We start from the raw sequence: 112,593 nt of genomic DNA, 5'->3' as shown, positions 1-112,593 counted from the left end.
TCGACGATGCAGATGCCGTGCGCACCGAATTGTCGCGCGCCGATGCGGTGCTGTCCTCGGTCCCGCCCGACCGAGGGAGCGAAAGCGATCCCGTGCTGGAACGCTATGGCGATGCGCTGGGCCATAACTGGATCGGCTATCTCTCCTCCACCGGGGTCTATGGCGACCGGCAGGGCGCGTGGGTCGATGAAAGCTCACCTACCGGCGACGGGCGGCGCAATGCGCGCATGGCCTGCGATGCGAGTTGGATGGAGCGCGGAGTGCGGGTCTTCCGCCTGCCGGGCATCTACGGGCCGGGGCGCAGCATTTTCGACCGGATTGCCGAGGGCAAGACGAAGCGGATCGACCTGCCGGGGCAGGTCTTCAGCCGAGTGCATGTGGACGACATCGCCAGCGGCGTGGCCGCCGCGCTGGCCAGCGACGCACCGCCGGGGGCATACAATCTGGGCGACGATCTGCCCGCGAGCCAGAACGCGGTGGTCGAGGAAGCCTGCGCGCTGCTGGGCGTGGAGCCGCCACCGCTGGTCACGCTGGAAGAGGCGAACCTCTCCCCCATGGCACGCGGCTTCTATGCCGAGAACCGGCGGGTCGCGAACCTCAAGGCAAAACGCGTGCTCGGCTGGCAGCCGCAATACCCGACCTACCGCGAAGGGCTGAGGGCGCTGCTCCCCTAGTCCGCCACGAGAGTCAGTGCCGCAGAGAGCCGGACTGCTGCACCTGCACGGCTTTCTGCCGCCGCGCGGTGAGCGCGATCACCATGCCGATCACCGCCAGCACCATCCCGCCGCCGGTCAGCCAGGTCCAGCGATAGTCTTCGAACAATGTCGACAGCAGCATCGCGACCGAAATCGTCAGGATCGAGTTATAGGCGGTCCGCCCCGCGCCGATCTCGCGCACCAGGTTGTAGTGCAGCGGGAAAGTGACCACCGATCCGATCAGCGCGAGATAGACGATACCCAGCCAGTATCCCGGCGCGCCCGGCAGCGGCGGCGGCCCCGTCGTCACCCAGGCGAAAGCGAGATCGAACACCGTGCCGTACAGCATCGCCCAGGCGAGCAGGCTGACCATCGGCACCGCGCGCCCGGTCGGGTTGGCCTGCACCACATTGGCGACCGAGGCGGACAGGATGCCGAGCAGCGCGAGGCCGATACCCAGCACCACATTGCCGCCGATCACCCCGGCATCGGGATTCGCCTGCCATTCGTGGATCAGCAGGAAGGACACGCCGATGATCGCGATGCCACTGCCCGCGATGAACCCGCCCTTCACCCGCTCGCCCAGGAAAAGCCGCGCGAACAGCGCGTTGGGCACCATCAGCAGGCCGAACATCATCGCGACGATGCCCGAGGTGACGTACAGCTCGGCATGGTAGACGAACAGGAAGTTGCCGCTGAACTGGAAGATGCCGACCACCAGCGCCAGCAGATGCTCGCCCCGGGTCAACCGCAGCCGCCGCTTCATCAGCGCGGCGACCAGAAACAGTGCGGGCGTCGCGAGCGCGAAGCGGTAGAACACCGACCATGCGGCTGGCACGTCGGCAATCTGGCCGGTGATGACCAGCCAGGTCGATCCCCAGATCGTGCCCGTGATCAGGAAGGGCAGGATCACGCGGGGCCGCAGCATCCCGCCGCTGCTATCGCTCATAGGTCGGCAATCGCCTGGCCGAGCGCGCGCGCCTCGCCCGGATCGCTGTCCCACGAGGCGACGAAGCGCGCCGCATCCGCACCCCAGTCGTAGAACTGGTAGCCGATCCCGCGCAGCATCTCGCGCTCGTCGGGAGAGAGGCGGATGAAGACCTCGTTCGCCTCGACCGGATGCATCAGCCGCTCGCTGCCGCGTTCGGCGATCGCCTGCGCCGCGGCATTGGCGGCGCGCGCATTGTCGAGCCACAGGTTGTCCTCGACCATCGCGAGCAGTTGCGCGGCGAGGAAGCGGCCCTTGGATTGCAGGTGCCCCGCGCGCTTGCGGCGGTAGCGGGCCACATCCGCCAGCGCGGGGTCGAAGAACACGATCGCTTCCGCGCTCATCCCGCCATTCTTGACGCAGCCGAAGCTGAGCGCGTCGATATCGCCTGCGGCCTCTGCCGCCGATCCACCCAGAAAGGCGGTGGCATTGGCGAAGCGCGCGCCGTCCATGTGCAGCGCAAGACCGCGTTCGCGCGCGAGTTGTGAGATCGCGGCGATCTCTTCGGGGCGATAGACGCGGCCATACTCGCTCGCCTGCGTGATCGAGATCGCGTGCGGCTGGACCTGATGGACATCGTCGCGGATCGGATCGATCACGTCGCGAATCGCCTGCGAGGTCAGCTTCGCGCCGTCGCCGCCATCGCTTCGACCGGCGAGAAGCAGCTTGGCGCCGTGGAGGTAGAAGCCGGGCGCCCCGCCCTCGTCCATCTCGATATGCGCCTCGCGGTGGCAGACCACGCCGCCATGCGGCGGGCACATCGTCGCCAGCGCAAGGCAGTTGGCCGCCGTACCCGTGGCGACCCACAGGACGGTGGCTTCGCGCCCGAACAGCTCGGAAAACCGTGCGTCGAGCCGCTGCGACAGCGCATCGCCGTCATACGGCGAATCGACCCCATCGGCGGCGCGCAGCGCCTCCCACACCTTGGGGTGTACGCTTGCAGCATTGTCGGACATAAAACGCATTGGAACGCCCCTACGCAGCCCGGCGTTTGATGCAAGCATATCGCAAAGGACAGGACACCCATGGGCACTGCCACAATCACTCATCACGTCGTCGGCCAGGGCGGCAAGTATATCGCGCATCTGGAGGGCGAGGATGCGAAGGGCACGCTGGAGTGGGAGCCGGGCGACGAGATCGACGGCAAGGAGGTGCGCATCGCGACCCACACGATCGTCCCCGAAGCGATCGGTGGGCGCGGCGTCGCCGCCGAACTCGTCGAGCGGCTGGTGGCCGACGCGCGCAAGCAGGATTTCCTGATTCGCCCCGACTGCTCCTACGTCGCGAAGAAGTTCGAGGAGAACGACTGGGACGCCGTGCGCGCCTGAGCGGCTATTTCACCAGCCGGGAGAAATCGGTTTCGACCATGCTCGCCAGCAGTGCGCAGCGCAGCGCCTCGGCCTCCTCGCGCGGGAGGCCGGGCAGCGCGAAATGGCCGCCCGCCAGACCGAGGTTGAGCGTGACGTAGCCGAACATCCGCCCCAGCGGCCCGCGCGCGATCTCGACCGATTGCAGCTTCACCCGGTCCGCAATCTTGTACCCGGGCGCGAGCCAGCCGCTGCGCTTGTAGAGATGCCGCGGCGAAATTGCGTGCCGCTCCACCCGCCACAGGAACAGCTGCTGGATGGCGGTAAAGCCCGCCATCACGGCCAGCGCCGCCGCGACCAGCCACAGCCAGTCATACCGTTCGGGCACGAACAGGTGCGTCGCCACCGCGACTGCTGCGCCGAGCAGCACGAAGCTGACCGCGTTGAACAGCGCCGAAACCACGCGGTAGGATCCGGTGGTGCGATGCCATGCAAGGCCCCGGGGCGGCAGCGGGAAGCCTGCGACCTCCAGAATCGGGGTCAGCTCCGCAGCCTTGGCGAAAGGCGCGACCACATGGCTCGCATTGCCCGCATCCTGGCCCAGGCTGACCAGCTTGAGGCTCTTCCAGCCGAAGCGGTGGCGCACCGCGCCGGTCCCGATGCGGACCGCCTGCACCCGGTGCACCGGCATGACCACATCGGTTCGGGTGAACAGCCCGCGCCGCCGGCGAAAGCCCTTGGGCGTGCGCTCCAGCCGGAAATCCCAGTCGCGTGCGAAGGTCTTCGCGATTCCGCTGACCACGCCGACCACCAGCAGGGTGATAATCGCAGCCACAGCGCCCAGCGCCTGCGCAATCGGGCCCAGCTCGGCGAGCTGTTCGCCCTGCCCCGCAACCAGCCCGCGCCAGAAATCGAAATCCCAGATGTCGAACGGCAGCAGGAAATCGAGCTGCTGCGCCGCCGCGCCGAGAAAGGCGACCAGCGCGAGCGAGAATTCGAACAGGCCGAACACGAACAGGCGTCGCGGGCCCATCGCGAACAGCAGCTGGGCGTCGGCCTCCTGCGCGCCTTGCTCCTCGCGCGCCTCCTGCGCAGCGGCGGACGCGGCCACGCCATCGGCCTCGTCGCGCAGCTCGCGCACCAGTTCGCGCAGCCGCTCGCCTTCGTCGTTGGAAAGGTAGGCGAGCTTGATCTCGTCCGATCCGCCCGCGCCGGTTTCGAACTTGACGCTGGTCAGCCCGAACAGGCGCGGCACGAAGCCCTGTTCGAGGCTGACGTCCTGAATCCGCTCGTAGGGCACAGAGCGGGCCGCGCGCGACAACACGCCGGTCTCCAGCCGGATATCGCTTTCGCCCACGCGGTAGGTCTGCCGCCACCAGCCCAGAAAGGTGAAAAACGTGATCGCCGCCAGCAACAGCACGCCGAGGCCGAGCATCACGGGCACCGCGAAAGACCCTTCGTCGCGGGTAGCGAGCGCCACCGCCACCAGCGGCACGATCGTTCGCGGGACGGTCTGGACCGCTTGGACCAGGAAGGTGCGCGGGTCGGTCCGCTTGGGTTCCCCGTCGGTCGATTCGCCCACCGCTGCGCTGTCTGGCGTCTCCTCGCGATTCGGATCGCTGGCGGAAAGCTCGCTCACAGCGATGCGCGCTTGATGTGGGCGCGAATCGTCTCGCGCATGTCCAGCGCATCCTGGTGCGCAAGGCCGGGCAGGCTGATCACGTCGCCGTGCGAGCCTGCGGTATAGAGCTGCAGCGTGGCGAGCCCGTAATACCGCTCGATCGGCCCGCGATCGACGTCGATATGCTGGACCCGGCCGAAGGGGACGACGGTGTCCGAATGGAACATCATGCCCCTCACCACCCGCAACCGGTCCTCACTCAGCGCGTAACCGCGCACCGCGTAGCGGCGGTGGGGCAGCATGATGACCACCAACAGCAGGATCAGCGCGACCGGCCCGGCGATCAGGAAATTGGGGAACGGGGTCAGATATTCGGCGACCAGCGCGCCGATGAGCAGCGGCAGGGCAACCAGCACTGCCTCGACCCGCATCGCCTTGGGATGATTGGGATGGCCCTGCTGCAAAGACTGTTCGTCGCCCTGTGTCGCCACTGTTTCTGAGTGTGCCCCGTCTTCGTTCATGGCTGCGATGAATGGCCAAGCGGCAAAAGGCCCGCAAGCCCTTTCGGGCGAGTGGCCGAGGCGAATCGACGGGTGATTCGCGACAAGGGGTAGAGAGGTGGTGCTGCTGGGGAGGATTGAACTCCCGGCCTCACCCTTACCAAGGGTGCGCTCTACCACTGAGCTACAGCAGCATAAGGGGGCGTGGGCGAACGCTATCGCCCGCCACAGGCCGCGCGCTATTGTCGCGTGCGGCGCACAAGTCAAGCCAAGCTTGCCTCGAAGCCTTCGCAATAGCATGGGAGCACACGATGAGCGAGCCCGACAGCCCCCCTCCAGCACCGCCCACAAGGGAGGAACGCCTTGCCGCGCAGCTGCGCGCGAACCTGCGGCGGCGCAAGGCGGGCACCCAGGCCACACCGCAGGAACGCGACCTTTCCAAAGACGGTGAGGCCCGCTAACGGCTCGCAGCCTATCCGCAAGGGAGCACAAGAATTTGTCGACGCTGATCCTCGTCCGCCACGGACAGTCGGAATGGAACCTCGCCAACCGTTTCACCGGATGGTGGGATGTCGATCTTACCGACAGGGGCGTGGAAGAAGCGCGCGCCGCGGGCCGCCTGCTGAAAGACAAGGGCGTACTGCCCGATATTGCCTTCACCTCGCTCCAGACGCGCGCGATTCGCACGCTCAATCTCGCGCTGGAGGAATGCGGGCGGCTGTGGATTCCGGTGACCAAGGACTGGCACCTGAACGAGCGGCACTATGGCGGCCTGACCGGGCTCGACAAGCAGCAGACGCGCGACAAGCATGGCGACGAGCAGGTGCATATCTGGCGCCGCAGTTTCGACACTCCGCCCCCGCCGATGGAGCCGGGCAGCGAATATGATCCCGGCGCGGACCCGCGCTACGAAGGGATCGACGTGCCCTATACCGAAAGCCTGAAGCTCACGATCGAGCGCGTGCTGCCCTACTGGGAAGAACACATCCTGCCCCAGCTGAGCGGGGAGCGGACGGTGATCGCCTCCGCCCACGGCAATTCGCTGCGTGCGCTGGTCAAGCACCTCTCGGGCATTTCGGACGACGAGATTACCGGCCTCGAAATCCCCACCGGGCGGCCGATCATCTACCGGTTCGAAGATGGGCAGGTCGCGGGTGAACGCCGCTACCTGGACGAAACCTGATGTCGGGCGCCGCGACCGTCGCCATCGTCATGGGCAGCCAGTCCGACTGGCCGACGATGAAATGCACCGCCGATGTTCTGGAAGAGTTGGGGATCGCGCACGAGGCGCGGATCGTTTCGGCCCACCGCACGCCCGACCGGATGTACGATTTCGCGAAGGGCGCGGCGGACGAAGGCTTCAAGGTCGTGATCGCGGGCGCCGGGGGCGCTGCACACCTGCCCGGCATGATCGCCGCGATGACCCCGCTGCCGGTGCTCGGCGTGCCGGTCCAGTCGAAAGCGCTTTCGGGCATGGATAGCCTGCTCTCGATCGCGCAGATGCCCGCCGGCATCCCGGTCGGCACGCTCGCGATCGGAGAGGCGGGGGCGACCAATGCCGCGCTGCTCGCCGCCGCGATCCTCGGCGCGCACGATCCGGCGGTGATGGAACGGCTGGTCGCCTGGCGCGCAGCGCGCACCGCCAAGGTTGCGGAACGGCCCGAGTGATCGAGCAGTCATGATCAAACCGGGCGGCACGATCGGCATCCTCGGCGGTGGGCAGCTTGGCCGCATGCTGGCGATTTCCGCCGCGCAGCTGGGCTATCGCGTGATCGCCTACGCTCCGGCGGGCGATGCGGTGATCGCGCAGGTGTGCAACGAGTATATTGCCTCAGACTGGCACGATGCCGAGGCGCTCAAGGCCTTTGCCGATGCCTGCGATGTGGTCACGCTCGAGTTCGAGAACGTCCCCGCCGCGCCGCTGGACGCCATAGCCGACAAGCTCGCCCCGCACCCCCGCGCACTCGCCATCGCGCAGGACCGGCTGGCAGAGAAGCGCTTCGTCGCTGATCTCGGCGGCACGCCGGCACCCTTCCACGCGGTCGATTCGCGCGAAGACCTGCTCGCCGGGATCGAGGCGCTGGGCACACCGGCGATCCTCAAGACTCGGCGCGACGGGTACGACGGCAAAGGCCAGTGGCGGATCGGCTCGCGCGAAGAGGCCGAGGCGCTCGACCTGCCCGACGCGCCCTGCATCCTCGAAGGCTTCGTGCAGTTCGAATGCGAATTCTCTGTCATCCTCGCCCGGCGCGCGGATGGCACTGTGGCCTTCTGGGAGAGCTCACAGAACGGCCATGAGGACGGCATCCTCGCCCGCTCGACCCTGCCCGGTGCGGCGATCATCGGCCAACAGGTGGCAGAGGCGCGCAAGCTGGCCAAGGCGGTGGCGGACAAGCTGAGCTATGTCGGTGTGCTGACGCTCGAATTCTTCGCCAGCGAGAGCGGCCCGATCTTCAACGAGATGGCCCCGCGCACGCACAATTCCGGCCACTGGACCATCGAAGGTGCCGCCACCAGCCAGTTCGAGAATCAGGTCCGGGCGATCTGCGGCCTACCGCTGGGCGATACCCGCCGCGTCGCACCGCGCGTGGTGATGGAGAACGTGATCGGCCCCGCCGCCGCGACCGCGCACGAAGCGCTCGCCGATCCGGCCGCGCATCTCCACCTCTACGGCAAGACCGACGCGCCTGAGGGGCGCAAGATGGGCCACATCACACGGCTCGAATGGCCCGAGGGAGAAACCAGCTCATGATTCAGGATCAGCTCTTCCTCGTCTATGCGCGCGCCGCAAATGGCACGATCGGCAAGGATGGCGGCCTGCCCTGGCACATCCCGGCGGACCTCAAGCACTTCAAGGAAGTGACCATGGGCAAGCCGATGATCATGGGCCGCAAGACCTTCGAGAGTTTCCCCGCCCCGCTCCCCGGTCGCCGCCATATCGTGCTGAGCCGCGATTCGGACTGGCAGGCCGAAGGTGCCGAGCATGTGATGTCCGTCCCCGAGGCGCTCGCCGCCGCCGGGGGCGAGGAAACCGCGATCATCGGCGGGGCCGACGTGTTCGTGCTGTTCGAACCGCAGGCCGAACGGATCGAGCTGACCCAGATCCACGCCGATTACGACGGCGACACCTTCATGGACGCGCCCGATCCCGAACGCTGGACCGAGGTCGCGCGTGAGGACCACGAGGCCAGCGGCGACACCCCCGCTTTCTCCTTCATCACTTACGAGCGGCGCGCGTGAAGAAAACCGTACTGATTATCGGCGGGCTGGTGCTGCTGTTCGGCATCGCAGGCTTCTTCCAGTTCGGCCCCGGCATGGTCGAGCGGAGCATGAACCAGATCGACGGCGAACCGCTGATCGAAGTCTCCGACGAAGCGAAGGCGCTGCACGAGACGCTGACCATCGTCGATCTGCATTCCGACACGCTGCTGTGGAACCGCAACCTGCTGAATCGCGCGGATCAAGGCCATATGGACCTGCCGCGCCTCGAAGAGGGCAATGTAGCGCTGCAGGTATTCTCCAGCGTCACTAAGACGCCCAAGGGCCAGAACTACGACGCGAACACCGCCGATAGCGACAACATCACCCCGCTGGTGATCGCGCAGCTTCAGCCCACCCGCACCTGGAACAGCCTGCTGGAACGCTCGCTGTGGCACGCCGAGAAGCTCGACCGGGCGGCGGCGAAGTCGGACGGCGAGCTGCTCAAGGTCGCCTCGCCCGAGGACCTCGACCGCCTGCTGCGTGAACGGTCCAGCGAGACGCCCAAGCCGGTCGGCGCGCTGCTCAGCATCGAAGGCCTGCAGAACCTCGAAGGCGATCTGTCGAACCTCGACGTGCTGAGCGAACAGGGCTTCCGCATGGCTAGCCTCACGCATTTCTTCGACAATGATCTCGCCGGGTCGATGCACGGGATCGAAAAGGGCGGACTGACCGACAAGGGCCGCACCGCCGTGCGGCGGATGGAAGCGCTCGGCATGGTGGTCGATATCGCGCATTGCAGCCATGCCTGTGTGGCGGACATTCTGGCGATGGCGACGCGCCCGGTCGTCTCAAGCCATGGCGGGGTGCAGGCGACCTGCCAGGTGAACCGCAACCTGACCGATGATGAGATTCGCGGGGTTGCCAAGACCGGCGGTGTGGTCGGCATCGGCTACTGGGATGCAGCGGTGTGCGGCACATCCCCGCGAGATGCGGCCAAGGCGATGAAGCATGTGCGCGATCTGGTGGGGATCGACTATGTCGCGCTGGGCAGCGACTATGACGGCGCGACCACCGTGCGCTTCGACACCTCGCAGCTGGTGCAGGTGACGCAGGCGCTGATGGACGAAGGCTTTACCGACGACGAGATTCGCGCCGTGATGGGCGGCAATGCGCTGCGCGTGCTGCGCGGAGGCCTCGGCCCCATACTCGCACCTGCGGAGCCGGTAGAACCCGCATGAGGTGGCTCGACCATCGCGAGCCGGTGCCTGCGCCTTTGCGCGGAGCCATCGTGGCGCTCGGCAATTTCGACGGGTTTCACAAGGGTCACCAGGCAGTCGCGGGCGAAGCGATTCGCTGGGCGCGCGAGGAAGAGCGCCCCGTCATCGTCGCCACCTTCGATCCGCACCCGGTGCAGTTCTTCAAACCCGACACCCCGCCCTTCCGCCTGACCAGCCTCGAGCAGCGGCACGAGCTCTATCTCGCCTTCGGGGCGACGGCGATGCTGGTGTTCCATTTCGACGCCGAGCTGGCGGGGACCAGCGCGGAAGATTTCATCGAGCGTATCCTGGTCGAGCGGTTCGGCGCGCATGGCGTGCTGACGGGTGAGGACTTCACCTTCGGCAAGGGCGCGAAGGGGAATGTCGCGCTGCTGAAGGAGCATGGCGCAAAGCATGGACTGGAAGCGCGCACCGTATCGGCGGTGAGCGATGGCGACGCGGTCGTCTCCTCCAGCCGGATTCGCGATCTTCTCAAGGCAGGCGAGCCGCAGGCCGCGGCCGACCTGCTCACCCGGCCTTTCGCGATTCGCGGGATCGTCGAGCATGGTGACAAGCGCGGGCGCACGATCGGCTACCCCACCGCCAACCTCGCACTCGAGGATTACCTGCGTCCCAAATACGGCATCTACGCCGTCACTGGCCGCATCCTGTCCTCCGGCGAAGAGCTGCAAGGCGCGGCCAATATCGGCATTCGCCCGCAGTTCGAGCCTGCCAAGGAGCTGCTCGAGCCGTACTTCTTCGATTTCTCGGGCGACCTCTACGGACAGGAAATCGAGGTCGCGCTGCACCACTTCATCCGGCCCGAAGCGAAGTTCGACGGGCTCGACGCGCTGATCGCGCAGATGGACCGGGACTGTGCGGAAGCGCGGCGGTTGCTGGCGCAGTAGGGGTTGGCGCTCAGCGCCTTCTGACACACCTGACACAGTGTTCTGGGGTCAAAAAACCGGCTCGTGTTGAGCAGGTGGATTTCGCGCTGCGAGATTAGAGGCACGGGTATCGACGGTATCAAAGAGCGACGGCGAGGTTAGCGGGTCGGGGGCGTGTAGGACAGCTAGGAGGCGCGCTCCTCACGCAACACCTTTCGGCGGCACGGCAATCGAAAAATTGCGCGATGCACAAGGCCCCGCTAAGGCCTCGCGCCTGATGAGCGACGATACAAAGAAGGACTGGCGGGATACCGTCTTCCTGCCGAAAACCGATTTCCCCATGAAAGCCGGGCTCCCGCAGAAGGAGCCGGGCATTCTGGCCGGGTGGCAGCAGGACGACCTGCACGGCACGCTGCGCGCCGAGCGTGCGGGCGCGGAAAAATTCATCCTCCACGATGGCCCGCCCTACGCCAATGGCGACATTCACGTCGGCCACTCGCTCAACCATATCCTCAAGGACATGGTCTGCCGCACGCAGACGCTGCTGGGCAAGGACGCGCCCTACGTGCCTGGGTGGGACTGCCACGGCCTGCCGATCGAGTGGAAGGTCGAGGAACAATACCGCAAGAAGAAGCTCAACAAGGACGAGGTTCCGCGCGCCGAATTCCGCGCCGAATGCCGCGCCTATGCGCAGAAATGGGTCGATACCCAGCGCGAACAGTTGAAGCGCCTCGGCATCCTGGGCGACTGGGACAATCCCTACCTCACCATGGACTACGACAGCGAAGCGACCATCGTCGCCGAGCTGATGAAGTTTGCCGAGGCCGGCAACCTCTATCGCGGCTCCAAGCCGGTGATGTGGAGCCCGGTCGAAAAGACCGCGCTCGCCGAAGCCGAGGTCGAGTACGAGGACATCACGAGCACGCAGATCGACGTCGCGTTCGAGATCGTCGAATCGCCGATTGCAGAGCTGGTCGGCGCGCATGCGGTGATCTGGACGACCACGCCGTGGACGATCCCGGTGAACCAGGCTTTGGCCTATGGGCCCGAGGTTGAGTACGGACTTTATGATCTCGGCACACGACAGATCATCGCTGAAGTTGAACTCGTCGGTGAACTTGCCGGCCGGATGGGTATCGTTCGTGAGCTTGATGACGAATCTTCGGAATTGACCGGGAGATTTCGTCAGACTGCAAGCTTTAAAGGCTCCGAACTCGCGGGCACCAAGGTCCGCCACCCAATGCACACCCTCGGCGGGTTCTACGAAACCCTCCGCCCGATGCTGCCGGGCGACTTCGTCACCACCGATAGCGGTACTGGCCTCGTCCACATGTCGCCCGACCATGGCGAGGACGATTTCTACCTGTGCCGCGAGAACGGGATCGACCCGGTCTTCGCGGTCGACGATGGCGGCGTGTACCGCGACGACTGGCCGTGGCTGGGCGGCGATGACGAGCGCCGCCGTTCGGTCATCAACCCCAAGTTCAACGCGCCCGACGGGCCGATCTGCTCGGACCTGCGGGAAGCGGGCGCGCTGCTGAGCGCGAGCGCGGACTACAAGCATTCCTACCCGCACTCGTGGCGCTCCAAGGCGAAGATCATCTACCGCTGCACGCCGCAGTGGTTCGTGCCGATGGACAAGGACTTGGCAGACGGCGGCACGCTGCGCAGCCGTGCGATGGGCGAAATCGAGCGTGTGCGCTTCGTGCCCGAACGCGGGCGCAACCGCATCCGTGCGATGGTCGAGGGGCGGCCCGACTGGGTGCTTTCGCGCCAGCGCGCGTGGGGCGTGCCGATCACTCTGTTCGTCCGCAAGGATGGCACCTACCTGCAGGACGCGAGCGTCAACAGCCGCGTGGTCGATGCCATCCGCGAGGGCGGCGTCGATGCGTGGGACGAGGCGCGCAAGGCCGAGTTCCTCGGAAGCGAGCACAACCCCGACGATTTCGAAATGGTGCACGACATCCTCGACGTGTGGTTCGATTCGGGCTGCACGCATGTCTTCGTGCTCGAAAGCGATCGCTGGCCCGCACTGACCTGGCCCGCCAATCTCTACCTCGAAGGCTCCGACCAGCATCGCGGCTGGTTCCAGTCCTCGCTGCTCGAATCCTGCGCCACGCGTGGCCGCGCGCCCTACGACCAGGTGCTGACCCATGGCTTCACCATGGACCAGAACGGGCGCAAGATGTCGAAGAGCCTCGGCAACACGGTCGATCCACTCAAGATCGTCGACCAGTACGGCGCGGATATCCTGCGGCTGTGGGCGCTGAGCGTCGATTCGACGATGGACCACCGCATCGGCGACGAGATCCTGAAGGGCGTGGCGGACCAGTACCGCAAGCTGCGCAACACCTTCCGCTACCTGCTCGGCGCGCTCGACGGCTTCGATTACGAGGCCGAAGGCGTCGAACACGCGCAGATGCCCGAGCTGGAGCGCTACACGCTGCACAAGCTGGCCGAACTCGACGGCAAGCTGCGGCAGGCGATTCACGACTACGACTTCAACGAATACACCCGCCTGCTGACAGAATTCGCGAACGAAGACCTCTCCGCCTTCCTGTTCGATATCCGCAAGGACCGGCTCTATTGCGACGATCCGCAATCGGTCGAACGGCGCGCGTACCGCACGGTGCTCGACACGCTGTTCCATGCGCTGGTCCGCTACGCCGCGCCGGTGCTGGTGTTCACCGCGGAGGAGGTGTGGACCACGCGCTTCCCCGATCGCGGGAGCATCCACCTCCAGCAAATCCACCCGCTGCCCGGGGAATGGACCGACGCGGCGCTGGCAGAGCGCTTCGCTGCGCTGCGCGAGCTTCGGGAGAATGTGACCGAGGCGATCGAGCCGCTGCGGCGCGAGAAGACCATCCGCTCCAGCAACGAAGCGGCGGTATCCGTGCCCGCGCAGGCCGTACCGGAAGGGTTCACCCTCGACGATCTTGCCGAGCTGTTCATCGCCGCGTCAGTCGCCACCCACGATGGCGAAGGGGTGACCGTAACCCGTTCCTCCTGTAACAAGTGTGGCCGTTGCTGGCGCCTCCTGCCGAGCGTGGCTGAGGACGGCGACCTGTGCAGCCGGTGCGAAGAGGTGGTGAACTGATGGACGGTGCGTGGAATCGCCGCTTGCGCGGCCTTGCGCTGGCCGCGCTCGTCTTCGGGCTCGACCAGCTGGTCAAATGGCTGGTCACCGGCCCGCTGGGAATTGATTCCATCGGCGCGGTGAAAGAACTGCTGCCCTTCTTCGACCTGCGCTTCACCACCAATTTCGGGATTTCGCTCGGCCTGTTCGAGGCGCAGAGCGTCGAACAGCGCTGGCTGCTGGTGATGGGCACCGGGGCGATCGCGCTGATCGTGCTGTTCTGGATGCTGCGCGAGCGGACCAAGGGCGACATCTTCGGCCTCTCGCTGATCCTCGGCGGCGCGCTGGGCAATATCCTCGACCGCGTGCTCTATGGCTACGTGATCGACTATGCGGACCTCCACTTCGGCGCGTTCCGCCCGTTCATGATCTTCAACGTCGCCGATGCGTGCATCACCATCGGCGTCCTCATCATCCTTGCCCGTTCCTTCTTCCTGCGCGACAAGGGCGCGCAATCCGATATGCACCTGGCTGCGAAAGAGAGCTGAACATGCGCCACAAGAGCCTCATCATCCTCGCCACCTTCGCCATGGGCCTGTCCGCCTGCGGCACCGGCGGCGGTCTTCTCAGCCGCGACCGGCCGGACGAATTCGCAGTTCAGCGGCAGGCGCCGCTGGTGGTGCCGCCCGATTTCAGCCTTGCCCCGCCCGAACCGGGCGCGCCGCGCCCCTCTGAAGGCACCGCGGCGGAACAGGCGCTGGACGCACTGTTCGGTGGCCCGGCTCCGCGCAGCCAGGTGGAAGCGGCCGCGCTCAGCCGTGCAGGCGAGGCGGCTCCGGGCATCCGCTCCTCGGTCGGCGATCCCAAGACGCAGACCGTCGCCAAGGGCCGCGTGACGCGCGACATCCTCGCCGCGCCGCAGGGCGATGGCGGTTCGGCGCAGGCGGTCATTCCCGGCTGATCGCTGGGGCCTTACCCCCGCCCTCCTTTTTTCGAATCACCTGCAATGGCCCCGCCCGCATTTCGCCGGCGGGGCTTTTTGCGTCCCTGTCGTTGGCCGGACGAAATCGGCGGTTGATCCCCGATTCCGTAACGTCCGTCTAGCAATCACGCCTCCGGTCGAAAGCCGCGTGCCCCGCCGGGCATGATGGGTCACTCCTGTGTCCGGCGGCGCACCAATCCCCCCCCTGAACCCCGGTGCACCGTCCTATAAAAGGAGGACCCCCAATGAAGACGTCTCTCGTACTGATCGCCGCCACCGCCCTCGCTCTGCCGGTGGTTCCCGCCATGGCCCAGAACGCGTCTGTCAGCGTACCCTATGCCGATCTCGACCTGAGCAGTCCCGAAGGTCGCGCCACGCTCGACAAGCGGATCGATGCGGCCGCGCGCAAGGTTTGCGCTGTCGGCGAACTGCGCACGGGCACCCGGCTCAACCCCAGCGCCGCACGCAAATGTGTCGCCAGTGTAGACCGGCAGGTCCGCGCGCAGATCGCGGCCATGGAGACGGACGACAATCTGGGCGGCTGAAGCCCCTAGCCCCTTCGCAAAAAGCCCCCGTCGGATCCCGGTCCGGCGGGGGCTTTTCTGTGTGGAGACCGTCGCGCGAAGGCCCGGCGCGAAGGGGGGAGCCCTAGCGGCCCGCCATCGCCTTCACCTTGGGCAGGTAGGTGCGCCCGATCCGCAGCGTCTCGCCATCTTCCAGCTCGACCGACCAGACGCCTAGCCCGTCGTGACGCAGGCCAGCGATGTTGTCTTTGCGCAGGATCGTGCTGCGATGGATGCGGATGTACTCCTCGGGATCGAGCTTTTCCTCCAGCCCGGCGATGGTCTGCAGCAGCAGGTAGGTCTTTTCGCCCACGAACAGCCGCACATAATCGCGTTCGGCATCGATCCGGCGCACGTCCGAGACGGATACGCGGACCAGTTCGGACCGGTGCGGCACCCACAATTCCTGCAACCACTTGGTGTCGCTGGTGCCCGCAGGCTCGCCCCGCTTCGCGATCGCACGGCCGATCGCACGCTCCAGCCGTTCGGCGGCGACGGGCTTCAGCACATAATCGACCGCGTCGAGATCGAAGGCTTCGACCGCGAAGCTCTCGTGCGCGGTGACGAAGATCACCGCCGGTGGCGTCGTCTGTTCGGACAGTGTGCGCGCGACTTCGATCCCGTCGATCCCGGGCATTGTCAGATCGAGCAGCACCAGATCGGGCGCGGTCTTGCCGATCACCTCCAGCGCAGCCTCGCCGTGATCGGCCTTGCCGACCACTTCGACGTCGGCAATCCGGCCACACAGGGTTTCCAGACGCTCGATCGCGAGCGGTTCGTCGTCGACCAGTACGACGCGCAGGGGTGCATTATCGTCCATCGTTGAAATCCAGCGGCATGATGAGTTCTGTACGGTAGCCTCCGCCCTCGACCTTTCCGGAGCGGACTTGAGCGCGCGAGCCGAAGCGGGCGTTGAGCCGGTCGCGCACGTTGGAAAGGCCGATGCCGAAGCCGCCTCCGGTCCCCTCGGGAAGGCCGGGGCCATTATCGGCCACCACGAGATGGAGGCGCCCATCGGCGGCGAAGGCCTCGATCGACACGCGCACCGGGGTAGTCGAGCGGGCGACTGCGTAGCGGACCGAATTTTCCACCAGCGGCTGGAGGATCATCCCCGGCACGCGCGCACGCTCCAGATCGCCGGGCAGGTCGATCGCGACCAGCAGGCGTTCGGGGAAGCGGACCTCCTCGATCGCGAGGTAGTCGCGTTGCAGCGCAATCTCGTCCTCCAGCGCGACATCCTCGGTCGGCTCTTCGGCGAGGCTGTGGCGATAGAAGTTGGAGACCGCCTGGATCATCGCCTCGGCCCGCGTTTCCTTGCCGGTGATCACCAGCGAGGAAAGCGAATTGAGCGTGTTGAACAGGAAGTGCGGATTGATCTGGTAGCGTAAGGATCGCAGCTCTGCGGCCTTGGCGGCGGTGCGGAAGCGCTCCTCGCGCGCCTGCGATGCGCGGGCCTGTGCACCCGCCAGCATGGCGAGATACAGCGCCGCCCAGGCGAGCAGCAGGAAATAGCGGCCCAGCGCGATGTCGGACAGCTGCCGCCAGCGTTCCGCCCCCTTGGGCGCGGGCGCGAGTACGAAGGTCCGCCCCTCCCCATCGTCGAGGTCCATCTCGCGCCGGTCGGTCGCGGCGCCGGTGGTGCCGGCAGTGCCGGTTCTCTGTGCGCGAGGGATCGGGGGGAACTCGACCAGCAGGTTGCCCGATTCATCGCGCCGGATGACGATCCCCTGCTCCTTGGCGTAATCCTGATAGATCCGGTCCTGCACGTCGGCGAAAACCATCTGGTTGACCTGCGCGATCATCAGCGAGGCGGGCAGCGCGACAAGCAGTGCGGTCGCGGTCTTTACCTGCAGCGATCGCGAATCGACCAGCCGCAGTACCAGCCACATGCCGAAGGTGACCATCGCGCCGACCAGGCACACGATCAGCCGGCGCCACATCAGCGCTTCCTGCAGGTCCAGCCCGACGACCAGTCCGCGCAGCGAAACGAGCACGTAATAGGTCAGCCACAGGCCCGCGATGGACAGCAGCACGAGCCGCAGTGGGAGAACGCTCGATGTGCGGGCGGCGGGGATGTCGGGTGAAACGTCGGTCACGATCCGCCCTCATTGCGCTGCGCGCGCGCGCAAGGCCATGCCGCCGGTCGATGGCAGCCGCACACCGGTCGAGTGCCGCTCAGGATTTCTCGAGCAGCTTTTCCTCCGCGATCCGCTTCTTCCACTGCGCCGGTGCCAGCGTATGGACGTTGTTGCCCTGCGCATCGACGGCGACCGTGACGGGCATGTTCTCGACCGTGAATTCGTAGATCGCCTCCATGCCCAGCTCCTCGAACGCGATCACCTTCGCCTCCTTGATCGCCCGCGCGACGAGATAGGCCGCGCCGCCGGTCGCCATCAGGTAGGCGGTCTTGAAGCGGCTGATCACCTCGACCGCGTCGGCCCCGCGCTCCGCCTTGCCGATCATCGCGAGCAGGCCGAGGTCGAGCATCATCTCGGTGAACTTGTCCATCCGGGTGGCGGTGGTCGGGCCCGCCGGGCCGACGACTTCGCCCATCACCGGGTCGACCGGACCGACGTAGTAGATCGCGCGGCCGCGGAAATCGACCGGCAACTCCTCGCCCGCCTCAAGCATGTCCTTGATGCGTTTGTGCGCCGCGTCGCGGCCCGTGAGCATCTTTCCAGACAGCAGCAAGCGGTCGCCATGGTTCCAGCTCTCCACCTCTTCCTGCGTCAGCGTGTCGAGGTTCACGCGCTTCGCGGCACTGTCGGGCTGCCAGTTGACCTTGGGCCACTGGTCGAGATCCGGCTTTTCGAGGTAACTCGGCCCCGACCCGTCGAGCGTGAAGTGCGCATGGCGGGTGGCCGCGCAGTTGGGAATCATCGCCACCGGCTTGCCCGCCGCGTGGCACGGCCAGTCGAGGATCTTCACGTCGAGCACGGTCGATAGCCCGCCCAGACCCTGCGCACCGATTCCCTGCGCGTTGACCGCATCGAAAATGTCGATTCGCAGCTGCTCGATATCGGTCTGCGCCCCGCGTTCCTTCAGCTGGCCCATGTCGATCGGGTCCATCAGGCTCTGCTTGGCCAGCCGCACGCAATGTTCGGCGGTGCCGCCGATGCCGATGCCCAGCATCCCCGGCGGGCACCAGCCAGCACCCATCGAAGGCACCTGCTCGACCACCCAGTCGACGATATTGTCGCTCGGATTCATCATCTTGAACTTGCTCTTGTTCTCGCTGCCCCCGCCCTTGGCGGCGACATCGATCGAAACCGTGTTGCCCGGCACCATCTCGACCGAAAGCACACAAGGGGTATTGTCGCGCGTGTTGCGGCGGGTGAAGGCCGGATCGGCGAGGATGCTGGCGCGCAGCTTGTTGTCCGGGTGGTTGTAGGCCTGCCGCACGCCCTCATCGACCACGTCCTGCAAGCTGCGTTTGCTGTCGAGGCGGCAGTCCTGCCCCCATTTGACGAACACGTTGACGATGCCGGTATCCTGGCAGATCGGGCGGTGCCCTTCGGCACACATGCGGCTGTTGGTCAGGATCTGTGCGATCGCGTCCTTGGCCGCCGCGCCCTGCTCCGCCTCGTAGGCCTCGCCCAGCGCGCGGATGTAATCCATCGGGTGGTAGTAGGAGATGAATTGCAGCGCGTCGGCCACGCTTTCGATGAGATCATCTTCGCTAATTATCGTCATGTCGCTCATCGACGGGCACCTCCTGCTGATCGAAACCGAAGCGCCACTAGAGCAGCACAAGCCTATGCGACAAGTGATGCGGGTCTTGGCGAGCCTTTCCGCCCCCTATAAGGCACCGCCGAGGCCCGCATCCGCCGATCCACTCCGGCGACAGAAAACGAGACGAGAAACATGATCGCAACCGCGCACAAAGCACCCGACTTCACCGCCGCGCGCCGTCACATGATCGAAAGCCAGCTGCGCACCAGCGGTATCAACGATGCATGGGTGCTGGACCGCATGGCCGCGATCCCGCGTGAAGATTACGTGCCGGAAGCCGCGCGCGCGTCCGCCTATGTCGACCGGACGGTTCCGCTCGGCGCCGGTGTCTTCCTCGCCCCGCCGCTGGCGCAGGGGCAGATCCTGACTCATGCGAAGCCGCGTGCGGACGAACGCACCCTGCTGATCGGCCCCGCAACCGCCTATCTCGCTGCGCTGATCCGCCCGCTGGTCGGCGAACTGCGCGAAGCGATGCCGGACGAAGTGCTGTCGGGCGATGTCGACGGCGCATTCGATCTGGTGATCGTCGATGGCGCGATCGAGCATGTGCCCGCGCAACTGGCGGCGACGCTGGCCCCCTCGGGCCGGCTGGTCACCGGAGTCGTAACGCGCGGCGTGCCCCGCCTCGCAATTGGCCGCCATAGCGGCGCGGATGTTTCGCTGATGACGCTGGTCGAAAGCCAGCTCCCCCGTCTCCCCGCGTTCGACCGACCGCAGAGCTGGACTTTCTGACCATGAAACGCACCGCCCTCCTCGCCCTGACGGCGTCGAGCATTCTGGCTCTCTCCGTACCCGCCTATGCGGACACGCTGAACGAGGCGCTGGCCGAAGCCTATCGCACCAACCCCACGCTGCAGGCCGCGCGCGCGCAGCTGCGTGCCACGGACGAAAATGTTGCGATCGAGAAGGCCGACGGACGGCCGAGCGTCACCGGATCCGCCGCGCTGACCGAAGTGCTGATCCAGAATTCGACGAGCTTCTTTGCGCCCGCCCGCTCGCTGAGCGCCGGGGTCGATCTCGGCGTGCCGATCTATTCGGGCGGTGCGGTCAAGAACTCGATCCGTGCCGCGGAGCAGCGGGTCGAGGCGGGTCGCGCGGATCTGCGCGGGACCGAGAGCGCAATCTTCAGCCAGGTCGTCGCCGCCTATATGGACGTGCTGCGCGGCGAGGCGCTGGTCGGCCTCAGCGCCAATCAGGTCCAAGTGCTCGAAGTCAATCTGCGCGCCACAAGCGACCGGTTCGAGATCGGCGATCTGACCCGGACCGACGTCGCCCAGTCGCAATCCCGCCTCGCGCTCGCGCGCGGCGATTTGCGATCGGCGCAGGCCGGACTGATCCAGGCGCGCGAAAGCTACATCCAGCTGGTCGGCTCTGCCCCGGGCGAACTCGAACCGCCACCCCCGCTGCCGGGCCTGCCGGACGATCCCCGGATGGCGGTAGATATCGCGCTGGACAATAATCCCGACCTGATCGCCGCGCGCGAACGTGCGCAGGCCGCAGGATACGATATTGACGTCGCAGGAGCGACCCGCCTTCCTCGCGTGTCCGCCTTCGCCGGCTACGACTACCAGAACTTCCTCGGCTCGGTCCCCGATTCGCCGACCGGGCCCAGTCCCCAGACTGCCGACGCCTCATCCGCCGGCCTGACCCTGTCGATCCCGATCTTCCAGGGCGGGCGGCCTGCGGCGCTGCAACGCCAGGCGCAGGCCCGCGCCTCTGCCGCACTCGACCAGGTGATTGCTGCGGAACGCGACGTGATCGCGCAGGTGCGTGCGGCCTATGCGACCTATTCCGCCGCGCTGGCAATCATCGACAGCTCGCGCGAGGCGGTTGCCGCAGCCGAGCTCAGCCTCGAAGGCGTGCGCGCAGAAAACTCGATCGGCAACCGCACCGTGCTCGACGTGCTCAATGCCGAGCAGGAATTACTGCTCGCACGGGTCGATCTCGTCACCGCGCGCCGCAACGCCTACGTCGCCGGCTTCTCCCTGTTGGCAGCAATGGGCCGTGCAGAGGCCCGCGATCTGGGCATCGAAGGCGGTGCGCTCTACGATCCGCTGGCCAATTACGATCGCGTGTCGGACCGCTGGAGCGACTGGGCCAGCGATCCCGAACCCGAAGCCGCCGGCACACGAACCGTTGACATTCCCGCCGCCGACGCGGAAATCGGCAACGTCTACGGCCCGATGATCGAGCCGGGGCAGAACTGAACGACCACTGTCGGGGGACGGAAACTTGCGGGACGGCGAAGCGTCGGTCGAGGAAATTCTCGATTCCATCAAGAAGGTGATCGCGCGCGACAATCGCGCGGGCGCGCTGGATGCGCGGCGGCGGCGCGAACGCGCCAGCCGTGCGGAGCCGGTTCTTGAGGAAGAGGCCGACGAGGTGTTCGATCTCGCAGAAGCCGATCTGGTCGAAGACGACGATATGACGGACGCCGGGCACGCCGCCGGCCATGAAGATGAACAGGACGAACCTCTGATGAGCGCCACTTCGCGCGAATCCCTGCGTGACAATCTCGCGACCCTCGCGCTGCTGGCAGAGCCGGGCGCGCAGCCGCAGATCGTCCGCTCGGGCGAAACCTCGCTCGAAGGCATGGTGCGCGAGATGCTGCGCCCGATGCTGGCCGACTGGCTCGACAAGAACCTGCCGCCGATGGTGGAGGAGCTGGTCCGCCAGGAGATCGCGCGAATCGTCAAAAAGCAGGACTGATCCGCGCTGGAGGTGTTGGCCCCGCGCCACCCCGACTCGTCACCAGAATTCGCTTGCGAGCCACGGCGACAGGCTTAGTTTCGCGCGCCATGCGCAAGGCTTTTAAACCGCTCGCCCTTCTCGCCGCCTCCGCGGCGTTCGTCACCACCCCCGCAATCGCGCAAGAGACTGCCCAGAGCAGCGCCGTCCAGCCGACGGCCCCGCATCCGATGACCGCGCTCGACCTGGTCACCATGCCGCGTCTCGGGGGGCCGAGCGTCAATGATGACGGCACGCTGGCGCTCTATTCGGTCACCACCACCGATCCCGAATCGCTTGCCCGCAGCACGCAGTACCGGGCCCGCACGATCGCCACCGGGGAAGAGGTCGTCGCGACCATGCCCGAAGGCGCGTCCTCGCCCGTCTTCGTCGGCGATGACGAAGTCTATTTCCTCGCGCCCGGCGGCGAAGGGTCGACCGGCGCGCAGGTGTGGCGCGGGGCGCTGCGCGGCGACGGCACGCTGGCCGATCTGCATCAGGTGACCCAGCTGACCCGCGAGGTCGGCGGATTCGAAGTCTCGCCCAATGGCGAAAGCCTCGCGATCTTCGGCAATGTGCCACGCGGCTGCGCGCAGTTCGACTGCCCCGATGCCGCCACAACCGCGACCGGTTCCGGCAGGCTGTACGACAATGAAGACGGCTTCGTGCGGCACTGGGATACGTGGGAGACACCCGATGTGTTCAGCCGCGTGTTCGTGTTCCCGCTGTCGGGCGGCAAGGCGTGCGGCCCGGGCGTTGCGGTCGACGGGCCAGACGGCGAAGGCGCGCTGGTCGGCGACACGCCGCTGCAGCCCTTCGGCGGGCTTGAAGACATGGCGTGGAGCCCGGACGGCAAGACGCTCTATTTCGTCGCCCGCGAATCGGATGCGGCAGAGCCGACCTCGACCGACACCGATATCTACAGCTTCACCATGGGCGACACCGCCCCCGCCAACCTGACCGACGCGAACGAGGCGACCGACGGCACCCCCGCACCGTCGCCCGACGGCAAGTGGCTCGCCTATCTCGCGATGGAGCGGCCCGCATACGAAGCGGACCGGCTGCGGATCATGCTGCGCGATCTCTCGACCGGAGAAACCCGCGCGCTGACGCAGGATTTCGACCGCAGCTTCGGCTCACTCGCCTGGACCCCCGATTCGCGCTGGATCGTCGCCACAGCGCAGGACGTGCTCGACACGCCCGCCTTCCGGATCGACCCGCGCACCGGCACGGTGACCAAGCTCGACCTGATGCCCGGCAACGAAGCGCATATCGGTAACGTGACCCCGCTGGATGGCCAGCGCCTATTGTTCACCCGCGATTCGATCGCTGCCCCGGCCGAAGTCTACCTGTCGCGCAACTGGGGTGAGGCAGACCGGCTGACCAGCGTCGCGACCGACCGGATCGATGCACTCGCCCCGGTCGAGACCCGCCGGTTCGATTTCGCGGGCGCGAATGGCGACACCGTGTGGGGCCAGATCACCAAGCCTTCCGGCGCGACCGGTACGCTGCCTGCGATTCTCTACGTCCACGGCGGGCCGCAGGGTTCGTTCAACGATGGCTGGTCGAGCCGCTGGAACCCGCGCGTGCTGGCGAGCCAGGGCTATGCGGTGATCTCGGTCGATTTCCACGGGTCGACCGGATATGGACAGGCCTTCACCGATGCGATCAACCGCGACTGGGGCGGCAAGCCGCTGGAGGACCTGCAAAAGGGCCTCGCCGCCGCGCTCGCACTCGATCCGCAGATCGACGGCGACAAGGCCTGCGCAATGGGCGCGTCCTACGGCGGCTACATGATGAACTGGATCGCGGGGAACTGGTCCGACCGGTTCGACTGCCTGGTGCAGCACGACGGCCTGTTCGACATGCGCAGCTTCTATTACGCGACCGAAGAACTGTGGTTTCCCCGCTGGGACTTCGGCGGCAGCTACGCCGTGGCGCGCGACACTTACGAGCGCTGGAACCCGGTGAACTACGTCGACAGCTGGCAGACCCCGATGCTGGTGGTCACCGGAGAGAAGGATTTCCGCGTGCCCTACACCCAGGGCATCGGCGCCTTCACCGCCTTGCAAGAGCGCGGCATCCCCTCGCAGCTGCTGGTCTTCCCGGACGAGAACCACTGGGTGCTCAAGCCTGCCAACTCGCTGCAGTGGCACGACACCGTGTTCGCCTGGCTCGATCGCTGGCTGGGCGAAGACTCCGAATGAACAAGGCCAGGGAACTGCGCAAGGCGCGCGAGGCACTCGCCAAGACCGGTGGAGAGCGCGCCGCGCGGCACATCTTCCTGTGCGCGATGCCGGAAAAGGCGAAGTGCTGCGATCGTGCGCAGGGCAAGGAATCCTGGAACTACCTCAAGAAACGGCTGAAGGAGCTGCGGATCGGCCCGTCGAAGGATGAGGGGCAGGATCTGCTGGTCCGGCGGACCAAGGCGGACTGCCTGCAGATCTGCGACGCGGGGCCGATCGCGCTCGTCCAGCCCGATGGCGTCTGGTACCACTCGTGCAAGCCTGAGGTGCTGGAGGAGATCATCCAGCAGCACCTTATCGGGGGCGAACCGGTGGAGGCGTATCGCCTGTATCCGGAGCGCTGAGGGCTCTCAGCGCCGCCAGTCGTCCTCGCCGCTGTCGTGCCAGCCATCCTCGTCGGCCAGCGGGTTGTGGATCGATTCGTCGTGGCCGGTCCCGTTGGAGAGGAACACCAGCCCCATCAGCGCGCTGGCAAGCAGCATCGTCAGCCCGATGCCCAGCGCGACCGCGATGAAGAAATGCGGGCTGACCTCCGCCTCGCTCCAGAAGATCGCCGCCATTGCCGCTGCGACCACGATGATCGTCACCAGCAGCATGAAGCGCATGATCCGCTTGTAGCGCGCCCAGGCGAAGGCAGCCTGTTCGGGATCGTCGAGCGGGGATTTGGGCGGCATCGGGCCCTCCTGTGGCAGGGTGTCGCGCAGATTCGCCAAAACGCACCCTTCGTGTCATGATCCTCATCCAAAAAAAGGAGAGCTGAGGATGGATATCGAACGGCTTGTCGCGGATCGCGATCCTCATGACATCGTGAGCTGCCAGACGCAAACTCCGATGCGCGACGCGGTCGCGCTGCTCGCGGAGAAGCGGATCGGCGCGCTGCCGGTGATGGACGGCGGCAAGGTTGCAGGCATCTTTTCCGAACGCGACGTGATCTATTGCATGGCTGCGCAAGGCCCGTCCTGCCTCGAAAGGCCAGTGGGCGAGGTCATGACGTCGCCCGCAATCACCGTGACGCGCGATCAGAAGATCGACCAGGCGCTGGCGCTGATGACCAAGCGGCGCATTCGCCACCTCCCGGTGGTCGAGGACGATGCACTGCTCGGCTTCGTCTCGATCGGCGATCTGGTCAAATCGCGCTTCGACGAGGTGGAGCGAGAGGCCGAGGATTTGCGTAGCTACATCCAGACGGCTTGAGGCCAGGCCCCCTCGCGCCCATATCGTAGCTATGACCGATACTCCCGCTCTCACGCAAGCCGCCGCAGCGCGCGTCTCCGCCATTGCCAGCAAGCAGGGCAAGCCCGCGGTTTTGCGGCTCACCGTGGATGGTGGCGGATGCTCGGGCTTCCAGTATCGCTTCGAACTGGCCGATGGGCCCGAGAGCGACGACCTGACCAGTGAGACCGACGGGGTGACTCTGGTGGTCGATCCGGTCAGCCTTGATCTGGTAGCAGGCAGCAAGGTCGATTTCGTCGAATCGCTGGGCGGCGCGGCCTTCCAGGTCGAGAACCCGCAGGCCGCCGCCGGCTGCGGCTGCGGCTCCAGCTTCGGCATCTAATGCATGATCCGCGTTTCGCCTTCGGCCAAACGCTTGCACGGTGCCAGCCCACACCCCCACCCGGCCAACCCGACAGGATAATTCCATGGGCTGGTCGGGTGGGGGTGTGGGCTGGTACCGCCACGTCCATCTGACAAGATGGACAGCCAGAAAAAATGAAAATCGCCACCTTCAACATAAACGGGATCAAGGCCCGTCTGCCCCGCCTGCTCGAATGGCTGGAGGAAACCCAGCCCGACGTCGCGTGCCTGCAGGAAATCAAGTCGCAGGACGACGGCTTCCCTGCCAGCGAGTTCGAGAAGATCGGCTATCAGGCGCTGTGGCACGGGCAGAAGAGCTTCAACGGGGTCGCCGTGCTCGCCAAGCAGGGTCTGACCATGGAAGAGCGTCAGCGCGGCCTGCCCGGTGACGAGAGCGACGATCAGGCGCGTTATCTGGAGGTCGAGGTCGATGGGGTGGTCATCGCCAATCTCTACCTGCCCAACGGCAATCCCCATCCCGGCCCCAAATTCGATTACAAGCTGGCGTGGATGGAGCGGCTGCGCGCGCGTATGGCGGCGCTGTGGGCGCAGGAGAAGCCCACGATCGTGCTCGGCGATTTCAATGTCATCCCGCAGGACAAGGACGTCTGGTCACCGCCCGCGATGGCGGACGACGCGCTGATGCAGCCCGAATCGCGCGATGCCTATGCCCGCCTGCTGGGGGACGGGTGGACCGACGCGATCGACACGCTCAACCCGCGCGGCGGGGTGTGGACCTTCTGGGACTATCAGCGCGGCGCCTGGCAGCGCGATCACGGCTTCCGCATCGACCACTGCCTGCTCTCGCCCGAACTTGCTGACCGCTTGCAGGCGGCGGGCGTCGACAAGCACGCACGCGGCCGCGAGAAGGCCAGCGATCATGCACCCGTGTGGGTCGAGATCGCCTGAGGATGTACCATCACGCGAAAGGGGCGCAGCACCCTCCCGTGCCGCGCCCCCTTAAAATAATCGATCCGGTATCGCTTACCGATAGAAGATGTGCGTCTTGATGGTCGCCCGAGCGACCTTCTTGCGCGCCCAGCTCGGCTTCACATAGGTCGCGTGGAAATAGAGCGAGTCTTCCGCCGCGCTGTTCCACATGCCTTCGTGTGCGATGCGCGCGATCTTGCGCGCACGTTCCCATGCGGCGGCATTGCTGCGGCGGCTGGGGATGACGCCGTTCTTGACGAAGGAGAACTGCGAGCGCTGGGTGACAACCCCGCAATAATCCGAAGGGAAGGCCGAGGATTCGGCGCGGTTGATGATGACCTGCGCCACCGCCAGCTGGCCTTCGATCGGCTCACCGCGCGCTTCGAAATAGACTGCGCCTGCCAGGCATTCGAGCTGGCGCGACAGCGTCGCGGGTGCATCGACCTCGGCGACCAGTTCGCGCAGCGATGCTGCCTGCGGCGTGGCTGCGTCGGCGACCTGCGCCGTCTCGTCCGCCTCGCTTGCGTTCTCTTCCGGCAGCGGCTGAACCACTTCTTCGGAGATGAACACCGGATCGGCCGAAGCCTCCGGCTGCGGCGCGATGGAAATTTCAGTGTCGCCCTGTTGGGCTTGCGCGTCCGCGTAGGTGAACCCTGCGGATGCGATCAGTCCAGCTGCGACAAACGCCGCAAAGCCGAATTTCGTCTTGCTACCCATTGATCCCGTTCAAAGGGCGGTGAACGAACACAGACGCAGGCTGGAACCATCACGCGCCGAAGCGCTTGTTGAAGTTGTGTAAGGTGTGAGGGTTCTTGAAAGGCCTGCCGGCCGTTCCCCGACTGCGTGCTTATCGATGCGACCGTATTGCCGCTTCGACCGCCTGCGCAAATTCGAAGTCGCGGGCCCTTTGCCTGTGCGGCGCGCTAGGTCAAGTTAAGGCCGCATTTGTGCGACGAACCGTTGTGCATTTTCGACCTGTAGCTCTACCACCCACAAATCCTCGTCCTGAGCGTGTCTTCGATCGCAATATTCGTAGATTTCCCCTTCGTTTTCAGGGGTTTTCTCCTGCGTTACTTGCCATTCAAAGCCAAACCCGGCGGACGGGCGTCTTTCGACTAGTTTCACGCTTCCGTCTCGCTCGCGCAGCAAAACAATATAGGTGCCGCTTTCCCGGTCACCTTTGGCAAGGATAACTCCATTGCCGCCCTCTGCCGAAACCTGCCGCAAAAGAGCACTCACCAGCAGGTGAGTCGGCAGCCGCGAATCGCTCATTGCGATTCGTCCGCGTATCCTTCGAGGCCTGAAAGCGGAATGCGCGAGCGCATGAAGGTGCCGGTGCCGCGCCCGATCTCGTCACCCTCTTCATCGACCAGCCGCGATTCGGCGACCAGCACGCGCCGTCGCCCGCTGATCCACACGCCCGACGCAGTCACCCGCCCACCGCGCACCGGCTTGGTGAAATGGGCGTTGAACGCGGTCGTCAGCAGGAATCGGTCGGTGACCAGAGTGTTAGCGGCGTAAAAGGCCGCGTCGTCGAGCATCTTGAAGTAGACGGTGCCATGCGCCGCACCCGCCGCGTGATACACGCTTTCGGTAATATCGAACTCGATCCGCGCGCGGCCTTCACCCTCAATGGTGAGGCCCGATGCGAACAGCGCGTTGATCGGGGCCGAGCGATAGAGCCGCTCGAGCGCGCGATAATGGGCGGCGGGCCCCGGCGTGTCCTCAGGCTGCGTCACGCAGACCCGAATTTGCGATGATCGCGAACAGCTCTTCCTCGCTGCGCGCTTCGAACAACTGGTGCAGCACGCGTTCGTCGCGCGTCACGCGGGATATCGCCGCGAGCGCATGGAGGTGCTGAGCACCCGCATCGCTGGGCGAGAGCAGGCCCACCACCAGCCGCACGGGGATACCGTCGGCAGCGTCGAAATCGACGTCGCGGTCGAGATGGATCAGCATCGCCAGCGGGCTCTCGATCGTCTCCAGCCGGGCGTGCGGGATCGCAACTGCCCGGCCGAAGCCGGTGCTGCCGAGCGCCTCGCGTTCGCGCAGCGCATCCAGCACCATGCCCTCGTCGAGCCCATAGGCGGATGCAAATCCGCGCGCGAGCTCGGCAAGGATGGCACGCTTGTCGCTGCAATGGGCGCAGCGAACCGCCTCGGGAAGCAATCGGAACGGACTCGGCAAGGTACTGTGCTTTCGTGAGCTGACGTCAGGTCTGGCGTGATGCCGCAAGAGGCGCGGCGGGCGCGCCCTTGCTGGTTGGCATCAATGCCGAACCGCGGGCGCGTCAGTGAGGCTCCACCCATCCGATCGAGCCGTCGTGGCGGCGATAGACCATATTATGGCGGCCACTGCCAGCATTTTTGAAGAACAGCGCGTTGGTGTCGCGCAGATCGAGCAGCATGACCGCATCGGCGACCGAAACTTCGGGGATGTCCGTCTTGGTCTCGGCGACTACGGGTGCCGCTTCGTCGACCTCGCTCTCGTCTTCTTCGGCCCGTGCTGCGAAGATCCGGTAGGCCGCTTCCTCCGCCTCGGGCGACAGCGCGCGGTCGGTGTGCTTTTCGCTCAGCCGGCGCTTGTAGCGGCGCAGCTGCTTTTCGAGCTTGGCGGCCGACGCGTCGAGCGCCTGGTGGATGTCATGCGCCTCACCGCGCGATTTCAGCGTCAGGCCCTGCTTGATATGAGCCACGATATCGCACGAGAACGCCCCGCCCGGCACCTTGCCGAAGGTGGCGTGGGCGGAAATCGCGCGGCTGAAATACTTGTCGACGATGGCGGCGAGACGATCGGTCGCGTTTTCCTGCAAGGCGGCGCCGGTGTCGATCTGGTGGCCCGAAATCCTGACATCCATGCTCAGCAATACTCCTTCTTATTGGCCGCCTTCGGGGGGAGGGCGGGGCCTATCTATGCCAGATAGGTCTTGTCATACGGTCAAGAAAGGCCGCGTGGGCTGCGAGTTCCTGTTCGCTTGCGGAATGGGGCCGGGCCGGGCGCCGCGGGCGATCGCCGGAGGGCAGCATCGCGGCCAGTTCGGGCTCGGCGGGAGCGGTATCGCCTTCGCCAATCTCGCCAATCAGGCCCATCGCGATCTGTCGCCCGCCGGTCAGCTCGATATAGACCTGCGCGAGCAGCTCCGCGTCGAGCAGAGCGCCGTGAAACACGCGATGGCTGCGATCTACGCCGTAGCGCGAACACAGCGCATCGAGCGAATGCTTGCCACCCGGGTTCTTGCGCCGTGCCATCTCCAGCGTGTCGATCTTGCGGGTCAGGCAGATCGGCTCGCGCGTGCACAGCTCCAGCTCGGCGTTGAGGAAGGCGAAGTCGAACCCGGCATTATGCGCCACCAGCATGTCGTCACGGACGAAATCGAGCAACTCGTCGACCGCGTCGGCGAAACGCGGCTTGTCCGCGAGGAACTGTGCACTCAGGCCGTGAATCGCCTCGGCTTCGGCGGGCATGTCGCGTTCGGGGTTGTAATAGGCGTGGAAGGTTTCGCCGGTCGGCATCCGGTCGACCAGCTCGACACAGCCGATTTCGACCATCCGGTGCCCCTGCTTGGGGTCGATCCCGGTGGTTTCGGTATCGAAGATGATTTCGCGCATGGCCGGAGTATCGGCCTCCATGGGCCAACTGGCAAGGTCAGGCGGGGGAAGGGCGCTCGCTTTTCAATAGGGCGATCAGTTCGGTGACCTCCGCCTCGGTTTCGGCGAGCGACTGGCCGGTATCGATGATGTGATCGGCGCGCGCGCGCTTGTCCTCGTCCGGGGTCTGCAGCGCGAGGATCTGCTCGAATTTCTCTTCGGTCATGCCCTCGCGCGCCAGCACCCGCTCGCGCTGGACGGGATGCGGGGCGGAGACCACCACCACCCGGTCGACCCCGCCCGCGCCACCCTTTTCGAACAGGAGCGGGATGTCGAACACGATGATCGGCGTGTCGCTGTTCTCCGCGAGGAAGGCCGCGCGACGCTGTGCCACCGCCGGGTGCATGATCGCTTCGAGCCGGGCGAGCTCTTCGCGGTTCCCGAACACCAGCGCGCCCAGCTTGCCGCGATCGACACCCTCGGGCCCGGTCGTGCCGGGAAAGGCCGCCTCGATCGCGCCGAGCACCGGACCGCCCGGCCCCTGCATCGCGCGAACCTGCGCATCGGCATCGAACACGGGCACGCCGTGCGCCTCGAACATCGCGGCGACTGCCGATTTGCCCATCCCGATCGAACCGGTCAGACCGAGGATCAGCGGGCGCGTCATGCGCCCAGCCGCTCGCGCAGTTCGGCATCGTGCTCGCGCGGGGGAGGGGCCCCGTAGAACAGGCGGAACGCCTCCGCTGCCTGCCCGATCAGCATTGCCAGCCCGTCGATCGTCGGATGGCCCGCCGCGCGTGCGGCTTGCAGGAATGCGGTGTCGAGCGGGTCGGTAACGATGTCGTATGCGATCGCGCCGGGCGGTGCGTGGCTCCAGTCGAAGGCGAGCTCGTCCTTGCCGCGCATCCCCAGCGGGCTGGCATTGACCACCAGATCGAGCAGGCCCTGCCGGTCGTCGAACGCGAAATCGGTCGGCGCGGCAAAGTGGTCCAGCAGGACGACATGGTGCTCGGTTGTGCCGGGCAGCTGCGCGATCAGCTCTTCGGCCTGTTCGGTTCGGCGGGCGGCGAGCACGAGGGTGAAGCCTTGCGCGGCCAGCGCATGGGCGATCGCCCGCGCGGCCCCGCCCGCACCGATGATCCGCGCCATGCGAAACAGGTGCGTGTCCCGCAGCCGCTGCGTGAGCGGTTCGAGAAACCCGGCGGCATCGGTGTTGGTCCCGGCAAGCACGCGATCGAACGCGGGGTAGATCGTGTTGACCGCACCGATTGAGGCGGCCGGGTCTTCCATCGAAGCCAGATACGGCTGGACTGCCTGCTTGAGCGGCATGGTCACGTTGCAGCCGCGCCAGTTCGGGTCGGCCTGCCGCTCCGCGAGATAGTCCGCCAGATTGTCCTCGGTCACGCGGGTGGCGCGGTAATCCGCCTCGATCCCCAGCTTCTCCAGCCAGAAGCGGTGGATCGCGGGCGACTTGGACTGGGCGATGGGATCGCCGATCACCTCCGCAAAGGGCATGCTCATGAGGCCAGCACATCCTCGTCGCGCAGCGCGCCGAGCACCTGCAGCAGCGGCATGCCCAGGATGGTGAAATAGTCGCCCTGGATTCGCTCGAACAATTGCACGCCCAGCCCCTCGATCCGGAATACCCCGACGCACTGGGCGACCTCGGGCCATTCGGTGGCGAGGTAGGATTCGATGAAATCCTCGGTCAGATCGCGCACATGCAGCGTGGCGACGTCCTCGCCCAGCCACACGATCCGGCCGTCGCGGGCCAGAGCGGCCGCGCTGTAGAGATGGAGCGGCTTGCCCGAGAAGAACCGCAGGTGCTGGGCCGCCGCATCGCGGTCGCGCGGTTTGTCGAACCGCTCGCCCTCGACCATCACCAGACTGTCACCCCCCAGCACCATCGCGCCGCGATTATCCGCAGACACCGCGCTGGCCTTTGCTGCGGCGAGGGCCTGCGCGATCTCTGCGGGCGGCGCATCGGCCATCTCGGCTTCTAGCGCGCGCTCATCCACATCGGCACCAATCGCAGAGGCGATGGAGACGCCCGCCGCCTCCAGCATGGCGCGGCGCGAGGCGCTGTTCGAGGCGAGGATCAGGGTCAGATCGGCTTCTCCTGCGGCTTGGTGCGCGAGCCATGTTCGCCGGCCAGCTTGATGATCGCGGCGGCGGTTTCTTCGATCGAGCGGCGGGTGACGTCGATCACCGGCCAGTTATTGTCCGCAAACATGCGCCGTGCGAAGCGGATTTCCTCCTCCACCCGCTCATGCTCGGCATAGGCAGTCTGCGATGCTTCGTTGAGCGAGAGCAGGCGGTTGCGGCGGATCTGCACCAGCCGGTCGGGCGCGGTGGTCAGGCCGACGATCAGCGGCCCGCTCAATTCGAACAGCACCGGCGGCGGCGGGCTTTCGATCACCAGCGGGATATTGGCGACCTTGTAGCCGCGGTTGGCGAGATAGATGCTTGTCGGCGTCTTCGATGTGCGCGAAACCCCGGTCAGCAGGATATCGGCCCGGTGCCAGTCTTCGCTGCCCACCCCATCATCATGTGCGATGGTGAAGTGGATCGCATCGACCCGCTTGAAATAGGCATCGTCCATCCGGTGCTGGCGACCGGGGCGGCCATGCGCCTCTTGCCCGAGATGGTTTTCGAGCGCGGTGGTCACCACCCCCAGCGCGTCCACCGCGGGCAGGCCCAGCTGTCGACAGCGATCTTCGAGCAGGTCGCGCGTATCCTCGTTCACCAGGGTATACAGGATCAGGCCGGGCGCCTTTTCCAGTTCCGGCATGATCCGCTCCAGATGCTGGCGCGATCGCACCATCGGCCAGAAATGGCGCACCACGTCCGCCCCTTCGAACTGGGCGAGCGCGGCGTTGGCGACCATCTGAAGGGTCTCACCGGTCGAATCGGAGAAGAGGTGAATATGCGTGCGCGCCAAGGGATGATCCGGCCTGTGGAAAGCTCTCGGGATAAACCACTTCATATCCGCAAGGACAAGTCCGGCACGGTTTTCCTGCCCACCGGCCCCCGGATTCACACCGGGGGTTTGCCAACAGGGATGGCCTTTATCCGCATGCTGGGTACAACCGGGATAAGTTTCGATTGACCGCGCAGTCGTGCGGATTCGGTTGGCTGGGGGTGGCCCGAGTTATGAGTCAGGGGGCTGTGCAGCGGTGGGTTATCCCGCCTGTCCACAGGGCCTACTTCCTTCATCCATCTATTAATAATATTATTATTTAGGATAGTTAGGCGCATGCCCGGTCCTCTTCTCGATTGCCTGCGCGGCGAACGCGCCGAAAGCCCGCCCGTCTGGTTCATGCGCCAGGCAGGGCGATATTTGCCCGAATACCGCGCCTTACGCGCCGATAAGGGCGGGTTCCTCGATCTGGTTTACGATAGCGAGGCGGCGTGCGAGGTGACCTTGCAGCCGGTCCGCCGGTTCGGGTTCGACGGGGCGATCCTGTTTTCCGATATCCTGATCGTGCCGCACGCGATGGGGCAGAATCTCGAATTCCTCGCCGGCGAAGGCCCCAAGCTCAGCCCGCCGCTGGTCGAGGGCGAGCTTGCCACGCTCAGCGCCGATCCCTCCCGTTACGGCCCGGTCTACCGGACCGTGCGGCTGTGCCGCGAACAGCTGGCACCCGATGTCACCATGCTCGGCTTTGCGGGCAGCCCGTGGACCGTGGCGACCTACATGATCGCGGGCGAGGGCAGCCGCGACCAGCAGGCTGCACGGGCGATGGCTTATGCCGATCCGGGCAAGGTCGAGGCGATCATCGGCGCGATCATCGACCAGACCGTCGGCTATTTGCGCGGGCAGATCGATGCGGGCGCGGAAGCGGTGCAGTTGTTCGACAGCTGGGCAGGCAGCCTGGCGCCGGACGAGTTCGACCGCTGGGTAATCGAACCCAACGCGCGGATCGTCGCCGCGATCAAGGATAGCCATCCGGATATTCCGGTGATCGGTTTTCCCAAGGGTGCGGGCGAGAAGCTGCCTCGCTATGCGGAGCGGACCGGGGTCGACGCGGTCGGCCTCGACGAAACGCTAGACCCCGAATGGGCGCATGCGGCGCTTCCCAAGGGCATGCCGGTGCAGGGCAATCTCGACCCGATGCTGTTGCTTGCCGGTGGCGATCGGCTGGACCGCACGATCCGGCATATCCTGTCGGCGCTGGCCGACCGGCCGCACGTGTTCAATCTGGGTCACGGAATCGACCGCCACACGCCGATCGCGCATGTCGAACATGCGCTGAGCGTGTTGCGCGATTGGCAGCGCTAGGCAGAGCCGCTAAGGCAGCGTCATGCAGGAAACGCTCAGCATGCTCTATTTCTGGCTCAAGGCCGGGCACATCATCTTTATGGTGTTCTGGATGGCCGGCCTGTTCATTCTGCCGCGCCAGCTGGTCTACATGCACCCGAGCGCGCCCGGTTCGGCGGAGGAAGCGCTGTGGGCGACGCGCACAGGCCAGCTTCGCAAGATCATCCTGACTCCCAGTCTGATCGTCACCTGGGTGCTGGGCCTTACGCTGTCGGTCACCATCGGCGCGTGGAGCGACGGGTGGTTCCACGCCAAGCTCTTTCTGGTGTTGCTGCTGACAGGCTATCACGGTTTCATGGTCGCGCTGTCGAAGAAGATGGCGCGCGGCGAGCGCCCGATGGAGGAAAAGCGGCTGCGCCTGTGGGGCGAAGTACCCGCACTGCTGCTCGCGCTGATCGTGGTGCTGGTGGTCGTAAAGCCGTTCTGATCGGGAAATTCGTGGGCCAAGGTCGATTGACCTGCGCTGCGGACCGACCTATTTCGTGAAGCGACCCGGCCGGGTCCCTGTCGGCATCCTGCCGAACACCATCCATGCTTTCTCCAAGCCCTTTCGGTGATGGCCGGCCGCATTCTTTCGGACTAAAAATCTATGCATCTCAAAGACTTAAAGAAGAAGGCCCCGGCCGATCTCGTCAGCATGGCGGAGGAACTGGGCGTCGAGGCGGCGGGCACGATGCGCCGCCAGGACCTGATGTTCTGCATCCTGCGCGAACTCGCTGAAGACGAGGATTACGACGAGCAGATCATGGGCATCGGCACGATCGAGGTGATGCAGGACGGCTTCGGCTTCCTCCGTTCGCCCGAGGCGAACTATCTCGCCGGGCCGGACGACATCTACGTGTCGCCCAACCAGATCCGCAAATGGGGCCTGCGCACCGGCGATACGGTGGAAGGCGAGATCCGCGCCCCGCGCGAGGGTGAGCGCTATTTCGCGCTGACCAAGCTGACCAGCGTCAACTACGACGATCCCGAAGCGGTGCGGATGCGCACCAATTTCGACAACCTGACGCCGCTCTATCCCGAACAGAAGCTCAACCTCGACACGCTCGACCCCACGGTCAAGGACAAGAGCGCGCGGGTGATCGACATCATCAGCCCGCAGGGCAAGGGCCAGCGCGCGTTGATCGTCGCGCCGCCGCGTACGGGTAAGACCGTGCTGCTTCAGAACATCGCCAAGGCGATCACCGACAATCACCCTGAGGTGTTCCTGCTGGTCCTGCTGGTCGACGAACGGCCTGAGGAAGTGACCGACATGCAGCGTTCGGTGAAGGGCGAGGTGATTTCCTCGACCTTCGACGAGCCTGCGCAGCGCCACGTGCAGGTCGCCGAAATGGTGATCGAGAAGGCCAAGCGCCTGGTCGAACACAAGAAGGACGTGGTGATCCTGCTGGACTCGATCACGCGTCTGGGCCGTGCCTACAACACCGTGGTGCCCAGCTCGGGCAAGGTGCTGACCGGCGGTGTCGACGCCAACGCGCTGCAGCGCCCCAAGCGCTTCTTCGGTGCGGCGCGTAACATCGAGGAAGGCGGCTCGCTCTCGATCATCGCCACCGCGCTGATCGACACCGGCAGCCGGATGGACGAAGTCATCTTCGAAGAGTTCAAGGGCACGGGTAACAGCGAAATCGTGCTCGACCGCAAGGTCGCGGACAAGCGCATCTTCCCCGCGCTCGACGTCGGCAAGTCCGGCACGCGCAAGGAAGAGCTGCTGGTCGAGAAGGACAAGCTCTCCAAGATGTGGGTGCTGCGTCGCATCCTCATGCAGATGGGCACCATCGATTCGATGGAATTCCTGCTCGACAAGATGAAGGATTCGAAGACCAACGAAGACTTCTTCGACACCATGAACCAGTAGGATCATGCGCCGGGCCGTCGTTACCGGGGCACCGGGGTCGGGCAAATCGACCCTGCTGGCCGAGGTGGCGCGGCGCGGTTTTGCGACGGGGGAGGAGGTCGCACGGGCGATCCTCCAGGCACCCGGTGGTATGGAGATGCGCGCGGAGCGGGCGACCGACTTCGCGCTCGCCATGCTGGAGGCGCAGCGTGCCTCGTGGGATCGCGCGGGGGAGGGCGACGCCCCGATCCTGTTTGACCGCGGCTTTGCCGATATCGTCGGTTTCCTGCGGCTCGAAGGGCTGCCGGTGCCGCCCGCGATCGACGCGGCATGCCGCGACTACCGATACGAGGGCCCGGTCTTCCACGCGCCGCCTTGGCGCGAGATCTACCGCCAAGACGAAGAGCGCATCCAGAGTTGGGAGGAGGCGGTCGAAAGCGATGCGGCGGTGCTCGGCGCATGGCGCGATTACGGGTACAGCCCGATCACCTTGCCATTCGCCGATCCCGCCGCGCGCGCGGGTTTCGTCATCGAGAGGCTATGAAGCGGACGCTTTCTCCAGCTGCGCGGCCATCATTTCCCAGACCTTGTTCACCGCCTTGATCGGGCGGATCATCACTTTGAAATCGGCGATCTGTCCCGCCTCGTCAAAGCGGATGATGTCGACCCCATTCACCTGGATGCCGTCGAGCACGCAGGTGAATTCCAGCATCACGTTCTGGCCGTCGACCAGTTCGCGCACATAGCGAAACTCGCCCTGGCCCAGCGTCGCCGCGGCGGCGCTGAGATAGGAGACGACCAGCGCACGCCCTTCCTGCGGAGTATGGACCACCGGGGAGTGAAACACCGCATCTTGCGCCACCAACCCCGCCAGGCGTTCAGGGTCCGGCGCGGTGGCGAGCGTGTGCCATTCGGCAAGCCCTTGTTCGGTAGGGGTCACCCCAGGTTCTCCGCGAAGAAGGCCATCGTGCGCTTGTCGGCGAGCTGCGCGTTCTCCTCATTGCGGCGCTTGCCGAACTGGGTGGCGAAGCCGTGGTCCATGCCTTCGTAATCGTGCAGCGTCACCTTGGGGTGGTCGTCCAGCCCTTCGTGCATGGCCTTCTGAGTCTCCTTGTCGACGAAGCCATCCTCGGTCGGGATGTGGAGCATCAGCGGGTTGGAGATGGCGTGCTTCTCACGCAGCAGCCCGTCCACGCCCACCGCATAATAACCCACGCTCGCGTCGGCATCAGTCCGCGCAGCAGTCATGTACGCAAGCCGCCCGCCGAGGCAGTAGCCGACCGCGCCGACCTTCTTGCCCGACTTCTGCCGCGCCCATTTGATCGTCGCTTCGATGTCGCGCACGCCTTCGTCCTGGTCGAACTTACCCATCAGATCGAGCGCCTTCTGAAATTCGGGCTCGATATCGGGATCGAGTTCGATCCCTTCGCCGAGCTGCCAGAAAAGGTCGGGCGCGACCGCGAGATAGCCGGCTTCGGCGAGCAGGTCGCACTTGCGGCGGATGCCTGCGTTGACGCCGAAGATTTCCTGAATGACTACGATTGCCGCGCGCGGCTCGCCTTCGGGCTGCGCGACATAGGCCATGAAGTCCTTGTCGCCGTCGAGGGTAGTGATCCGTGTCGTCTCGCTCATCGAAATGCTCCAGTCCTTGGTCGATCCGTGCGCTTGCGCGCTGGCTTTGCGCAGCCCACATAGCCTGCACGAGAGGTAACGGAGAACCCCCGATGAAGGTCCACGTGGAAATCGACTGCACGCCCGAGGAAGCACGCGCCTTCATGGGCCTGCCCGATCTTTCCCGCGCGCAGGCCGCCTATTCGGAAGGCATGGAGAAGGCGATGCGCGGCGTCTCCAACCCCGACCAGTTGCAGGAGCTTGCCCGATCAATGGCTCCGATGGGGCAAGCGGGGCTGAAGATGTTCCAGGCCTTCATGGAAACCAGCGCGGCCAACATGGGCCGCAAGGGCGGCGAGACGAAAACTGGCGACTGACACGCGCGAGACGATTTTTGCGCTGTCCTCGGGCGCACCGCCTTGCGGTGTCGCCATGATCCGCGTGTCCGGACCCCGGGCCGCAGAGGCGCTGACCCGGCTTGCGGGCCCGTTGCCAACGCCGCGCCGCGCGAGCCTGCGGCAGATTGCCGACCCCGATCGGGGCTGGCTCGACGAGGCGCTGGTGCTGTGGTTTCCCGGCCCGAATACCGCCACCGGTGAGGACTGCGCTGAAATCCACTGCCATGGCGGACGTGCGGTCATCCGTGCGATCGAAACAGCGCTTGAGAGAGGCTGTGGCTTGCGCCGTGCAGAGGCGGGGGAGTTTACGCGCCGCGCCTTCCTCAATGGACGGATGGACCTGCTGGAGGCGGAGGCGCTGGGCGATATGCTCTCCGCCGAGACCGAGTTGCAGCGTGCCGTGCTGGCCAGTTCGGCGGGCGGCGCAGCCTCGTCGCGGTTGGCTGAGTGGCGCGAGGAGGTACTCGCGGCGTCCGCAGCGGTCGAGCAGGAGCTCGATTTCTCGGACGACGACCAGGGGGATCTTCCGCCCGCGCCGTGGCGCGGTGCGCTGGAAGAGATCGGCGCCCAGATGGATCAATGGCTCGCCACCCCCTCGGCGGACCGCTTGCGCGATGGCTTGCGGATCGTGCTCGCCGGACCGCCCAATGCGGGCAAGTCGAGTCTGTTCAACGCCATTCTCGATGAAGCGGCAGCGATCGTATCGCCGATCGCCGGTACGACGCGTGATGTGATCGAGCGCCCGATCGCGCTGGGCGGTGTGCCGTTTTTGCTGGTCGATACGGCAGGCCTGCGGGGTGAGGGCGCGGACGAAATCGAGCAGCTCGGCATCATGCGCGCCGAGGGTGAGCTGGGCCGGGCGGACATCATCCTGTGGTTGGGACCGGAGGGTGAGGGACCTGCAGAGGCGCTGGAGGTTGCCAGCATGAGCGATCTTCCGGGCGCTGCGCGAAAGGGGCAGGGTGCGTTTCACGTGTCCTCGACCACGCGCGATGGGCTGGCCGATCTGATCGCGCATTTGGTCACTTTGGGTCGCGAGCGCTTGCCCAAGCCAGGTCAAGTGGCGGTCTCGCGGCGGCAGAAGGAGCGGCTGGCGGACGCGCGTGAGTCGATTCGCCGTGCTGCAGGCGAGGACGACTTGCTGATCGCGGGCGAAGCGCTGCGGCAGGCGCGCCACGCGATGGATGCGATGTTGGGCACGGTGGCGACCGAAGATATGCTCGACGCGCTGTTTGGACGCTTCTGCATCGGCAAATGATGTTCCACGTGGAACATTGCTCCCTCTGGCGATTGCGACACACCGCGCCTATAGGAGCGCGCATGCAGCATTATCCGATTATCGTCATCGGCGGTGGTCACGCCGGCGTGGAAGCGGCGTGCGTCGGCGCGCGCATGGGCGTGCGCGTGGGCCTGGTCACGATGAACGCCAGCAAGATCGGCGCGATGAGCTGCAACCCGGCGATCGGCGGGCTGGGCAAGGGCCATTTGGTCCGCGAGGTCGATGCCTTCGACGGTGTGCTCGGTCGCGCAGCCGATGTCGGCGCGATACACTACCGCATGCTCAACCGGTCGAAGGGGAGCGCTGTGTGGGGGCCGCGCGTACAGGCGGACCGCAAGCTGTTTGGGGCAGCGGTGCGTGCTCAGGTCGCGGCGGAAGAGACGCTCGACGTGATCGCGGGCGAGGCGGCGGCGCTGGTGCTCGAAGGTGGGCGCGTCGCCGGAGTCGAACTGGCGGACGGAACGCGAATCGGATGCGAGGCCGCGATCCTGTGCACCGGCACTTTTCTGGGTGGTATTCTGTTCCGCGGAGAGGAGACGTTCGTCGGCGGGCGCGTGGGCGAGGGTTCGGCCGCACGGCTTGCTGCTCAGCTGCGCGAGGCGGCTCTGCCGATGGCGCGATTGAAGACGGGGACGCCGCCGCGGCTCGACGGGCGAACCATCGACTGGTCGCAGCTTGATGAGCAGCCGTCCGACGACGAGTTGTGGACGATGTCGCCGCTTTCACATGGACGGGCCAATCCGCAGATATTCTGCGCAATCACCCGGACCAATGCGCGCGCGCATGAGATCATCCGCGCGAACCTCTCGCGCTCCCCGCTTTATTCAGGTGCGATCGGCGCGCAGGGTCCGCGTTATTGCCCGTCGATCGAGGACAAGATCGACCGCTTCGGCGATCGCGATGGGCACCAGATCTTTCTCGAGCCCGAGGGGCTGGATACGCCGCTGGTCTATCCCAACGGCATCAGCACCTCTCTGCCGACCGATGTGCAGGAGGACTTTCTGCGCGCGATCGACGGGTTGGAACAGGTCCGGGTGGTCGAACCGGGCTATGCGGTCGAATACGACCACGTCGACCCACGCTCACTCGACCGCTGGTTGCAGCTGCGCAGTTTGCCTGGGCTCTATTGCGCGGGGCAGATCAACGGCACCACCGGCTATGAGGAAGCGGCTGCACAAGGACTGGTCGCCGGTTTGCACGCTGCATCCGTCGTTCTGGAGCGCAATCCGCCGGCGCTCGATCGCGCGAACAGCTACATTGCGGTGATGGTCGACGACCTCACGCTGCATGGGGTGACCGAGCCCTATCGCATGCTCACCGCGCGGGCGGAGTATCGCCTGCGGTTGCGCGCCAACAACGCGAGCACCCGGCTCACCCCGCTGGCCATCGAAGCGGGTTGTGTTCACGAGGAACGCCGCGCATGGTTCGAGGTGCGGGCGGCTGCGCGCGCAGATGTGGAAAGCGCGCTGGCTGCGGACTATGGCCCCGCAGAGATGCGCGCGCTTGGCTTTGGAGCCACGGATGACGCGGGGCGGCAGCCCTTGCGGGATTGGACGCGCTTCCCTGGCATCGATCTTTCCGCACTGCAGTATGCAGGGCTTGTTCCACGTGAAACGGATTCGGCGTTGCTGGAAGAGATTGGCGAGGATCTGCACTACGCGCCCTATATCGCGCGGCAGGACGCCGAATTGCGCGAATTGCGTGCCAATGAGCAGGTCGCGCTCGCACCCGATTTTCCATTCACGGAGGTTCCCGGCCTGTCGAACGAGATGGTCGAGCGCCTTTCGCGTGCACGGCCGGACAGCCTTGCGCAGGCAGGCCGCGTTGCGGGCATTACACCTGCGGCAATGGCGGCGCTGCTGGTCTATGCCCGCAAATATCACGAGAGCCGCGCCGCATGATGATCGAGACCGAGGAAGAGGCGAAGACCTTCGTGGCCGAGCGTTGCTCCGACACTGCGTTCGCCAAGCTGGAGCAATTCGTCGCTGAGCTTCGAATCGAGGCTGAGCACCAGAACCTGATCTCACGCTCGACGATGGACAGCGTCTGGCAACGCCACCTTGCGGATAGCGCCCAGTTGCTCGACCATGTTCCACGTGAAACATCGGGCACATGGCTCGATATTGGCACCGGGGCCGGCTTCCCGGGCATCGTAACCGCGATCATGAGACCGGACCTGCCGCATGTACTTTGTGAACCAAGGGCGAAACGCGTCACGTGGCTCGAGCGGATGGTGATGCTGGCCAAGCTGGGGAACTGCCGTGTCGCTGGCAGCCGAGTCGAGAAGGTGGAGACCTTCGCCGCGGATGTCATCAGCGCGCGGGCCTGCGCGTCGCTGAAGGATCTCATCAGCTTGTCCGCACGCTTTTCCACCGACGCCACGCATTGGGTCTTGCCCAAAGGCAGGTCGGCGGCGCAGGAAAGGGATGAGCTTGATTCTCAGCAGCGCGCAATGTTTCACGTGGAACAATCGCTCACCAGTCGCGACGCTGCGATCCTGGTCGGCAGGGGCCGGCCCAAAGGCGGGAGCACACCATGATCCGCATCGCAATTGCCAACCAGAAGGGCGGCGTAGGCAAGACCACCACCGCGATCAACATCGCAACCGCTATCGCGGCGACGGGCTGGCGAACGCTGCTGATCGACCTCGATCCGCAGGGAAATGCCTCCACCGGGCTTGGGATTCCCAGCCGGGACCGCGAGGATTCGACCTACGACCTCCTGATGGAGGAAGCGACCGTTGCGCAGTGCACGTTGAAAACGCGCATCCCCAACCTCGATATCATCCCCGCAACCCAGGATCTGAGCGGCGCAGAGGTCGAACTGGTAGCGGAGGGCGACCGGGTCGAGCGGCTCAAGAAGGCACTGGCGAATGCCGATCATCATTATGATGTCTGCTTCATCGACTGCCCGCCATCGCTCGGCCTGCTGACGCTCAACGCGCTCAGCGCAGCCGATTCGCTGATGGTCCCGCTGCAATGCGAATTCTTCGCGCTCGAAGGACTAAGCCAGCTGCTCCAGACCGTCGAACGCGTGCAGCAGGGGATCAATCCCTCGCTCAATATTATCGGCGTGACACTGACCATGTTCGATCGCCGCAACCGGCTGACCGACGCGGTGGCGGAGGATGTTCGCGAATGTCTCGGCGGGCTGGTCTTCGACACCGTGATCCCGCGCAATGTCCGCCTGTCGGAAGCCCCCAGCCACGGGTTGCCGGCATTGATCTACGACCACTCCTGCGCGGGCAGCCGCGCTTACATGGCGCTTGCCCGTGAACTGCTCGGCCGGATGCCCTTGGAAAGGAAAGCCGCATGAGCAGCAAGCCCGAAGTCACCACTGCCGCCGACGTCACACCTGATCGCGCGAAGCGCAAGCTGGGCCGTGGGCTTGGTGCGCTGCTGGGCGAGACCCACCGCGAAGAAAGCGTTGCGCCGAGCGAAGGCGGCACTGCGCTGGCGAGCGCTGCGGGGCAGGGCGAAGGCGGGACGGGTACCCCGCGTACTGGTCTCGCCTCGATTCCCGTCGCCCGGATCGAGCCGCTGCCTGGCCAGCCGCGCCAGATTTTCGACGACGAAGCGCTCGACGATCTTGCCCGCTCGATCGCGCAACGCGGGGTCATCCAGCCGGTCATCGTCCGTCCGCTGGAACGCAAGGGCCGCTACCAGCTGGTCGCCGGCGAGCGGCGCTGGCGCGCGGCGCAACGCGCCAAACTGCATGAAATTCCGGCGATTATCCGCGATCTCGACCAGCGCGAGGTCATGGCGATTGCGCTGATCGAGAATATCCAGCGCGAAGATCTCAACCCTATCGAGGAAGCGCGGGCCTACCAGCATCTCGCCGACGAAGAGGGCATGAGTCAGGCGGAAATTGCCGAACTGGTCGACAAGTCGCGCAGTCACGTCGCCAACCACCAACGGCTGCTGGCGCTGCCGGAGAAGGTCATCGCCTACGTCGAACGCGGCCAGCTGAGCATGGGACACGCCCGCGCTCTGATCGGCCACGATGCCGCCGAGCTGCTGGCCGAAGAGGCGGTAACCCGTAATCTGTCGGTGCGGGACGTGGAAAAGCGCGTCCGCAGCAAGGGCGCCGCTTCGGGCCGCGCGTCGTCAACCAAGCCCAGCAAGTCTGGCAGCCACGAGAGCGAGGATATCGCCGCGGTCGAACGGCACCTGGAAGAATTCCTCGGCATGTCGCTCAAGATCAAGCCCGATGCCGATCCGAGCTCAGGAGCGATCACGATCAGGTATAAGACGCTCGATCAGCTGGACCTGCTGTGCCAGCGCCTCACCGGCGGGAAGATCTAGCCGAGGCGCGCGGCGCTGAAATGCGCCACACGTCTCAGCGCTGCTTGGTGTAGCGAATGCGCTTGTCGCCCCGCGACTGGGGGTGCTCGACGGGCACGGGGACGTAGTCGGTCACGCGTTCGCGAACCGTTTCGTACTCGGTCGTCTCGTACGTCTCTTCGATGATTTCCTCTCGAATAACAGGCACATAGCGTTCGCCACGCTGGTGTTCGACAACCACGACTACGCCCGCCGCATAGCCTCCGCCGGCATATCCTCCAGCATAGCCGCCCGAGTACCCGCCGCCACTCGCGTAGGCGTAGCCCCCGCCACCATATCCACCACCGTAGCCGGGCGCAGCATAGGCGTCACCATCGTCATACCTGTAACCGTCGTCATACCTGTAACCGTCGCGCCCCCGATCGTAACCATAGTCGTAGCCATATCCGTCCGCCGCGCGCTCTGCCGCTGCGCGCTCGTAGTGATCCAGCCAGGCGCGACAATCACGGCGTTCGTCGTCGCGACCTGCGAGACCGATTGCGGTTCCGATCGCGACTCCGGCCAAGCCACCGATCCCGCCGCCGATCAGCGATCCCGCAAGACGCGAACCATCGTCGACCAAGTCATTGCCCAGCAGGGCGCCGCCGGCTCCACCAATCAGTCCGCCGACGACTCCGCCAGTCTCGCCCCGGCGACGGCGGTCGCGAAGATAGGCGCGACATTCGCGGACCCAGTCGCCCCGATCATAGCTCGGCGGTAGCGGCGGGCTCGTGCGCGCAGGTGCAGGCGCATATGCGGGGCGCGGCGCGTAGTACTGGGCCGACGCGGGCGCGGCGAGCCCGACGAGTGCAGCGGCACCGGAAATGAGAAACACACGCATGGCAGACCAACCCCTTGTTGACGGGAGGCACGCCTCTAGCACGCGCTCCCGGTATACTTAATTTCGGGTTAGCGCTTTTGCTCCGTTGAAGATTGTCGAACGAACCGACCTGTCCCGGGCTGGGGCAGCGACTGCGCCTCAGACCCTGGTAGCGATACGCTTGGCGAGTGCCTCGATACCGCGTGCATCGGCCTCACCGAACCGAGCCCTGCTGGGGCTGTCGAGATCGATAACCGCGATAACCTGCCCATCGCGGAGCACCGGAACAACCAGTTCGGACGCACTCGCCGAATCGCACGCGATATGCCCAGGGAAGGCATGCACGTCCTCCACCAGCTGGGTTTTGCCTGTCGCAGCTGCAGTGCCGCAAACCCCCTGACCGAAAGGGATACGGATGCACGCCGGACGTCCGATGAACGGGCCTAATACCAATTCACCATCGACCACCCGATAGAAGCCCGCCCAGTTGAGATCAGGCACGAAGCTCCAGATCAGCGCCGCCATATTGGCCATATTGGCCACCGTGTCGCTCTCGCCATCGGTGAGGGAATCCCCGGCATTGGCGAGCTCGCGATAGCGCTCTTCATCAGTGGTATCGGCGGGCAGGGCAAAATCGAACATGAAGGCTCCAGAATCAGGGCCGCGATCATTGGCGATTGCCGCCTGCGTGCCCGCGCCCTATTTCGGGTGCATGACCCTTCTTCGCAATATCGGTATCGCCCTGCTCGTCATTCTGGTTGTGGCTGCCATCGCCATCGCGCTGCTATTGCGCGGATCGAAGGCCGAACTCACCGTGGACGAGGTTAGCGGAACCGATCCCACGCTGGTTGAGCCCGACAACGAGTGGTTCCCGACGATCAGGGTCGCCGAGCCGGTCGGCTGGGCGAAGGGCGAGGTGCCGCCTGCGGCCAAGGGGCTGGAAGTGGCGCGCTTCGCCGAAGGGCTGGATCATCCCCGCGTCCTCTATCGTCTGCCCAACGGCGATGTTCTGGTCACCCTCACCAACAGTCCGCCGCGTGATGTCGGCGGGATTCAGGGCCTGGTGATGAAATATCTGATGGGTCAGGCGGGCGCAGGCGTGCCGTCGCCCAACAAGCTCGTCCTGCTGCGCGATAGCAACGACGATGGGCGCGCAGACGTGCAGAAAACCCTGCGCGAAGCCGACCTCGATTCGCCTTCCGGCATCGCCTACCGCGACGGCAAGCTCTACATCGCCAACCACAACGCCCTGCTCGAATTCGATTACGAGCTGGGTTCGGACAAGGTGATCGGAAGTCCGCGCAAGCTGATGGACCTGCCGGGCGGCGGCAATCACTGGATGCGCAACATCATCCTCTCGCCCGATGGGGAGCGAATCTACGTCGCGGTCGGATCGTCGAGCAATATTGGCGAGAACGGGATGGAGGCCGAGGAAGGCCGCGCAGCGATCTGGGAATACGACCTGACCGACGATTCCAAGCGGATCTATGCCACCGGCCTGCGCAACCCCAACGGGCTCGCCTGGAACCCGATGTCGGGCGAGCTGTGGACGACCGTGAACGAGCGCGACATGCTCGGCGGCGATCTGGTGCCCGATTACCTCACCAACGTGCCGATCGGTGCGAATTACGGCTGGCCCTGGGTCTATTACAAGAACGAGTTCGATCGCCGGGTCGATGCGCCGATGCCCAACTTCCTCTCCGAATATGCGCGCTATCCGGAATTTGCGCTCGGCCCGCATGTCGCCGCGCTCGGCCTTGTATTCAGCAGTGAGGGCAACCGGATGGGTGAGCGTTACGGACGCGGTGCATTCATAGCACGCCACGGTTCCTGGAACCGCAAGCCGCCCTCTGGTTACGACGTCGTGTTCGTCCGCTTCGACGAGCGGGGCAATCCGCTGGGCAAGCCAGTCCCCGTGCTGGGGAGCTTCCTCAACGGTGACGGCGAGACGCGCGGGCGTCCGACCTGGGTTGAGTGGGCGCCCGATGGCGGACTGCTGGTGAGCGATGATACCGCCGGGATCATCTGGCACGTCATCGACCCGAAGGCCGATCCGGCGCCTGCGATCAAGCGCAACCAGGGCAAGTCGCTCGACCCGCAGGTCGAGCTCAAAGGTGATCCGCGCGAAGCCTTCACCGATGAGTTCGCCCGCGAATTCAATCCGATGGGGAACTGATCCCCATCGGGCTCAGGCGACAAGCACGCTGCCGTCGAGTTCATACAGCAGTGATGCTCCGGCCGTTGCCGACGCCTTGAGGCCGATCGCTTCGGGCACGATGTGATCGAGGAAGAAGCGCATCGTCACTCGTTTGGCGTGGGTACGCTGTGCATCGTCGCTCTCGGTCAGCGCTGCGTGCTGCTTCGTCAGGCACCAACCCGCCACGGCGACCCCGCACATGGTGGTGAAGGGCACGCTGCCTGCGAGCCGATCGTCGAGCGAGGCGTCTTCGCGCATCCACTTGCCGATTGCCGCACATTCGCCGGCCAGAGCCTGTAGCTGGGCTTCGTCGCCCGCATCGCGGGCGATATCGGCGAACAGGGCCTGCAGAACTTCGCCATTCTCGAGCCCCAGCTTGCGGGTGACAAGGTCGGCCGCCTGGATGCCGTTGGTGCCTTCATAGATCGGCGCAATCCGCGCATCGCGGAAATGCTGCGCGGCGCCGGTTTCCTCGACGAAGCCCATCCCGCCGTGGACCTGGATGCCGAGCGAGGCGACCTCGATCCCGGTATCGGTCGCCCAGGCTTTCAGCATCGGCACCAGCACCTCGGCGCGCGCCTTCGCGGCAGCATCGCCGATATCGCCACGGTCGACCTGCCCCGCGGTATAGTACAGCAGCCCGCGCATCGCCTCGGTCAGACTGCGCATGCGCAGCAGCATGCGGCGCACATCTGGATGGTCCATGATTGCAACCGGCGTGCGGTCCTCGGCCCCGGCACGGGCCGACTGGACCCGCTCCAGCGCATAGGCGAGGGCCTGCTGCGTCGCACGCTCGGCAATCTGCACACCCTGCGAGCCGACATTGATCCGCGCATTGTTCATCATCGTGAACATCGCAGCGAGGCCGCGATTCTCGGCCCCAACCAGCTCCCCGATGCACTCGTCGTTATCTCCGTAGGACATGACGCAAGTGGGCGATGCGTTGATGCCCAGCTTGTGCTCCAGACTGACGCAGCGCAGGTCGTTATGCGCGCCGGGCGTGCCATCGTCCTTCAGGTGGTACTTGGGCACCAGAAACAGCGATATGCCGCGGCTGCCCTCAGGTGCGCCGGGGAGGCGGGCGAGAACCAGGTGGATGATGTTCTCGGCCAGCTCGTGCTCGCCCCAGGTGATGTAGATCTTCTGGCCCTTGATGCGGTACTTGCCCGCATGCTCGCCGTCTTCGATCGGCTGAGCGGTGGTCCGCAGAGCGCCGACGTCGCTGCCAGCCTGCGATTCGGTCAGGTTCATGGTGCCCGACCACTTGCCGCTGATCAGATCGGGGAGGTAGCGAGCCTGCTGTTCCTGCGTTCCGTGCGCCGCCAGCGCCTCAATCGCGCCGACCGACAGCATCGGCAGCAGGTTGAAGGCGAAGTTCGCCGCGCCGAGGTTTTCGAGAACGTTGCAGGCGAGGGTGAAGGGCAGGCCCTGCCCGCCATACTCGGTGCTGCCCGCAATCGCATTCCAGCCCTGCTCGACATAGGCCTGATAGGCCTCCTCGAACCCATCGGGCAGTCGGACGACACCGTTTTCCAGCTGGGCACCTTCCAGATCGCCCTTTCGATTGAGCGGTGCCCACTCGCCAGCGGCGAACTGGCCCACGCCTTCGACGATCGCCTCGACAAGGTCGGGCTCGGCGGCGGCGAAGTGTTCATGCTCGGCCAGTTCGGCGATGCCGGCATTGGCACGAATGGCGAGCAGCTGGTCTTGCGTGGCGGGCTTATAGGGGGTCACTTGGCTCACATCCTCTTGGAATTCCTGCGCCCCGGATATAGCGCGCGGCGATGGACCGCAAATACGTTACGGAACGGCTAGCGCCGGACGCGACCGGAATCGCCCGTACCGCGCAGATTCTGCGCGACGGCGGTCTGGTCGCGGTGCCGACCGAGACGGTCTACGGCCTCGCGGCGCGTGCGGATAGCGAAGAGGCGGTCGCGCAGATCTTCGCAGCCAAGGGCCGGCCGAGTTTCAATCCGCTGATCGTCCATGTGAGCGATGTGCAGCAGGCTGAGGCACTGGTCACAATGGAGCCGCGTGCCCTTGCGCTCGCCGACCGCTTCTGGCCCGGACCGCTGACGCTGGTGCTGCCCCGGCACGAGAATGCTGCCGTGGCGTCATCGATCCACGCAGGCCTGCCCACGCTCGCAGTGCGATGCCCGGCGCACCCGGTGATGCGGGCAGTGCTGGACGAGCTTGCCATTCCGGTGGCCGCACCCTCGGCCAATGCGAGCGAAACCGTCAGCCCGACCACCGCAGAGCATGTTCTCGCGACGCTCAATGGCCGGATCGACGCGGTTCTCGACGCAGGCGCGAGCGAGCGCGGGCTGGAGTCCACTATCGTCGCGTTGCGTCAGGACGGAAACTGGTCGCTGTTGCGTGAGGGGCCGATCGGACGCGAAGTGCTCGAAGATATTCTCGGTAGTGAGGCTTCTGATGGCCGTGGGATCGAAGCACCGGGCCAGATGCGGCGGCATTATGCGCCGGGAAAGCCGTTGCGCCTGAACGCCCGGAAGGCCGAAGCAGGGGAATTTCTGATAGGTTTCGGCGCAGTCGAAGGTGACGTCACGCTGTCGGCAGCCGGTGACGTCAACGAAGCCGCGTCACGCCTTTACGCGTGCCTCCATCTGGGAGCCTCTTCGGACAAGCCGCGAATCGCGATCGCGGCGATTCCCGAAGACGACGTGGGCCGCGCAATCAACGACCGGCTGCGACGTGCTGCTGCGCCTCGCGAGGGCGATCAGCGCTCCGGTTCGTAGGGTACCGTCGGCAGGAGCCGCTGGATTTCCTCGTAGGTTTCGCGCGCTTCCTCGCACGCGCGGCGGTCGCCGTCTTCGCAATCCTTGCGCAGGTCGCGATAGCGCCGCTCAAGCTTGCCGAGCCGTTCCTCGCGCTTGCGCAGCTCGCGCCCGCGCTTCTCGTCCGCCTCGCTTTGGCTGGTGGTGGCGAGGTCGACCGCCTTGCTGCCCGCCTTTACCGGCAGCGTGGCGACATCCCAGGCGGTCTTGGCGAGACACCCCTGCAGGGTGAGGGCGGCAAGCAGGGCGAGCGGAATGATCGGTTTCATACCGCCAGCTTATGCCCTGCGCCGCCCCGGCACAAACGCCTATTCGGCGTCCTCGGCTGCCGCACCGCTTGCCGCGGTACGCTTGCGGCACTTGAGCTCGCCCGAGCCCATCGAACTGACCGAGCAGCTGGCATTGCCCAGCACCTCGACCGTGCCCGAGCCCATGATGCTCGCCTCGACGTCGCCATCCGAGGCGAAGGCGGCATCGCCCGATCCGGCGATCGCAACCTCGGCGCTGTCCACCTTGACGTCACGCATATCCAGATCACCCGACCCGGCAATCGAGAGATCGAGCGTCTTGGCCGCACCCGCTGCCTTGAGCGAGCCCGAACCCGCGACATTCACCTCCAGCGCGTCCGCATCGATCCGGCCGACCTTTGATTCGCCCGATCCGGCGATCGAGATCTCCGCCTCACCGCCCTTGCCGAGCCGATCGACGGTCATCGTGCCCGATCCTGCCATGGACATGCGCGTCGGCGTGGGCATGGTCACGCGAATGGTTGCGACCCCGCTTTGACGCCAGTTGCCCTCGCGCCCGATTCCCAGAGAATCGTCGTCGAGATCGAAGCGCAGACCCTCGGTCACGCTCGAATCGCCTTCGACGTCAATGGTCAGCGTGTCGCCCGAGGTGACGATCACCCGGTCGGGGCCGGCCAATGAAATGCCGGTGGGGGTTGCGCCTTCGTAGTCGAGCTCGGCAAGCGGCACGCCGTCGCTGCTCGAGCTGATGTTGAAATCGGTGTTGCATGCCGAGAGCATGGTGGCTGCTGCGGCAACGGCGAGGCCTGGCCAGAACTTCATGACGATCTCCCTGTCGATGACTGTGTTAGCGATCTAATACAGAATGCGATGGGCACAAAGCAAGAGGGCCGCCCCTTTCGGGACGGCCCTCTGTCGGACTGCGTTGGCAGCCGGTCGATCAGGCTTCTTCGGTATTCTCGTAATATTGCGGCGCGTGTTCGCGCAGCACCGAGAGGATCTTTTCGAGCGCTGCAGGCTCGTCGGTCTTCTCCATCGCGGCCAGTTCGCGGGCGAGGCGGCTGGAGGCGGCTTCGAAGATCTGCCGTTCGGAATAGCTCTGTTCGGGCTGATCGTCGGGGCGGAACAGGTCGCGGGTCACCTCGGCGATCGACACGAGGTCGCCCGAGTTGATCTTCGCTTCGTATTCCTGCGCACGGCGGCTCCACATGGTCCGCTTGACCTTGGGCTTGCCCTTCAGCGTTTCCATCGCTTCCTTCAGCGTCTTGTCGCTGGAAAGCTTGCGCATGCCGATCGATTCGACCTTGTTGACCGGAACGCGCAGGGTCATCCGCTCTTTTTCGAAGCGCAGCACGTAAAGCTCGAGCTGCATTCCGGCGATCTCTTCGCTCTGCAGTTCGACCACACGGCCGACGCCGTGCTTGGGGTATACGACGTAATCGCCGACATCGAAGGCCAGTGCCTTGGCTGCCATGAAATTTCCTTTCATCCGAAGACAGGGTGTGCATCGGACGCAAGAAAAGACCGGCCGCCTGCAAGAGGCGAAGGTCCATTCGCGTCGTGATGCTGGGGGAACCTGCCTTTCAACTTCCATAGGCCGTCGCGACCGTGGATCGCGGCGGGAGTGCCTATATAGCAGCTTCTTGCGAATATTGCGAGTCGATGAAACAAATGCGGCAAGTCATACCTTCTCTGCGCGTGCCTGGACGAATTCGCCACCCAGCAGCAACACGAAGGCGCTGAGGTAGAACCACGTCAGCAGGATCACCACCGCGCCCAGCGAGCCATAGGTGGCGTTGTAGTTCGCGAAATTGGCGACGTAGCTGCCAAACAGCGCAGTCGCCCCAACCCACACCAGAGCGAACAGCGCAGCGCCGGGCAAGACCGCGCTCCACGGCGGATCGGGCCGGTTGGGCGCGAAGCGATAAAGAAATCCTGCGCCGAGCATCCCGGCGATGAACATCAGCGCGAAGCTTGCCACCGGTGCCGCCGCACCGGGCAGCGCCGCAGCGAGCGAAATGGCCGTGCCCGCCAGCGCCAGGGCGAACACTGCACCCAGCGTGACGACGAGTGCAATCGCGTTACTCTTCAGAAAGCCGCGATCCTCCTCGACATTGAAGACCACGTTGAGTCCGCCAATGATCGAACGGGCAGCGTTGCGCGCGCCGAACAGCGCGATGGCAAGCGCCACAGCAAGGCCCAACCCCTTCGCATTATCCTTCGCTTCGGTCACCGATTGCAGCTGGTCGCCGATGAGCGATGCGGCACTGGGTGGCAGTCCGCGACCGAGCGCGTCGATATCGCGCGCGACAGCATCGGGCGTGGCGACGAGGCCGTACAGCAGCACACACACCGCCAGCAGGGGCACCATCGCGAGAAAGGCGTAGTAGGACACGCCGGCCGCAACGAGTCCGGCATTGTCTTCCGACGCGCCGCGCCAGGTCCGCTTCAGCAGGTCGAGCATTCGATTCCCCCGTGTACCCCGAGACGACGCAGCGGGGTGCTGTCGGTTCCAATCGTCGTGAACCAACCGGATCGACACACAGGCCTGCCCGCCATACGCTGACGACATGTTTACCCTCGCTCTGACGCTCTTGCAGCCCGCCGCCGTCAATACGCCGCTGCAGGAATCGGCGAGCGTGGTGGGGGAGCAGGCGTATAGCGCTGAAACGCTTGGCATCCTTGATACTATCGACCCTGCAGACCCCGACACCGCCATCGCGGCTCTGGAAGCGCTGGGGGAAGCAGGCGATGCCTCCGCGGTGGAGGCATTGGGCGAACTGTTCGGCGCGGGCGCGCGGGGTATTCGTCGCGACCCCGCACGGGCGTGTGATTATTTCGAACAGGTCCCCGCAGAGCGAGCCGATGCGCAGCACAATATCGCAACCTGTTACTACGACGGTGTGGGTCGCCCGCGGGATCATGCCAAGGCGCGGGTCCATTACGCGCGCGCGATTGCAGCCGGCTTCACGCAGTCGCAATGCGCGCTGGGAAACATGCTGATCAAGGGCGAGGGGGGCGCGCCGGACGTCGAGCGCGGACTGGCGCTGTGCAGGCAGGCTGCCACTGCAGGAAACGCCCATGCGCAGACCGATCTGGGCGGCTATCTGCTCATGGGCCAATATACCAAGCGCGATCCGGTTGCGGCGCGATACTGGCTCGAAAAGGCGGGCGCGCAAGATCAGGCCAACGCCAGTTATCTGCTGGGGCAGATTTATCAAAAGGGCGATGGCGTCGACCGTGATCTCGCCAAAGCGCAATCATGGTTCGAGCGCGCCCATGCCCATGGCCGCGCGGACGCGGCATTCCGGGTTTTTCAAACGCTCTTCCAGCGCGGCTACGTTAGCGACGGGGAGCGGGCGAGCGTCGACCCTGGATTGCTGCAAGACGCCGTTGAGTGGGCGCAAATCGCAGCAGAAACTGATCCCGATGCTGAGAACCGCACCCTTGCGCGAGAGGCCCCGGACGCAATTAAGCGTGTGCTGGCGGCCGTGAAGGCAGCCGATTGACGAGCGTAAGATGCGCGCGGTCGCAAGCGACCGGCTGCGTCAGTCGCCTTCGCCGGGTTCCGGGTTGAAGAACTTTTCGAACTTGCCCTCTTCGCCCTTGTGCTCGTCGGCGTCCTCGGGCGGATCCTTCTTCTGGGTGATGTTGGGCCATTCGTTCGAGAACTTGGTGTTGAGCTCCAGCCACTTCTCGAGGTTGTCCTCGGTATCGGGCAGAATCGCCTCGGCCGGGCACTCGGGCTCGCACACACCGCAATCGATGCATTCGCTGGGGTTGATCACCAGCATGTTCTCGCCCTCGTAGAAGCAGTCCACCGGGCAGACTTCGACGCAATCGGTGTACTTGCACTTGATGCAGGCGTCGGTGACGACATAGGTCATGGGGCGTTATCCTTGCGCGCCGTTTGAATCTCGCGCTGCTGCTAGTGGGTCGGTGCCCGCGCGGTCAAGCAGGCTGTAACATTCACGCGCTTCTGCTGGTGGTCCGCGACGCTCGGGCAGGGCCTCGATCCGGATGACCAGCACCCTGGATGTACGCGGAATGGTCAGCACGTCGCCGACGGTAATCTCGCGCGAAACCCGCTCTACGCGCACGCCATTTACTCTCAGATGCCCGCTCTCGACCAACCGCCGTGCCGCGCTGCGCGCGCGTACGAAGCGCAACCGGCACAGCGCGAGGTCGAGCCGCATCAGATCCCGCGCATCAGGAAAGTATGTCCTTCAGCGCCGCGAAGGCGTTTTCCGGACGGGGCTCGCGCGGCTTTCCTGGTGCGTTCTGCCCGCCCTGCCGGGGGCCACGGCCCTTGCCCGCCTGCTTCCCTCCAGGCTTGCCGCGCCCCTTGTGCTGGTGCGGTTTGCCGCCGGGGCGGTGCTGCCGGCGGCCATCGTCGCCGCCCTTGCGAGAGGGCAGCCAGCGCCACCGGTCGGGCAGGACGGGGCCGAATGCGCCTTCCGCGAGCGGTTTGCCATCGATCATGCGGAACCCTGCCGCACCCAGCAGCCGCTTGATGCTGTCCGGAGTCAGCCCGGTCGACACCGCGAGCGAGAGGTCGAGCACGAAGGGCGCACCACGGCCCTTCTTGCCGTCGCCCTTTCCGGCTCTGGCCTCGTGCGCCTGCTTGAACAGCTTTTCTGCAATATCGACGCGGACCAGCTGTTCGCCAGCCGGGCGATAGCCTGCGGGAAGCGGTTTGGTTGCGGGGATGACCGATCGCATCGCCTCGTCGATCGGGCGCGGATCGATGCCTGCCTGCTTCATCGCGAGACGCGGAGCGGGCTTGAGCAGCGCGGGTGCAAATATGTCGAGCGCGCCGAAGGTTACGCCGACCCTGCGCAGGAACGGACGCGCTTCCTTGGGCAGGTTCTCGATCCCCGCCTGTTCTCGCGTGGCGATGCCGTACCCATCGAGCAGGTTGAGCAGCAATGCCCGTGCCCACGAGGTCGCATCCTCGCTCTTCGAGGCGAGCTGGAGCTTGCGTAAAGGTTCGAGCGGGGCGAGCCATTCGGTCACCTTGGCCTCGATCGCCGCGAGAAAGGCCTCGCGCGCGCCGTCGGGCAGGCGGTCCAGCTCTCGCGCAGGCTTGAGCCGGGGCTCTGCCGGGTCGACCGGGTGTTCCAGCCGGGCGATCTCCTGCCCGGCCCACATCACCCGGCCATTTTCCAGCGTCACGCCTTCAAGCTTGTTCTCGCGCAGTCGCTCGGCCTGGGTGGCGAGGATGCGGGGAAGCGCCTTTTCGCCTGCGGACAGCAGCATCTTGCGGTCGCCGACCGCCGCCTGCGGATCGATCGCGAAGCGGAACCCCTCCAGCTTGCCGATCGGCTGGTCCTCGACCAGCAATGTGCCGTCGTCCTCCAGCGAAATGGGGAGCAGCGCAGGGTCGTTTCCAAGATGCTTCATTAAAACGGAGGTCCTTCGATTCACGAATCGCTCGGTCAGGCGCATGTGCAATGCGTCCGACAGGCGTGCTTCGACCGCGCGGGCCCGCGCTGCCATTTCGTCGCGCGCGAGCACCCAGTCGGGCCGCTGACAGATATAGGCCCAAGAACGGATCGCGGCTATCCGCCCCTGCAACACGGCAATATCGCCGCGCACGGTATCGAGTTCGGCGATCCGGGCGGCGACGAAGTCCGCGCCGATATAGCCTTCGCGCAGATCCTGCCAGAGCCGGGTGACGAAGCGCGCATGAGTCTCCACGCCCGAGGCGCGGAAATCCGGCAGCGAGCAGACCTCCCAGAACCGCCGGACATTGGCCGACCCGCGAATCATGCGCGCGAAGGGCTGGTCGGCAAGCTTGCGCAGAACCGCCAAGTCGATCGCTTCGGGGGCGGGCGCAAGTTCGCGCTGGTTGGGCCGCGCACATAGGTCTTCGATCAGCACGGAGAGCGAATCGAACCGCGGTTCTGCCTCGCGCCAGTAGAGTTTGGTCAGCGGCTGGAAGCGGTGTTCCTCGATCGCGTAGATCTCTTCTTCGGTGAACTCGGCGTCATGACCGCCGGTGCCCGTCAACGTGCCGAAGCTGCCGTCACGATGGTGGCGCCCGGCGCGCCCGGCGATCTGCGCCATCTCCGCGGGTGTCAGCCGCCGCCGCTTGACCCCGTCGAACTTGGCAAGACTGGCAAAGGCGACATGGGTTACGTCAAGATTGAGACCCATCCCGATCGCATCGGTCGCGACGATGTAGTCGACCTCGCCATTCTGGAACAATTCGACCTGGCGATTGCGCGTCTCCGGACTCAGCGCGCCCATCACCACTGCCGCTCCGCCGCGATGACGGCGGAGCATTTCCGCGATCGCGTAGACCTGATCGGACGAAAACGCGACCACCGCGCTGCGCTTGGGCAGGCGCGAAAGCTTCTTCGACCCTGCGTGCGTGAGCGTGGAGAAGCGCGGCCGCTCTATAAGCTCGGCGTGCGGGATCAGCGATTTGATCACCGGCGCGGCGGTGGATGAGCCCAGCAGCATGGTCTCTTCACGACCGCGTGCATTGAGCAGCCGATCGGTGAAGACATGCCCCCGCTCCCGGTCGGCGGCCAGCTGGACCTCGTCGAGCGCGACGAAGGCACGCCCCCCGCCATCATGCGGCATCGCCTCTGCCGTGCACAGGAAGTAGCGGGCATCGGGCGGTTCGATTCGTTCCTCGCCCGTGATCAGCGCGACTGCCTTCTCCCCTTTGATCGCGACCACCCGGTCGTACACCTCGCGCGCAAGCAGGCGCAGCGGGAAGCCGATCGCCCCGCTCGAATGGCCGCACATGCGCTCGATCGCGAGGTGCGTCTTGCCGGTATTGGTGGGGCCGAGGACGGCCTTGATCGCGGGGGCGGACATATCTGCCAATGTGGCAAGGTCGGCAGGCACCCGCAAGCGAAGGCGGTTCGCCGCGTATCAGCCCCGGGTCGTCGACCAGCCGGGCAAGCACTATCGCGTGATTAAACACGGATTAAGTTTGCCGTGGCACATGATCCGCTCACCCGATATGCGTCACCCGGTCGTGAAACGACAGGTCCGGGGCGGCAGCACCAGACTATCGGAGACGGGATCTGACCAAGGCCGAACAGCAGGTTACAGGGGAGCAATCGCCCGCACCTGCGGATGACGACATTGCCGCGATCAGGGACAGGGCAGCAGCCGAGTCCACCAAGGCCAGCGTGCGCGTGGAGCGTGCGCTGCAGTCCTCGCGCGCGTGGTTCGCATCCCAGGCAGCGCGGATCGAACGAGCCGACCTGGCCCCCGATCTCGCCCAGAACATCGGCAGCCTGCGCTGGTTTCGCGGAGCGGCTACTTTCCTTTCACTATCCGCTGTCGCACTGGCTTTCTGGCCCGATTTCGCACCGCTCGAAGCGGCACCCGCAGTCCGGCTCGATGATCAGGCGCGCGACGAGTTCCGCAGTCAGACCATTCAACCGCTTGCGTTGGGCGGCGATACCGGCACGCGGATGGCGGCGACCGCGCTGGTTCGCCCGCTTGCCGATGCGCCCGAGCGCCCGCAGCTGGAGGCGACTGCGACCTTCGGCCGGGGCGACGATCTTGCCCGCATGCTCGCGCGGCAGGGGGTCGGCAAGGCCGACGCGGTGCGCGCTGCCGAACTGGTCGCGCAGGCGATTTCGCTCGACGAGATCGAGCCGGGCACGCAGATCGACGTCACGCTGGGGCGGCGCACAGCGCCCAAGGCACCGCGTCCGCTCGACGAGATCCGCTTCCGCGCGCGCTTCGACCTTGCGCTGGCCGTCGCGCGTGGCGACGACGGCAATCTTGCGCTGATCCGCGAGCCGATCGAAGTGGACGAGACGCCGCTGCGCGTACGCGGCACCGTGGGCGGCAGCCTCTACCGCTCGGCCCGCGCGGTCGGCGCGCCGGCGAGTGCGATCCAGTCCTACCTCAAGGCGCTGGGCGATTACGAGGATCTCGACCAGGCACTCCAGCCGGGCGACACCTTCGACATGATCGTCTCCTACCGCCGCGCCGCGACCGGTGAACGCCAGGCGGGGCGGCTGCTTTACGCCGGCGTCGAGCGTGACGGGAAAGACAAGATCCAGCTGATGCGCTGGGGCAAGGACGACCAGTTCTTCGAAGCCTCCGGGGTGGGCGAGCAGCGGTCCGGCCTGCTCGCGCCGGTGCCGGGCCCGATCGGCTCTCGCTACGGCATGCGGCGCCACCCGATCCTGCGGTACAAGCGGATGCATGCGGGCGTAGACTATCGCGCGCGCTACGGCACGCCGATCGTCGCCCCGACGGATGGCCGGGTGACCAGCGCGGGCCGGATGGGCGGCTGCGGCAATGCGGTGAAGCTGTCCCACGAGGGCGGCCTTGGAACCAAGTTCTGCCACATGAGCCGTATCGCGGTGTCGGGCGGACAATATGTGAAGCGCGGTCAGATCATCGGCTATGTCGGATCGACCGGCCTCTCAACCGGGCCGCATCTCCATTACGAGATGTACCGTGGCGGCCGCCACATCGATCCGCTGAGCGTACGCTACGTCACCCGCGCACAGCTGAGCGGGGCCGAGCTGCAGCGCTTCCGCTCCACGCTGGAGGCGCTCAAGACGGTCGATGCCGGGGTGGCGCTGGAAGAGATGCACCCGACCAAGCCCATTGCAGAAGAGCCGCTGCGCGAGATCGACCGGATTGCGCTGGTCGCGCACCACCGCCGCGGCGGCTAACGCCCCTTGCGGGGGGCGCGGCCATGCGCCACACCTCGCCGCCATGGCTGCTGCATTTCCCTCGACCCGCCTTCGTCGTACCCGCACCCACGACTGGAGCCGCCGGCTTCACCGTGAGACCACGCTTTCTCCCGCCGACCTGATCTGGCCGCTGTTCGTGATCGAGGGGGAGGGGCAGGAGCAACCCGTCGCCAGCCTGCCCGGTGTCAGCCGCTGGTCGGTCGACCTGCTGGTGGAGCGCGTAGGCGAGGCGATCGACCTCGGCATCCCGTGCGTCGCGCTGTTTCCCAATACGCCCGCGCAGCTTCGCAGCGAAACCGCGGAAGAGGCTTGGAACCCCGATAACCTGCTCTGCCGCGCGGTCCGCGCCATTCGTGAGCGCTATGGCGATGCGATCGGCGTGATCTGCGACGTCGCGCTCGATCCCTATACCAGTCATGGGCAGGACGGGCTGCTGGACGAAAACAACTACGTCGCCAACGACGCCACGATCGATGCGCTGGTGAAACAGTCGCTCAACCAGGCTGCGGCGGGTGCCGATGTGATCGCCCCGTCGGACATGATGGATGGGCGTGTGGGCGCGATCCGGCAGGCGCTGGAAGAAGCCGGGCATACCAATGTCCAGATCATGAGCTACGCCGCCAAGTTCGCGTCGGCCTTCTACGGCCCGTTTCGCGATGCGGTGGGCACGGGCGGCAGGCTGAAGGGCGACAAGCGCACCTACCAGCTCGATCCGGGCAACAGCGACGAGGCGATGCGCGAAATCGCGCTCGACATTGCCGAGGGTGCGGACAGCGTAATGGTCAAGCCCGGGCTCGCTTATCTCGACATCATCCGGATGGCGCGCGACCGCTTCGACGTGCCGATCTTCGCCTATCAGGTGAGCGGCGAATATGCGCTGATCGAGGCGGGTGTCGCGGCCGGCATTGGTGAGCGGGAGGCGTTGGTGATGGAGAAGCTGATCGCGTTCAAACGTGCGGGGTGCGCAGGCATACTGACCTATCATGCGCCGCTCGCCGCTCGCGTCCTCGCCGGCTGAGCATCCGTGGGCGAATTCCGGCACGAGACCGACCGGCTGATCCTGCGCGACTGGCGCGAGGAGGATTGGCCGCGCTTCTGGGAGGGGACCAACACGCCCGCGGTCATGCGCTGGCTGGGCGGGGTGTGCGATGCGGACAAGCGGGCTGGGGCGCAGGATCGCCTGCTGGGCTATCAGCGCGATCACGGCCACACCTTCTGGGTGCTCGAGCGCAAGGCGGATGGTGAGATCCTCGGCTTTTGCGGGCTCAAGCGGTGCAATCAGGCGGGTGGGCCGCTGGGCATGATGGAGGTCGGCTGGCGGCTGCGCGAGGATGCGTGGGGCCAAGGCTATGCCAAGGAGGCGGCCACCGCCTCGCTCGACCTCGCGTTCGAGCGTTTCGGGGCCGATGAGGTCGTCGCGCTGACCGTGGCGCGCAATACCGCGAGCTGGGGGTTGATGAAGCGGCTGGGCATGCGGCGGCGCGAGGATCTGGACTTTCCCAATGCCGATTTCGATCCCGAAGACCCGACGATCATCGTATACTCGATCACCCAGCGCGAATGGCAGGCAGCGCGTGGCTGAGTGGATTCTCGAGACCGAGCGGCTCCGGCTGCGCCGGATCGAGCCGGGCGATGCCGAGCTGCAGTTCCGCCTGCTCAACACGCCGGCGGTCATGCACCATCTGGGTGGGCCGCTTTCTCTGGAAGCGATCGAGCAGAAGCACCGCAAATCGATGGACCTTCACGAGCGCGAAGGTTTCAGCTTCCTGTTCCTGATCGAGCGCGACTCCGACGAGTTCGTGGGGCACTGCGGGCTCAAGCGGGTCGATGCCGAGGGTGCGCGCAACCCGGGAGACTTCGAGATCGGCTGGCTGATCCGCGAGGATCGCTGGCGGCGAGGCTATGCCATCGAAGCTGTCCGCGCGGTGCTGCGCTGGGCCTTCGTCGACCACCATGCACCGCATGTCGTCGCGCTGACATCGCGCGCCAACGAGCCAAGCTGGCGACTGATGGAACGGCTGGGGATGGAGCGGCGCGAAGACCTCGACTTCGACGACCCGCGCTTCCCGCCCGAGGACAACCCGACCATCCTCTATTCGCTCAGCCAAGAGGCGTGGGCCGCGAGCAAGCCGACCGTCGCATGAAGGCATCTGCGCGCCCTCTCTTCGTTGCGACGATCCTGCTCGGCAGCTTTCTGCTGTTCCTCGTCCAGCCGCTGGTCGCGCGGCTTGCGCTGCCGCAGCTGGGCGGTGCGCCGGCGGTGTGGAACAGCGCCATGCTGGTCTATCAGGCGCTGCTGCTGGGCGGTTACGCCTATGCCCACGCGATCTCCCGGCTGACGATCCGGCGGCAGGCGCTGATCCACCTCGCGCTGATGGTGGTGGCGCTGGTGTTCCTGCCCATCGCGCTGGCCGATGTGCCGCGGCCGAGCGGGTACGAGGTGTTCTGGGTCCCGCTGCTGCTGGTCGCCACCATCGGTGCACCGTTTTTCGTCGTCGCGGCGCAGGCCCCGCTGATCCAGCGCTGGTATGCTGCCGAGCCGTCCGCGGGCGACCCCTACTGGCTCTACGCCGCTTCCAACATCGGCAGCTTTGCAGGGCTGCTGAGCTATCCGCTGCTGCTCGAGCCAAATCTGCCGCTGGCGGGCCAGAGCATTGCCTGGGCGGTGGGCTATGGCGTGCTGATCGTGTGCATGGCGCTGCTCGCGTGGACCCGGTGGCGGACACCCGATATCGCTGCGCAGGGCCCGGTGGAGGGAGACGATGCCGAGCCGATCGGCTGGCGGCGGATCGCGCTGTGGCTCGCGCTGTCCGCCGTGCCTTCGGGCCTGATGCTGTCCACCACCACGCATCTGACCACCGACATCGTCGCGATGCCGCTGCTGTGGGTGCTGCCGCTGGGCCTGTACCTGCTCAGCTTCGTATTCGCCTTCAACGCCCGCAGCACGCTGGGCTTCGCGCTCGCCCGCACTGCACCCACCGTGATCCTGCTGGTCGGCGCGATGGCGATGGTCAGCCGCGGAGCGGACGGCATCTCGATCGCGATCGCGGCGGTGCTGATGCTGTTCGTGGTCGCGACCGCGCTCCACCGGCGTCTCTATGCCACGCGCCCGGAGCCTGCCCGGCTGACCCTGTTCTACCTCGTGATGAGTGCAGGGGGCGCGCTGGGCGGGCTGTTCGCGGCGATCGTCGCGCCGCTGCTGTTCGACTGGGTGTGGGAGCATCCGCTGCTGGTGCTCGCCGCCGCCGCGCTCCTCCCGCAGACCCCGCTGGTGCCGTGGATGGACCGGCTGGGGCTGAGCGCACGCCAGCGCAGGGTGGCACGGCTGGCGCTCGTCCTCGGAGCGGCGCTGCTCGGCTGGTGGATGACCCGGGCGATCGACGCGCAGGGGGACATGACGGTCCACCTCCTGCTGCTCGCCATTGCGGCGCTGGGCGTGCTGGTGCTGGGCAACAGATGGGCGTTTCTCGCGATTCTGCTGATCCTGATGCTTGCGCGCGGAGGCTGGACGACGCTGGGCGAGAGCGCGGCGGGGATTCGCGAACGCAGCTATTTCGGCGTCTACACCGTGCGTCAGTTCGACAATCCGCCGACCCGCGTGCTGTCGCACGGGACCACGATCCACGGGCGCCAGTTCCTCGATCCCGACCGGCGCGACCTGCCGACCAGCTATTACGGGCCGACCTCGGGCGTGGGCTTGGCCCTGTCGGCGGCGGACGCGATCTACGGCGACAACGCCGCGATCGGCGTGATCGGCCTCGGCACAGGTACGCTCGCCTGTTACCGCGAGCCGGGCCAGCGCTACACCTTCTACGAGATCGACCCGATGGTGGTCGACTACTCGCGCAATGGCGTGTTCACCTACCTTCGCGACTGCGCGCCCGATGCTCGGATCCACCTGGGCGATGCGCGGCTGGAGCTGGAGGGCGAACCGGCGCAGCAATACGACATCCTCGCGGTCGACGCGTTCAGCTCCGACGCGATCCCGCTGCACCTGCTGACCCGCGAGGCGATGCATGCCTATGGCCGCGCGCTGAAGCCCGACGGGCTGATGCTGATCCACATCTCCAACCGTTATGTAAACCTGCGGCCGGTGATCGCCGCGCATGCTCTGGAGAACGGCTGGATCGCGCTGATGCGCGACGATCCGGGCGATCCGGAGCAGGGCATTTCGGCCAGCTACTGGGTCGCGATTGCCAGCGATGCCGTACCGATGGCCAAGCTGCTGCAATCCAGCCCGCAGACCAACTGGATCGAACTGGGCGACCCGCGCGGCCCCGCGTGGACCGACGACTTCGCCTCGATCCTGCCTTTTCTCGACTGGGGCACCATACTGGGAGACAGATGATGACCGACACGACCAGCAGGCCCGGCGTGCGCCTGATCGAGATCCACGGCAAGGCGCCGCAGATCCACGAGAGCGCCTTCATCGCGCCCGGCTGCACGATCGTGGGCGATGTCACGATCGGGGCGGGCAGCTCGATCTGGTACAACTGCGTGCTGCGCGCCGATGTCAGCAGCATCACGATCGGCGAGAGGACCAACGTGCAGGATGGCAGCGTGCTCCACTGCGACGGGCCTTCGCCCCAGTACCCCGACGGCTGCCCGCTGGTGATCGGCGACGACGTGCTGATCGGCCACATGGCGATGGTCCACGGCTGCATCATCGAGGATCGCGGCTTCGTAGGCCTCGGCGCGATTGCGATGAACAAGGCGGTGATCGCCAGCGATGCGATGCTGGCGGCGGGCGCGATGCTGACCGAGACCAAGGTGATGGGCGCACGCGAGCTGTGGGGTGGGCGACCTGCGCGCAAGATGCGCGATCTCGACGATGCGGCGATTGCCGGCATGAAGCTGGGCGTGGCGCATTACGCCGAAAACGCGAAGCACCACGCGGCGGCGGTCGCCGCAAGCGGGCAGCCCTGACACACCTGACACACAGTCCAGGGGTTGAAATCCGCTCGATCGATTCGGGCGGGGTAATCGCCTGTCTCGATCATGAAGCGATCGGGGTGCGGACAAGAACACGGACGATGGGAAAGAACTGCCTGACCATGCCATGGCAGAGCATCTGTAGGACAGCGCGCAATCGCGCCGGGTGCGATGGCGCGCCCCAAGGCTGACCTGCCCGATGCGCAGGCGCTGCGCGCGCTGGTCCGCTCGGGCGAGTTGCGCGTGCGGGTGACACCCGGCGCGCGCACCGAATCGCTCGCGATCGTCGACGGCGGCGTTCAGGCGAAGGTCCGCGCCAAGCCGCAGGACGGCGCGGCCAATACCGCCGTCGAGGCGCTGGTCGCCAAAGCGCTCGGCATCCCCAAATCGCGCTGCACATTGTTGCGCGGCGCAACTTCGCGCGAGAAGGTGCTGGGCGTTACGCTTTAACGGGCGCGATGCGCGTTGCCGCCAGGCACAGCGTCAGCGCCAGCCCGCCCGCGACCCACAGCGAGGCGGCACCCCATTGCACCGCAACCACCCCGCCGCACAGCGCGCCGACCAGCAGGCTGACCCACAGCAGCGCAAAGGGCAGCGGGTCGGCCTTGCGGTCTCCGGACAGGCGATCGGCGATCAATTGCCCCGTGCGCACCAGCGCGCCGGTCATGTAGGTCAGCCCCACAGGGCTTTCGCGATTGGCGCTAAGTACGGTGTTGAGCGCTCCCATCGCAATCACCAGCAGGCCGAGCGAGATTTCCCGCATCTCCGCCATCCGCGCCAGTGCGGCGCAGACCAGCAGCGTAGCGACCAGCCCGGTCACCACCACCTTGCGTCGTGACGCCACCCGGTCCCCCACCAGCGTGCCCGTCACCACGCCGATCACGAAACCGCCGATCAGCAATGCGGGCACCGCCACGCGGCTCGCCCCCTCGGCCAGATCGCGCGCGAGAAGCGTGGTGTTGCCGGTCATGAAGGAGACGAAATAGCCGTTCAGCTGGAGATAGCCGGTGACGTCGACGAAACCGGCAAGTCCGGCGACGGCATAGGCGAAGAGACGCTGCGGAGGCGTGAAGCGCTGCATGGTGTTGGCGCTACACCCCGCGCGCGCAGGATTGAAGACGCGGCGGTGGTGCCGTCGTGACGTCAGTATTCGCGCCGACCTCTCTATCTCGTCAGCCAGGGTGACGAGGAAGAAGAGGTCAGTCCCGCACCAGCGCGCGCAATGCCTCGATCCGGTCGGCCTCGTGCGGGGGTTTGTCCCAGCGGATGCGGTGTATGCGGGGGAAGCGCATCGCGAGGCCGCTCTTGTGCCGCTTGCTCGCATGGACCGAATCGAACGCGACCTCGAACACCAGGCTCCGGTCGGTCTCGCGCACGGGGCCGAAGCGGTTGACCGTGTTCTGGCGTACGTGGCGGTCGATCTTTTTCAACTCGGCATCGGTGAAGCCCGAATAGGCCTTGCCCACCGGCAACAGGTCCGCGCCGGCATCCGGATCGCCGTCCCAGCAGCCGAAGGTGTAGTCCGAATAGAAGCTGGAGCGTTTGCCCGAGCCGCGCTGGGCATACATCAGCACGCAATCGATCAGCAGCGGATCGCGCTTCCACTTGTACCACAAGCCCGTCTTGCGGCCCGGCACATAGGGCGAATCGCGCCGTTTGAGCATCAGGCCTTCGATCGCATCGTCGCGCGCGCCTTCGCGGATTTGTGCGAGGTGCTCGAAATCGCGCGCTTCGACGATTGCGCTGAGGTCGAAGCGTTCGGGCGGCAGCCGCGCCATCAGCGCTTCGAGAATCGCGCGCCGCTCCTCCCACGGCTTCTCGCGAAGGTTCTCCCCATCGAGCGAGAGGACGTCGTACACGCGCACGAAGGCGGGGCTTTCGGCGAGCATCTTCTTGCTGACGGTCTTGCGCCCCAGCCGCTGTTGCAACGCGTTGAAGCTGGCCGCCCCGCCTGTTTCACCCCCTTGCGTAGTGCCCTGCACCAGCAATTCGCCATCGAGAATCGCGGGGAAGTCGAGCGCGGGCAGCATCTCGGGGAAGGTGTGCGAGATATCGTCGCCGCCGCGCGAAAAAAGCCGCGTCTCTTCTCCGGCATGGACCAGCTGCACGCGAATCCCGTCCCACTTCCACTCGGCGACATAATCGTCGAGGCTGACCACCGTGTCTTCCAGCGGATGCGCGAGCATGAAGGGCTTGAACAGCGGGATACCGGCCATGTCGGGCGGGTCCGCACCCTCGGCGGCCCACGCGAACAGTTCGGGGTAGGGCGGGGCGAGGCCGTGCCAGTATTCCTCGACCTCCTCCACCGGCACGCCGAACGCATCGGCAAAGGCGACTTTGGCGAGCCGCGCGGAAATGCCGATCCGCATCGCGCCGGTGGCCAGCTTGAGCAGCGCGTAGCGGCCCGACACATCGAGCCGGTCGAGCAACGCGGGAAGCTCTGTCAGCACCGACTTGCGCGTCATCCCCTTGAGCAGCTCGACCGTCTCGCTCACGCTCGGCGGGGAGGGTGCCTCCTCCGGCGCTGTCGGTTTCTGGGGCCACAGCAGGCTCGCGGTCTCTGCCGTGTCGCCCACGAAATCGCGGCTAAGTGTCCACAGCACCGGATCGACCCGTTCCTTCAGCAAGGTGCGGATGGTGGAGGATTTGACCGCGGGAAAGTCCAGCCCGTCGCTCAGCGCGGCGAGCGCCCAGCCGCGGTCGGGATCGGGCGTGGCGCGCAGATATTCGCCGATCAGCCGCAGCTTCTCGTTGCGGCTGCGGGTGTAGACCAGCGCGTCGATCAGGGCGGCGAATTGCTCCATGTCTCAATCCGTTCTTGCGCACCGCGCTGGGCGTGCGATGATCGGTGCCGGGCGCATCGCGCGCCCCGCCATTCCACCGGAGAGACTGCCATGAAGACCGCCCTTTTTGCCCTGCCGCTGCTGCTCGCGACCACCGTCGCCCCTGCGATCGCGCAGGACGACCATTCCGGCCACGAAGAGGCCGCTACCGCCTACACGATCGAGACCCCGATCGAGACGCTGATGGCGAACGAAACGACCAAGGCGATCGTCCTCGCCGAGCTTCCCGGCCTCGACGCACATCCCGCCTACGGCCAGTTCAAGGCGCTGAGCCTCAAGGCCGTGCAGCCCTTCTCGCAAGGCGTGATCACCGACGAGAAGCTGACCGCGATCTCCGCGAAGCTGGCCGAAATCAAGTAGGCCCATCCGACGCATGGCCGGTGTCCGCCTGCTGTCGGGCACCGGTCGCACTCCCCTCGCGCGCGCCAATCGCTGCCTTCGAGGGGATCCGCGCAGAGCCGCGCCGATCGTCGGCAACCGGCCCCTGTGGGCGCGGAGATAGCAGGTCGCGTCGGTCAAAGCGGCGAAGGGTCCCATGCGGCGATAACCAAGGATCGGCCGGATAGCTCCCGATCCGGCGGATATCCGGCGCATGGGCGCAGTTGCGCGCCGCAAACCGCAGTGGCAGATTCTGTCGCCACAGGGGGCACGCCATGAGTCGACTCGGTTCACACATCGAAGCGCACGCAACATCGCGGATCGGATGGCTTCGAGCCGCGGTCATGGGTGCCAATGACGGGATCGTGTCGACCGCCAGCCTGATCATCGGTGTCGCATCCGCCAGTGCCAGCGCGAACGGCGTGCTGGTTGCGGGGACTTCCGCGCTTTTCGCCGGTGCAATGTCGATGGCTGCGGGCGAATATGTCTCGGTCAGTTCGCAAGCCGACACCGAAAAGGCCGATCTCGCACGCGAAGCCGCCGAGCTGGCCGATCAACCCGACCAGGAACTCGCCGAACTGACGAGGCTGTACGAGGAGCGCGGAGTGCAGCCCGAAACCGCGTTTGCCGTCGCCCAGCAGATGACAGCGTTCGATGCGCTGGGCGCGCATAGCCGGGACGAACTGGGCATTTCGCACGCGACGAAGGCGCGTCCGCTGCAGGCTGCGGTTACCTCTGCACTGACCTTCACGGCCGGTGCGGCGGCACCGCTGGTGGTGGTGCCCCTTGCATCGCCGCAGATGCTGGTGCCCGCGGTGGGCGTGATTTCGCTCGTCTGCCTCGCCGTGCTGGGTGCGCTGGGTGCGCGGACCGGCGGCGCGCCGATCCTGCCATCGGTGCTGCGGGTGGTCTTCTGGGGTGCGCTCGCGATGGCGGTCACCGCAGGGGTGGGCAAGCTGTTCGGAGTCGCGGTGGGTTAGCAGGCGAGGCTCCGACTCTCCGCCGTCCCCGTCAATCGTCCTCGTCCTCGTACCCGACCAGCGCGAGCGCGCGGGCGGGCCGCTGGTGCAGCTGGCACCAGCGCAGCAATGCCTCCTCACGGCCATGCGTGATCCAGGTTTCCTGCGGGTCGACCTCCCGGATCGTGTCGGTCAGCTCGCCCCAGTCGGCATGGTCGGAGATGATCAGCGGCAGCTCGACATTGCGCTGTCGCGCGCGTTGGCGCACCCGCATCCAGCCTGACGCCATGGCGGTGATCGGATCGGGCAGGCGGCGGCTCCAGCGGTCGTTCAATGCCGAGGGCGGGCACACGACGATGTGGCCGCGCATGTCCTCCTTGTCGTGATCGGAGACGAGCCGCAGCTCGCCTAGATCGACGCCGTGCTCTTCGTACAGGCGGCACATCTTCTCCATCGCGCCGTGAAGATAGATCGGGTCGGTGTGCCCCGCTGCGCGCAGCTCCGCGATCACCCGCTGCGCCTTGCCCAGCGCATAGGCGCCCACCAGCACGCACGAATCGGGATGCGCCGCCAGCCGTTCGGTCAGCTTGGCCATTTCGCCCGCGATCGGCGGGTGGGTGAACACGGGTAGCCCGAAGGTTGCCTCGGTGATGAAGATGTCGCACGGCGTCACTTCGAAGGGCGGACAGGTCGGGTCCGGACGGCGCTTGTAGTCGCCGGTGACCACGATCCGCTCGCCCGCATGTTCGAGCAATATCTGCGCGCTGCCCAGCACGTGGCCTGCGGGAATGTAGGTAACGTCGACGCCGCCCTTCAGCCGGACCGTCTCTCCGTAGCGAACCGGCTCGGCCTGGTGCGGGATCTCGCCCGCGTCGTCCTCCGCCCCGGTGCGGTACCGCAGTTCCATGATCGCGAGCGTTTCGGGTGTTGCATAGGTCGTCCCGTGCCCACCGCGCGCATGGTCCGCATGGCCGTGGGTGACCAGCGCGGTGTCAACCGGTCGTGACGGATCGACCCACGCATCGGCGGGCACCACGTGGATGCCGTGCGGGTGCGGCTGGATCCAGGAGAAGGGAGCGGCGGGCATGTTGGTGAAAGCACCCTGCCATGCCCGCTGTTCCCGGAGGTTAGCTTTCGCTTGGCTTGTCCGCACCCGATTGGGCGTCGCCTTCTGGGGTAGCCTTCTTCTTCGGCGCGGCCTTCTTGCGCTTGCTTGCCTTGGGCGGGGCCGGCGTTAGCTCGAAGTGCGGTTTGCCGTCCTTGAGCGTCACGTTGACCTCGCCGCCGTCGGCCAGCTTGCCGAACAGCAGTTCCTCGGCCAGCGGCTGCTTGATCTTTTCCTGGATCAGGCGGCCCATCGGGCGCGCGCCGTAGAGCCGGTCGTAGCCCTTGTCGCCGAGCCACTTCTTCGCCTCGTCGTCGAACTGGATGTCGACATTCTGTTCGGCCAGCTGGAGTTCGAGCTGGATGATGAACTTGTCCACCACCCGCGCGATGGTGTCCTTGCCAAGATAGCCAAACGGCACGATCGCATCGAGGCGGTTGCGGAATTCGGGGGTGAACATCTGCTTCACCGCCTCCTCGCTTGCATCCTCCTTGCTCACATCGCCGAAGCCGATGCCGCTACGCGCCATGTCGGCCGCGCCGGCATTGGTGGTCATGATCAGCACCACGTTGCGGAAATCCACCGTCTTGCCGTGATGGTCGGTCAGGCGGCCATTATCCATCACCTGCAGCAGGATGTTGAACAGGTCGGGGTGCGCCTTCTCGATCTCGTCGAGCAGCAGGACCGAGTGCGGGTTCTGGTCGACCGCATCGGTCAGCAGCCCGCCCTGGTCGTAGCCGACATAGCCCGGAGGCGCGCCGATCAGGCGCGACACGGAATGCCGCTCCATATATTCGGACATGTCGAACCGCTTGAGCTCGATCCCCATGATCGAGGCGAGCTGGCGCGCGACTTCGGTCTTGCCGACGCCGGTCGGGCCGGAGAACAGGAACGAGCCGATCGGCTTGTCCGGATCGCGCAGCCCTGCGCGGCTCAGCTTCATAGCGGTCGACAGCTTGTGGACCGCCGCGTCCTGCCCGAAGACGACCTGCTTCAGATCGCGTTCGAGGTTTTCGAGCGCGGCCTTGTCGTCCTTGCTCACCGATTTCGGAGGGATGCGCGCCATCGTGGCGATGACCTGCTCGATCTCGCGCGCGGTGATCTTCTTCTTGCGGCGGCTGGGCGGCACCAGCATCTGCATCGCGCCGACCTCGTCGACCACGTCGATCGCCTTGTCGGGCAGCTTGCGGTCGTTGATGTAGCGCGCGCTCAGTTCCACCGCGGTCTTGAGCGCATCGGCGGTGTAGGTCACCTTGTGGTGCTGCTCGAACGCGGACTTGAGGCCCTTGAGGATCTTGACCGTATCCTCGATCGTCGGTTCGTTGACGTCGATCTTCTGGAACCGGCGCAGCAGGGCGCGATCCTTTTCGAAGTGGTTGCGAAATTCCTTGTAGGTGGTCGACCCGATGCAGCGGATCGCGCCGCTGGAAAGCGCGGGCTTGAGCAGGTTGGACGCATCCATCGCCCCGCCGCTGGTCGCGCCGGCACCGATCACCGTATGGATCTCGTCGATGAACAAAATCGCGTGCGGCATCTTTTCGAGTTCGGAGACAACCTGCTTCAACCGTTCCTCGAAATCGCCGCGATAGCGCGTGCCCGCGAGCAGCGCGCCCATGTCGAGCGAGTAGATCACCGCCTCGTTCAGCACCTCGGGCACGTCGCCTTCAATGATCTTGCGCGCGAGGCCCTCGGCAATCGCGGTCTTCCCGACGCCGGGGTCGCCGACATAGAGCGGGTTGTTCTTGGACCGGCGGCACAGGATCTGGATCGTGCGGTCCACTTCGGGCCCGCGCCCGATCAGCGGGTCGATCTTGCCGCCCTGCGCCTTGGCATTGAGGTTGACCGTGAACTGGTCGAGCGCGGTCTCCTTCTTGCTGCCCTTGGCCTCTTCCTTCTCCTCGGCCTCGGCCTCGTCGGCACCGCGCGGCGAACGCGGTTCGATCGCCTGGCCGCCCTTGCCGATGCCGTGGCTGATGAAGCTGACCGCGTCGAGCCGGCTCATATCCTGCTGCTGGAGGAAATAGACCGCGTAGGAATCGCGTTCGGAAAACAGTGCGACCAGCACGTTGGCACCGGTCACGGTATCCTTGCCCGAAGACTGGACGTGCAGGATCGCGCGCTGGACCACGCGCTGGAAACCCGCGGTCGGCTGCGGTTCGCCCGATTCCTCGGCCTTCAGCGACTGGTATTCCTGGTCGAGATAGGTGCGGACCACGTCTGCCAGCTCGGCGAGGTCGACGCCGCATGCGCCCATCACTTCGGCTGCATCCTCGTCGGCGATCAGCGCGAGCAGCAGATGTTCGAGCGTGGCGTATTCGTGGCGTCGCTCCCGCGCGCCATCGAGCGCGGCATGGAGGGTCTTTTCGAGATTCTGGGCGAAGCTAGGCATGGTGCTCCTGCGGGGTATGGCAGCGCGAAGCTGGGCTGCGGAATGTCACCGAAAGTCTGCGCAAGGGGTTTAGCGCAAGGTGAACAGGTTGCCTGAGATATTGGATGCCGCCGGTGCCATGTGAAGGGCGCGGCACGTTCAATCCTCGTTTTTCTTGGCAAACAGCGCCTCTGCCGCGCTGCGTTGTTGCGAGTATCGCGTTCGGTGCTGCTCGACCCGCGCGATTTCCAGCTGGAGCGTGCGAATGCGTTCGTCGAGCTCGAATTGAGACAGGCGCGTCAGATCCTCCGCAGCCAGCTGGCTGGCCGCATCGCTTGCGGGGCGGGGGCCGACGTCTTCTTCCATGACCGTGCCACCTTCCTCCCAGCATCGCTTGCTGTCAATGCACGCTGAAGCTAGGTGGCGGGCTCGCGACAGACCCGTAGCCCGCGACTTTGGGGGGAAATCGATGCCAGCCGTGCCCGACACCATGCAAGCGATCGGCTTTGCCGAGCCCGGCGGACCCGAGGTGCTGCGGTTGGAGCAGGATGTGCCGGTGCCGCAGCCCGGCCCGGGCGAGATCCTGCTGAAGGTCGCCTATGCGGGGGTCAACCGGCCCGACTGCATCCAGCGCGCGGGCAATTATCCCGCACCGCCGGGTGCTTCGCCAATCCTCGGGCTGGAAGCCGCGGGTGAGATCGTCGCGGTGGGCGAGGGCGTCGATCCGGCGCGGCTTGGCGAGCATGTCTGCGCGCTGACGCCGGGCGGCGCCTATGCGCAATATTGCGCGGTGCCCGCCGGCCACACGCTGCCGGTGCCCGACGCGATCACCCTGGCGGAGGCGGCAGCGCTGCCCGAAACCCTGTTCACCGTGTGGCACAATGTCTTCCAGCGCGGGATGGCGCGCGACGGGGAGACACTGCTGGTCCATGGCGGCACCAGCGGGATCGGCACGATGGCGATCATGCTGGGCAAGGCGTTCGGTCTGAAGGTGATCGTGACCGCAGGCAGCGAGGAAAAGTGCGAGGCCGCGCGGCGTGTGGGCGCCGATCATGCGATCGATTACAAGACCACCGATTTCGTCGAGGCGGTCGGCAATATCACTGGCGGCGAGGGGGTCGATCTGGTGCTCGACATGGTCTCCGGCGACTATGTCGCGCGCAATCTCAAGTGCCTCAAGCCCGGCGGGCGGCATGTGACGATCGCGGTGCTCGGCGGAATGAAGGCGGAGATCAACATGGCGCTGGTCATGTCCAAGCGGCTGGTGCTGACCGGATCGACTTTGCGCCCGCGTTCGGACGCGTTCAAGGCCGCGCTGGGCAGCGAGATCGCGCGCGAGGCGTGGTCGCTGGTCGAAGAGGGCGCGGTGCGCCCGGTGATGGACGAGATCTTCCCGCTGGCCGAAGCGGCCGCGGCACACACGCGGATGGAGGCGGGCGATCACATCGGCAAGATCGTGCTCGCGATAGACGAAGAACTCTAGGCACGTCCAAATTCGCCGACTTCATGGCGATATGACGGACAAGGCTGTGGAAATTAGCGGTACTGTAACCGTTCTGTGAGTCGCCTGTAACAATAGCGGTCTACCCCACGCCCAATATGCCGCACGGAATACGAGATATTCTTTGCGGGCTTTTGGACGACGAACCTCCCTTCAGAGGGACAACAGGGGCCGCCCACCGCCATGTTCGACCAGACCACGCCCGACGGCTTGCCCAAAGAATTCGCCGCCTTCGCGGGCGGTGCCGGCAACGTCTCCGCCTTCCCCTCGATTGAGCCTTCGGTGCCCGAGCCACAGGATGGCAAGCGCCGCCGTTTCCGCACGATCTGGATCAGCGACGTGCATCTGGGCACCAAGGGCTGCAATGCGGAGATGCTGATCGATTTCCTCGACAGCACCGATTCCGAAACAATGTATCTGGTAGGCGACATCATCGACGGCTGGCGGCTGAAGAAGAAGTTCTACTGGCCCGCAGCGCATAACGACATCGTCTGGCGGATCCTCAAGCGGGCCAAGCGCGGCACGCGGATCGTCTATATTCCGGGCAATCACGACGAGGTCGTGCGGCCGTTTTGCGGGATGAATTTCGGCGATGTCGAAATCCGCCGCGCCGCGTTCCACACCACTGCCGACGGGCGCCGGTTGATGGTTCTGCATGGCGACGAATTCGATACCGTGATGCTCACCCACAGGTGGCTCGCATTCGTGGGCGATACCGCCTACCATCTGATGATGGCGCTGAATCAATGGGTCAACAAGGCCCGCACAGCGCTGGGGATGCCCTACTGGTCGCTGTCGAAGGCGGCCAAGCACAAGGTGAAGAATGCGGTCGAGTTCATCTCGAAATACGAGGAAATCGTTGCCCGCGCCGCCGGAGAGCGCGGGGTCGACGGGGTCGTGTGCGGCCATATCCACACCGCAGAGCACCGCATGTTCGCGCATCACGGGCGCGAGATCGAATACTGGAACGATGGCGACTGGGTCGAAGGGTGCAACGCGCTGGTCGAACATTTCGACGGGCGGATGGAAATCCTCCACTGGCCGGACGAGATCGCGAAGCGCGAAACCGCCTCTGCCGCGCATGACGGCGCGGCGGACGATGTGCGGGCGGTTGCCTGATGCTGCTGGTCGAACCGGGGGGCTTGGCTGAATTGGCCGAACTGCCGCCCAAGTCGATCGCGATCGTCACCGACGCGTGGTATCCGCAGATGAACGGCGTGGTCCGCACGCTGACCACCACCTGCGACATCCTGCGCGCGCACGGGCATCAGGTGGATATGATCACGCCCGATCAGTATCCCTCGCTCCCCTGCCCGACCTATCCCGAAATCCGCCTTGCGCTGACCCTGCCCGGCACCGTGGGCCGGCGGCTGTCGGACCTGCACCCCGACGCGGTGCACATCGCCACCGAAGGTCCGCTGGGGCTGGCCGCGCGGCGATACTGCATGGCCAAGGCGGTGCCCTTCACCACCGCCTATCACACGCAGTTTCCCGACTATGTCGCGCGGCGCACTTCGCTGCCCTCTGATGCGTTCTGGCCCTATATCCGCTGGTTCCACCGCCCCGCGCAGCGGGTGATGGTGGCGACCGAGAGCATCCGCGAGGAACTGCGCGCGCAGGGCCTCACCCGGCTGCACCACTGGGGACGCGGGGTCGATCTCGAGGCCTTCCATCCCGATGTCGGCCCCTGCGAGGATTACGAGGGGCTGGTCCGCCCGATTCAGCTCTATGTCGGCCGGGTCGCGGTCGAGAAGAATATCGAGGCGTTCCTGCGCACCACGAGGCCGGGCACCAAGGTGGTGGTCGGCGACGGGCCGGCCCGCGCCGATCTGGAGGCCCGCTATCCCGAGGCGGTGTTCCTCGGCAAACGCAGCGGAGACGCGCTCGCCCGCTGCTATGCCAATGCCGACGTGTTCGTGTTCCCCAGCAAGACCGATACCTTCGGGCTGGTCATGATCGAGGCACTGGCCTGCGGCACGCCGGTTGCCGCCTTCCCCGTGCCGGGCCCGCGCGACGTGCTGAGCGAGGAAGCGGGCGCGATGCGCGACGATCTCGACGATGCGATCGCCAATGCGCTGCTGCGCGACCGGCAGACCTGCGCCCAGTATGGCGCGCAGTTCAGCTGGGAAAAGGCGACCCTGCAGTTCGTCGCCGGGCTGGAAGAGTTCGACGGAGAAACCCTCATTCCCTGAGCGACTCTCTGAAATGCCGATCTTCCTTGCCCAAAGGCGGCGCGATCCTTACAATGGCGCTTACGAGGCCGCTCCTGCATGGGGCGGCCCTTTCATTTTCAGGGCTCCGCCAACAGATCGGGGCCGAGCAGTTCAGGATGACCGTCATGGCCGACCAACCCACTCCGCTGATGCCGCACGCGACCGCCACCTGGCTGGTCGACAATACCGGCCTGAGCTTCGAGCAGATCGCCGAATTCTGCGGGCTGCACATCCTCGAAGTGCAGGCGATGGCAGACGATCTGGCGGGCAGCAAATATACCGGGCGCGACCCGGTCTATGCCGGCGAGCTGACCCAGGAAGAGATCGAGAAGGGCCAGGCCGACAATTCCTACAGCCTCAAGATGCAGAAGGCCCCGGCGGAAGTGACCCGGACCAAGGGCCCGCGCTACACCCCCGTGTCCAAGCGGCAGGACAAGCCGGACGGCATCGCCTGGATCCTGCGCAATCACCCCGAGGTGACCGACGCGCAGATTTCCAAGCTGATCGGGACGACCCGCAACACGATCGGCGCGATCCGCGAACGCAGCCACTGGAACATCCAGAATATCCAGCCGAAAGACCCGGTGACTTTGGGCCTGTGCTCGCAGCGCGAGCTCGACGCGGTGGTCAAGGCTGCGGCGAAGAAGGCAGGGCTGGAAAACGCTGTCTCCGACCCCGCGGTCGAAGCCAGCGACAAGGCGCGCCTGATCGAGGAACTGCGCCGCGAGCGCGACGATAACGAGAAGGCCGCCGCCGAAGCCGCGCAGGAAGCCGAAGCCGCCGCATGGCTGCAGGCCAAGCGCGCGAGCGAGGAAGAGCAGCTGAGCGGCATGCCGATCGGCACCGCAAGCGAAGCGCCCGCCGAGCCGGAAACCGAAGCGGCCCCCGCCGAAACTCCGGCCGAGAGCGACGACGCCGAGGAGCAGGCGGAAGAATAATCCGCCTGCGCTCAAGCAAATACTTGCCGAGCCGCGCGCGCGCCTGCATCATGCTTACATGGATGTAAGCAGCAGCAATTATCACCACCCGCGCCCGTGGGACACGCCTATCGAATCGACCACCATGCCCGCGCTGCTGGCGCGGGGGGTGGCGGCGCACCCTGACCGCACGCTGATCGATTTCCTCGGCCGCAAGCTCAGCTATCAGGCAATGCATGCCGAGGCGCGGCGCTTTGCCGCAGGGCTGCAGGCGGCGGGGATCGGGCGCGGCGACCGGGTCGGGCTGTTCCTGCCCAACGTGCCGATCTACCTCTCCGCCTATTACGGCGCGATGATGGCCGGGGCGACCGTGGTCAATTTCTCGCCGCTCTATTCGGTCGACGAACTGTCCCACCAGGTCGAGGATTCGGGCACCCGGCTGCTGGTCACGGTCGACGCGAACGCGCTTTACGGCACCGCGCAGGCGGTGCTCGAAGGCTCTTCGCTGGAAACGCTGGTGGTGGGCGAACTCGCCGGCATGCTGCCGACGCTCAAGGCGCTGGGCCTCAAGCTGTTCAAGCGCAGCGCAATCGCCAAGCCCGCCTATGGGAAGAGCATCGTGCGCTGGGACGGGATGCTGCCGCGCAGCGAGCCGACCCCGCTCGACATCACGCCCGACGAAATCGCGCTGCTGCAATATACCGGCGGCACCACGGGCCGGCCCAAGGGCGCGATGCTGAGCCACGGCAACCTTGCTGCCAATGCCCAGCAGGTGGACGCGATCGACCCGTTCGACCGCAACGATCCCGATATCGTGATGGGCGCGCTGCCGCTGTTCCACGTCTTTGCGAACACCTGCGTACTCAACCGCAGCGTCGTACGCGGGGCGACCATCGCGATGGTGCCGCGGTTCGACGCAGGCGACGTGCTCAAGACGCTCAGCCGCGCAAAAGTGACCGGCTTCCCCGGCGTGCCGACCATGTTCCAGGCGCTGCTCGACCATCCCAAGGCGACGCAGACCGACTTCTCCTCGCTCAAGATCTGCATTTCGGGCGGCGCACCGCTCTCCGATCCGCTGCGCGACAAGTTCGAGGCGCTTTCGGGCGTGCGGCTGGTCGAAGGCTATGGCCTGACCGAGAGTTCGGGCGTGGTGTCGACCAATCCCTACATCGCCACCCGCAAGACGGGGACGATCGGGCAGCCGATTCCGGAGACCAGGCTGCTGCTGCTCGACAAGGAAGACGAGACGAAGCTGGCCCCCGAAGGCGAGCCGGGCGAGCTGGCGATCAACGGCCCGCAGATCATGCAGGGTTACTGGAACCTGCCCGAAGCCGATGCCGAGGTGTTCATCGAGCATCAGGGCCGCAAGTGGCTGCGCACCGGCGATGTCGCGCGGATCGATGCCGACGGCTTCATCGAGATCGTCGACCGGATCAAGGACATGATCGCGGTCGGCGGGTTCAAGGTCTTCCCCAGCCAGGTGGAGGACGTGCTCCAGACCCACCCCGCGATCCGCGACGTGCTGGTGATCGGGGTGCCCGACGATTACCACGGCGAGGTTCCGCGCGCCTACGCCACGCTGCAACCCGATCAGGAAGCCCCCACCGCCGAGGCGCTGCGCGACTGGCTCAACACCCGCGTGGGCAAGCACGAGCGGGTCGACCAGGTGGTGATTCGCAAGGAACTGCCGGTGACGATGGTCGGCAAGCTCGACCGCAAGGCGCTGAGGGCTGAAGTGCTTGGCTGATCACGCGGCCTCGTTGCGAAGATACAGCGCATGAAAAAGGGGGCCGTCACGCGATTCGCGACGGCCCCCTTTTTTGGGGTAAGATCGGCGATCAGTAGTAGTTGGCGCTCGCGCTGTTGCCCTGTTCGTCCGAGCTATCGTCCGAGGAGAAGGGCGAAATGCCCAGATCGGCGGTGGTCGAACCGCTCGCCGAAGAGGTGCTTTCGCTGCTGCTCTCGCTCTGCGCGCTCGACTGGCTCGACGACGCACTGGCGGAACCGGCTTCGCGCGGGGCGAAACGGCCCTGGACCGAGGCACCCTGTTCCACGGTCAGCGCTTCGTAGTGGACATCGCCGTTGATCGTCGCGCTGCGCAGGATCACCAGCTCGCGCGCGTGGATCGAACCATCGACCCGCCCGGCGAGGCGCGCGCTTTCCGCCTTCACTTCGCCGGCGATCTGGCTGGCTTCGCCCTGTACCAGCGAGGCGCAGTCGATATCGCCTTCGACCGTGCCGTCGATATGCAGTTCGGTCGAGGCCGCGATGTTGCCGGTGATGGTGACGTCGGCGCCGAGCACCGAGAAGCTCCCCGAGGAGGACGACGACTTAGACACCGGCGTTGCCCTGGGTGTCGCTGGCCGTGCGGGTGCGCTGGGCGCCGGAGTTTCGGCGGACTTTTTTGAGAACATCGGGGGCTAACTCCAAGAATGTGCGCGGATTGACTGCTGTGCCGTTCACTCGAACCTCGAAATGCAAGTGCGGGCCGGTCGAACGACCGGTGCTACCGATTGCGCCGATAACCGTACCTGCTTCAACCCGCTGCCCGACCCGCGCCTCAAAACGCGACATGTGGGCGTAACGGGTTAAAAGACCTTGCCCGTGACTGATTTCGACCACGTTACCATAGCCGCCCTTTCGGCCCACAAATGTCACGGTTCCCCGCGCGGTGGCGAAGATCGGCGCGCCCATCTTGGCCGGGAAGTCCAGCCCGCGGTGCATCGCGGCGCGCCCGGTGAAGGGATCCCGGCGATAGCCGTAGGAGGAATTGACCGCGGCCGCCTTGGTCGGCGCGAACTGCGGCACACCCTGCAGCGTCGCCTCGAGCGTCGCCATACGCGACAGGCTTGCACCGAGACGTTCGAATCGCGGATCGATCTGATCGTCCTTGCCGAACAGCGCTTCGAGCGGGCCGCCGCGCGCGCTGGTGTCGGCCGAGGCGAGCATCCGGTCCGGATCGAGGCCAAGCTCGCGCAGCGCCCACATCGCGCGGCGCGATCGCTGGTCGGCGTAGCGGGTCAGCCCTTCGACGAAGGCGAGCTGGCGTGATTCGATCCGCGCAAGCGAGGCCGCTTCGGGCACTGCGGCGGAGACTTTCTCGACCAGTTCGTCGGTTTCGTTGGTGCTGTCGGAGACATTGTCGTGCTTGACTGCATCGGGGGGCAGCATTTCGATCATGCCCTCGATGAAGTCCTGCCGCTTCTCCAGATCCTGCGTCACCTCGCCGATATTGGCGCGGTAGGCCTTCAGCCGCTCTTCCGAAGTGGCCACATCCGCCTCGCGCTCCAGCAGAGCGACCCGCTCCACGCTGGAGCGGTATTGCAACACGCTCATCACGCCCATGCTGCCCACGAAGGCGACCGAGGCAGTCAGCGCCAGCGCGGCGGTGCGTTTCTGAAGTTTTGAACTGATCTTGATGAAACGGACCTGGCCTTGCGAGCGCATGAAAAACTCACGCTCCGGAAACCAGTTTTCCATCCGCTCACGCCACGTGAGCCGGTGCTGCTGTTCGTTGCTCAAGTCGACCCCTACCGTTGTCCCGGTCCCGATTCGGGGGTTAACAGTGGGGTCCGACACGGTCGAATCCCGTGCCGAGTCGTTAGGACGAACGGAACCCTACCTACGATGAACTGTTAAATACCGATGGCGTTAACCATGTTTACGCGGGAACCACTTGATCATTCGGGGGTTCCGCTGCGCTTGACCGACCGTCCGCCTCCACCATTCCACGCGTCCACCACCGGACGCAGAAGGCGGCGCGTCGGCCTGCTCGGGGGCAGCTTCAACCCAGCGCATGGCGGCCACCGGCGAATCTCGCTGTTCGCGATCGACGCACTGGGGCTGGACGAAGTGTGGTGGCTGGTCTCGCCCGGCAATCCGCTCAAGCCGAAAGAGGGCATGGCTCCGCTGGCCGCGCGCTATGCCTCTGCAGTGGCGCAGTCGCGCCGCGCGCCGATCCGGGTGACCGCGATCGAGCGCGAGCTGGGCACGCGCTATACGGTCGACACCATCGCAGCGTTGCAGAATCGCTTCTCTGCCCACGAATTCGTGTGGCTGATGGGGTCTGACAATCTGGTTACATTCCACAAGTGGCGGGCCTGGCGCCGGATCGTATGGAGCGTGCCGATTGCGGTGATCGCCAGACCGGGGTATGAGATGGCAACCGTCGCCAGCCCCGCGGCGGCCATGCTGCGGCGTTTCCGGGTGGATCCGGCGCAGTTCAGGAAACGGGGCGAGTGGAGCGCACCTATTCTGGTGACATTGCGTTTTGATCCCGATGCCCGGTCCGCCACCGCGATTCGCGCTGGCGCGCCAGACTGGGCCGCCGATTATCGTGACGCTGCGCTCCGCGATCAGATTACCCATCGCCCCATCACAGATTTCAGTATCGATCCGGAGCCGGGCAGCGCATGACTCGCATATGCTCCCGGCCATTCCCATATCACTGGAATGACAGGAGTATCGACCTCGCCCATGACCAATGTGCAAGCCGCCATCATGCCCGCCACCAAAGCCCCGAGAGTTTCTGCCATGACTGACGACAGGTCCGACGCGCTCCACGCGCTGGTGATGCAGCAGCTCGACGACGATCAGGCGCAGGACATCGTCAGCATCGACCTGGCCGGCAAGTCGAGCATGGCCGATCACATGGTGGTCGCCTCCGGCCGGTCCACCCGGCAGGTTGCCTCGATCGCGCAGAAGCTGGCCGAGAAGATCAAGCAGGACGGCTACGGCTCGGTCCGGCTCGAAGGCCTGCCTGCCGCCGACTGGGTGGTGATCGATGCGGGCGACGTGGTGATCCACCTGTTCCGCCCCGAAGTGCGCAGCTTCTACAATATCGAGCGGATGTGGTCCTTTGGCGAGAACGGCCAGATCGCTGCCGGGGGCAATGCCTGATCCGGGCTGCTGAGCGCGCATGCTTCTCCATATTGTTGCGCGCGGCAAGATCGGGCGTTCGCCCGAGGCCGAGCTGGTCGATCGCTATCTGACGCGGATCGCGTGGGATACGAAACTGACCGAACTGCCCGACACCGGCGGCAAGATCCCGCCGACCAAGGATCCGCACCGCACCGTCGCGCTCGACGAGAAAGGGCGCGATCTCTCCTCCGAACAGCTTGCCGAAATCCTCGGCCAGTGGCGCGATGGCGGGATTCGCGAGACGCGTTTCCTGATCGGCGCCGCCGACGGGCATAGCGAGGCACAGCGCCAGGAGGCGGACCTGCTGCTCGCCTTCGGCAGCGCGACCTGGCCGCACCTGCTGGCGCGCGCGATGCTGGCCGAGCAACTCTACCGCGCGACGAGCATTCTTGCAGGACATCCCTATCATCGGGCAGGGTAGCACGCGTGCTACACCGCCTCGCCCTGCTTGCTGCGCCGATTGCCGCAATCGCGCTGGTCGTCGCTGCGCCGCAGGTGCGTGGCCAGGGCGTCGAGGCTTACGAGAATGCGGACGCGGTGCGCGCCGCAATCGAGCGCGCGCAGCAGGCGTCGCAGCGCGCTGCTGAGCGCGCCCGCTCGCTCGAAGCTGCTGCGGCCGAGGCTGAGCAGGAGGCAGCGAAGGTCGCCCGCCAGTCCGCCGCGCTTGCCGCACGAATTCAGGAAACAGAGGCGCAGATCGCGGTGGCGCAGGGCCGCCTGTCGCTGATCGCGCGCCAGCAGCGCGCGCTCGACGCGCGGCTGGCCGAGCGGCGCGAACCACTGATCCGGCTGACCGGCGCGCTACAGAACGTCTCGCGCAGGCCGCTGGTGCTGTCGGTGTTCCGCCCCGGCTCGATCCGCGACAGCATGTATCTGCGCGCGGTTCTGGAGACCACGATTCCCGAAGTGCGCGGACGCACCGCCGCGCTGCGCGGAGAAATCGATCGTAGCCGCGCGCTGCATGATCGGGCCGAAACCCTGCTCGCCAAGCTGGCCGAGGAAGAGGGGCGCCTCGCGCTGCGCCGCAAGCAGCTGGCCGAGATCGAGACCCGCAAGCGGCTCGCCGCGCGCCGCCGGGGCGGGGAGGCCGACCGGCAGGAAGAGCGCGCGCTCGCCTTCGCCGAACAGGCGCGTGATCTGGACGGGCTGGTGGCGCGGATAGATGCCGCAGGCACGCTGCGGGAGGAACTCGCCGCGCTTCCCGGCCCGGTGATGCGCCCGTCCGATCCGGGCCGCGCACGCACCCGGGCCATACCGATCCCCGCACCCACGCGCGAGCAGGTCCGCTCGCCCGCAGGCCTGCGGCTGCCGGTCGATGGGCGCACCCTGCGCGGTTTCGGATCGGTCGATGGCTCGGGCGTGCGCAGCGACGGCATCCTGCTGCGTGCGGGCGGCGGCGCGCAGGTCGTCACCCCCGCACCGGGCCGAGTAGCCTTCGCCGGACCGTTTCGCGGCTATGGCCGGATCGTTATCGTCGAACATCCGGGCGGCTGGACCAGCCTCGTCACCGGGCTCGCGCGCACCGACGTGACCGTGGGCGAGCAGCTGGGCGAAGGCGCATCGCTGGGTGTCGCCCCGTCGGCGGGCGGGCCGATCGGGTTCGAACTGCGGCTGGGCGGGCGCCCGGCGAACCCTCTCGACCACCTGTCGAACTGAGCTTGGCCCCTCGCGGCCCCGGCCCAAGTGCATCTGGCGTTAATGGCTTGCTCCCTATAAACGGGGGCGAATGTCCGGAAGGCTTGAGACTATGAAACTGCCCGTCGTCGCCCGCTCGCTCGCGCTGGTCACCGCCGTTGCGATGATTCCCATCGCCACTGCTGGAATGGCCCAGGTCGACAGCCGCGTGGCGCCCGAGTTCGCCAAGCTGTTCGCCACCTATCAGCGGATTCAGGCGAGCTATGTCGACGAGGTCGATAACGAGAAGCTGATTCGCGGCGCGATCGACGGGATGCTCGCCAGCCTCGATCCGCATTCGGCCTATCTCGACGGCAGCGATCTGGAGCGGCTCGAAACGCTGATCGACGGCAATTATTCCGGTCTCGGCCTGTCGGTCGTGATGGAAGACGGCGCGGTCAAGGTGATCAGCCCGTTCCGTGGCAGCCCGGCGGAAAAGGCCGGAATCAAGGCGGGCGATTTCATCACTCACCTCGATGGCAAGCTGATCTACGGCGGCGATCTGGACGAGGCGGTGCAGCAGATGCGCGGCCCCGCCGGCACCTCCATCAACCTGACGATCTTCCGCCCCGGCAGCGACGAGCCGATCGAGACGAGCGTGACGCGCGGCGTGATCGAGCTGGAGCCGGTCACCTACGAAGTGAAGGACGGCAAGATCGGGGTCATCACCGTCAACGAGTTCTCGCGAGACGTGGGCGCGGACGTGTTTGCGGCGTGGAACGATATCCAGCGCGAGGCGGGCGGCCGGGTCAATGGCCTGGTGCTCGACCTGCGCTCCAACCCCGGCGGGTCGCTGGACGAGGCGATCGCGCTGTCGGACCTGTTCCTCGACGAGGGGCGGATCGTCTCGCAGCGCGGCCGTGCGCGAGGCGAATCGATGTCGTTCGATGCGGAAACGGTCTATCGCGGGCAGATCGCCAAGGACGTGCCGCTGATCGTGCTGATCGACGCAGGCTCCGCCTCGGCGAGCGAGATCGTCGCGGGCGCGCTGCAGGATCACCGCCGCGCGCTGATCATGGGCGAACGCAGCTTCGGCAAGGGCAGCGTGCAGTCGCTGGTGCCGCTGGGGCCGGACGCCGCGCTCAAGCTGACCACCGCGCGTTACTACACGCCGTCGGGCCATTCGGTGCAGGAAGGCGGGATCAAGCCCGACATCCGCGTGCCGCAGCTGTCCGACCCGGACATGGAACGGCGCCGCAAGTACCAGCTGCGCGAAAGCGACCTGCGCGGTCACCTGATCAACGAGGCCGATCTGAAGGACGACGATCTGGAGAACGATATCCGCCAGGATCCGCGCTTCACCCAGACCGCCGCCGAGCTGGAAGAGCAGGGGATCGAGGATTTCCAGCTCGACTATGCGCTCAAGACGCTGCGCCGGACCACGCCCAGCTCGGTCGCGCTGCGCAAGTAGCACGGGCGATAGAGGCATGATCGATACGCCCGCCGCGCGCACCGCCCGCTGCATCGTCCTGCTCGTCCCCGCGCTGCTGCTCGGCGGGGCCTATGTCAGCCAGTACGTCTTCGGCCTGTACCCGTGCGAGATGTGCTGGTGGCAACGCTACCCGCATTTTGCTGCGTTGGCGCTGGCGCTGCTCGCCTTCATCGCCCCGCCGCAGCGGCTGTGGATCGCTCTTGCGGCGCTGGCGATCATCGCCTCGGGCCTGATCGGCCTGTTCCATGCAGGGGTGGAATATCACTGGTGGCAGGGGATCACCGGCTGCGCGGCAATCCCCTCGGCCAGCGAAGGGGGCAGTGCGCTCGACGCGATCATGAACACGCCGCTGGTGCGCTGCGACGAGGCGGCGTGGCGACTGTTCGGGATCTCGCTGGCGGGCTACAACTTTCTCATATCGAGTGCGGCGGGCATCGCCGCGATTTCGCTGCTGGCGAAGAAGGGCAAGCGCGCATGAAAGACCATATCCACCGGATGATCAGGGTCGATCAGGCAGGCGAGTTCGGCGCAACGCGGATTTACGCCGGGCAGCTGGCGGTGATGGGCGATCGCGGGCCGCATTCGGGCGAGATCGCCGCAATGGCGCGGCAGGAAGACGAACATCACGACGCGTTCAACCGGCTGGTCGCAGAGCGGGGCGTACGCCCGACGGCGCTGCACCCGTTCTGGTCCGTCGCAGGCTATGCGCTGGGCGCGGCGACCGCGCTGATCGGGCCCAAGGCCGCGATGGCCTGCACCGCCGCGGTCGAGACCGAGATCGACCTGCACTATTCCAAACAGCTCGACGAGCTGAAGGATGCCGACGAAGATCCCGAGCTGCAGGGCATGATCGAACAGTTCCGCGAGGAAGAGCGCGAGCATCACGATGCCGCAATCGCCGCTGGGGCAGAGGAAACCCCCGGATATCCGCTGCTCTCTGCCGCGATCCGGCTGGGCTGCCGCGCCGCGATCCGCCTGTCCGAGCGGGTGTGATGCGCGGGAACCGCCCCTCGCGCTCGCTCGCTTCAGTCACAGTTCAGCCATCCGGCGCGCTTATGCAGTGCGCCCACAGACCATCCCATTCCTTGCCGCAGAGGCCTGCCATGAAAATCTTCGCAACCGCCGCCATCGCCAGCCTGATCGCCCTTGGCGCAGGCGTGCCCGCCGCCGCACAGGACGAGGCCGGAGACAAGGTCAGCATGGTCATCGCCTATGGCGACGATGAAGTGGCCTGCCCGGAAGACACGATCTGCGTCGTCGCGCGGATGGACGAGAGCGAACGTTTCCGCATCCCGGAAAACCTGCGCTACAGCAACGATCCGGCGAACACTGCCTGGGCCAAGCGGGTCGAAAGTTTCGAATACGTCGGCAAGTTCGGCGCGATGAGCTGCTCGCCCTCGGGCGCGGCCGGCTTCACCGGCTGCACCCAGAAGATGATCGACGCCGCCTACGAAGCACGCGAAGGTGGCTCCGCCGCGCGCTTCGGCCAGCTGATCGCGGAAGCGCGGGCCGAGCGGCTTTCGACCATCGACGAGGATGCCGCCGCCGAGCAGGAGCGCGTCGAACAGATCGAGCGCGAATATATGGAGCGGATCGAGCGCGAGCGGGAGGCCGAAGTCGCCGCCGAGGCGCTGCCGCAACCCACCGCGAAGCAGCCTGACGGCTCTGGCGACGAGTAAGGCTCTCGAACGGCGTTAACGCGCCGTCTCGGCTTGTTAACCGATTTTGCGTAAGCGGGCGACATGGCCCGCACGAACACCAACGCGCCGCTCAAGATTGCGATCGTCTTCGGCACCAGGCCGGAGGCGATCAAGCTCTTCCCGCTGATCCGCCTGCTGCGCGACGACCCGCGCTTTGCGCCGGTGGTCGTCTCCACCGGGCAGCACCGCGCAATGCTCGATCAGGTGCTCGATATCGCACAGGTCGTGCCCGATCACGATCTCGCGGTGATGCGCGCGGACCAGAGCCTCGACGCGCTGACCGCGCGGCTGCTGACCGGAATCGGCGAAACGCTCGATGCTGAGGCGCCCGACTGGGTGGTGGTGCAGGGCGACACCGCCAGCGCGATGTGCGGCGCGCTTGCCGCGTTCTACCGCAGGATCCCGATCTGCCATGTCGAGGCGGGCCTGCGCAGCGGCGACATCCACCATCCCTGGCCCGAAGAGGTCAATCGCAAGGTCATCGGCACGATGGCCGCGCTTCACTGCGCGCCGACGCAGACCGCCGCCGACGCGCTGCGGCGCGAGAATATCGACCCTGCCAACATTCACGTCACCGGCAACACGGTGATCGACGCGCTCCACTGGGTACTCGGCGCGATCGAGCGTAAGCCCGCTCTCGCGGCGGATCTGCACACGGCGGCACAGCGCTTTGCAGGCAAGCGGATCATAGGCGTCACCACCCACCGGCGGGAGAATTTCGGCGAGGGGATGCGCGCGGTTGCCCGGGCGATCCGCGCGATCGCGGAGCGGGACGACACCGCTGTGCTGTTCCCCGTCCACCTCAACCCCAATGTCCGTGCGACCATGCATGACGAGTTGGCAGGGCTGGGCAATGTCTCGCTGCTCGAACCGCTCGACTATCCCAATTTCGCCGCGCTGATGCAGGCGAGCACGCTGATGCTGACCGACAGTGGCGGCGTGCAGGAAGAGGCGCCTGCTTTGGGCAAGCCGGTGCTGGTGATGCGCGCCACGACCGAGCGGCCCGAAGGGGTGGAGGCGGGCACGGCCAGGCTGGTCGGCACCGATCCCGAAGCGATCCAGCGCGAGGTGTTCCGCCTGCTTGATGACGAGGGCGCTTATGCCGCGATGGCGCAGGCGCATAATCCGTTCGGCGATGGCCACGCGTCGCAGCGGATCGCCGAGCTGATGGCTCAGCACTAAAGGCGCTCAGCGTGCGCTAGTCGATCCCGTGATAGGTCTTGAACCAGCTGACGAAGCGCGGGAAGCCTTCGTCGGCGCTGGTTTCGGGCTGGAAGCCGTGGTCACGCGCGATCGCATCGATATCGGCGAAGGTGCGCGGCACGTCGCCCTTCTGCATCGGCAGCAGCTCGATCTGCGCCTTGCGGCCACACGCGGCCTCGATGATCCCGATCACCCGCATCAGCTCTTCGGAGCGGTTGTTGCCGATATTGTAGAGCGCGTGCGGGGCCACGCTGCCGCCCGGCTTGGTCGCTCCGTCGTCGCCCGGCGGCCCGTCCAGGCACGCGACGATGCCGCGCACGATATCGTCCACATAGGTGAAATCGCGGCTCATCTCGCCATTGTTGAACACCGGGATCGGCTCACCTTTCAGGATCTTCTGCGTGAAGATCCATGGCATCATGTCGGGCCGCCCCCACGGGCCGTAGACGGTAAAGAACCTGAGGCCGGTCTGCGGCAGGCGATAGAGATGGGCGTAGCTTTCGCTCATCAACTCGTCCGCCTTCTTGGTCGCGGCGTAGAGCGAGTAGGGGTGATCGACCCGGTCCTCGACCGCGAAAGGCACCTTCTCGTTTCCGCCATAGACCGAGCTTGAGCTGGCATAGACCAGGTGGTCGACACCCCTCTCGCGGCCGAGCTCCAGCATATTGAGATGGCCGGAAATGTTGGAATGCGCATAGGCGCGCGGGTTTTCGAGCGAATAGCGGACCCCCGGCTGCGCGCCGAGATGGACGATCCGGTCGAAGCCATGCCCGTCCAGCGCGCGCGCCAGCGCCTCGTGATCGCCGAAATCGCATTCGATGAAGCGGAACGCCTCGCCCGCCGTCGCTGCCACCCGTGCGAGCCGGTCGCGCTTTAGCGACACGGCGTAATAGGGGTTGAGATTGTCGATCCCGATCACGCGGTCGCCGCGCGCCACCAGTGCCTCGGCCAGCGCTGCACCGATGAAGCCTGCCGCTCCGGTAACCAGAATGTTCACGCAGGTCTCCTCGCTTGCGCATGCCCCTAGCACCGGGGCCGTTACCATAAATTTTACCCGCGCCATGCAAAAGCAGGAGTGGAACACTTGGCCACAAGGGCACGCAGACGCATGACCAACGACACACCCACGGTTGCCGTGGTCGGGCTCGGCTATATCGGCTTGCCCACTGCTGCAATCATCGCGCGCACCGGATGCGCGGTTACCGGCGTCGATGTCTCTCCCGAAGTGGTCGAAACGATCAACCGCGGCGCGATCCATATCGAGGAAGTCGATCTGGACGGGCTGGTGCAGGCGGTGGTCTCACGCGGGACGCTGTGTGCCTCTACCCAGATGCCGCGCGCCGATGTCTATGTCATCGCGGTGCCCACGCCGTTCGAGAAGGATGGCGAGCATACGCCCGATACCGGCTATGTGATGGCCGCTGCCGACGCGATCGCGCCAGTGCTGGAGGCGGGCGCGCTGGTGATCTGCGAGAGCACCTGTCCGGTCGGCACGACCGATGCGGTGCGCGACCGGCTGGCCGCGCTGCGCCCCGATCTCGCGATGCCGGGGCTGGCGGCGGGCACGCCGGATATCGCCATCGCCTATTGCCCGGAGCGGGTGCTGCCGGGCCGCATTCTGGAAGAACTGGTCCATAATGATCGCTCGGTCGGCGGGGTCACGCCGCGCTGCGCGCGCAAGGCGATCGCCTTCTACAAGCGCTTCGTCCGCGGGGAATGCATTGCGACGGACGCCCGCTCGGCAGAGATGACCAAGCTGGTCGAAAACGCGTTTCGCGACGTCAACATCGCCTTTGCCAACGAGCTTTCGATGATCGCGGACAAGCAGGGGCTGGACGTGTGGGAAGTGATCCGCCTCGCCAACCGCCACCCGCGGGTCAACGTTCTCCAGCCCGGGCCGGGCGTGGGCGGCCACTGCATCGCGGTCGATCCGTGGTTCATCGTCCACGGCGCACCCGAAGACGCGCGCGTCATCCGCACCGCACGTGAGGTCAACGATGCCAAGATGCACCATGTGCTCAAGCGCGCGAGTGCGCTGATCGAAGAGAATCCACGTGTGCCGGTCGCGTGCCTCGGGCTGGCGTTCAAGGCGAATATCGACGATTTCCGCGAGAGTCCGGCGCGCTTCATCGCCGCGCGGCTGGCGCGCACATTCGGCTCGCGAATCAATATCGTGGAGCCGTTTGCGCGTGAGCTGCCGATCGAATTCGGGGAAACCGGCGCGAAGCTGGTCGACATCGACACTGCGCTGGAAACCTGCGGCATCCTGATCGTGCTGGTGGACCACGACTTGTTCCGCTCGATCCCGGCCGAAGAGCGCGCCCACGCGCTGGTTTACGATACGCGCGGTATCTGGGCGGCGGATACGCCTGCACCGGGCCGGGCGACGCCGCTACGCCTCGCAAGCTGAAGATATAAAGGGTCGGGAGTGGCTCAGGCCTTGGCCTTGCCGCTTTTGCCCTCATCCTCTTTGCCGTAGGAGTATCCATATTCGTAGCCGTAGGAATAACCGTAGGCGGATTTCTTGGCTTCGAACTTGGTGAGGAGGGCGCCGAAGATGCGGATGTTTGCGGAGTTCAGGCGTCCGATGGCGTTCTTGACGAGGCCTGCGCGGATATTGTGGGATTCGACCACGTAGAGCACGCCTTCGACATGGGTCGCGATCAGCGGAGCATCGGCGAGGCCCATCACCGGGGGCGAGTCGATCACGACGTGGTCGTACATTTCCAGCAGGCGGCGCATCAGCAGATCGAGGCGGTTGCCGGTCAGCAGTTCGGCGGCGTTGGGCGGGATCGGACCGGCCGACATCGCGGTGAACCCCAGGTGGGTCATCGGGAAGGTCATGGTCTCGATCTCGTCGTCGCCGGCGAGGAAGTTGGACAGGCCGCGATCGTGATCGACCCCGCCCAGCTGGTGGACCGAGGGCGAGCGCATGTCGCCATCGACCAGGATCACGCTCTTGCCCGCACGCGCCAGCGTGGTGGCAAGCGCCAGCGAGCTGGTCGACTTGCCTTCCGCAGGCCGGGTCGAGGTGACCGCGAAGGAACGCGGCACGCCGTGTTCGGTGGTGAAGCCCAGATTGGTGAACGCGGCGAGATAGGCATCGACCAGGCTCGACTTGCGATCGAGCAGCGCCTCGTCCGGGCGCCCCTCGGCAACCGTGGGGATGGTGCCCAACAGCGGCAGGCCGAGCTTGCGGCGCACCTCCGTGGGATCGGTGATCGCCTCGTCGATCTGTTCGAGCAGGAAGGCCAGCGCCGCGCCGATACCCGCGCCCACGATCAGCGAGAGCAGGACGTTCATCAGCAGGTTGGGGCTGGAGGGGGCCTGCGGGACATCGGCCGGATCGATGATCGAGACATTGTTGACCCCGACCCCGCCGGCAACGCCGATCTCCTTGAAGCGCTGCAGCAGCCCGTCATACAGCGCGCGGTTGGTATCCACCTCCTGCTGGTAGATATTGTACTGGATCGAGCGGCGACGCAGGTCGAGATAGTCCGCCTTGAGGCGATTGACCCGCGCCTGCAGCGTCTGTTCGCGCTCCAGCGCGGCGCGGTAATCGCCCTGCAGCGAGCCCGAGACGCGCGCTTCCTCGCGTGCGATCGCCCGGTCGAGCTCGTCGATCTGCGATTGCAGCGCGCGCGCCTGCGGATAGCCCGGCTCGAACCGGACCATCAAAAGCTCGTACTGGCCGGCCAGATCGGCGCGCTTCTCGCGCAGGTTGTTGATCGCCGGGTTGGACAGCGATTCGGTGGAGGAGGAGCCGCCGCCCGCCTGGCGTGCGCGCGCCTCGGCCTGGATCCGGTCGGCGGTCGCCTCGGTCAGCGCGGCGTTGAGCGCGGCCAGATCGTCGGCCACGATCGAGCGTTCCTGCGTGCGCCCGTCGGCCCCGGGCTGTGCGGGCAGGTTGATGATCTCCTCGCTCGAGGCGTAGGTCACCAGCTGGCGCTGGGACTCATCGAGGCGTTCCTTGTAGTCGGCCAGCTGCGCCTGCAGCTGCTCGCGCCCGTAGGAGGTCGCCTGGACCTTGCGCTCAAGGTTGGACTGGATGAAGTTTTCCGCCCAGCTGTTCGAGACCCGCGCGGCAAACGCGGGATCGGGCCCGGTAAAGCTGATGTCGACCAGCCGCGAGAGGCGCGCGGGTGCAACGCTGATATTGGCGAGCAGGATCTCGCCCGCGATCCGCTGGCGGTCCTGGCGGCCCTGCGCGGTGTAGCGCCCGTTATCGAGCGCGAAGGCGGGGTCGTCTCCGCCTTCCACGCCGTAGGATGCGAAGAACTCGGGATTGTCGATCAGGCCCAGCTGGCCGGCCACCCGTTCGGCCAGGGTGCGCGCACGCAGCAGGCCGTACTGGGTCTGGTAGAACTCCTGGTCGGAGATGGAGACCTCGCGCTCGACCCCTTCGAAGTTGGTCACCTGGCTGCCTTCGCGCGAGATCTCGATCGTCGCGGTGGCGGTGTATTGCGGGGTCATCAGCAGGGTCGCGACCAGGCCCAGCGCAACGCATGCCGCGATCGAACCCAGGATCAGCCAGCGCCAGCGCTGCGCGATCCGCAGGTAATGCTGCACGATCGAGGGACCATCGCCCTCTCCCGGCTGGCCCGCCTGCACGCCCAGCGGATTGCCGCCACCCTGCGGGGGCTGGTCGGAAGGGCCGGACTCGCTGCCGAACCGGGAGGCCTGGATGTTCATGCTCGGCAAAAACCTTGTTGCAGGCGCACGTTTGCGCGCGCCCGGAAAAACCTACTGCAAAATCGTGACCAGCGGCGATGCCAGCAGCGGCGCCACCGTCAGGAAGTCGCGGAACAGACGTCGCTGGGGGGAGTCGCCCACCACCACGATGTCGTTGGCGTAAATCGCGGGGTCGTCGTACAGCCCGCGCTCGATCGCCTCAAGGCTGTAGAGCCCGGCCATCCGCCGGCCGTTGACCGTGCGCAGGATCACCACCTCGTCCTTGCGCGCAAACTCGCTCGTCCCGCGCGCCGCCGCGATCGCACGCAGCAGCGTCGTCTGGTTGGTCACCGGATACAGGCCCGGGGTCTCGACCTCGCCCGACACGGTCACCACCTGGCTGACCGAGTTGACGATGTTCACCGTCACCTCCGGATCGCGCACGTAACGCGCATCCAGCGCCCGCTCCACATCCATCGCCAGCTCGCCCGCGGTCTTGCCGCCAGCCTCGACCGTGCCCAGAAACGGCAGCGCAATACGCCCGCTCGCATCCACCTGAACATCGCGCGTGAACTCGGGATAGTTGAATACCTCGATCCGGATCGTGTCCAGCGGACCAATCAGCGCAGGACGATCCGCCGCCACCAGATCATCGCGGTTGGGTATAGGCAACCCATCCGCAGCCTCCACCACCGTCATGCGATCCGTCGATACCAACGGCTCCGGAGACCCGCACCCCGACAAAAACAACACACACAATAGCAATATCAATCGATGCATCGCCAATCCCTTGCGGGCTTCTCCCCCATGCGGGCGCTTGGTTAGGCCAAGAAGCCAAAAGAATAAAGCCCTCGCCAAGACTTACCGCATGCAGACCCGCCGGAGTTGCGCGATTGCGGGACGCGGGCGGACAAAAGAGATGCGCGGATGCCACGCCTTTCCTAACGGCTTAAATACACGGTTGGAAAGCTTCGGCGGCCCGGCTAGAGGAGCGCCGCATCGGGCGCTGTGCTGATTGTGCGGGTATTGAAAATGGGACAGAACGCTGTTGACGCGGCACGCTCGTCGCGGGCGGCGGGCGCGGTTGGCCGAAGGCGGCACACGACGCGGAGAAAAATCAAACGTTCGGTGACCATCAGCTTGCTTGCAGTGCTGGTGGCGATCCTGCTGCGCATCGTCATTTTTGGGATGCCCGAGGCGAGCCTGTTGCAGGTCGGCTACGCCTGCCTGGCGGCCTTCGCCTCTTCGCTGATCGGTGTCCTGCTGATCGAGAACGTCAACCGCTATCCAGGTGTGGAGCGCGCTTCCGCAATCGTTCCGTCCTTTGCGCTGGCCTACGGGCTGATCGCGATCGGACTGCTGATGTTCAAGCTCGATTACAGCCGTTTCGTGCTGATCGGCAGCTTCGTGGCGGTGGTGCTGCTCTCGTACCTTGAGCATTTCCGCTATAAGGATGAGCTGGTGCTGCGCATCAGCGTGCTTGCGCAGCCCGACGGGGCAGCGCTCCCGCAGATCCCCTCGATCGAATGGCTGAAACATTCGGACCATGCCGGCTTCGACCATGCCGATGCGATCGCGGTGGACTTCCGGCTCCCGCTGAGCGACCGCCAGAGCGAGATGCTGGCCGACGCCGCACTGGCGGGAATTCCGGTCTACAACCTGCGGCACCTGATCGAATCGGTGACCGGCGAAGTGACGCTGGAGCATATTTCCGAGACTGCCTACGGATCACTGACGCCATCGCCGGTGTACCAGACGATCAAGCATGTGCTCGACCGGCTGATCGCGCTGGTCGTGCTGATTCCGCTGCTGCCGTTTCTGCTGCTGGCGGGCATCGCGATCAAGCTCGACAGCCCGGGACCGATGATCTTCCGCCAGAGCCGGATGGGCTACCGCGCGCGGCCTTTCACCGTCTACAAGTTCCGCACCATGCAGCATTGCACCGCTCCCACACCTGCCGGGCTGGACGATCTGGTGACCAAGGACGCGGACGCGCGGGTCACGCGGATCGGACGTATCTTCCGCCGCACACGGGTCGACGAACTGCCGCAGATCGTGAACATTCTGCTGGGACAGATGAGCTGGATCGGCCCGCGTCCCGAGGCCGAGAAGCTGTCGCGGTGGTACGAGCAGGAGATTCCCTATTACCGCTATCGCCACGTGGTGCGCCCCGGCATCAGCGGCTGGGCACAGACCGTTCAGGGCCACGTCGCCGATGTCGACAGCGTGAGCACCAAGCTCAATCACGATTTCTTCTACATCAAGAATTTCTCCCTCTGGCTCGACCTGCTGATCCTCGCCAAGACGCTGCGCGTGATGATCAGCGGGTTCGGCTCGAAATAGCTATCATCGACCTGTCATACGAAGCGCACAGGCGGGCGGTCGATGCCCTTCGCAAGCGCACCGAGATTGAGGAACACAGACATTGCATAGCCAGCAACTGATCGATCGCCTGACCAACGGCACCGCCACCATCGGAGTGGTCGGCCTCGGCTATGTCGGCCTGCCGCTGGTGCTGCGTTATTGCGAAAAGGGCTACAAGACGATCGGGTTCGATGTCGATGCCCGCAAGGTCGAGAAGCTGGCCAGGGCGGAAAGCTATATCGAGCATATCTCGGGCAAGGATATTGCCGCGGCAAACGACGCCGGGTTCGAGGCGACCACCGACATGGCTCGGATCGACGAGGTCGATGCGATCATTTTGTGCGTGCCCACTCCGCTCAACAAATATCGCGAACCCGACCTGACCTATGTGCTCAACACGACCGAGGCGATCGTGCCGCACATGCGCGCAGGTCAGGTCGTCTCGCTCGAAAGCACCACCTGGCCGGGCACCACCGACGAGGAACTCAAGCCGCGGATCGAGAAATCCGGGCTCAAGGTCGGCGAGGAAGTGTTCCTGGTCTATTCGCCCGAACGCGAGGATCCGGGCAACGAGAAGTTCGAGACCGCGACCATTCCCAAGATCGTCGGCGGGGTGACCGAAACCTGCCACGCAGTCGGCCAGGCGCTGTATGGCGGGGTGATCGACACGGTGGTGCCGGTCAGCTCGACCAAGGTTGCCGAGCTGACCAAGCTGCTCGAAAACATCCACCGCGCGGTCAATATCGGTCTCGTCAACGAGATGAAGATCGTCGCCGACCGGATGGATATCGACATCCATGAGGTGATCCGCGCCGCGGCGACCAAGCCGTTCGGCTTCGTGCCCTATTATCCCGGCCCGGGCCTTGGTGGCCACTGCATCCCGATCGACCCGTTCTACCTCACGTGGAAGGCGCGTGAATTCGGCCTGCACACCCGCTTCATCGAGCTCGCGGGCGAGGTGAATAGCTCGATGCCCGATTTCGTGGTCAACAAGCTGGCGCTGGCGCTCAACGGCAAGCACAAGTCGATCGCGGGCTCGAAGATCCTGGTGCTCGGTATCGCCTACAAGCCCAATGTCGATGACATGCGCGAATCCCCCTCGGTCGAGATCATGGAGAAGCTGCGCTATCTGGGTGCGGATATCCATTATAGCGACCCGCACATCCCGGTCTTCCCCGAAACGCGCGAGCACGATTTCGACCTGTCTTCGGTCGATCTGACGGCGCAATCGCTCGCCGGGTTCGATGCGGTGGTCCTGACCACCGACCACAAGGCCTTCGACTACGACCTGATCCTCGAACACGCCGCCCTCATCCTCGACACGCGCGGCAAGTTCGATCGCAATCACGAAAAGGTGTTCCCGGCATGAGCAACACGCGCATCGCCCAGATCGGCGTCGGCCACTGGGGCAAGAACCTCGCGCGCAATTACGCGCAGCTGGGCGCGCTGGCGGCGGTGGCCGACTATCACGCGCCGACGGCGGAGCGGATCGCGCAGGAGCACGGGACCGAGGCGCGCAGCTTCGAGGATATCCTCGCGGATGACAGCATTCACGGCGTGTCGCTGGCGACACCGGCGGAAACCCATGCCGATGTGGCGATTGCCGCGCTCGAAGCGGGCAAGCATGTCTATGTCGAAAAGCCGCTTGCCCTGCTGCCCGCCGACGGCGAGCGGATGGCGGCCAAGGCCGAAGAGGTGGGCAGGATCCTGATGGTCGGCCACCTGCTGCAATACCACCCGATCTTCCGCCAGGCGAAGGAGCTGGTGGCGGGCGGCGCGATCGGCCAGCTGCGCTATGTCTATTCCAACCGCCTCAGCCTGGGCAAATTCCGCACCGAGGAAAACGTCATGTGGTCCTTCGCGCCACACGATTTCTCGATGCTGCTCGCGATGGTGGGTGAAGCGCCCGATGCCGTGACGGCCGAAGGTGCGGCCTGGATCACGCCGGGCATCGCCGACTGGTGCACCGCGCACCTGCAGTTCCCCGGAGGTGTGCGCGGCCATGTGCAGACCTCGTGGAGCCATCCTTTCAAGGAGGCGAGGCTGGTCGCCGTGGGCGATGAGGGCATGCTGGTGTTCGAAGACAGCGCGCCCGAGTGGGATCGCAAGCTTGCGATCTATCGCCACGGGATCGACCGCTCCGGCCCGGCCCCCGCACCGATCAAGGCCGATCCGGAATATATTGCGGTCGATCAGGGCGAGCCGCTGCGTTCCGAATGCCAGCACTTCATCGATTGCATCGAACAGGGCACGCAGCCGCTTACCGATGTGGCCGAGGGACTGCGCGTTCTCGAAGTCCTCGACCGTGCGGAAGCCGCGCTACAGGCCTCGCTGGGAGAAAACAAGTGACCGACAAGAAGCCCTATTTTGCGCATGAAAGCGCCTATGTCGACGAGCCCAGCACGATCGGCGCTGGTACCAAGATCTGGCATTTCAGCCATGTCCTGCCCAACACCACGATCGGCGAGAACTGCGTGCTCGGACAGAACGTGGTCGCCGGGCCCGACGTGACGATCGGCAATAACTGCAAGATCCAGAACAACGTCTCGCTCTACAAGGGTGTGGAGCTGGCCGACGGGGTGTTCTGCGGCCCGTCCTGCGTCTTCACAAACGTGCTGACCCCGCGCGCCGAGATCGAGCGCAAGTCCGAATTCGCACCCACTCCCGTGGGCCGTGGCGCGACCATCGGGGCCAACGCGACCGTCGTGTGTGGCCACCGGATCGGCGATTATGCGATGATCGCGGCCGGTGCCGTGGTAACCAAGGATGTAGCCGATTTTGCGTTGGTCGCGGGCGTTCCGGCAAAGCGGATCGGCTGGGTCTCGCGCACGGGCGAGCGTCTCGACGAGACGCTGGTATGCCCGCGCACGGGCGAGAAATACGAATATGACGCGAGCAGCGACACACTCCGGCTGACGGAAGAAAGGGCCTAACCCCATGCAATTCATCGATCTCGCCGCGCAGCAGCAGCGTATCCGGCCTGCTCTCGACGCGCGCATCGCCGCCGTGCTCGACCACGGCAAATATATCATGGGCCCCGAAGTGGCCGAGTTCGAAGGCAAGCTCGCCGAATTCTGCGGCGCGAAGCACGCGCTGGGCTGCGCCAACGGCACCGACGCGCTGCAGCTGGCGCTGATGGCGCTGGGCGCGGGGCCTGGCGACGCGGTGTTCTGCCCCACCTTCACCTTTGCTTCCACCGCAGAGATCGTGCCGATGACCGGGGCAACCCCGGTGTTCGTCGATGTCGACGAGCGGACGTACAACCTCGACGTCGAAAGCCTGAAGCGCGCGATCGCCTTCGCCAAGGCGGAGGGGATGAAGCCCGCCGGGGTGATCGCGGTCGACCTGTTCGGCCTGCCCGCCGACTACGACGCGATCGAAGCGGTCGCGCAGGAAAACGGCATGTGGGTCGTGAGCGATTCGGCGCAGGGCTTCGGCGCGGATTACAACGGCCGCCGCACCGGTTCGATCGGCACCATCGCGACCACCAGCTTCTTCCCTGCCAAGCCGCTCGGCTGCTACGGCGATGGTGGTGCGGTGTTCACCGACGACGACGAACTGCGCGCGCTGCTCGATTCCTACCGCGTGCACGGCAAGGGCACGCACAAGTACGATAACGAGCGGATCGGCCTCAACTCGCGGCTCGACACGCTGCAGGCGGCGATCCTGCTGGAAAAGCTGGCGATCTACGAAGACGAGATCGAAGCCCGCCAGGTGGTCGCCAACCGCTATACCGATGCGCTGGGCGACCTGCTGATCACGCCGCACGTGCCCAATGGCTGCCGTTCGGTGTGGGCGCAGTACACAGTGCGCACCCGCGATGGTTCGGGCCGCGATGCGGTGATGGCGACGCTGAAGGAACATGGCGTTCCCTCGGTCGTCTACTACCCGCGCCCGCTGCACCTGCAGACCGCCTATTCCTCCTTCCCCGGCGACCCCGAAGGGCTCGCCACGTCGGAGCGGATGGCCAATGAGGTCTTCAGCCTGCCGATGCACCCCTACATGGACGAAGGCACCCAGGCGAAGGTGATCGAGGCGCTGCGCGCGGCGGTCGTCCCGGCCTAGCGGCGGAGGACCCAGGTGACAGGCGCAAATCGTGGTGCAGGACGAGGCAGGGATTTCCGGTATTCGCGAGATCGGCGCGCGCATGGTCGCGGCGACACCGCAAGATAGCGCGAATTTCTTCGGCTTTTACGATCTCTGCCCGTTCTCGCCCGATGGGCGCGACCTGCTGCTGCTCAATTGCCCTGCCGACTGGGTGACCCTGCCCGAGGGGGAGCCTGCACTGGTGCGCCGCTGGCGGCCCGAGGATGCCACGTTCGAGACGCTCGGCGAAACGCGCGGCTGGAACTGGCAGCATGGCGCACGCCAGCAATGGCTGCGCGACGGATCGATCCTGTACAACGACGTCGACGGGCAGGGGCATGCGGTTGCGCGCCATGTTAGCCCGGATGGCACGCCGATCCGAACGTTCGATATGGCGATCGGCGCGCTGTCCCCCGACGAATCGATTGGCGTTGGGGGCAATTACGCGCGCCTCGCCCGGCTCGACCCGACCTATGGCTATGGCGCCGCCGTCGATCGCCATCTCGACGAGGGGCCGACGCAGGACGGGCTGTGGAGCGTCAGCATGGCCGATGGGGCCGTGTCGCTGCTGCTCTCCTATGCCGAACTTGCCGAGATCGTAGGTTCGCCCCATTCGGATCGCCGGTTCGTCACCCACCCGGTCTTCTCACCCGACGGGACCCGGCTGGCCTTCTTCGTGACCGATGCGGGCGAGGGCGGGACCACCTATGCCCGGCTGCTGGTGCGCGATTGCGACAGCGGCAAGGTTCGCGTGGTCGCGCAGGAAAGAGTCAGCCATCCGGCGTGGATCGGTGAGGACCGGATCTGGTATTGGGGCCGCAATTCCGGGGCGGTGCGCGCGCTTGCCACGAACCGGCTGCTCGCCAACCCGGCGGTGCGTGCGGTCGCCAGGTTTGCCCGTCGCCTGCTGCGCGCGCGGATGAACCAGCTGGTGGCCGAAGGGTTCTACGTGTCTGATCTGAACGACGACACGCGCAAGCGGGTTGCCGAGCATACCCTCACCGAAGACGGCCATTACAGCTGGCGTGGACACGGATCGGTCTTGCTGGGCGATACCTATCCCGACGAAGACGCGTGGCTGACCCTGTTGCTGTTCGACCTCGCCTCTGGCCAGCGGGTGGATCTGGCCCGCATCCGGCACGAGGTCGCGACCCGGGAAGAGCCCATGCGGTGTGACCTCCACCCGCGCTGGGATCGATCCGGCACGCGGGTATGCATCGACTTCGTCACCGACGGATGCCGCCGCACCGGCATTTTCGATGTTGGCCCTGCGCTCTCCCGGCTGGCAACGGCCGGCGTATGAACGAAGAGCCGCCTGTGACCCCCGCGCCCGATTCTGGCGCGACCCCGCCAATTGGGCGGATCGCGGCGCTGCGTGGGCGCGTGTCCGCGCTCGCCCAGCAGGGGCTGGTTCGTTCCACTGGGGTGCTGATCGGTGGCACGGTCGGTGCGAATCTCATCACCGCACTCTCGCTCCCGGTGGTGACGCGCCTCTACACCCCAGTAGAGATGAGCGTGCTGGCGGTTTTCGCCAGCCTACTCCAGACGCTGTATGCGTCGATCTGCCTCCGGTTCGATGTCGCGCTGTCGATGCCTGAGAACGACGAAGACGCGGTCAATCTGCTGGCGCTGGGGGCGTTCTTCGCGGTCGTCCTGTCAGGTGTAATCGCGCTCATCCTGCTCGCACTGCCTGCGTCGGCCTATGATGCGTTCGGCCATCCTGAGCTTGCGGAGCTTATCTGGTTTCTCCCCCCGTCGCTGGCGCTGGCCGGGATCTATAGCCTCATGCAGCTGTGGTATGTGCGGCGAAAGGGCTTCGGCCCGATCGCGCGAAGCCGGATGGTGCAGGCGGGCAGTGGTGCCGCGACCCAGATCGCACTGGGTCTGCTGCGGACCGGACCCTTCGGGCTGCTGCTCGGCTATGCGATCAATTTCAGCGCCGGTTCGATCCTGCTCGGGACACGCTTCCTGCGCAGCGAGTCGGCGCTGCTGCGCAAAGTTTCGGCGCGCAAGATGCGGGTATTGTTCCGGGAATATAGCCGGTTCCCCACCTATTCGGCACCCGAGGCGCTCGCTCATGCTGCGGCGTGGCAGTTGCCGATCGTGCTGATCGCGGCGATGGCGATCGGGCCGGAAGCGGGTTACCTGACCCTCGCGATGTTCGTCGTCCAGGCGCCGATGTCCCTGCTCGGCAATGCATTGTCTCAGGTCTACCTGTCCGAAGCCCCGGCCCGTCACCGTGACGGTGCGCTCGGCCCGTTCACCGTCCAGGTCGTCGGCGGCCTTATGCGGATCGGGGTGGGGCCGCTGATCGCGCTGGCGATCGTATCGCCCTTTGCGTTCGCCTTCGTCTTCGGGTCCGAATGGTCGCGCGCCGGCATGCTGGTGGTATGGCTGACTCCGTGGTTCATCGCGCAGCTGTTGACCGCACCTGTGTCCATGGCGCTGCAGGTCACCAACCGCCAGCGCACCGCCTTCATCGTGCAGTTCGTCGGCCTCGCCCTGCGGCTGGGGCTGGTCGTCGCGGTGGGCACGCTGTCCCCCCGCTTCATCTCGGAGGCCTATGCGATTTCGGGCGCGATCTTCTATTTCGGCTACCTTGCCTTGCTGCTGCACGCGGTCGGTGCCCGCGCGGGCGATATTGCGCGCGAGGTGCGCAAGGCTCTGCTGCCGATCGCGGCCTTCTGTGTGCTTGGTGTAGTCGGTGCGTTCGCGGTGCACTGGCTGGACACCGTGCTGTGAAGCGCCGCGTGTTCCTTGGCGCGACGGCCGCGATGCCGCTGGTGTTTGCCGGTGGAGCGTGGACGAGCCGTGCGCGGAGCGTGCGCTGGCTCGATCTGCTGGACGAGCGGCAGCGCCGCCAGGTGCTCGTCGGCAGGCCGGATTTCGACGTTGCCGCCAGCCTGCGCCAGGCTCTCGAATCCCTGCCCGATGACGCAACGCTCGACGCGCGCGACCTGACCGGAGTGGTCGATCTGGCGAGCGATCCGTTTCCGCAGGCCCAGCGCCGCGCCTTTGCGCTTCGCACCGGCGAGGCGACGTTCCGCTTCGATTTCAATCAGGGCTCGATCGCCTTGCCCTCATACGCGACCTGGCAGGGTGAGCGCACGCGGATCGAGCCTGCCCGCCCGATCGAGCGCGTGCTGACCGACGCCGCGCCCGCGGGAGGACTGGTCACCACCGCCATCGCCCCGGGCCTGTGCAGCGGACGTGCCGGTAGCGACACGATCGAATTGTCGCACCCGGTCGAGGCACAAAGTCTGATGCCGGGGATGCGGGTCGCGATTTTCGGGCTGCGCGAGACGCCATCGCTGGCAACTTCGCTGGCATCCTCGATCGGACCGCAAACCCGGGAGTTCGCCTTCGCCGGGAATGTCGATGCAACCATCGGGGCATCGCAGGTCTATCTGAGGATCGGCGAAGAAGTCGTGCTCGGTACGGTCGCACAGGGTCGTCTGCGCGTCTCCACCGATGGTCGCGGTGCGCTGGGCACGCAGCCCTCCGCGCACCGTGCCGGGGCGGAGATTGTACCGCAGCTGAGCTTCCTCGCCTCCATCACCGGAGTTACAGGCACAGCGGTGACGCTAGACCGGCGGCTACCGCGCACTATTGTACGGGCACCGTTCCGTGCTGGTTCGGTCGGTTCCCGGCTGATGGGCCGGTTTGAGATCGACGGCGCCTACCGGGGCGGCGAGGCGGGGGCGTTTAGCTGCCTTGCCTCGACCCTCTCTCAAGATTTCATGGTCGAAGGAGAGATCGCCCTGTCCCGTGCCTCGCATGGCGGGTTCATGGGCTTTGGCTGTTCGGATGCGAAGATTGCGCTGGCGAGCGTGACCGCGATCGGCCGTCCGCAAGAGCAGTTCGGGGGCAGCATCTGGCTCTATGGCTCGGCGAGCGGCAACCAGGTCTCGGCCGGAAGTCTCAGCGATGGCAATGGCGGCATTTTCATTGACGACAAGTCGTACGGCGTGTCGCGCTACGCGCTCGAAGGGCCGTGCGACGACAACACCGTGAGCATTGGGCAGGTCGTCCGGCACCGGATTGCCGGACAGATCAGCGGGTCGAGCGGCAATGCGGTGACCATCGGCCTCGCCCAGGTGAGCGACACTGCCTTCATCGTCGACAAAGGTGCAACCCAGTCGTCGCGCGTGGTCGGTGCCGAGCGCAACAGGGTCGATATCGCGCAATTGGCCGGGGCCGATCGCATCTTCGGCGATGCCTTGAACGAGACCGAGCTGCGCGGCCCGTTCCGCATCGAGCAATAGCGCGATGGGAGGATTGGTCCTGACTGCAGGCTCTGCTAACCCGAGCCCGTCCAAACCCTTGCCCGACCGAATACAGCCGCGTCACCGCGTGACGCGATATACCGGAACACCATCATGCTAGATCGCGCCCAGCCAACCGCCGCACACCGGTCACCGGCCGCACGCACCAGCCAGGTCGTGCTGGAATCGCTGGATTCGAGCGCGGCAGTCGTGATCTGCTCGCTCATCTTCGCATGGGCCATCCACCAGGCGCACATCACGATTCTTCAGCCGCAGTGGGATTATGTGGGCTTCAGCTACGCTGCCCCCGGTCTTGGCACGATCGCGATCATGATCCTGCTGATTTCGATCGGATCGGTGGCCATGCCGAGCCGGATCGAACGGCCCTCGTCGATGATCCTGTTGTTCCTCCACGTGACGGTGTTCGTGCCCGGTGTCACCATTGCGCTGTGCCTGCGGATCGACAGCCTGCAGGCGTACGCGCCGATGCTGGCCGTATTGACACTGGTTCACGTCATTACCGGTCTGGTGTCGCGCAACGGCCCGGCACCGCCCGAGGGGGAGACATTCGTGCCCGGGCCGGAGGTCACCCTGCTGCTGATCGGAGTGTGGGCGCTGGTCACTTTGCTGATCATCTACATCTTTGGCGAGATCATGCGCTTCGCTAGCCTTACTGAAGTGTACGACCAGCGTTTCGCCGTCGATCGTTCGACCAGCATCATCGGCTATATCCGGTCCTATTACATCAACCTGATCTGCCCCGCGCTGGTCGCGATCGGGCTCCTGCGGCGAAACGTGGTGGTGGTCGGGATCGGATGTTTGGGTTGCCTCATCGCCTATATGGTCGACGCGCAGAAAGCTGCGCTTGCGCTGCCGGTGTTGATGATCGCGATGTACTACGCGCTGCGCTACGCCCAGAACGTGGCGAAGCTGTTCACCGTCCCCATCCTGTTCCTCGCGTTCCTCACACTGGTCTGCATCGTTTTGCGGAGCACGGAGGTTGGCTTTGCGCTTCAATCGGTGTTCTTCACCCGGGGGATCGCGATCCCCGCGCTGACCTTGGTGCAGTATTACGACCTGTTCTCCACCTACGGCTATACCTGGTGGAGCAATATTACCGGGCTATCGCTGATTCTTCCCGCACCGTCGGCCTTCGCCAACGACCCGTCGTGGCCCGCTCTCGGCCAGATCGTGGGGGACCACTATTACGGCGCCGGGACCAACCTGAATGCCAACGCAAACCCCTATTCGGGCGAGGGGCTCGCCGCAGGTGGGCTTGTCGGCCTGCTGGTGATTGGCGTGATCATGGCGGCCTTCCTGCGGGTCTACGACCTGTGCGTTGCCGGATGGGATCGCCTCTTCGTGCTGCTGATCGCGGTGCCGGTGGGCTTCGCGCTGAGCAACGCGCACCTCAGCACCGTGCTGGTATCCTTCGGGCTCGCCGCCTGGCTGCTGATTTTCGCCTTCTACAAACCAGGCAGGGGTGGGTGGCTCTGATGAGGATCTTCATGCTGTGCGATTTCTTCAACGAAGAACTCGAATATCAGGAAAATCATCTCGTCGATTATTACCGTCGGCACGGTCACGAGGTGATCGTGGTCTGCTCGCTCTACGAGAACGTGTTCGACTATTACACGGACAAGAAGGTCGCCGGGCCGCGCCGTGACTACCAGGTCAACGGTGCGCGGATCGTCAAGCTGCCGTATCGCTACAACATCCTCAACCGCATGCGCGCCTACCCGAAGATCGATCGGTTGCTGGAGGAATTCGAGCCCGACCTCATCTTCGTTCACGACATCATGCTCAACCTGCCGGAATGCATCGCCTATGTGAAAAAGCATCCGCAGACCAAGATGATCATGGACTATCACGCGGATTATTCGAACAGCGGCAAGAACTGGGTCTCGCTGAAGATCCTCCACGGGGTGCTGCGCAAGCGCTTCCTCGACAAGGCGCGCCCGCATCTCTCGATGATCTATCCCATCGTCCCCGCCGGGTTCGACTTCCTGAACGAGGTCTATGGCGTCCCGCGCGAAGAGATGAGCCTGCTGCCGCTGGGGACGGACCTGGAATATGGCGCGCAGGTTCACGCTTCGGGGGCGGGCAGGGCAATCCGGCGCGAACTGGGCATCGCGGAGAGCGACTTCGTCATCTTCACCGGTGGCAAGCTGACCCCCTTCAAACGGACCGAAACGCTGGTCGAGGCGGTCAATGCGCTGGATCGTGCCGACGTGCACCTGCTGGTGGCGGGTGCGGCAGGCCCCAACGAAGCGGAGTATTTCGCCGGGCTCGAACAGATGGCTCAAGGCAATCCGCAGATCCATTTCCGCGGCTGGCAGGACAAGCCGGGCGTGTACCGCCATCTCGACGCGGCGGACATCGCGGTGTTCCCCGCCAGCCAGTCGATCCTTTGGCAGCAATCGATCGGGATGGGACTGCCCGTGATCGTGGGCGACCGTTCCGAATTCATGGTCCCGTCCGATGCGAGCTATCTCAACCGCAATGGCAATCTCATCGTGCTCGACCACGAGGAAGAGACCGCGCCCCAGATCGAACGACTGCTGCGCGGCCTGCTCGACGATCGCGCCGCGTTGGCCAAGATGGCCGAAGGCGCGCGCCGGACCGCGGACGAGATGCTTGACTGGAACAAGCTGATCGAAGAGACCCTGCGCCACAATCGGGGGGCGGGGAAGCAATGAGTTTGGCAACGCCAGCAACGGCGGCCGCGCAGGGCGTCGCGGATAGCGGGGGCGCGCCGCCTGCCGCCCGGCGCAAGCTGACCCCTAATAATTTCGACCTGATCCGTCTGTTCGCCGCATCCGAAGTGGCGTTGAAGCACATGCTGCTGCATCTGGAGCTGGGCGAGAAGTGGCTCGACCGGATCAGCATTCTGCCCGGCGTACCGATCTTCTTTTTCGTCAGCGGCCTGCTGATCTTCCAGTCGTACCGCAATAGCGGTACAGTCGCGACCTTCTCGATGAACCGGATCTACCGGCTGTTCCCGGGTCTGATCCTGTGCCTGATCGTCGGCATCGTACTTGCGATCGCGCTCGGCGCGCTGACTATGGACGAGATCGCGTCACCTGGATTTGCCATCTGGGTCTTTGCCCAGTCGACCATCGGCCAGTTCTATAACCCTGAATTCCTGCGCGATTTCGGGGTCGGCGTGCTCAACGGCAGCCTGTGGACCATCTCGGTCGAGATCCAGTTCTATATTGCCACGCCGATCATTGCACTGCTGGTGCTGCGCTGGCCGATCTTCTGGGTGCTGGGGCTGGCGACCTCGATCGGGTTCAATGTTCTGCTCGGAGCCCTGCCGCCCGATGCCAGCACCGCCAAGCTGCTGATGGTCACCTGCCTGCCGTGGATCTACATGTTCATCGGCGGCGCGTGGCTTTCTACCCGGCACGACATTCTCGACCGGCTGATCGCCCTCTCCTGGTGGAAAGTGCTGGCGATTTTCGGGGGAACGATAGGGCTTTCGTGGCTGCTGGGTCTGCCCTTCAGGGGCAATGACATCGGCCCGATCGCCTTCGTGGGGGTGGTCTTCGTGATCGTGAAGGCGGCCTATTCGCGCCCGACCCTGTCGGACAGTCTGCTCAATCGCAATGATCTCTCCTACGGTATCTATATCTACCACATGCTGTTCGTGAACGCGGCAGTCGAGTTGGGCTTTATCGGAACCGGCTGGTCGCTGATCGCGGTAATCCTGGCGACAGTCGGTGCGGCAGCATTCTCGTGGTTCTTCGTCGAGAAGAAGGCATTGGCGATGAAGAAAAAATCGATCCGCCGAGTCGATCCGCGAGAGCCCAAGGCGCACTGGTGATGCGGTGGTGCACCACCGCCGCACGCGCGGACTTTCGGGGGTTGGTAAGCCGCGGCATGTCCGCTATCAGCCCGCCGAACATCCCTTGAGGTTTCCCGAACATGTCCGAGATCTCCGCCCACGCGCGGCCCTACCAGATATGCACAAACTGCATCATGGACACGAGCGATTCGAAGATCGTGTTCGATGAGAATGGTGTGTGCGAATACTGTAACAATTATTACAGTAACATTCTGCCCAACTGGCACACCGACGAGCGTGGCGAGCGCGAGATCATGGCGCAGATCGAGAAGATCAAGCGCGACGGCGAGGGCAAGGATCACGACTGCCTGATCGGCCTCTCCGGCGGGGTCGATTCCAGCTACGTCGTCCACCACGCGAAGGAAAAGTTCGGCCTGCGCCCGCTGCTTTACCACGTGGATGCCGGCTGGAACTCGCAGCAGGCGGTCAACAATATCGAAAAGCTGGTCGATGGGCTCGACCTCGACCTCTATACCGAGGTCGTCAACTGGCCCGAGATGCGCGACCTCCAGCTGGCCTTCTTCAAGGCGCAGGTGCCGCATCTCGACACCCCGCAGGACCACGCCTTCTTCGCCGGGCTCTACAACTTCGCGGCCAAGAACAAGGTTAAGTACATCCTGACCGGCGCGAACTACTCGACCGAATGCGTGCGCGAGCCGCTTGAGTGGCACTACCACGCGTCGGACCTGCGCCAGCTGAAGGACATCCACAAACGCTTCGGCACGCGTCCGCTCAAGACCTTCCCCCTCGCAGGGATCTTCAAGTTCAAGATCTACTACCGCTACGTCCACGGTGTGCAGGTGGTGAAGCCCTTGAACTATATGCCTTACCACAAGGAACAGGCGATCGAGGAGCTGGTCGGGATCTACGGCTGGCAGCGCTATGCCCACAAGCACTATGAATCGCGCTTCACGCGGTTCTACGAAGGCTACTGGCTGCCGAGCAAGTTCGGTTACGACAAGCGCCGCGCGCACTTCTCCTCGCTTATCCTGACCGAGCAGATGAGCCGCGAGGAGGCGCTCGAAAAGATTGCGATCCCCGCCTACACGCCCGAGCAGATCGCCGAAGACTTCGAATATATCGCGACCAAGCTGGGCCTTACGGTCGAAGAGCTGCAGGCGCTGCACGACGGGCCGAACAAGACCCACTTCGACTACAAGAACAACACTGCGTTGATCGATCTGGGCACCACGGTGATGCGCAAGCTTGGCCTGCAACGTTCGGTGATGCGTTGATCACGATCGTCGACTACGGCCTCGGCAATATCGCCGCCTTCCTGAACATGTACAAGCGCCTGAACATTCCGGCGCGGGCGGTTCAGACGGCGGCGGAGCTGGCAACGGCGGAGCGGATCGTGCTCCCCGGCGTGGGCGCGTTCGACTATGCGATGGACCTGCTCGATGGCTCGGGCATGCGTGAAACGCTCGACGAGATGGTGACGCACAAGAAAGTGCCCGTGGTGGGCATCTGCGTCGGCATGCAGATCCTCCTCGATGGCAGCGACGAGGGCACGCGCGAAGGGCTCGGCTGGGTGCCCGGGCGGACCCGCGCCTTTGCCAAACGCAACGATATGGAAGGCCTGCCGCTGCCGCACATGGGCTGGAACGACGTGACGCCGGGCAGCGGGCGCGTGCTGTTCGATGCGCTGGACGAAGATCCGCGCTTCTACTTCCTCCATTCCTATTACGTCGAGCCGGCGGAGCAGTCCGATGTCGCGGCGACCGCGCATTACGGGTTCGACTTCGCCTGCGCGATCCATCGCGACAATGTGTGGGGCGTGCAGTTCCACCCGGAAAAGAGCCACCATTTCGGCGCCGCCGTGCTGAAGAGCTTTGCGGAGCTGTAAGACCAGATGCTGCGTCCCCGGATCATCCCCTGCCTGCTGGTGCACGAAGGCGGCCTCGTGAAGACGGTCGGCTTCGGCAATCCGAAATATGTCGGCGACCCGATCAATGCGGTGAAGATCTTCAACGAGAAGGAAAGCGACGAGCTGATCGTGGTCGATATCGACGCCAGCGTGACCGGCGCGGAGCCCGATTTCCAGATGATCGCGCATCTCGCCGCCGAATGCCGCATGCCGCTGTGCTATGGCGGCGGGGTGAAGACTGCGGCGCAGGCCAAGCGGATCGTTAGCCTGGGAGTGGAAAAGGTTGCGGTCAGCGCCGCAGCGGCAGAGCGCCCGGCACTGATCGGCGAAATGGCCAACGAGGTCGGCCGCCAGAGCGTGGTCACCGTAATCGACTACAAGAAGCGGCGGCTGCGCGGCGGCTACGAAATGGTCACCCACAACGCTACCCGCAACGCCAAGCGCGATCCCGTGGAATTCGCGATCGAAGCCGAGGCTCAGGGCGCGGGCGAGATCGTTCTCAACTCGGTCGACAATGACGGCAAAATGACCGGTTACGACCTGACGCTGGCCAAGCAGCTGCGCGAGAAGGTCGACGTGCCGATCACCATTCTGGGCGGCGCGGGCTCGCTCGACGATATTGCCGAGGCGATCCGCGAAATGGGCATCATCGGCCTCGCTGCGGGCAGCCTGTTCGTCTTCAAGGGCAAGCTGCGCGCGGTGCTGATCAGCTATCCGCAGCCCGATGCCAAGGAACAACTCATCCGTGACGCCATGGCGGCGCGCGGACAAGCGTAAGCCGAGGGGACACGCGAGACATGTTTACCGACAAGACCCTGCTGATCACGGGTGGGACCGGCTCTTTCGGCAATGCCACGCTGCGCCGGTTTCTCGATTCCGACATCAAGGAAATCCGCATCTTCTCGCGCGACGAGAAGAAGCAGGACGATATGCGCAAGGCCTATGCCAGCGACCGGCTGAAGTTCTATCTCGGCGACGTGCGAGACGAGGCGAGCGTTTCCGCAGCCATGCGCGGGGTCGACTACGTCTTCCACGCCGCTGCGCTGAAGCAGGTGCCGAGCTGCGAATTCTATCCCATGCAGGCGGTCAAGACCAACGTGATGGGCACGGAGAACGTGCTGCGCAGCGCGATCGATGCCGGGGTCGAACGGGTGGTGTGCCTGTCGACCGACAAGGCCGTCTACCCGATCAACGCGATGGGCATTTCCAAGGCGATGATGGAAAAGGTCATGGTCGCCTCTTCGCGCAATCTCGAAGGGTTCGACACGACCATCTGCGGCACCCGCTATGGCAATGTGATGGCCTCACGCGGGTCGGTGATCCCGCTGTTCGTGCGCCAGATCCTCGATGGCAAGCCGATCACCATCACCGACGATCAGATGACCCGCTTCATGATGACGCTCGACGATGCGATCGAGCTGGTCCTCTACGCGTTCGAGCATGGCAATAATGGCGATATCTTCGTCCAGAAGGCACCCGGTGCGACTGTGGGGATCCTCGCCGAGGCGCTGCGCCAGATGCTTGGCAAGCCGGACCACGAGATCCGCATCATCGGCACCCGCCATGGCGAGAAGCTGCACGAATCGCTGCTCAGCCGCGAAGAGCGTGCGGTGGCCGAGGATCTGGGCGAATATTATCGCGTGCCCCCCGACGGGCGCGACCTCAACTACGAAAAGTTCGTCGACGAGGGCGAGAAGCGCCTGAGCACGGGCGAGGAATACAACTCGCACAACACCCACCAGCTCGATGTCGAAGGGATGAAGCAGCTGCTGATGAAGCTGCCCTTCATCGTCCGGCTGGTGAATGGCGAAGACGCCGAGATGGAGCTGCTGGGATGAGCATTGCGCTGGTGACCGGGGCCGAGGGCTTTATCGGCCGCAACCTCACGATCCGGCTGGGCGAGCTCGGCCACGAAGTGATCCCGATCGGCCGCGGCCACGATGCGTCCGATCTCGCCGACGCGGCGAAACGCGCCGATTTCGTGTTCCATCTGGCAGGTGTGAACCGGCCGCAAAACCCGGCGGACTTCGCGACCGGCAATCGCGATTTCACCAGTGAGGTGTGCGAAGCGCTGGCCGCCGCAGGCAACAGGGCGCCGATCGCCTATACCTCCTCAATCCAGGCCGCCGCGGACAATCCCTATGGGGAGAGCAAGCGCGGGGCCGAGCAGGCGCTGGAGCGGCATGGCGAGGCAACCGGTGCGCCGGTGCTGATCTATCGTCTGCCCAACGTGTTCGGCAAATGGGCGCGGCCCAATTACAATTCCGCCGTTGCGACCTTCTGCCACAATATCGCGCACGGGCTGGAGATCACGGTCAACGATCCCGCCGCGCCGCTGCGGCTGGTTTATGTCGACGATGTGGTCTCGGCATTCGTTGCTCTTCTCGACGACGGGGCGACGCGCACCAGCGGTGTTCAGGAGGTGCAGCCGGTTTACGAGACCACGGTGGGCGAGGTTGCAGATACGATCCGCAGCTTCCCCGGCAGCCGCGACACGCTGGTCTCTCCGCGCGTGGGTACCGGGCTCACCCGTGCGCTCTATTCGACCTACCTGAGCTATCTGGAGCCGGACCAGTTCAGCTACGGCCTGCCGATCCATGCAGACCCGCGCGGGGCCTTCGTGGAGATGCTCAAGACGCCCGATGCCGGGCAGTTCTCCTACTTCACCTCCGGCCCCGGCGTGACCCGCGGCGATCACTATCACCACACCAAGGCGGAGAAATTCCTGGTCATCCAGGGCACCGCCCATTTCGGCTTTCGCCATATCGTCACCGGCGAAACCTACGAGGTGGTGACGAAGGGCGGCGAGGCCAGGATCGTCGAGACCATTCCGGGCTGGACGCACAACATCACCAATATCGGCGAGGACGAGCTTATCTGCATGCTCTGGGCGAACGAGATTTTCGATCGCGCCCGGCCCGATACCATCGCCGAGAAGGTTTGAGATTATGGGCAAGATGAAGGTCATGACGGTTGTCGGCACGCGGCCCGAGATCATCCGCCTGTCGCGCGTGCTGATCGCGCTGGACGAGGCGTGCGAGCATATTCTGGTCCACACCGGACAGAACCACGATTATGAGCTGAGCCAGGTCTTCTTCGACGATCTGGGCATCCGCAAGCCCGACCATTTCCTCCACGCAGCCGTCGCCGGAGCGCCGGTCGCGACGATCGGCAACATCATGATCGGGATGGAAAAGCTGCTCAAGGAGGTCCAGCCCGAAGCGCTGCTGGTGCTGGGCGACACGAACAGCTGCCTGTCCGTCCTCCCTGCCAAGCGCGCCAAGATCCCCGTGTTCCACATGGAGGCGGGCAATCGCTGCTTCGACCAGCGCGTGCCGGAGGAAATCAACCGCCGGATCGTGGACCACACCGCCGATATCAACCTGACCTACAGCGATATTGCGCGCGAATACCTGCTCGCCGAAGGCCTGCCGCCCGATCGCGTGATCAAGACCGGCAGCCCGATGTACGAGGTGCTGCACGCCTATATGGACCGGATCGACGCGTCCGACGTGCTCGACCGCCTCGACCTGAAAGAGCACGGCTACTTCGTGGTCAGCGCGCACCGCGAAGAGAATATCGAGAGCGATGCCAACTTCCTGCGGCTGGTCGAGATCCTCAACCGCACGGCTGAAACTTACGACCAGCCCGTGATCGTCTCGACCCATCCGCGCACCCAGAACCGGATCGACCGGGCGGGGGTCGAATTCCACCCCAATGTACGCCTGCTCAAGCCGCTCGGCTTCCACGACTATGTGCGGCTGCAGAAATCGGCGCGCGCCGTGCTGTCGGACAGCGGCACGATCACCGAGGAATCCTCGATCCTCAACTTCCCCGCGCTCAATATCCGCGAGGCGCACGAGCGGCCCGAGGGGATGGAAGAGGGTACGGTGATGATGACCGGACTCAGCGCAGAGCGGGTCGAACAGGGCCTTGCGATCATCGCGTCGCAGGCGCGCGGCGAGGATCGCGATCTGCGGCTGGTCGCCGATTATTCGATGCCCAATGTCTCGGCCAAGGTGGTCCGCATCATCCATTCCTATACCGATTACGTTCGCCGCACGGTCTGGAAGGAATACTGACGCGCGGGTCGATCCGGCCCGCCTGCATGGACTCGCAGAGGGGCGGGGCATATATCGGCGCACGAAACGCCGCGTAGCCGTACGATGATCGTGCTGCGGAACGAGGAAATTCGATGAACGAGATGGTGACGCAGAAAAAGCTGGCGGATGCCCAGATCGAGGCATTCTACCACGACGAGTTCGTCGAGGATCAGGTGCGCGACTTCGGCAACCTCAACGATGCGGATTCGGGCGGCAAGGCGATCGTCGATATTGGCGGCGGCTGCGGCTTCTTCGCGCGCAGTTTGACCGACGTCCACGGCTATCGCACCCGCGTGCTCGACATGGACACTCGCTCGGTCGCGAAATGCCACGAGATCGGGGTCGACGCGGAACTGGGCGATGCGCTCGCCCCCGTGCCGACCGGCGACGAGGACGTGGTCTGTTTCAACCTGATCCTCCACCACCTCGTCGGCAAGAACGAGGCGGAGACGCGGCGCTTGCAGCTCCAGGCGCTCAAGGCGTGGCACGGTAAGGCCCGGCGCGTGTTCGTGAACGAATATATCTACCAGAGCTTCGTCCCGCACCTGAGCGGGCGGTGGATCTTCGAAATCACCTCAAGCAGCCTGCTGTCGGCAGTGGGCAGCGCGATCGGCAAGGTTGTGCCCGCACTGCGCGCCAACACTTTCGGCGTCGGCGTGCGTTTCCGCTCCAACGAGCAATGGCGCGAGCTGTTTGCCGAAGCGGGGTACAAGGTCGTGGGCCATGCCGAAGGCAAGCCAGAGCCGATCTCGCCGCCGCTGCGTGGTCTGCTGATCAAGACGATCCGCCGCGACAGCTACCTGCTAGAGCCGACCGCCGTCGCCTGACACGCGCAGGGGGTAGCGATGCATGATATCCGCCAT

117 protein-coding genes and 1 tRNA gene (2 of these 118 cut by a window edge) are annotated in these 112,593 nt (G+C 65.5%); 77 read left to right on the top strand and 41 right to left on the bottom strand.

What is annotated here, in order from left to right:
- Positions 1–674, top strand: the 3' portion of a protein-coding gene (locus tag KYN89_RS06760) for an SDR family oxidoreductase (protein WP_222824383.1). It extends 112 nt beyond the left edge of the window; 674 of the gene's 786 nt are visible here — the last part of the coding sequence; its start codon lies beyond the left edge, outside the window; it ends in the stop codon at positions 672–674.
- Between the two features lie 13 nt (positions 675–687).
- Here KYN89_RS06760 and KYN89_RS06755 read toward each other — a convergent pair whose 3' ends face one another.
- Both KYN89_RS06755 and KYN89_RS06750 read right to left on the bottom strand, forming a co-directional pair.
- On the bottom strand, positions 688–1,644 hold the full coding sequence (locus tag KYN89_RS06755) for a DMT family transporter (RefSeq protein ID WP_222824382.1): 957 nt from the start codon (positions 1,642–1,644) through the stop codon (positions 688–690).
- A complete protein-coding gene (locus KYN89_RS06750; protein WP_222824381.1) occupies positions 1,641–2,648 on the bottom strand; it encodes a threonine aldolase family protein in 1,008 nt (335 codons plus the stop codon). The genes KYN89_RS06755 and KYN89_RS06750 overlap by 4 nt, the downstream gene beginning before the upstream one ends.
- A 60-nt stretch (positions 2,649–2,708) precedes the next feature.
- On the opposite strand from KYN89_RS06750, the gene KYN89_RS06745 reads away from it, so the two are divergent.
- The gene (locus tag KYN89_RS06745) at positions 2,709–3,011 is read left to right on the top strand and encodes a GNAT family N-acetyltransferase (protein WP_222824380.1); all 303 of its coding nucleotides are present in this window, start codon (positions 2,709–2,711) and stop codon (positions 3,009–3,011) included.
- Between the two features lie 4 nt (positions 3,012–3,015).
- Here KYN89_RS06745 and KYN89_RS06740 read toward each other — a convergent pair whose 3' ends face one another.
- The 3 genes from KYN89_RS06740 to KYN89_RS06730 all read right to left on the bottom strand — a co-directional run bounded on the left by KYN89_RS06740 (position 3,016) and on the right by KYN89_RS06730 (position 5,305).
- Positions 3,016–4,629 carry a PH domain-containing protein gene (locus KYN89_RS06740; protein ID WP_222824379.1) on the bottom strand — a complete coding sequence of 538 codons (1,614 nt, stop codon included), beginning with the start codon at positions 4,627–4,629 and terminating at the stop codon, positions 3,016–3,018.
- On the bottom strand, positions 4,626–5,132 hold the full coding sequence (locus KYN89_RS06735; protein ID WP_222824378.1) for a PH domain-containing protein: 507 nt from the start codon (positions 5,130–5,132) through the stop codon (positions 4,626–4,628). The genes KYN89_RS06740 and KYN89_RS06735 overlap by 4 nt, the downstream gene beginning before the upstream one ends.
- Before the next feature lie 98 nt (positions 5,133–5,230).
- Positions 5,231–5,305, bottom strand: a tRNA-Thr gene (locus KYN89_RS06730).
- 117 nt (positions 5,306–5,422) lie between these two features.
- On the opposite strand from KYN89_RS06730, the gene KYN89_RS06725 reads away from it, so the two are divergent.
- The 11 genes from KYN89_RS06725 to KYN89_RS06675 all read left to right on the top strand — a co-directional run bounded on the left by KYN89_RS06725 (position 5,423) and on the right by KYN89_RS06675 (position 15,058).
- Positions 5,423–5,572: a hypothetical protein gene (locus KYN89_RS06725; protein WP_172807110.1), complete on the top strand. Its 150-nt coding sequence runs from the start codon at positions 5,423–5,425 to the stop codon at positions 5,570–5,572.
- Between the two features lie 35 nt (positions 5,573–5,607).
- Positions 5,608–6,294, top strand: coding sequence for a 2,3-diphosphoglycerate-dependent phosphoglycerate mutase (gene gpmA / locus KYN89_RS06720; protein ID WP_222824377.1), 687 nt, complete (start codon positions 5,608–5,610; stop codon positions 6,292–6,294).
- Positions 6,294–6,779: a 5-(carboxyamino)imidazole ribonucleotide mutase gene (gene purE, locus KYN89_RS06715; protein ID WP_222824376.1), complete on the top strand. Its 486-nt coding sequence runs from the start codon at positions 6,294–6,296 to the stop codon at positions 6,777–6,779. Before gpmA ends, purE begins: the two co-directional genes overlap by 1 nt.
- Before the next feature lie 10 nt (positions 6,780–6,789).
- On the top strand, positions 6,790–7,863 hold the full coding sequence (locus KYN89_RS06710) for a 5-(carboxyamino)imidazole ribonucleotide synthase (protein ID WP_222824375.1): 1,074 nt from the start codon (positions 6,790–6,792) through the stop codon (positions 7,861–7,863).
- Positions 7,860–8,351, top strand: coding sequence for a dihydrofolate reductase (locus KYN89_RS06705; protein WP_222824374.1), 492 nt, complete (start codon positions 7,860–7,862; stop codon positions 8,349–8,351). The genes KYN89_RS06710 and KYN89_RS06705 overlap by 4 nt, the downstream gene beginning before the upstream one ends.
- Positions 8,348–9,550 carry a dipeptidase gene (locus KYN89_RS06700; protein ID WP_222824373.1) on the top strand — a complete coding sequence of 401 codons (1,203 nt, stop codon included), beginning with the start codon at positions 8,348–8,350 and terminating at the stop codon, positions 9,548–9,550. Before KYN89_RS06705 ends, KYN89_RS06700 begins: the two co-directional genes overlap by 4 nt.
- Positions 9,547–10,476 carry a bifunctional riboflavin kinase/FAD synthetase gene (locus KYN89_RS06695; RefSeq protein WP_222824372.1) on the top strand — a complete coding sequence of 310 codons (930 nt, stop codon included), beginning with the start codon at positions 9,547–9,549 and terminating at the stop codon, positions 10,474–10,476. The genes KYN89_RS06700 and KYN89_RS06695 overlap by 4 nt, the downstream gene beginning before the upstream one ends.
- 256 nt (positions 10,477–10,732) lie before the next feature.
- A complete protein-coding gene (ileS, locus tag KYN89_RS06690; protein WP_222824371.1) occupies positions 10,733–13,552 on the top strand; it encodes an isoleucine--tRNA ligase in 2,820 nt (939 codons plus the stop codon).
- Entirely contained in the window at positions 13,552–14,079 is a 528-nt protein-coding gene (gene lspA / locus KYN89_RS06685) for a signal peptidase II (RefSeq protein WP_054527628.1), read from the top strand. Before ileS ends, lspA begins: the two co-directional genes overlap by 1 nt.
- A 2-nt stretch (positions 14,080–14,081) precedes the next feature.
- Entirely contained in the window at positions 14,082–14,492 is a 411-nt protein-coding gene (locus KYN89_RS06680; protein WP_222824370.1) for a DUF3035 domain-containing protein, read from the top strand.
- A 266-nt stretch (positions 14,493–14,758) separates the two neighbouring features.
- Positions 14,759–15,058: a UrcA family protein gene (locus KYN89_RS06675; protein ID WP_222824369.1), complete on the top strand. Its 300-nt coding sequence runs from the start codon at positions 14,759–14,761 to the stop codon at positions 15,056–15,058.
- A 103-nt stretch (positions 15,059–15,161) separates the two neighbouring features.
- Here the strand turns inward: KYN89_RS06675 and KYN89_RS06670 are convergent, their stop codons facing one another.
- The 3 genes from KYN89_RS06670 to KYN89_RS06660 form a co-directional block, all read right to left on the bottom strand.
- The gene (locus tag KYN89_RS06670) at positions 15,162–15,896 is read right to left on the bottom strand and encodes a LytR/AlgR family response regulator transcription factor (RefSeq protein WP_222824368.1); all 735 of its coding nucleotides are present in this window, start codon (positions 15,894–15,896) and stop codon (positions 15,162–15,164) included.
- Positions 15,886–17,109, bottom strand: a complete 1,224-nt coding sequence (locus tag KYN89_RS06665) for a sensor histidine kinase (RefSeq protein WP_222824889.1) — start codon at positions 17,107–17,109, stop codon at positions 15,886–15,888. The genes KYN89_RS06670 and KYN89_RS06665 overlap by 11 nt, the downstream gene beginning before the upstream one ends.
- Before the next feature lie 142 nt (positions 17,110–17,251).
- Positions 17,252–18,769, bottom strand: a complete 1,518-nt coding sequence (locus KYN89_RS06660; RefSeq protein WP_429699540.1) for a fumarate hydratase — start codon at positions 18,767–18,769, stop codon at positions 17,252–17,254.
- A 171-nt stretch (positions 18,770–18,940) separates the two neighbouring features.
- On the opposite strand from KYN89_RS06660, the gene KYN89_RS06655 reads away from it, so the two are divergent.
- From KYN89_RS06655 to KYN89_RS06635, 5 genes are all read left to right on the top strand, one after another.
- Positions 18,941–19,540, top strand: a complete 600-nt coding sequence (locus tag KYN89_RS06655) for a protein-L-isoaspartate O-methyltransferase family protein (protein WP_222824366.1) — start codon at positions 18,941–18,943, stop codon at positions 19,538–19,540.
- Positions 19,541–19,542: 2 nt separating this feature from the next.
- Positions 19,543–21,015, top strand: a complete 1,473-nt coding sequence (locus tag KYN89_RS06650; RefSeq protein WP_222824365.1) for a TolC family outer membrane protein — start codon at positions 19,543–19,545, stop codon at positions 21,013–21,015.
- Between the two features lie 25 nt (positions 21,016–21,040).
- Positions 21,041–21,517: a DUF2497 domain-containing protein gene (locus KYN89_RS06645; RefSeq protein WP_222824364.1), complete on the top strand. Its 477-nt coding sequence runs from the start codon at positions 21,041–21,043 to the stop codon at positions 21,515–21,517.
- Positions 21,518–21,606: 89 nt separating this feature from the next.
- On the top strand, positions 21,607–23,742 hold the full coding sequence (locus tag KYN89_RS06640; protein ID WP_248285057.1) for a S9 family peptidase: 2,136 nt from the start codon (positions 21,607–21,609) through the stop codon (positions 23,740–23,742).
- Positions 23,739–24,125, top strand: a complete 387-nt coding sequence (locus tag KYN89_RS06635) for a (2Fe-2S) ferredoxin domain-containing protein (protein ID WP_222824363.1) — start codon at positions 23,739–23,741, stop codon at positions 24,123–24,125. The genes KYN89_RS06640 and KYN89_RS06635 overlap by 4 nt, the downstream gene beginning before the upstream one ends.
- Positions 24,126–24,131: 6 nt before the next feature.
- On the opposite strand, the gene KYN89_RS06630 is transcribed toward KYN89_RS06635, so the two are convergent.
- Entirely contained in the window at positions 24,132–24,455 is a 324-nt protein-coding gene (locus tag KYN89_RS06630) for a hypothetical protein (RefSeq protein WP_040379218.1), read from the bottom strand.
- 88 nt (positions 24,456–24,543) lie between these two features.
- On the opposite strand from KYN89_RS06630, the gene KYN89_RS06625 reads away from it, so the two are divergent.
- The 3 genes from KYN89_RS06625 to xth all read left to right on the top strand — a co-directional run bounded on the left by KYN89_RS06625 (position 24,544) and on the right by xth (position 26,265).
- Positions 24,544–24,975, top strand: coding sequence for a CBS domain-containing protein (locus KYN89_RS06625; protein WP_054523180.1), 432 nt, complete (start codon positions 24,544–24,546; stop codon positions 24,973–24,975).
- 31 nt (positions 24,976–25,006) lie between these two features.
- Positions 25,007–25,336 carry a HesB/IscA family protein gene (locus KYN89_RS06620; RefSeq protein ID WP_222824362.1) on the top strand — a complete coding sequence of 110 codons (330 nt, stop codon included), beginning with the start codon at positions 25,007–25,009 and terminating at the stop codon, positions 25,334–25,336.
- A gap of 155 nt (positions 25,337–25,491) precedes the next feature.
- Positions 25,492–26,265 carry an exodeoxyribonuclease III gene (gene xth, locus KYN89_RS06615; RefSeq protein WP_222824361.1) on the top strand — a complete coding sequence of 258 codons (774 nt, stop codon included), beginning with the start codon at positions 25,492–25,494 and terminating at the stop codon, positions 26,263–26,265.
- Between the two features lie 75 nt (positions 26,266–26,340).
- Here xth and KYN89_RS06610 read toward each other — a convergent pair whose 3' ends face one another.
- The 10 genes from KYN89_RS06610 to KYN89_RS06565 all read right to left on the bottom strand — a co-directional run bounded on the left by KYN89_RS06610 (position 26,341) and on the right by KYN89_RS06565 (position 32,814).
- Positions 26,341–27,003, bottom strand: coding sequence for a cell wall hydrolase (locus tag KYN89_RS06610; protein WP_222824360.1), 663 nt, complete (start codon positions 27,001–27,003; stop codon positions 26,341–26,343).
- Between the two features lie 216 nt (positions 27,004–27,219).
- On the bottom strand, positions 27,220–27,558 hold the full coding sequence (locus KYN89_RS06605) for a DUF1491 family protein (RefSeq protein ID WP_222824359.1): 339 nt from the start codon (positions 27,556–27,558) through the stop codon (positions 27,220–27,222).
- Complete coding sequence (locus tag KYN89_RS06600; RefSeq protein ID WP_222824358.1) at positions 27,555–28,025, bottom strand: PaaI family thioesterase; 471 nt, start codon at positions 28,023–28,025, stop codon at positions 27,555–27,557. The genes KYN89_RS06605 and KYN89_RS06600 overlap by 4 nt, the downstream gene beginning before the upstream one ends.
- A complete protein-coding gene (locus KYN89_RS06595) occupies positions 28,012–28,473 on the bottom strand; it encodes a PTS sugar transporter subunit IIA (protein WP_248285056.1) in 462 nt (153 codons plus the stop codon). Before KYN89_RS06595 ends, KYN89_RS06600 begins: the two co-directional genes overlap by 14 nt.
- Positions 28,474–28,576: 103 nt before the next feature.
- Positions 28,577–29,143, bottom strand: coding sequence for a ribosome hibernation-promoting factor, HPF/YfiA family (gene hpf / locus KYN89_RS06590; RefSeq protein WP_054523175.1), 567 nt, complete (start codon positions 29,141–29,143; stop codon positions 28,577–28,579).
- Between the two features lie 49 nt (positions 29,144–29,192).
- Positions 29,193–29,894, bottom strand: coding sequence for a DNA polymerase III subunit epsilon (gene dnaQ, locus KYN89_RS06585; RefSeq protein ID WP_222824357.1), 702 nt, complete (start codon positions 29,892–29,894; stop codon positions 29,193–29,195).
- A gap of 37 nt (positions 29,895–29,931) precedes the next feature.
- On the bottom strand, positions 29,932–30,540 hold the full coding sequence (coaE, locus tag KYN89_RS06580; protein ID WP_222824356.1) for a dephospho-CoA kinase: 609 nt from the start codon (positions 30,538–30,540) through the stop codon (positions 29,932–29,934).
- Positions 30,537–31,394, bottom strand: coding sequence for a shikimate dehydrogenase family protein (locus tag KYN89_RS06575; RefSeq protein WP_222824355.1), 858 nt, complete (start codon positions 31,392–31,394; stop codon positions 30,537–30,539). The genes coaE and KYN89_RS06575 overlap by 4 nt, the downstream gene beginning before the upstream one ends.
- Positions 31,391–31,981 (bottom strand): Maf family protein, encoded by a 591-nt coding sequence (locus KYN89_RS06570; RefSeq protein ID WP_222824886.1) that lies wholly within the window; start codon positions 31,979–31,981, stop codon positions 31,391–31,393. The genes KYN89_RS06575 and KYN89_RS06570 overlap by 4 nt, the downstream gene beginning before the upstream one ends.
- Entirely contained in the window at positions 31,978–32,814 is an 837-nt protein-coding gene (locus KYN89_RS06565; protein ID WP_222824354.1) for a pyruvate, water dikinase regulatory protein, read from the bottom strand. Before KYN89_RS06565 ends, KYN89_RS06570 begins: the two co-directional genes overlap by 4 nt.
- A 315-nt stretch (positions 32,815–33,129) precedes the next feature.
- On the opposite strand from KYN89_RS06565, the gene hemE reads away from it, so the two are divergent.
- The 4 genes from hemE (at position 33,130) to KYN89_RS06545 (ending at position 36,572) form a co-directional block, all read left to right on the top strand.
- Positions 33,130–34,155, top strand: coding sequence for a uroporphyrinogen decarboxylase (gene hemE / locus KYN89_RS06560; RefSeq protein WP_222824353.1), 1,026 nt, complete (start codon positions 33,130–33,132; stop codon positions 34,153–34,155).
- A gap of 22 nt (positions 34,156–34,177) precedes the next feature.
- On the top strand, positions 34,178–34,621 hold the full coding sequence (locus tag KYN89_RS06555; RefSeq protein ID WP_222824352.1) for a CopD family protein: 444 nt from the start codon (positions 34,178–34,180) through the stop codon (positions 34,619–34,621).
- Positions 34,622–34,783: 162 nt separating this feature from the next.
- Positions 34,784–36,049 carry a transcription termination factor Rho gene (gene rho / locus KYN89_RS06550; protein WP_054523168.1) on the top strand — a complete coding sequence of 422 codons (1,266 nt, stop codon included), beginning with the start codon at positions 34,784–34,786 and terminating at the stop codon, positions 36,047–36,049.
- A gap of 4 nt (positions 36,050–36,053) precedes the next feature.
- The gene (locus KYN89_RS06545) at positions 36,054–36,572 is read left to right on the top strand and encodes an AAA family ATPase (protein ID WP_222824351.1); all 519 of its coding nucleotides are present in this window, start codon (positions 36,054–36,056) and stop codon (positions 36,570–36,572) included.
- On the opposite strand, the gene KYN89_RS06540 is transcribed toward KYN89_RS06545, so the two are convergent.
- Positions 36,567–36,968 carry a nuclear transport factor 2 family protein gene (locus tag KYN89_RS06540; protein WP_222824350.1) on the bottom strand — a complete coding sequence of 134 codons (402 nt, stop codon included), beginning with the start codon at positions 36,966–36,968 and terminating at the stop codon, positions 36,567–36,569. The two genes, KYN89_RS06545 and KYN89_RS06540, sit on opposite strands and share 6 nt — an antisense overlap.
- A complete protein-coding gene (locus KYN89_RS06535; protein WP_222824349.1) occupies positions 36,965–37,660 on the bottom strand; it encodes a dienelactone hydrolase family protein in 696 nt (231 codons plus the stop codon). The genes KYN89_RS06540 and KYN89_RS06535 overlap by 4 nt, the downstream gene beginning before the upstream one ends.
- 92 nt (positions 37,661–37,752) lie before the next feature.
- Between KYN89_RS06535 and KYN89_RS06530 the strand changes: the two genes are divergently transcribed.
- From KYN89_RS06530 to KYN89_RS06505, 6 genes are all read left to right on the top strand, one after another.
- Positions 37,753–38,016, top strand: coding sequence for a DUF6489 family protein (locus KYN89_RS06530; protein ID WP_010239534.1), 264 nt, complete (start codon positions 37,753–37,755; stop codon positions 38,014–38,016).
- Complete coding sequence (gene mnmE / locus KYN89_RS06525) at positions 38,006–39,295, top strand: tRNA uridine-5-carboxymethylaminomethyl(34) synthesis GTPase MnmE (RefSeq protein ID WP_222824885.1); 1,290 nt, start codon at positions 38,006–38,008, stop codon at positions 39,293–39,295. Before KYN89_RS06530 ends, mnmE begins: the two co-directional genes overlap by 11 nt.
- Before the next feature lie 62 nt (positions 39,296–39,357).
- The gene (gene mnmG / locus KYN89_RS06520) at positions 39,358–41,217 is read left to right on the top strand and encodes a tRNA uridine-5-carboxymethylaminomethyl(34) synthesis enzyme MnmG (protein ID WP_222824348.1); all 1,860 of its coding nucleotides are present in this window, start codon (positions 39,358–39,360) and stop codon (positions 41,215–41,217) included.
- Positions 41,214–41,855: a 16S rRNA (guanine(527)-N(7))-methyltransferase RsmG gene (gene rsmG / locus KYN89_RS06515; protein ID WP_429699539.1), complete on the top strand. Its 642-nt coding sequence runs from the start codon at positions 41,214–41,216 to the stop codon at positions 41,853–41,855. Before mnmG ends, rsmG begins: the two co-directional genes overlap by 4 nt.
- Positions 41,852–42,631, top strand: a complete 780-nt coding sequence (locus tag KYN89_RS06510; RefSeq protein WP_010239525.1) for a ParA family protein — start codon at positions 41,852–41,854, stop codon at positions 42,629–42,631. Before rsmG ends, KYN89_RS06510 begins: the two co-directional genes overlap by 4 nt.
- Positions 42,628–43,620, top strand: coding sequence for a ParB/RepB/Spo0J family partition protein (locus tag KYN89_RS06505; protein WP_222824347.1), 993 nt, complete (start codon positions 42,628–42,630; stop codon positions 43,618–43,620). Before KYN89_RS06510 ends, KYN89_RS06505 begins: the two co-directional genes overlap by 4 nt.
- Positions 43,621–43,654: 34 nt before the next feature.
- Here the strand turns inward: KYN89_RS06505 and KYN89_RS06500 are convergent, their stop codons facing one another.
- Both KYN89_RS06500 and KYN89_RS06495 read right to left on the bottom strand, forming a co-directional pair.
- On the bottom strand, positions 43,655–44,479 hold the full coding sequence (locus tag KYN89_RS06500; RefSeq protein WP_222824346.1) for a hypothetical protein: 825 nt from the start codon (positions 44,477–44,479) through the stop codon (positions 43,655–43,657).
- A 138-nt stretch (positions 44,480–44,617) separates the two neighbouring features.
- A complete protein-coding gene (locus tag KYN89_RS06495) occupies positions 44,618–45,100 on the bottom strand; it encodes a GAF domain-containing protein (RefSeq protein ID WP_222824345.1) in 483 nt (160 codons plus the stop codon).
- A gap of 70 nt (positions 45,101–45,170) precedes the next feature.
- Between KYN89_RS06495 and KYN89_RS06490 the strand changes: the two genes are divergently transcribed.
- Positions 45,171–46,634, top strand: a complete 1,464-nt coding sequence (locus KYN89_RS06490; protein ID WP_222824344.1) for a PQQ-dependent sugar dehydrogenase — start codon at positions 45,171–45,173, stop codon at positions 46,632–46,634.
- A 12-nt stretch (positions 46,635–46,646) separates the two neighbouring features.
- On the opposite strand, the gene KYN89_RS06485 is transcribed toward KYN89_RS06490, so the two are convergent.
- Positions 46,647–48,389, bottom strand: coding sequence for an acyl-CoA dehydrogenase family protein (locus KYN89_RS06485; RefSeq protein WP_222824343.1), 1,743 nt, complete (start codon positions 48,387–48,389; stop codon positions 46,647–46,649).
- 50 nt (positions 48,390–48,439) lie between these two features.
- On the opposite strand from KYN89_RS06485, the gene KYN89_RS06480 reads away from it, so the two are divergent.
- Positions 48,440–49,411 (top strand): L-threonylcarbamoyladenylate synthase, encoded by a 972-nt coding sequence (locus KYN89_RS06480; protein ID WP_222824342.1) that lies wholly within the window; start codon positions 48,440–48,442, stop codon positions 49,409–49,411.
- Here KYN89_RS06480 and KYN89_RS06475 read toward each other — a convergent pair.
- The 4 genes from KYN89_RS06475 to KYN89_RS06460 all read right to left on the bottom strand — a co-directional run bounded on the left by KYN89_RS06475 (position 49,393) and on the right by KYN89_RS06460 (position 52,162).
- Positions 49,393–49,719: a hypothetical protein gene (locus KYN89_RS06475; protein ID WP_222824341.1), complete on the bottom strand. Its 327-nt coding sequence runs from the start codon at positions 49,717–49,719 to the stop codon at positions 49,393–49,395. The two genes, KYN89_RS06480 and KYN89_RS06475, sit on opposite strands and share 19 nt — an antisense overlap.
- 39 nt (positions 49,720–49,758) lie before the next feature.
- Complete coding sequence (locus KYN89_RS06470; protein WP_248285053.1) at positions 49,759–50,520, bottom strand: head GIN domain-containing protein; 762 nt, start codon at positions 50,518–50,520, stop codon at positions 49,759–49,761.
- Positions 50,521–50,638: 118 nt separating this feature from the next.
- Entirely contained in the window at positions 50,639–51,172 is a 534-nt protein-coding gene (locus KYN89_RS06465; protein WP_197634988.1) for a CarD family transcriptional regulator, read from the bottom strand.
- Between the two features lie 207 nt (positions 51,173–51,379).
- Positions 51,380–52,162 carry a YihY/virulence factor BrkB family protein gene (locus KYN89_RS06460; protein WP_222824340.1) on the bottom strand — a complete coding sequence of 261 codons (783 nt, stop codon included), beginning with the start codon at positions 52,160–52,162 and terminating at the stop codon, positions 51,380–51,382.
- 106 nt (positions 52,163–52,268) lie between these two features.
- Between KYN89_RS06460 and KYN89_RS06455 the strand changes: the two genes are divergently transcribed.
- Positions 52,269–53,207 carry a tetratricopeptide repeat protein gene (locus tag KYN89_RS06455; protein ID WP_222824339.1) on the top strand — a complete coding sequence of 313 codons (939 nt, stop codon included), beginning with the start codon at positions 52,269–52,271 and terminating at the stop codon, positions 53,205–53,207.
- 39 nt (positions 53,208–53,246) lie between these two features.
- On the opposite strand, the gene fdxA is transcribed toward KYN89_RS06455, so the two are convergent.
- The 3 genes from fdxA to KYN89_RS06440 are packed head-to-tail and all read right to left on the bottom strand — an operon-like array spanning position 53,247 to position 56,529.
- The gene (gene fdxA / locus KYN89_RS06450; RefSeq protein ID WP_010239507.1) at positions 53,247–53,585 is read right to left on the bottom strand and encodes a ferredoxin FdxA; all 339 of its coding nucleotides are present in this window, start codon (positions 53,583–53,585) and stop codon (positions 53,247–53,249) included.
- A 6-nt stretch (positions 53,586–53,591) separates the two neighbouring features.
- On the bottom strand, positions 53,592–53,894 hold the full coding sequence (locus KYN89_RS06445; RefSeq protein WP_222824338.1) for a S4 domain-containing protein: 303 nt from the start codon (positions 53,892–53,894) through the stop codon (positions 53,592–53,594).
- A gap of 13 nt (positions 53,895–53,907) precedes the next feature.
- Complete coding sequence (locus tag KYN89_RS06440; RefSeq protein ID WP_222824337.1) at positions 53,908–56,529, bottom strand: helicase-related protein; 2,622 nt, start codon at positions 56,527–56,529, stop codon at positions 53,908–53,910.
- 326 nt (positions 56,530–56,855) lie between these two features.
- Between KYN89_RS06440 and KYN89_RS06435 the strand changes: the two genes are divergently transcribed.
- The 7 genes from KYN89_RS06435 (at position 56,856) to KYN89_RS06405 (ending at position 63,764) form a co-directional block, all read left to right on the top strand.
- Positions 56,856–58,361 (top strand): peptidoglycan DD-metalloendopeptidase family protein, encoded by a 1,506-nt coding sequence (locus KYN89_RS06435; RefSeq protein ID WP_346727204.1) that lies wholly within the window; start codon positions 56,856–56,858, stop codon positions 58,359–58,361.
- A 43-nt stretch (positions 58,362–58,404) separates the two neighbouring features.
- Positions 58,405–59,400, top strand: coding sequence for a porphobilinogen synthase (hemB, locus tag KYN89_RS06430; protein WP_222824336.1), 996 nt, complete (start codon positions 58,405–58,407; stop codon positions 59,398–59,400).
- A 6-nt stretch (positions 59,401–59,406) separates the two neighbouring features.
- On the top strand, positions 59,407–59,964 hold the full coding sequence (locus KYN89_RS06425; protein ID WP_222824335.1) for a GNAT family N-acetyltransferase: 558 nt from the start codon (positions 59,407–59,409) through the stop codon (positions 59,962–59,964).
- Positions 59,957–60,526, top strand: a complete 570-nt coding sequence (locus tag KYN89_RS06420) for a GNAT family N-acetyltransferase (RefSeq protein ID WP_222824334.1) — start codon at positions 59,957–59,959, stop codon at positions 60,524–60,526. Before KYN89_RS06425 ends, KYN89_RS06420 begins: the two co-directional genes overlap by 8 nt.
- Positions 60,523–62,730: a spermidine synthase gene (locus KYN89_RS06415; RefSeq protein ID WP_222824333.1), complete on the top strand. Its 2,208-nt coding sequence runs from the start codon at positions 60,523–60,525 to the stop codon at positions 62,728–62,730. Before KYN89_RS06420 ends, KYN89_RS06415 begins: the two co-directional genes overlap by 4 nt.
- Entirely contained in the window at positions 62,730–63,308 is a 579-nt protein-coding gene (locus KYN89_RS06410) for a gamma carbonic anhydrase family protein (protein ID WP_222824332.1), read from the top strand. Before KYN89_RS06415 ends, KYN89_RS06410 begins: the two co-directional genes overlap by 1 nt.
- A 177-nt stretch (positions 63,309–63,485) precedes the next feature.
- Complete coding sequence (locus KYN89_RS06405) at positions 63,486–63,764, top strand: DUF167 domain-containing protein (protein WP_222824331.1); 279 nt, start codon at positions 63,486–63,488, stop codon at positions 63,762–63,764.
- On the opposite strand, the gene KYN89_RS06400 is transcribed toward KYN89_RS06405, so the two are convergent.
- Together KYN89_RS06400 and KYN89_RS06395 are read right to left on the bottom strand one after the other, a co-directional pair.
- Positions 63,754–64,395 (bottom strand): YoaK family protein, encoded by a 642-nt coding sequence (locus tag KYN89_RS06400; protein WP_222824330.1) that lies wholly within the window; start codon positions 64,393–64,395, stop codon positions 63,754–63,756. The genes KYN89_RS06405 and KYN89_RS06400 overlap by 11 nt on opposite strands.
- 118 nt (positions 64,396–64,513) lie before the next feature.
- Complete coding sequence (locus KYN89_RS06395; RefSeq protein ID WP_222824329.1) at positions 64,514–66,118, bottom strand: cisplatin damage response ATP-dependent DNA ligase; 1,605 nt, start codon at positions 66,116–66,118, stop codon at positions 64,514–64,516.
- Positions 66,119–66,208: 90 nt separating this feature from the next.
- Between KYN89_RS06395 and KYN89_RS06390 the strand changes: the two genes are divergently transcribed.
- Entirely contained in the window at positions 66,209–66,517 is a 309-nt protein-coding gene (locus KYN89_RS06390; RefSeq protein ID WP_222824328.1) for a hypothetical protein, read from the top strand.
- Positions 66,518–66,810: 293 nt separating this feature from the next.
- Complete coding sequence (locus KYN89_RS06385; protein WP_222824327.1) at positions 66,811–67,515, top strand: VIT1/CCC1 transporter family protein; 705 nt, start codon at positions 66,811–66,813, stop codon at positions 67,513–67,515.
- Positions 67,516–67,546: 31 nt separating this feature from the next.
- On the opposite strand, the gene KYN89_RS06380 is transcribed toward KYN89_RS06385, so the two are convergent.
- The 3 genes from KYN89_RS06380 to KYN89_RS06370 all read right to left on the bottom strand — a co-directional run bounded on the left by KYN89_RS06380 (position 67,547) and on the right by KYN89_RS06370 (position 71,333).
- Positions 67,547–68,581, bottom strand: a complete 1,035-nt coding sequence (locus KYN89_RS06380) for a ligase-associated DNA damage response exonuclease (RefSeq protein ID WP_222824326.1) — start codon at positions 68,579–68,581, stop codon at positions 67,547–67,549.
- A 40-nt stretch (positions 68,582–68,621) separates the two neighbouring features.
- Entirely contained in the window at positions 68,622–70,988 is a 2,367-nt protein-coding gene (gene clpA, locus KYN89_RS06375) for an ATP-dependent Clp protease ATP-binding subunit ClpA (RefSeq protein WP_222824325.1), read from the bottom strand.
- Positions 70,989–71,126: 138 nt separating this feature from the next.
- Positions 71,127–71,333: a DUF1192 domain-containing protein gene (locus KYN89_RS06370; protein WP_222824324.1), complete on the bottom strand. Its 207-nt coding sequence runs from the start codon at positions 71,331–71,333 to the stop codon at positions 71,127–71,129.
- Positions 71,334–71,457: 124 nt separating this feature from the next.
- Between KYN89_RS06370 and KYN89_RS06365 the strand changes: the two genes are divergently transcribed.
- The 5 genes from KYN89_RS06365 (at position 71,458) to KYN89_RS06345 (ending at position 77,345) form a co-directional block, all read left to right on the top strand.
- Positions 71,458–72,450 (top strand): NAD(P)H-quinone oxidoreductase, encoded by a 993-nt coding sequence (locus KYN89_RS06365; protein ID WP_222824881.1) that lies wholly within the window; start codon positions 71,458–71,460, stop codon positions 72,448–72,450.
- 201 nt (positions 72,451–72,651) lie between these two features.
- Positions 72,652–73,587, top strand: coding sequence for a UDP-2,3-diacylglucosamine diphosphatase (locus KYN89_RS06360; RefSeq protein ID WP_222824323.1), 936 nt, complete (start codon positions 72,652–72,654; stop codon positions 73,585–73,587).
- Positions 73,587–74,660, top strand: coding sequence for a glycosyltransferase family 4 protein (locus KYN89_RS06355; RefSeq protein WP_222824322.1), 1,074 nt, complete (start codon positions 73,587–73,589; stop codon positions 74,658–74,660). The genes KYN89_RS06360 and KYN89_RS06355 overlap by 1 nt, the downstream gene beginning before the upstream one ends.
- Before the next feature lie 146 nt (positions 74,661–74,806).
- Positions 74,807–75,619, top strand: a complete 813-nt coding sequence (locus KYN89_RS06350) for a DUF1013 domain-containing protein (protein ID WP_222824321.1) — start codon at positions 74,807–74,809, stop codon at positions 75,617–75,619.
- Positions 75,620–75,677: 58 nt separating this feature from the next.
- Positions 75,678–77,345: a long-chain-fatty-acid--CoA ligase gene (locus KYN89_RS06345; RefSeq protein WP_222824320.1), complete on the top strand. Its 1,668-nt coding sequence runs from the start codon at positions 75,678–75,680 to the stop codon at positions 77,343–77,345.
- 91 nt (positions 77,346–77,436) lie between these two features.
- On the opposite strand, the gene KYN89_RS15480 is transcribed toward KYN89_RS06345, so the two are convergent.
- Entirely contained in the window at positions 77,437–77,901 is a 465-nt protein-coding gene (locus KYN89_RS15480) for a bactofilin family protein (protein WP_346727203.1), read from the bottom strand.
- A gap of 28 nt (positions 77,902–77,929) precedes the next feature.
- On the bottom strand, positions 77,930–79,078 hold the full coding sequence (locus KYN89_RS06335; protein WP_222824880.1) for a M23 family metallopeptidase: 1,149 nt from the start codon (positions 79,076–79,078) through the stop codon (positions 77,930–77,932).
- A 222-nt stretch (positions 79,079–79,300) separates the two neighbouring features.
- Here KYN89_RS06335 and KYN89_RS06330 point away from each other — a divergent pair, with 222 nt between their 5' ends.
- From KYN89_RS06330 to wecB (KYN89_RS06290), 9 genes are all read left to right on the top strand, one after another.
- Positions 79,301–80,014: a nicotinate-nucleotide adenylyltransferase gene (locus KYN89_RS06330; protein ID WP_222824318.1), complete on the top strand. Its 714-nt coding sequence runs from the start codon at positions 79,301–79,303 to the stop codon at positions 80,012–80,014.
- A 117-nt stretch (positions 80,015–80,131) separates the two neighbouring features.
- On the top strand, positions 80,132–80,497 hold the full coding sequence (gene rsfS / locus KYN89_RS06325; protein WP_222824317.1) for a ribosome silencing factor: 366 nt from the start codon (positions 80,132–80,134) through the stop codon (positions 80,495–80,497).
- Between the two features lie 19 nt (positions 80,498–80,516).
- A complete protein-coding gene (locus KYN89_RS06320; RefSeq protein WP_222824316.1) occupies positions 80,517–80,939 on the top strand; it encodes a 23S rRNA (pseudouridine(1915)-N(3))-methyltransferase RlmH in 423 nt (140 codons plus the stop codon).
- A 5-nt stretch (positions 80,940–80,944) separates the two neighbouring features.
- Complete coding sequence (locus KYN89_RS06315; RefSeq protein WP_222824315.1) at positions 80,945–82,174, top strand: murein hydrolase activator EnvC family protein; 1,230 nt, start codon at positions 80,945–80,947, stop codon at positions 82,172–82,174.
- A gap of 91 nt (positions 82,175–82,265) precedes the next feature.
- Positions 82,266–83,603: a S41 family peptidase gene (locus KYN89_RS06310; RefSeq protein ID WP_197635034.1), complete on the top strand. Its 1,338-nt coding sequence runs from the start codon at positions 82,266–82,268 to the stop codon at positions 83,601–83,603.
- Between the two features lie 16 nt (positions 83,604–83,619).
- Positions 83,620–84,102, top strand: coding sequence for a disulfide bond formation protein B (locus tag KYN89_RS06305; protein ID WP_222824314.1), 483 nt, complete (start codon positions 83,620–83,622; stop codon positions 84,100–84,102).
- Entirely contained in the window at positions 84,099–84,617 is a 519-nt protein-coding gene (locus KYN89_RS06300) for a demethoxyubiquinone hydroxylase family protein (protein ID WP_054523136.1), read from the top strand. Before KYN89_RS06305 ends, KYN89_RS06300 begins: the two co-directional genes overlap by 4 nt.
- Positions 84,618–84,727: 110 nt before the next feature.
- Positions 84,728–85,303 (top strand): hypothetical protein, encoded by a 576-nt coding sequence (locus KYN89_RS06295; RefSeq protein WP_197635038.1) that lies wholly within the window; start codon positions 84,728–84,730, stop codon positions 85,301–85,303.
- A 63-nt stretch (positions 85,304–85,366) separates the two neighbouring features.
- On the top strand, positions 85,367–86,506 hold the full coding sequence (gene wecB / locus KYN89_RS06290) for a non-hydrolyzing UDP-N-acetylglucosamine 2-epimerase (protein WP_222824313.1): 1,140 nt from the start codon (positions 85,367–85,369) through the stop codon (positions 86,504–86,506).
- A 16-nt stretch (positions 86,507–86,522) separates the two neighbouring features.
- On the opposite strand, the gene KYN89_RS06285 is transcribed toward wecB (KYN89_RS06290), so the two are convergent.
- A complete protein-coding gene (locus KYN89_RS06285) occupies positions 86,523–87,524 on the bottom strand; it encodes an NAD-dependent epimerase/dehydratase family protein (protein ID WP_222824312.1) in 1,002 nt (333 codons plus the stop codon).
- A gap of 111 nt (positions 87,525–87,635) precedes the next feature.
- Between KYN89_RS06285 and wecC the strand changes: the two genes are divergently transcribed.
- Positions 87,636–88,937 (top strand): UDP-N-acetyl-D-mannosamine dehydrogenase, encoded by a 1,302-nt coding sequence (gene wecC, locus KYN89_RS06280; protein WP_222824311.1) that lies wholly within the window; start codon positions 87,636–87,638, stop codon positions 88,935–88,937.
- Positions 88,938–88,960: 23 nt separating this feature from the next.
- Here the strand turns inward: wecC and KYN89_RS06275 are convergent, their stop codons facing one another.
- A complete protein-coding gene (locus KYN89_RS06275) occupies positions 88,961–91,219 on the bottom strand; it encodes a GumC family protein (protein ID WP_222824310.1) in 2,259 nt (752 codons plus the stop codon).
- A 51-nt stretch (positions 91,220–91,270) separates the two neighbouring features.
- On the bottom strand, positions 91,271–91,897 hold the full coding sequence (locus KYN89_RS06270) for a polysaccharide biosynthesis/export family protein (protein ID WP_248285050.1): 627 nt from the start codon (positions 91,895–91,897) through the stop codon (positions 91,271–91,273).
- A gap of 429 nt (positions 91,898–92,326) precedes the next feature.
- Here KYN89_RS06270 and KYN89_RS15475 point away from each other — a divergent pair, with 429 nt between their 5' ends.
- From KYN89_RS15475 to KYN89_RS06180, 19 genes are all read left to right on the top strand, one after another.
- A complete protein-coding gene (locus KYN89_RS15475) occupies positions 92,327–93,541 on the top strand; it encodes a sugar transferase (protein WP_222824309.1) in 1,215 nt (404 codons plus the stop codon).
- Between the two features lie 82 nt (positions 93,542–93,623).
- Positions 93,624–94,931 (top strand): nucleotide sugar dehydrogenase, encoded by a 1,308-nt coding sequence (locus KYN89_RS06260; RefSeq protein WP_222824308.1) that lies wholly within the window; start codon positions 93,624–93,626, stop codon positions 94,929–94,931.
- Positions 94,928–95,911, top strand: coding sequence for a Gfo/Idh/MocA family protein (locus KYN89_RS15320; protein ID WP_248285051.1), 984 nt, complete (start codon positions 94,928–94,930; stop codon positions 95,909–95,911). Before KYN89_RS06260 ends, KYN89_RS15320 begins: the two co-directional genes overlap by 4 nt.
- A complete protein-coding gene (locus KYN89_RS06255; RefSeq protein ID WP_029140189.1) occupies positions 95,908–96,495 on the top strand; it encodes an acyltransferase in 588 nt (195 codons plus the stop codon). The genes KYN89_RS15320 and KYN89_RS06255 overlap by 4 nt, the downstream gene beginning before the upstream one ends.
- Positions 96,496–96,499: 4 nt before the next feature.
- Positions 96,500–97,627: a DegT/DnrJ/EryC1/StrS family aminotransferase gene (locus tag KYN89_RS06250; RefSeq protein WP_222824306.1), complete on the top strand. Its 1,128-nt coding sequence runs from the start codon at positions 96,500–96,502 to the stop codon at positions 97,625–97,627.
- A 34-nt stretch (positions 97,628–97,661) separates the two neighbouring features.
- Positions 97,662–98,951 carry a hypothetical protein gene (locus tag KYN89_RS06245; protein ID WP_222824305.1) on the top strand — a complete coding sequence of 430 codons (1,290 nt, stop codon included), beginning with the start codon at positions 97,662–97,664 and terminating at the stop codon, positions 98,949–98,951.
- Positions 98,948–100,390, top strand: a complete 1,443-nt coding sequence (locus KYN89_RS06240; RefSeq protein ID WP_222824304.1) for a lipopolysaccharide biosynthesis protein — start codon at positions 98,948–98,950, stop codon at positions 100,388–100,390. Before KYN89_RS06245 ends, KYN89_RS06240 begins: the two co-directional genes overlap by 4 nt.
- Positions 100,387–101,913 carry a hypothetical protein gene (locus KYN89_RS06235; protein ID WP_222824303.1) on the top strand — a complete coding sequence of 509 codons (1,527 nt, stop codon included), beginning with the start codon at positions 100,387–100,389 and terminating at the stop codon, positions 101,911–101,913. The genes KYN89_RS06240 and KYN89_RS06235 overlap by 4 nt, the downstream gene beginning before the upstream one ends.
- A 114-nt stretch (positions 101,914–102,027) precedes the next feature.
- Positions 102,028–103,410 (top strand): hypothetical protein, encoded by a 1,383-nt coding sequence (locus KYN89_RS06230; RefSeq protein WP_222824302.1) that lies wholly within the window; start codon positions 102,028–102,030, stop codon positions 103,408–103,410.
- Entirely contained in the window at positions 103,410–104,612 is a 1,203-nt protein-coding gene (locus KYN89_RS06225; RefSeq protein WP_222824301.1) for a glycosyltransferase family 4 protein, read from the top strand. Before KYN89_RS06230 ends, KYN89_RS06225 begins: the two co-directional genes overlap by 1 nt.
- On the top strand, positions 104,609–105,739 hold the full coding sequence (locus tag KYN89_RS06220) for an acyltransferase family protein (protein ID WP_222824300.1): 1,131 nt from the start codon (positions 104,609–104,611) through the stop codon (positions 105,737–105,739). The genes KYN89_RS06225 and KYN89_RS06220 overlap by 4 nt, the downstream gene beginning before the upstream one ends.
- A gap of 101 nt (positions 105,740–105,840) precedes the next feature.
- Positions 105,841–106,995 (top strand): N-acetyl sugar amidotransferase, encoded by a 1,155-nt coding sequence (locus KYN89_RS06215; RefSeq protein ID WP_222824299.1) that lies wholly within the window; start codon positions 105,841–105,843, stop codon positions 106,993–106,995.
- Entirely contained in the window at positions 106,992–107,606 is a 615-nt protein-coding gene (gene hisH / locus KYN89_RS06210) for an imidazole glycerol phosphate synthase subunit HisH (RefSeq protein ID WP_222824298.1), read from the top strand. Before KYN89_RS06215 ends, hisH begins: the two co-directional genes overlap by 4 nt.
- Positions 107,607–107,612: 6 nt before the next feature.
- Entirely contained in the window at positions 107,613–108,404 is a 792-nt protein-coding gene (locus KYN89_RS06205; RefSeq protein WP_010232980.1) for an AglZ/HisF2 family acetamidino modification protein, read from the top strand.
- A gap of 20 nt (positions 108,405–108,424) precedes the next feature.
- A complete protein-coding gene (locus KYN89_RS06200) occupies positions 108,425–109,465 on the top strand; it encodes a polysaccharide biosynthesis protein (RefSeq protein WP_222824297.1) in 1,041 nt (346 codons plus the stop codon).
- Positions 109,462–110,571, top strand: a complete 1,110-nt coding sequence (wbjC, locus tag KYN89_RS06195; RefSeq protein WP_222824296.1) for a UDP-2-acetamido-2,6-beta-L-arabino-hexul-4-ose reductase — start codon at positions 109,462–109,464, stop codon at positions 110,569–110,571. Before KYN89_RS06200 ends, wbjC begins: the two co-directional genes overlap by 4 nt.
- 4 nt (positions 110,572–110,575) lie before the next feature.
- Positions 110,576–111,709: a non-hydrolyzing UDP-N-acetylglucosamine 2-epimerase gene (gene wecB, locus KYN89_RS06190; RefSeq protein ID WP_222824295.1), complete on the top strand. Its 1,134-nt coding sequence runs from the start codon at positions 110,576–110,578 to the stop codon at positions 111,707–111,709.
- 113 nt (positions 111,710–111,822) lie between these two features.
- Positions 111,823–112,557, top strand: a complete 735-nt coding sequence (locus tag KYN89_RS06185; protein ID WP_222824294.1) for a class I SAM-dependent methyltransferase — start codon at positions 111,823–111,825, stop codon at positions 112,555–112,557.
- A gap of 18 nt (positions 112,558–112,575) precedes the next feature.
- Positions 112,576–112,593, top strand: the start of a protein-coding gene (locus KYN89_RS06180) for a glycosyltransferase family 4 protein (RefSeq protein WP_222824293.1). It continues 1,299 nt past the right edge of the window; 18 of the gene's 1,317 nt are visible here — the first part of the coding sequence; it begins with the start codon at positions 112,576–112,578; the stop codon falls past the right edge of the window.

Origin of the sequence: Alteriqipengyuania abyssalis, assembly GCF_019857185.1 — a bacterium.
GTDB classification, from domain to species: Bacteria; Pseudomonadota; Alphaproteobacteria; order Sphingomonadales; family Sphingomonadaceae; genus Alteriqipengyuania; species Alteriqipengyuania abyssalis.
This window is presented reverse-complemented; position numbering and strand designations above follow the sequence as displayed.

Bases quoted from the DNA above. Each gene is read 5' to 3' on its own strand.
- xth (WP_222824361.1), top strand. From the start codon at position 25,492: ATGAAAATCGCCACCTTCAACATAAACGGGATCAAGGCCCGTCTGCCC.
- KYN89_RS06630 (WP_040379218.1), bottom strand. From the start codon at position 24,455: ATGCCGCCCAAATCCCCGCTCGACGATCCCGAACAGGCTGCCTTCGCC.
- KYN89_RS06385 (WP_222824327.1), top strand. From the start codon at position 66,811: ATGAGTCGACTCGGTTCACACATCGAAGCGCACGCAACATCGCGGATC.
- KYN89_RS06305 (WP_222824314.1), top strand. From the start codon at position 83,620: ATGATCGATACGCCCGCCGCGCGCACCGCCCGCTGCATCGTCCTGCTC.
- wecB (WP_222824313.1), top strand. From the start codon at position 85,367: ATGGCCCGCACGAACACCAACGCGCCGCTCAAGATTGCGATCGTCTTC.
- KYN89_RS06395 (WP_222824329.1), bottom strand. From the start codon at position 66,118: ATGGAGCAATTCGCCGCCCTGATCGACGCGCTGGTCTACACCCGCAGC.
- KYN89_RS06670 (WP_222824368.1), bottom strand. From the start codon at position 15,896: ATGGACGATAATGCACCCCTGCGCGTCGTACTGGTCGACGACGAACCG.
- dnaQ (WP_222824357.1), bottom strand. From the start codon at position 29,894: ATGCGCGAAATCATCTTCGATACCGAAACCACCGGGATCGACCCCAAG.
- KYN89_RS06310 (WP_197635034.1), top strand. From the start codon at position 82,266: ATGAAACTGCCCGTCGTCGCCCGCTCGCTCGCGCTGGTCACCGCCGTT.
- KYN89_RS06640 (WP_248285057.1), top strand. From the start codon at position 21,607: ATGCGCAAGGCTTTTAAACCGCTCGCCCTTCTCGCCGCCTCCGCGGCG.
- KYN89_RS06220 (WP_222824300.1), top strand. From the start codon at position 104,609: ATGAGTTTGGCAACGCCAGCAACGGCGGCCGCGCAGGGCGTCGCGGAT.
- coaE (WP_222824356.1), bottom strand. From the start codon at position 30,540: ATGACGCGCCCGCTGATCCTCGGTCTGACCGGTTCGATCGGGATGGGC.
- KYN89_RS06230 (WP_222824302.1), top strand. From the start codon at position 102,028: ATGCTAGATCGCGCCCAGCCAACCGCCGCACACCGGTCACCGGCCGCA.
- KYN89_RS06455 (WP_222824339.1), top strand. From the start codon at position 52,269: ATGTTTACCCTCGCTCTGACGCTCTTGCAGCCCGCCGCCGTCAATACG.
- KYN89_RS06345 (WP_222824320.1), top strand. From the start codon at position 75,678: ATGGATGTAAGCAGCAGCAATTATCACCACCCGCGCCCGTGGGACACG.
- KYN89_RS06535 (WP_222824349.1), bottom strand. From the start codon at position 37,660: ATGAGCGAGACGACACGGATCACTACCCTCGACGGCGACAAGGACTTC.
- KYN89_RS06460 (WP_222824340.1), bottom strand. From the start codon at position 52,162: ATGCTCGACCTGCTGAAGCGGACCTGGCGCGGCGCGTCGGAAGACAAT.
- KYN89_RS06495 (WP_222824345.1), bottom strand. From the start codon at position 45,100: ATGTTCGATTTTGCCCTGCCCGCCGATACCACTGATGAAGAGCGCTAT.
- KYN89_RS06250 (WP_222824306.1), top strand. From the start codon at position 96,500: ATGCAATTCATCGATCTCGCCGCGCAGCAGCAGCGTATCCGGCCTGCT.
- KYN89_RS06490 (WP_222824344.1), top strand. From the start codon at position 45,171: ATGACCCTTCTTCGCAATATCGGTATCGCCCTGCTCGTCATTCTGGTT.
- wecC (WP_222824311.1), top strand. From the start codon at position 87,636: ATGACCAACGACACACCCACGGTTGCCGTGGTCGGGCTCGGCTATATC.
- KYN89_RS06185 (WP_222824294.1), top strand. From the start codon at position 111,823: ATGAACGAGATGGTGACGCAGAAAAAGCTGGCGGATGCCCAGATCGAG.
- KYN89_RS06555 (WP_222824352.1), top strand. From the start codon at position 34,178: ATGCAGGAAACGCTCAGCATGCTCTATTTCTGGCTCAAGGCCGGGCAC.
- KYN89_RS06400 (WP_222824330.1), bottom strand. From the start codon at position 64,395: ATGCAGCGCTTCACGCCTCCGCAGCGTCTCTTCGCCTATGCCGTCGCC.
- KYN89_RS06695 (WP_222824372.1), top strand. From the start codon at position 9,547: ATGAGGTGGCTCGACCATCGCGAGCCGGTGCCTGCGCCTTTGCGCGGA.
- KYN89_RS06365 (WP_222824881.1), top strand. From the start codon at position 71,458: ATGCAAGCGATCGGCTTTGCCGAGCCCGGCGGACCCGAGGTGCTGCGG.
- KYN89_RS06275 (WP_222824310.1), bottom strand. From the start codon at position 91,219: ATGAACATCCAGGCCTCCCGGTTCGGCAGCGAGTCCGGCCCTTCCGAC.
- KYN89_RS06660 (WP_429699540.1), bottom strand. From the start codon at position 18,769: ATGACGATAATTAGCGAAGATGATCTCATCGAAAGCGTGGCCGACGCG.
- KYN89_RS06650 (WP_222824365.1), top strand. From the start codon at position 19,543: ATGAAACGCACCGCCCTCCTCGCCCTGACGGCGTCGAGCATTCTGGCT.
- KYN89_RS06355 (WP_222824322.1), top strand. From the start codon at position 73,587: ATGCTGCTGGTCGAACCGGGGGGCTTGGCTGAATTGGCCGAACTGCCG.
- KYN89_RS06510 (WP_010239525.1), top strand. From the start codon at position 41,852: ATGATCCGCATCGCAATTGCCAACCAGAAGGGCGGCGTAGGCAAGACC.
- rho (WP_054523168.1), top strand. From the start codon at position 34,784: ATGCATCTCAAAGACTTAAAGAAGAAGGCCCCGGCCGATCTCGTCAGC.
- clpA (WP_222824325.1), bottom strand. From the start codon at position 70,988: ATGCCTAGCTTCGCCCAGAATCTCGAAAAGACCCTCCATGCCGCGCTC.
- wbjC (WP_222824296.1), top strand. From the start codon at position 109,462: ATGAGCATTGCGCTGGTGACCGGGGCCGAGGGCTTTATCGGCCGCAAC.
- KYN89_RS06415 (WP_222824333.1), top strand. From the start codon at position 60,523: ATGAAGGCATCTGCGCGCCCTCTCTTCGTTGCGACGATCCTGCTCGGC.
- rsfS (WP_222824317.1), top strand. From the start codon at position 80,132: ATGACTGACGACAGGTCCGACGCGCTCCACGCGCTGGTGATGCAGCAG.
- KYN89_RS06270 (WP_248285050.1), bottom strand. From the start codon at position 91,897: ATGACGGTGGTGGAGGCTGCGGATGGGTTGCCTATACCCAACCGCGAT.
- KYN89_RS06295 (WP_197635038.1), top strand. From the start codon at position 84,728: ATGAAAATCTTCGCAACCGCCGCCATCGCCAGCCTGATCGCCCTTGGC.
- wecB (WP_222824295.1), top strand. From the start codon at position 110,576: ATGGGCAAGATGAAGGTCATGACGGTTGTCGGCACGCGGCCCGAGATC.
- KYN89_RS06575 (WP_222824355.1), bottom strand. From the start codon at position 31,394: ATGAGCATGCCCTTTGCGGAGGTGATCGGCGATCCCATCGCCCAGTCC.
- KYN89_RS06620 (WP_222824362.1), top strand. From the start codon at position 25,007: ATGACCGATACTCCCGCTCTCACGCAAGCCGCCGCAGCGCGCGTCTCC.
- KYN89_RS06200 (WP_222824297.1), top strand. From the start codon at position 108,425: ATGTTTACCGACAAGACCCTGCTGATCACGGGTGGGACCGGCTCTTTC.
- KYN89_RS06470 (WP_248285053.1), bottom strand. From the start codon at position 50,520: ATGAAGTTCTGGCCAGGCCTCGCCGTTGCCGCAGCAGCCACCATGCTC.
- KYN89_RS06745 (WP_222824380.1), top strand. From the start codon at position 2,709: ATGGGCACTGCCACAATCACTCATCACGTCGTCGGCCAGGGCGGCAAG.
- KYN89_RS06390 (WP_222824328.1), top strand. From the start codon at position 66,209: ATGAAGACCGCCCTTTTTGCCCTGCCGCTGCTGCTCGCGACCACCGTC.
- lspA (WP_054527628.1), top strand. From the start codon at position 13,552: ATGGACGGTGCGTGGAATCGCCGCTTGCGCGGCCTTGCGCTGGCCGCG.
- KYN89_RS06370 (WP_222824324.1), bottom strand. From the start codon at position 71,333: ATGGAAGAAGACGTCGGCCCCCGCCCCGCAAGCGATGCGGCCAGCCAG.
- KYN89_RS06475 (WP_222824341.1), bottom strand. From the start codon at position 49,719: ATGAAACCGATCATTCCGCTCGCCCTGCTTGCCGCCCTCACCCTGCAG.
- KYN89_RS06705 (WP_222824374.1), top strand. From the start codon at position 7,860: ATGATTCAGGATCAGCTCTTCCTCGTCTATGCGCGCGCCGCAAATGGC.
- KYN89_RS06300 (WP_054523136.1), top strand. From the start codon at position 84,099: ATGAAAGACCATATCCACCGGATGATCAGGGTCGATCAGGCAGGCGAG.
- KYN89_RS06735 (WP_222824378.1), bottom strand. From the start codon at position 5,132: ATGAACGAAGACGGGGCACACTCAGAAACAGTGGCGACACAGGGCGAC.
- ileS (WP_222824371.1), top strand. From the start codon at position 10,733: ATGAGCGACGATACAAAGAAGGACTGGCGGGATACCGTCTTCCTGCCG.
- KYN89_RS06205 (WP_010232980.1), top strand. From the start codon at position 107,613: ATGCTGCGTCCCCGGATCATCCCCTGCCTGCTGGTGCACGAAGGCGGC.
- KYN89_RS06350 (WP_222824321.1), top strand. From the start codon at position 74,807: ATGGCCGACCAACCCACTCCGCTGATGCCGCACGCGACCGCCACCTGG.
- KYN89_RS06530 (WP_010239534.1), top strand. From the start codon at position 37,753: ATGAAGGTCCACGTGGAAATCGACTGCACGCCCGAGGAAGCACGCGCC.
- KYN89_RS06505 (WP_222824347.1), top strand. From the start codon at position 42,628: ATGAGCAGCAAGCCCGAAGTCACCACTGCCGCCGACGTCACACCTGAT.
- KYN89_RS06360 (WP_222824323.1), top strand. From the start codon at position 72,652: ATGTTCGACCAGACCACGCCCGACGGCTTGCCCAAAGAATTCGCCGCC.
- KYN89_RS06675 (WP_222824369.1), top strand. From the start codon at position 14,759: ATGAAGACGTCTCTCGTACTGATCGCCGCCACCGCCCTCGCTCTGCCG.
- hemB (WP_222824336.1), top strand. From the start codon at position 58,405: ATGGCTGCTGCATTTCCCTCGACCCGCCTTCGTCGTACCCGCACCCAC.
- KYN89_RS06625 (WP_054523180.1), top strand. From the start codon at position 24,544: ATGGATATCGAACGGCTTGTCGCGGATCGCGATCCTCATGACATCGTG.
- purE (WP_222824376.1), top strand. From the start codon at position 6,294: ATGTCGGGCGCCGCGACCGTCGCCATCGTCATGGGCAGCCAGTCCGAC.
- KYN89_RS06480 (WP_222824342.1), top strand. From the start codon at position 48,440: ATGGACCGCAAATACGTTACGGAACGGCTAGCGCCGGACGCGACCGGA.
- KYN89_RS06755 (WP_222824382.1), bottom strand. From the start codon at position 1,644: ATGAGCGATAGCAGCGGCGGGATGCTGCGGCCCCGCGTGATCCTGCCC.
- mnmG (WP_222824348.1), top strand. From the start codon at position 39,358: ATGCAGCATTATCCGATTATCGTCATCGGCGGTGGTCACGCCGGCGTG.
- KYN89_RS06635 (WP_222824363.1), top strand. From the start codon at position 23,739: ATGAACAAGGCCAGGGAACTGCGCAAGGCGCGCGAGGCACTCGCCAAG.
- KYN89_RS06410 (WP_222824332.1), top strand. From the start codon at position 62,730: ATGACCGACACGACCAGCAGGCCCGGCGTGCGCCTGATCGAGATCCAC.
- KYN89_RS06215 (WP_222824299.1), top strand. From the start codon at position 105,841: ATGTCCGAGATCTCCGCCCACGCGCGGCCCTACCAGATATGCACAAAC.
- KYN89_RS06440 (WP_222824337.1), bottom strand. From the start codon at position 56,529: ATGTCCGCCCCCGCGATCAAGGCCGTCCTCGGCCCCACCAATACCGGC.
- KYN89_RS06320 (WP_222824316.1), top strand. From the start codon at position 80,517: ATGCTTCTCCATATTGTTGCGCGCGGCAAGATCGGGCGTTCGCCCGAG.
- rsmG (WP_429699539.1), top strand. From the start codon at position 41,214: ATGATGATCGAGACCGAGGAAGAGGCGAAGACCTTCGTGGCCGAGCGT.
- KYN89_RS06225 (WP_222824301.1), top strand. From the start codon at position 103,410: ATGAGGATCTTCATGCTGTGCGATTTCTTCAACGAAGAACTCGAATAT.
- KYN89_RS06380 (WP_222824326.1), bottom strand. From the start codon at position 68,581: ATGCCCGCCGCTCCCTTCTCCTGGATCCAGCCGCACCCGCACGGCATC.
- KYN89_RS06445 (WP_222824338.1), bottom strand. From the start codon at position 53,894: ATGCGGCTCGACCTCGCGCTGTGCCGGTTGCGCTTCGTACGCGCGCGC.
- KYN89_RS06240 (WP_222824304.1), top strand. From the start codon at position 98,948: ATGAACGAAGAGCCGCCTGTGACCCCCGCGCCCGATTCTGGCGCGACC.
- KYN89_RS06545 (WP_222824351.1), top strand. From the start codon at position 36,054: ATGCGCCGGGCCGTCGTTACCGGGGCACCGGGGTCGGGCAAATCGACC.
- KYN89_RS06610 (WP_222824360.1), bottom strand. From the start codon at position 27,003: ATGGGTAGCAAGACGAAATTCGGCTTTGCGGCGTTTGTCGCAGCTGGA.
- KYN89_RS06680 (WP_222824370.1), top strand. From the start codon at position 14,082: ATGCGCCACAAGAGCCTCATCATCCTCGCCACCTTCGCCATGGGCCTG.
- KYN89_RS15320 (WP_248285051.1), top strand. From the start codon at position 94,928: ATGAGCAACACGCGCATCGCCCAGATCGGCGTCGGCCACTGGGGCAAG.
- KYN89_RS06710 (WP_222824375.1), top strand. From the start codon at position 6,790: ATGATCAAACCGGGCGGCACGATCGGCATCCTCGGCGGTGGGCAGCTT.
- KYN89_RS06500 (WP_222824346.1), bottom strand. From the start codon at position 44,479: ATGCGTGTGTTTCTCATTTCCGGTGCCGCTGCACTCGTCGGGCTCGCC.
- KYN89_RS06605 (WP_222824359.1), bottom strand. From the start codon at position 27,558: ATGAGCGATTCGCGGCTGCCGACTCACCTGCTGGTGAGTGCTCTTTTG.
- KYN89_RS06725 (WP_172807110.1), top strand. From the start codon at position 5,423: ATGAGCGAGCCCGACAGCCCCCCTCCAGCACCGCCCACAAGGGAGGAA.
- hemE (WP_222824353.1), top strand. From the start codon at position 33,130: ATGCCCGGTCCTCTTCTCGATTGCCTGCGCGGCGAACGCGCCGAAAGC.
- KYN89_RS06335 (WP_222824880.1), bottom strand. From the start codon at position 79,078: ATGGAAAACTGGTTTCCGGAGCGTGAGTTTTTCATGCGCTCGCAAGGC.
- KYN89_RS06405 (WP_222824331.1), top strand. From the start codon at position 63,486: ATGGCGCGCCCCAAGGCTGACCTGCCCGATGCGCAGGCGCTGCGCGCG.
- KYN89_RS06465 (WP_197634988.1), bottom strand. From the start codon at position 51,172: ATGGCAGCCAAGGCACTGGCCTTCGATGTCGGCGATTACGTCGTATAC.
- KYN89_RS06750 (WP_222824381.1), bottom strand. From the start codon at position 2,648: ATGCGTTTTATGTCCGACAATGCTGCAAGCGTACACCCCAAGGTGTGG.
- KYN89_RS06655 (WP_222824366.1), top strand. From the start codon at position 18,941: ATGATCGCAACCGCGCACAAAGCACCCGACTTCACCGCCGCGCGCCGT.
- fdxA (WP_010239507.1), bottom strand. From the start codon at position 53,585: ATGACCTATGTCGTCACCGACGCCTGCATCAAGTGCAAGTACACCGAT.
- hpf (WP_054523175.1), bottom strand. From the start codon at position 29,143: ATGGATGTCAGGATTTCGGGCCACCAGATCGACACCGGCGCCGCCTTG.